Here is a 110,912-nt window from a genome sequence, read left to right as displayed (position 1 = left end):
TTCACGCTCTCCGGGCACCAGCCCGCGACCCGGCAGACGGTGAGCCTCGGTGCGACGCGCGACGGCAGGCTCACGGCGCTGCGCCACGACAGCGTCAACGCGAGCGGGCGTGCCGTCGACTACCTGGAGAACACCACGCACTCCTCCACGTGGCTCTACGCCAGCCCCGCCATCGAGACACGCATGCGCGTACAGCGTGTCGACCGACCCGGCCCTACGCCCATGCGGGCGCCCCACGAGGGCCCGGGCATGTTCGCGCTGGAGTCGGCGATGGACGAACTCGCGTACGAGCTGGGGATCGACCCGGTGGAGCTGCGGCTGCGCAACGAGCCGGACGTGGACCCGATGACGGGCCTGCCGTTCTCCTCGCGCAGGCTTGTGGAGTGCCTGCGTGAGGGCGCGGAGCGGTTCGGCTGGGCGGAGCGTTCGCCCGAGCCGAGGTCGATGCGTGAGGGCAACGACCTCGTCGGCTGGGGCGTCGCCGCGGCGACGATGGACACCTTCCGCGCCCCCTCGTCGGCGAAGGTCCGCATCGGTGCGGACGGCCGGATCGTCGTGGAGACCGGCATGCAGGAGATCGGCACCGGACTGCCCGCGATGGTCCAGGCGGTGGTCGCCGAGACGCTGGGCTGCGACCCCGGTGACGTCGAGGTGCGCCACGGCGACTCCGGCTTCCCTCCGCACGCCGGGACGATGGGCTCGATGTCGGCGATGGGGCTCGGTTCGGCCGTGCAGGCGGCGGCGCGGGAGGTGCTCGCCAAGCTCGACGGGCGGCAGGGGCAACCACTGGCCGGGTTGCTCGCCGAGTCGGGGCTCACCGAGCTGGAGGCCGAGGGCCGCTGGTCGCCCGAGGAGGACGCGCTCGCGGCGGGCCGGTCGGCGCGGTACTCGATGCACACCTACGGCGCGATCTTCGCCGAGGTGCGGGTTGACGCCGACTTCGGCGTGGTGCGGCTGTCGCGGGCCGTCACCCGGTACGCGGCGGGCCGGATCCTCAACCCGCTCGCCGCGCACAGCCAGCTCACCGGCGGGTTCGCGTGGGGCTATGGGCAGGCGCTGCTCGAACACTCCGATGTGGACCCGGTGCTCGGACGGTTCGTGTCGAAGAACCTCGCCGGGTACCTGCTGCCCGCGAACGCCGACCTGCCCGACCTCGACGCCGCGTTCGTGGAGGACGACGACCGGTTCGCGAACCCCTTGGGCGCCAAGGGAATCGGGGAGCTCGGCGCGGTGGGCGTCGCGGCGGCGATCGCCAACGCGGTGTTCCACGCGACCGGAAGGCGCGTGCGGAACCTGCCGATCCGCCTGGCCACCGTGCTCAGCGAGCCGTGACCTCGTGCAGTAACTCGACCGCGGCCGCGACGGCGGGGGCGTCCCTGCCGCCGCGGCGCGTGCACGTGAGGAACCGGCGCGACGGCGCGGTGCCGCTCACCTCGATACGGCGGACGTCCACGTCGGGCTGGAACTGGGCCAGCCGGGGAAACAGCGCGACGCCGAGGCCCAGGTCCACCAGGCTCGCCACGAGGCTCGCGTCGCACGCCTCGTGGGCGATGTTCGGGCTGAACCCGGCCGCCGAGCACGCCGCGAGCACGTGCGCGCGCCACGCGTCGCCTTCCGCACCGATGATCCACGGCTCGCCCGCGACCTCGGACAGCTCGACGCAGCGCCGCCCGGCGAGCGGGTGGTCGCCGGGCAGCAGCAGGTCGAACGGGTCGTCGAGCAGCGGCTGCTGGTCGAAACGCTGGTCGCCCGCGGCCGGGTTGCCGGGGATCGCCTCGACCACGGCGAGGTCCACGTCGCCGTTGAACAGCAGGTCGAAACAGCGCGGCGTCTCGGTCTCCCGCAACCGCACGGCGAGCCCGGGATACCGCTCGCGCAGCCGGACCGTGAGCGGCCCCAGGAAACGGCACATCACGGTGGGGAAACCCGCCATCCGCAGCACGCCGGAGGGCTCGGTGCCGGTCGCGTGCAGCTCCGCCTCGGCCTGCCGCCAGCGCGCCTCGATCGCGTCGGCGTGGGAGAGCAGGCCGAGCGCGGCACCGGTGAGCCGCACCTTGCGGCCGTTCGGTTCGAGCAGTGCGACGCCGAGTTCGCGGCCGAGCTGGCGGATCTGCTGGGACGCCGCCGAGGGGGTGAGGTGCAGCGCCTGTGCCGCGGCGGTGACCGTGCCGTAGTGGGCGACCGCCCGCAGGACGCTGAGCCTGCGCAGGTCAATCATGAAGTCGATTCTTCACAGTCACGTCCACAAATCCAACCTGGACCTGCATGCTCGAACGGTCCCATGCTGGATTCATGAGCACTTGCCCCTTCTGCGGCTGGCCCGACTCGGACGTCTACGAGATCGTCTCGCGGCACCGCACGCCCGAGGGCGAAACCGTCTGGACGCGGTGTGCGTGCGGCTCGTTGCAGGTACGCGTGACCGGTGCGGGCGTGGTGACCAGGGGACGTCCCGGCGCCGGAGTGTGTCAGCGGTCTTGACCTGGAGCGCACTCCAGGTGTCACTCTGGAATGCGTGAGCTTCTACTCTCCGGCGCAGGTCACCGAGAAGACCGGGTTCAGCATCGACACGCTGCGCTACTACGAGAAGATCGGGTTGCTGGAGCCCATCGAGCGCACGCCGGGCGGCCGTCGCCGCTACTCCGACGCCGACCTCGGCCTGCTCCACCTGCTGCGCTGCCTTCGCGACACCGACATGCCGATCGCCGACATGCTCCGCTTCGTGCGGTTGCTGCGCGGTGGCGAGTCATGCCGGGAGGAGCGGCTCGCGGTGCTGCGCGCCCACGACCGCCGCGTGGAGGACCAGCTGGCCCAGCTGCGTGAGCACCAGCGGCTCATCCGGCACAAGATCGAGGTGTACTCGACGCCCGCGTGCGCCGCGGACGAGGTGTCCGCGGCGCACGCGAGCTGAGCGGTTACCTCCGGACGGACTTGGCCGCCTCCACGGCGATGTCCGGGTGGTCGGCGAACAGGCCGTCGATGCCGGTGGCCAGGAACGCCTCGTACTCGGCGAAGATGTCGCCCCACTCGGCCGGGTCGTCCGACGAGCGGAAGTCGGCGGGCAGGAAGCTGTTCTCCGCGCGGAACGTGAACGGGTGCACGGTGAGCCCGGCGCGGTGCGCGTCGGCGACCAGCGTGGTCGGCTCGAGCAGGTAGCCGTCCTCGTCCCTCGGAATCACGCGGTCCTTGGCGGGCCCGAGGCCGTCGGCGTAGGCCGCCACCTCGCGCAAGCCCTTCGGCGTCAGCAGGTCGTCGTAGGTGCGCGGGTCGCCGGAGGCGACGAAGTCGTACGGCGCGCCCGAGGAGTCGACCAGCTGCACCAGCGGCACGCGCAGCTGACTCGACAACTGCTTGAGGTTGGCGACCTCGAACGACTGCACGATCACCTTGGCGCCCCTGTGGTTGAGGCCGTTGCGCTCCAGCGTCCGCACCAGCGGCGGCTCGAGCGGAAGCCCCGCCTGCTGGAAGTACGTCGGGTGCTTGGTCTCCGGGTACACGCCGATCTCGCGGCCCAGCTCCCGCGACAGCCGCCTGGCGAGGTCGATCACCTCCTGGAGCGTGGGCACCTCGAAGCGGCCGTCATAGATCGTGTTGTTCGGCCGCAGGTCGGGGATGCGCTCCTTCGCCCGCAGCGTCTTGAGCTCGGCGAGCGTGAAGTCCTCGGCGAACCAGCCGGTCACCGGTGTGCCGTCGAGCTCCTTGGTGGTCTTGCGGTCGGCGAACTCGGGGCGCTCGGCCACGTCGGTGGTGCCGCCGATCTCCGGCTCGTGCCTGGCGACGAGCACACCGTCCTTGGTGATCACCAGGTCCGGCTCGATGAAGTCGGCTCCCATGCGCGCGCCCAGCTCGTACGCGGCGAGCGTGTGCTCCGGCCGGTAGCCGGACGCGCCGCGGTGGGCCACGATCACGGGCCCGTCCTGCCCCTTGCCCGCCTTCACGGCGCCGTCCGAGGCGGCCTGCGCGGTGCTCGCCACACTGGTGGTGCCGAACACGGCGAGCGCGCTCAGTGCGACCAGCGCCAGTCGCTGTCGAAGCATCTGAAGCCCTTTCTGGGGGAAATCGGGGTTTTCCGTCGCAACAGTCGCCGCCCGGCGCGACGCGCGGCCTACACCCCAGCGGCCCCGAGGAGACATGCCGGTGAACGGCAGGAGACCCCCGCGATTACCCTCAACACCCGTGCGAGTCCTGGTTATCGGTTCCGGAGCCCGAGAGCATGCCATCGTCCTTGCCGCGTCGCACGACCCGGCGGTCACGGCGCTGGCCTGCGCGCCCGGCAACGCCGGAATCGCGGCGCTCGCCGAACCGCTCGGCGTCGACCTGACCGACCCCTCCGCCGTCGCGGTGCTCGCGGGCGAGTGGAAGGCCGACCTCGTGGTGATCGGCCCCGAGGTGCCGCTCGTCGCCGGTGCCGCCGACGCGGTGCGGGGGGCCGGCATCGCGTGCTTCGGCCCCTCGGCCGAGGCCGCCCGCATCGAGGGCTCGAAGGCGTTCGCCAAGGAGGTCATGGCCGCCGCGAAGGTGCCGACCGCGCGCGCCGAGGTGGTGGACAACCCCGCGCACCTCGATGCCGCGCTGGCGCGCTTCGGACCCACGTGGGTGGTCAAGGACGACGGGCTCGCCGCCGGCAAGGGCGTGGTGGTCACGCCGGACATCGAGCAGGCCCGCAAGCACGCGCTGATGCTGCTCGACGGCGGTCACCCGGTGGTGCTGGAGTCGTTCCTCGACGGTCCGGAGGCCTCGCTGTTCTGCCTGGTCGACGGCCGCACCGTGGTGCCGCTGCTGCCCGCGCAGGACTTCAAGCGCGTCGGCGACGGCGACGCGGGACCGAACACCGGCGGCATGGGCGCCTACGCGCCGCTGCCCTGGGCACCCGCGGGCCTGGTGGACGACGTCGTGGCCACGATCGTGCAGCCAGTCGTGGACGAGCTCGCCGCGCGCGGGGCCCCGTTCTCCGGGCTGCTCTACGCCGGGCTCGCGCTCACCAGCGACGGACCGCAGGTGATCGAGTTCAACTGCCGCTTCGGTGACCCGGAGACACAGGCCGTGCTCGCGCTTCTGCGCACCCCGATCGCCGGGCTGCTGCACGCCACGGCCACCGGCAGGCTCGCCGAGCACCCGCCGCTGGAATGGGCGGAGGGCGCCGCCGTCACCGTCGTGCTCGCCGCCGACGGCTACCCCGGCAAGCCCCGCACCGGCGACGTCATCACCGGCGGTGAGGCCGAGGGCGTGCTGCACGCGGGAACCCGCCGCCGCGACGACGGCGCCGTGGTGTCCAACGGCGGCCGCGTGCTCGCCGTGGTCGGCACCGGCGGCGACCTGGAGGCCGCGCGGGCGCAGGCGTACGAGCGGGTCGGCAGGGTCCACCTGCCCGGCGCCCACCACCGCACCGACATCGCGCTGCGCGCCGTGCGCGGCGAGATCGCGCTGCCCACGCGCTGAGCCGAACTCGCGGGAACCCCCGCGCGGTGCCGTGCGTCAAAGTTCAGGTCGCCGTCACATCCGGATTGGTAGCCTGCGGTGGGAAACTGTCCGGCTACGGACCGTAGCAGGGGGTGCGCGCATGTCAGAGAACCGCGAGGCGCTGCCGGGGTCGTTGATGCCCTTCACCACCGAGTTCGGTGGTGGCGAGCAGCTCAACGCCTCGGTGCCGGGCGTGCCCAGCGCCAGAGACATCCAGATCGCGCCCGACAAGATCCTCGACGTCGCGCGGATCATCGAGGAGCAGGCCGGGGCGCTGCAGGGCAAGCTCGCCCAGCACCTCTCCGCGCTGCGGATCAACGCGCCCTCCGAGGACGTCGTGTCCACCAACGTGGTCGAGGTGTGGAACGAGGTCATCGCCGGCGACGAGGGTTCCTACGAGCGCAAGGTGCGGGCCTACGTCCAGGAACTACGTTCGCTCGCCGAGCAGCTGCGCAAGGCCGGCGGTACCTACCAGCTCGACGACGAGGAGAAGGCGGCGAGCTTCGGGGACAGGCGTGTCTACCCGGCCTAGCCTCCTGGCGCTGGGCGGCGTGCTCGCCGCGCTCGTGCTCGCGGGCTGCACGAGCCCGCGCGACGGCGAGGCCAGCGCGATCGGCACGGTCACGCCGTCCGGGTCCTCCTCGCAGCGCCCCGCCGAACTGTCACTCGCCGGAGTCGACCCGTGCGCCCTGTTCACCGAAGCCCAGCTCGACCAGCTGAAGGTCAACAGCGAACCCCGTACGGACCCGGAGGGCCGCGACGGGCCGACGTGCTCGCTCGACGTTGACCTCACGGCGCCGTACTACAGCTTCTACGTCGAGGCGATCACGGACGCCGACCTGCAGCAGTGGGTGGACGGCGAGCGCGAGAACAACAGCATGATCACCGAGCGGACCGACGTCGAGGGCTTCCCCGCGCTCACGCACTACGCGGACGGTTCGAGCCCGAGCGACTGCGAGACGCTCGTCGGCGTGGCGAAGGGCCAGATTCTGCGCACGCAGCTCTACCCCACCGATCCGAGCGAGTTCACCCAGGCGCGGATGTGTGACCTGGCCGCACAGGCCGCCACGCTCGCCGTCCAGACGTTGCAGGCCACGAGGTAAGGACCCGGCAATGGACAACCTCGACATCTCGGTGCTCGTCAAGAAGATCGGCGACCACCGTTTCGACGGCTACACCGACAACATGCTGGCCGACGAGATCGACCGGTTCCGCTCCGGCCCCGGCATCAGCGGCATCAGCGACGCCGTCGAGGCGCTCAAGGCCGTCGGCGAGGCGCTCGCGGAGACCGACCAGACGCTGCGCACCGAACTCGGCAAGCTCGGCGTCGAATGGCAGAGCGCCGCCGCGACACAGGCCGGTGCCGCCGTGGCGCGCAACGCCGACTTCTCCGCACAGGCGGGAGATCGGGTCAACCACTCGGCGAAGCAGATCTTCGCGCAGGGCGAGGCGTTCAACCGCACCCTGCACAAGCTCCCCGACTCCGAGACGCTGCGGCAGGCCGGCGGCTACGGCCTGTTCGACTCGATCGGCAGCCTGCTCGGCTTCGAGACCGACAACGCCCGCAAGGTCGCGCAGGCGAGGGAAGCCCGCCAGCAGGCGCTGGAGGCGCTCAACGCCTACGCCAAGGACAGCGGCGAGTACCTCTCGTACACGCCGTCGCTCGACTCGCCGCAGGCTGTGCACGCCGACACCGGGCCGAGGCTGCCTGGCGAGATCGACGCGGGCGGCGGCCCCGGCGACGTCACGGTCGCGGCCGGCGCGGTCGGGGTCAACGCCCCGGCGCCGCCTCCGCTCGCGGGAGCACCGGTGTCGAGCGGTGGGATCGCCGCCAACGCGCCCACGCCCGCCTACGGCATCGCCGCGCAGGCCCCGCCCGCGCGCAGCACCGGCAGCGGCGGCTCCGCCCCGCGTCCCGTTCCGCAGTCGACGACGGCGAGCAGCGCACCGGTGAGCCCGGCGCCGACGCCTTCGGCCACCGGGTACCTCGGCGGCACGCGGCAGCCCCAGCAGCACCAGAGCGGCACCGGTCCACTGCCGCCGAGCACGAGCACACCGCCCACGCCGGGCGGGCAACCAACGGGCGTGCCCGGATCGACCGGCACCGTTCCACCCGCGACCGGCGTGGTCGGCACCAAGTCCCCCGGCGCCGTGCCGCCCGGCACGGGCACTGCCGTTCCGCCCAGGGTCGGCGGAGCGCCCGGCGTGCCCGGCGCTCCCGTCCCGGGCGGCTCGCCGGTTTCGGGCGGCACCCCCGCCACCGGCGGGCCCGGCGCGAACGTCCCGCCGCCCGCGGCGGCCGCGGGCGGCGTCGTCGGCAAGCCGGCCACGCCCGGCGCCGGTGGTTCCGACGACCAGCCGCTCGCGAAGGGCAAGTCCTTCGGCGCGGCGCCCCAGCCCGGTACCCCGGCCGGAACGGTCAGCAGCGGCGGCTTCACCGGCACCCCGCGCGGCGGCGCGTCGCTCAACGACCTCGGCGCCGGTGCGGCGGCCCTCGGTGCGGGTGGCGTCGCGGGCGCGTTGAGCGGCGACAACGACCGCAAGGGCAGAGGAGTCGGCCGCAGCGCACCCGGCGCCACGCGCTCGCCGCACCAGCTCGCGATCGGCGACCTGCCCGAGGAAGAGGAGCGGGCGCAGCGCAACTCCGAGCGCCTCAGCCCGCGCTCGGAGAAGCAGCGCGGCGGCTACCTGGAGAAGGCGGCGCCGCAGGACGGCGAGGAGGACGCCTCGCACGTGCGGCGCTACGGCGTCGACGACCAGGACCTGTTCACCGACCAGCGCATGGTCTCACCCGACGTCATCGGCGACGACGCGGACGGGCGCCGGTGAGCACACCCGACGGCGGTGGCAATGGCAGCGTGGTGCTGTCCGCGCTGGAGTTCGACATGCTCTGGGAGGCCGAGCGCCTGCCGCGGCGGCATGTCGCGCTGGACGTCCCGAGCCCCGGCGTCACCCACACCGAGCGGGCCGCGCTGGTCGAGCAGGCGTGGGAGTCGCTCGCGCGGCGACGCCTCGCCAGGGGGCACAAGGCGTCCCCCGACGTTGTGGACATGCTGAACCTCTTAGTGCAGCCGAAGGTGAGCATCGACCTGTGGGTGTGGGCCGACCGGCAGATCTCGGGGCTCGCCGTGAGCACCGGCGGCCAGGCGCTGCTGGGGGTGGTCGACGGCGACGAGGTGTGGCTGATCCCGGCGTCCGACGCGACCCTGCCCGAGGCCGCCGTGTCGGTGGCCGGTGAGCTGGGCCCCGGAGTGGGCCGCTCGGTGAGCCTGCCGCACGAGGTGCTGGTGGCCGCCGACGCCGACGCCCGCGGCGACGCGAAGGCGATGGTGACCGCGCTGGAGGACCGGGGCGTCGAGCTGTGGCAGGCGCAGGAGCTCGCCGGGATGATGATGGGCATGGCCGCGCGCGGTCAGTTCGGCGCGCAACGCCACGGCCGGGACGGGCGGATCAGCAGGGCCGAGCGCGTGATCGCCTTCTACGACACCGACGCGGGGCGCTACCTCTTCCAGGTGCGGCCCGAGCGCGACGGGCGGAACTGGGCAACCGTGACACCGGCGGACAATTCGCTGCTCGCAGGCCGGATCTGGGAGCTGCTCGGCGAGGTCTGACCCGGCCGAAGCTCGCGCGAAAACCGGTGCGGCATCGTAGGGTTGAGCGGAACCGCCGTGGGGATCGACGCGTCGAACCGGCGGACACAGATCGGGTGTGTGAAGGGGAGATGACGCAGCCGTGCCTGTTTACGACGCCGAGTCGATGAACATCACCGCGGGCAGCCTCGACCGGCTGGCCGAGGAGTTCCGCTCGTCCAAGGCCAAGATGAAGGGTGTCGAGGGCGAGAGCCCGTTCGGGGACGTCGAGGACCCCGAGAACCCCGACAAGGTCTCGGGCACGCTCGGCTCGTTCACCTCCGGCATGCAGAGCGAGTTCGAAACCGCCGCCGGGCTCATGACGGCGGCGAGCACCGCGCTGCGTGACGCCGTCGCCGCGATGGGCGAGGCCGACGCGACCGCGGCGGACAACCTCACCGTCAGGGAGGTCTGATGGCCGGCGCGGGCATTCCTGCCAACTGGTCCGATGTGGAGACTCGGGCCGCGAGGGTCGACAAGGTCAACCCCGGGGAGATCCAGGAGGTCGCCCGGCAGTTCGACGAGGCGTCGCGCAACGCGGGCGACCACACCGCCGGGCTCACGAGCGCCGCGGCGCCGCTGCAGGACGGTGGCGTCTGGGACGGCCCCGCCGCCGACGCGTTCTTCGACTACGTCGCCAAGGTCGCCGCGGCGGGCAACAAGGTCAAGGACAAGCTCGACGAGGTGGCGCGGGAGCTGACGTCGCTGCAGGAGACGCTGTCCAACCTCAAGCGGCAGATCCAGAGCACCAAGGAAGACGCGCGCACGGCCATCGACAACCGCAACAACGAGGCGGAGGGCCGGATCCAGGCCGCGCGCAGCGCGATGCAGGAGTTCCAGAACGGTGAGCGCGACGCGGCGCCGTCGCCCACCGCGGAGGAGATCCTCCAGACCACCGACGAGCAGAACAAGCGCACGGCCTCCGACGCCGCGACGCGCATCGACGAGCTGCTCGCCCAGTCCAATCAGGCCATCAGCAGGGCACAGGAGCTCATGAAGACCGACGTGGACGGAGGGTTCGCCTCCGTGCCGCCGCCGGGTTCGTCCGGTTCACAGGTACAGGCCACCGGCGGTATCAGCGACGGCTCCGGTGGAGGCGGCTCCGGTGGCGGTGGCAGCTCCGGAGGGGGCGCCTCCGGCGGCGGCGGGCTCGGCCCGAGCGGAGGCCCGCCCACCAGCGGACCCCCGCCAGGCAACGTCGACCAGTGGATCCGCGAGGCCATCAAGATCCTCCAGGCCAACGGCATTCCGGTGACCGAAGAGAACATCGACGAGATCTGGACGATCATCGAGAAGGAGTCCGGTGGCGACCCGCACGCCATCAACAACTGGGACTCCAACGCCGCCAAGGGCACCCCGTCCAAGGGCCTCATGCAGTGCATCGACCCGACGTTCGAGGCGTACAAGCTGCCGGGCCACGACGACATCTACAACCCGGTGGACAACATCATCGCCGGGGTTCGCTACACCTTCGACCGCTACGGCGGTTTCGAAGGCCACCCCGGACTGGCCTCGATGGCCAGCGGCGGTGGCTACCAGGGTTACTAGGTAACCGGCGCGCGGTTCCTGATCGGCCTCGTCACCTGCTTGGCCACGCAGGACGGGATCCCCGCCGTCACCTGGGCCTGCCGGCGGTAGGTGCTGGGCGGCATTCCCACCAGCTCGGTGAAGCGCGTACTGAACGTGCCCAGTGACGAGCAGCCGACCGTGAAGCACACGTCGGTGACGCTGAGATCGCCCCGGCGCAGCAGGGCCATCGCGCGTTCGATGCGCCGCGTCATCAGGTAGGAGTACGGCGATTCGCCGTAGGCGCGCCGGAACGCGCGGCTCAGGTGCCCCGCCGACATGTGCACGCCGCGAGCGAGGGCCTCCACGTCCAGCGGCTGGGCGTACTCGCGGTCGATCCGGTCGCGCACGCGGCGCAGGAGCGTGAGGTCGCGCAGGTGCTGCTCCGTGTTCGGACTACTGCTCACCTGCGAAATCGTGCCACGTCCATCGGGAGGGCCCAACTCCTCCTTTCATGAAAAGCCCTTAATGTGCGACTCAGATCGGATTCACGGTGCGTCGGCATCGTGAAGTCCATGAGCGAAACGCGGTGGACACCCGGCAGGGCGGACCTGGACCTCCTGTGGGCCTCGGCCGTCGAGGTCGCGGGCGGCCGGATGCTCGGCTGGCGCACCACGCACCTCGACATGCAGCCCTCGGGCGCCACGACGGTCGCGGCGCATGTGGACGTCGAGTGGGCCGACGGCGGGCAGAGCACCGAGACTCTCGGCGCCACCGACTCCAGGCACGCGTCGGCGGCCCTGCGGATGTCCGACGGCGTGCGCGAGATCGGCGTCTGGCGCTTCCCTCACGACCCCGCGCTGCCGGGCCTGGCCGCCGCGTGCGACGCGAAGCGGATGGGCTCGCTCGTCGAGCGGCTCGGTCTCGGTGACGGCCAGGTGAGCCTGCGCGTGCGGGCCTACCGCCCGTGCCGCCGGGCGGTGGTGGAGGTGCGGACCGGGCGGACGAGCCTGTTCGTGAAGGTGCTGCGGCCGCACAAGGTCGAAGACCTGCACCGGCTCCATCGCGCGGCGGAGGGCACGCGCGTGCCGCAGAGCCTCGGCTGGACCGGCGACGGGCTGCTCGTGCTCGCGGGCCTTCCGGGGCGTTCGCTGCGGCAGCTGCTGCTGAGCGGGGAGACCGTGAAGCTCGACCCCGCGCGGATCGTCGACGTCCTCCACTCGCTGCCCGCCGCGCTCGCCGAGCGCCCCGCCCGCCCAGGCTGGGGCGAGCAGGCCGGGCACTACGCCGACGTGGTGGCCGCGGTGCTGCCCGAGGCGGGTCCCTCGGCGCGCGCGATCGCCGACGCGGTGGTGCCCTCCGGGGAACCGCCCGTCGCCGTGCACGGCGACTTCTACGAGAGCCAGCTGCTCGTGCGCGACGGCGAGATCAGCGGGCTGCTCGACATCGACACGGCTGGGGCGGGCGACCGCTACGACGACCCCGCCTGCCTGCTCGGGCACCTCGCCGTGCTCGCTCAGGTGCGACCGGACCGCGCCGCGGTGATCGAGGCGTTCGCCTCGGACTGCCTGCGTGAGTTCGGCAGGCACCTGGACACCGACCTCCTGCGTACCCGGGTCGCCGCGGTGGTGCTGTCGCTGGCCACCGGCTCCCACCGGGTGCAGGAACCGAACTGGCGCACCGAGGTCGCGCGGCGGCTCGACCTCGCCCGGCGCTGGCTGACCGGCGGGCACCTGCTCGCCGCGTGAGAAACCGAAGGTAACGAGGAAAGGACAACGATCATGGCTGAGAACAGGCGTCCCTGGTTCGTGGTGGCGGCCACCGCGACGGTGCTCGGGGTGGGCGGTCTGGTGGCCGTGGGCACCGCGTCTGCCGACGTGGAGCTCAACGACCAGCAGGTGCCCGCGCAGGTGCAGCTCGTCGACCACGCCCAGCAGCAGGCGGGTGACGACTCGCCAGAGTCGGCCGACTCGCCTGCCGCCTCCGCCGTCGACTCGCCCGCCGACCGCGACACCAACACCGCCAACACGGCCAACACCCCCAACACGGCGGACACGGCAAACACCGCGAACACGCCGAAGACCCCAGCGACGCCCGCCACGCCCGACACGGCCGCCACGCCGACGCCGAACAGCGCGGACACCGCCAACTGAGCCGGGCATCCGGTTAGAATCGCGCATTCTTCTCAAAAGGGATGGCCGCCGTGACAGACGTGACCAGCAGAGATCTCGCCGCGCTCGCTCCCGTGCGGCTGCATCGGGTGTGGTGGGCGCTCCTCGGCGTCTCGGTGGTGCTCAACGTGGCGAGCATGGCGGTACCCGCGTTGATCCACCACCCGCTCACCAGGGACCGCGGCGAGATCCAGCTCTACCTCGACGTCTTCGTGGAGGGGAACCTGCCGACGTGGTGGAGCGTGGGCCTGCTGGTGGTGGCGGCCGTCCTGTACGGGGTGACCGCGGCGCTCGCGCGTGGAACCGCGAGGGCCGAGTCGTGGGGCTGGTGGTGCGGCGCGGCACTGCTGGCCGCCCTCTCCCTCGACGACCACACGCAACTGCACGAACGGCTCGACCGCATCGGGCGGCAGCTGGTGACGTTCGACGGTTTCCCGTTCTACTGGCTGCTGCCCGGTCTGGTGGCCGGCCTGTTCGTGGCGGCGGCGCTGTTGCTGCTGGCGAGCAGGCTGCGGGGCAGGCCGAGGTGGTTCGTCGTGGCGGGCTGCGCGCTGCTGCTCGGTTCGGCGCTCGGCATGGAACTGGTGCAGGGCCTGCTGATCGCGGGCGGCGAGAGCGGGCCGGTCTACGTGCTGACCTACCACGCCGAGGAGCTGGGCGAGAACGTCGGCGTGCTGCTGCTGATGGCCGCTGCCGGGCTGTCGCTGTCGATCGGCCGTCGCGACGGCGGCTTCTCGCTGGCCTACCGGCAGAGCCGGTAGCGCGCCGCCTTACCCTCGGCGGCATGGTCGAGTTCGCACACTTCCCCGGCCCCTCGCGGCGCGCCGACGTGGCGCCGTTCCACGTCATGGAGGTGCTCTCCGCGGCACAGGCGCGGCAGCGCAGCCACGGCGACGTGATCGCACTGTGCGCGGGCCAGCCCACGGCGGGCGCGCCGAAGCCCGTGCTCGCCGCGGCCGAGAAGGCGCTGCGCGACGGCGACCTCGGCTACACCGTGCAGCTCGGCATCCCCGAGCTGCGCGAGGCCATCGCCGGGCACTACGAGCGCACGTACTCGCTGGACGTCAGCCCACAGGACGTCATCGTCACCACCGGCTCCTCCGGCGGGTTCCTGCTGTCGTTCCTCTCGGCGTTCGAGGCGGGCGACCGCGTGGCGATGGCGCGGCCCGGCTATCCCGCCTACCGCAACCTGCTCTCGGCGCTCGGCTGCGAGGTCGTGGAGTTCACCACCGACGAGCACACGCGGTTCCAGCCCACCACCGAGCTGCTCGACGAGCTGGGCCCGATCAAGGGGCTCGTGGTCGCGAGCCCCAGCAACCCCACCGGCACCGTCCTGGCACCCGGTGAGCTGGCCGCGATCGCGGGCTGGTGCTCGTCGCGGGGTGTGCAGCTGATCAGCGACGAGATCTACCACGGCATCTCGTACGAGACCGAGCTCGGCTGCGCGTGGCAGACGTCGGGTGAGGCGCTGGTGCTCGGCTCGTTCTCGAAGTACTTCGCGATGACGGGCTGGCGGCTCGGCTGGATGCTGGTGCCGCAGCGGCTGCACCGCGCGGTCGACGTGCTGACCGGCAACTTCAACATCTGCCCGCCCGCGCTCGCCCAGCAGGCGGCGGTCGCCGCGTTCACGCCGGAGTCGTACGCGGAGCTGGACGGGCACGTCGCGCACTACCGGTCCAACCGCGACCTGCTGCTGGACGGCCTGCGCGAGCTCGGTTTCGAGCGCGTGGCGCCCGTCGACGGCGCCTTCTACGCGTACGTGGACGTGTCGGCGCACACCGCCGACAGCCTCAGCTGGTGCCAGCGGCTGCTCGCCGACACCGGCGTCGCCATCACGCCCGGCATCGACTTCGACCCGGTGGACGGCGGCCGGTACGTCCGTTTCTCCTTCGCCGGAGCCGAGGCCGACGTCGCGGAGGGCGTCCGCCGCCTCGGCACCTGGCTCTGACCCGCCCGCAGTGAAGGCCACCTTCACTGCGTTGAACGCAGGCATGGTGGCCTTCACTGCAGTGGGCCGCGTAAGGGGAACCCGGAGTTTTCCCTGAACGTTGGCCTTGCGGAGGGTCATCCGGGCCGATGGCATGCCAACCTGGGATGGACCGGATGGCTACTCGACAGTGCAGCGGAGGAAGGTCATGTTCTGGAAGATCGTCGGGGGTCTGCTCCTCGTCTGGGTCGCGTTCATGGTGATCGGCTCCGTGGTGGGCTTCCTCGTAGAGGCGGCGTTCTGGATCGTCCTCATCGGAGGTGCCGCGTTCCTCGGCACCGCTGCGTACAGCGCGATCAAGGGCGGCGGCAAGAAGAAGCAGATCCGGCCCTGAGCCAAGCCCGCCCATGTCGATCGTCATCGGGGTGCTCTCGCTCCTGCTGACGGCGGCGTTCCTCAGCGCGGGCGGAGCCCGGCTCGCCGGGGTCGAGCCGCTGCGGTCCTACGCCGGGCACCTCGGGTTGTCCACGCAGGTCAACCGCACGATCGGCGCGCTGGAGCTGGCCGCGGCGGCGGGACTCATCGTGGGCTTCTGGTTCCGCCCCGCCGCGCTCGTGGCGTCCATCGGTCTCGTCGTGCTGATGGTCGGCACGGTACTGCGGCACCTCCGCGCGAAGGACCCTCCCGCCGTCGCGGCCCCCGCCGCCAGCCTCGGCGTGCTCGCGGTCGCCAACGCCGTCCTCCTCGGCCTCGCCTGACCTGCCCCCAAGGCCACCTTTGTTGCGTTCAACGCAACAAAGGTGGCCTTGGGGGGCGGTCAAGTTACGCGGGCAGCTCGGCGGGGATGCCCTGCCAGAGCTGGGCCTGGAGGCCCGCGGCGCGGGCTCCGTCCACGTTCACCTGCCGGTCTCGAAGAACAGGCAGTCGCCCGGCTTCGCGTCCAGCCGCGACACCAGCAGCTCGAAGATCTCCGCGTCCGGTTTCGCCAGCCCCACGTCGCCGGAGAACATCAGCTCCCGGAAGTGCCGCGTCCACGGCTGGCGCTCGGCGAACCGCGCGAACGACACCGGCGCGTTCGACAGCAGGGCCAGCGCCGCGCCCGCCTCCGCGAGCGACTCCACCAGCTCCAGCGTCGCGGGCGAGACCTGCGCCCAGCCCTCGATGTCCAGCTCCGTCAGCTCGGCCGACAGCGGCTCGCTGACGCCGACGCCCACCGCGTCGCCGACCGTGCACCAGAACTCCAGGTCGCTTGCGCCCCGGTCGTAGGCGTCGCGCCCGGCCCAGTACGCGGGCTCGAACTCGGCGAGCGGCACACCCAGGCGTTCGGCCAGCGTGGGCAACGCCGTCGTCCTGGTGCAGATCACCTCGCCATAGTCGAACACCAGCCAGCGGCGCGTCACTTGCCGCTCGCCTTGATCCGGTCCAGCGCCTCGGCCACGTCGTCGGCGGAGACGTCACGGTGCAGCACGAACCGCACCTTGCCCGCCATCGGCAGCGTGAGGATCCCCAGCGAGCGCAGCGACTCGAGCGTGAGCCGCACGTCGGGCACGGCCGCCAGCACGATGTTGGTCTGCGGCTCGGACACGTCCCAGCCGAGGTCCCGCAAGCCGTCCGCGAGCGCCCTGGCGTTGGCGTGGTCCCGTGTCAGGTCGCCGACCCGGTCCAATGCGACCAGGCACGCCGCCGCCAGCACGCCGCCCTGGCGGACGCCGCCGCCGAGCATCTGCCGCATCCGCCGCGCCCGCTCGACGAACTCCTCGCTGCCCGCGACCACGGAGCCGACCGGGGCGCCGAGGCCCTTGCTGAAGCACGCCGACACCGTGTCGACGCCCACCGTCAGCGCCGCGGGCGGCAGACCGAGCGCGGCCGCGGCGTTCCACAGCCTCGCCCCGTCGAGGTGCACGAGCAGGCCCTCGTCCCGCGCGGTGGAGACCAGCAGCGCGTGCTCGTCGGGCGGCGTGATCGCCCCGCCCGCGGCGTTGTGCGTGTTCTCCAGGCACAGCAACGTCGTGCGCAGCGCGTAGTACGGCCCGCCGCGGGTGCCGGCCGCGACGCGCACCGCCCTCGGCGTCGGCCTGCCGGGGCCCGCGTCGTGCTCGAGCACGTCGGGCATCCCGCCCGCCAGCCACGCCGCGGAGCCGAGCTCGTTGGTCAGGACGTGCGCGTTGCGGGTCGCCAGAAACCGGTCGCCCCTGCCGAGGTGCACCGACAGGGCGATGAGGTTGGCCATCGTGCCGCTCGGGGTCCACAGCGCGGCGTCCATGCCGAGCGTCTCGGCCGCCCGCCGCTCCAGCTCGCGGACCGTGGGATCGACGTCAATGACGTTGTCGCCGACCTCCGCTCTCGCCATCGCCACTCGCATCTGCTCATCGGGCCGGGTGATCGTGTCCGATCGGAAGTCGAGGAGAGTGGGTGTCGCTTCGGAGGTCACAGTCCGATCACATCACATCGTTAGTTGATCTCACAACAAGGTCTCTTCCGAGGGAAAAATCCGGCCGGACGTGCAACCGTGGACGCCTGCACTTCCGTCTCTGCCATCGACAACACAACGGACCGGAGAGCCATCCGCGTGGACCACCGCGACGAGCAGGAGTTCGCGGAGTACTTCGCCGCCAAGCGGGACTCCGTGCGCCGCACCGCGTACATGCTCTGTGGCGACTGGCATCGCGCGGACGACCTCGCGCAGACGGCCTTTGTCGCGCTGCACCGGCGGTGGCGCAAGATCCGCGACCGGGCGGCGACCGACGCGTACGTGCGCAAGACGCTGGTCAGGGCCGCCATCGACGAGTCGCGCAGGCCGTGGCGCAGGGAGCGGCAGTCCGACGAGCTGCCCGAGCCGCCACCGGCGGGCGAGCCGCTCGCCGAGCGCGTCGCGACGAGGGAGGACCTGCTCGCCGGTCTGCGGAGGGTGCCGCCACGGCAACGTGCGGTGCTGGTGCTGCGCTACCTGGAGGGCCTCGACGTCAGCGGCGTCGCGCAGGCGCTCGGGTGCAGCGAGGGCAACGTCAAGAGCCAGACCGCGCGCGGGCTCGCGAACCTGCGGGACGTACTCGGCGAGGAGGTGGAGACGCATGGATGAGCGGGAGCTGAAGGAACTGTTCCGGGAGGCGGCGGGCGAGGCCCCTCCGCCCACGTTCAGCGCGTCCGACGTCGCCGCCGAGTCCCGCCGCGTCACCCGGCGCCGCCGCAACACGATCGCCGGGGTCGCCTGCGCGGTCGTACTGCTGGGAGGCGGCGCGGGCGCGGTGGGTGTATTGCTGGGTGGCGGGAACGCATCGGACACGACCGCGGCGTCGGCTCCCGCCCAGGAGGGTGCCGGCGAGCAACCGGGAGCGGACTCCGGACGTCCTCCCAGCGCACAGGTCTTCCCGAACACCGTGCCGAAGCAGGGCGGAGCGGTGGAAGGGGAGAGCACCCTCGGGTGCGACACAGTCGACCGGGAGCTCGCCACCGCCCTCGCTGGCGAGCTCCCGGCCGGCGCCGACGCCGTCGCTGGGGGCGGCGATTGCCCCGACGGCCCCCACTCGGCGACTTACTCGGTCGAGGGCGGGACGATCACCGCTGTGTTCGCGCCGCGGGGTCTCGCGTTCCAGTTGCCCGAGCAGCCGGAAGGCGCCGAGCTCGAACAGCGCCCGACCGCGAGCGGGGGCACCGTGTACGTGCTCGCCACCCCCGATTCCGCCTCGCGCGCCGCCCCGCTCGACGGCGAGCTCGGCCGCATCGCCGACGCGCTGGCGCGTCGCTTCTGACCAGGGCCGGGATGGCACACTTGCTCGCCATGACGTCCGAGAGCAGCAGCACCGCGAGCACGCCGAAGGGCGAGCGGCGGCGCGCCGCGCTCGTCAGTGCCGCCGCCGAGCTGCTGACCGAGGGCGGGTTCGAGGCCATCCGGCACCGGGCCGTCGCCGACAGGGCCCGGCTGCCGCTCGCGTCGACCACCTACTACTTCGACTCGCTCGACGACCTGATCGCCGCCGCGATGGAGCACTACGGCCGCTCCGAGCTGGCCAGGGGCCGGGAGCAGCTCGCTCGGCTGAGCACCGAGCACCGTGGCGTGGACACCCTCGTCGAGCTGGTGCTCGACCAGCTGCTCGGCGAGGACCCCGACTACGAGGCCGTGCTGCTGCGCTACGAGCGGCTCGTCGCGACCGGCCGCAGGCCCTACCTTCGCCCGCTCATGCGCACACTCGCCGGCGAGCTGCGGGAGCTGCTCACCGAGATCTTCGTGAAGTCGGGGGTGCCGATCGACCCGGAGCGGCTGGAACAGCTGGTCGCGCTGGTCGACGGCGCCGTCGTGAACGCGCTGATCGAGGTGAACCCGGACCCGAGGGCCGCGGCCGCGAGGATGCTCCGCAACGCGTTGAGCTGAGGATGCAACCCCTTCCCGCCCGGGTGATGAGTAACGGGCGAGAGGGGGACATGAACGACATCCTGGAGGCTCGGTTCCGCGAGTTCGCCGTTGCGCATGCGCCGGGGCTGCGCAGTCGGCGTACCTGCTGTGCGGGACTGGCATCTCGCGGCGACTACGCCCGCAAGGTGTTGCGCAGGGTGTGGCTCGACGAGCGACGCAAGCCGTGGCGGCGGTGGCGGCGCTCGCCGTGGCCGAGGGAACGCGCACCGCGGTGACCGCCCACCACTACCGCGCCGACGGCACCAACGACGACCCGACGGCCGCCACCGGGCGCGTGCCAGAAGTTCCTGCCAGGGCCATCGGCCTCGGCGGCCCAGCTCACGGCGCTCGCCACCGACCCGGCGCTGCACCTGTGACCTGGGCCGCCGGTTAGCCTGGCTGCGTGACGGACAAGCCCAGCATCCCCAACGTTCTCGCCGGTCGCTACGCCTCTCCCGAGCTGGTGGCGCTGTGGTCGCCGGACAACAAGGTGCGGTTGGAGCGCGAGCTGTGGCTGGCCGTGCTCAAGGCGCAGGCCGAGCTCGGCGTCGAGGTGCCCGACGGCGTCGTCGCCGACTACGAGCGGGTGCTGGAGCGGGTGGACCTGCCTTCCATCGCCGCGCGCGAGCGGGTCACCAGGCACGACGTGAAGGCGAGGATCGAGGAGTTCAACGCCCTCGCTGGGCACGAGCACGTGCACAAGGGCATGACCTCGCGTGACCTCACCGAGAACGTCGAGCAGCTGCAGCTGCGGCGCTCGCTGGAGCTCGTCAGGGCACGGACCGTGGCCGTGCTGACGAGGCTCGCCGGGCTCGCCGCCGACCACTCGGCGCTGGTCATGGCCGGGCGTTCGCACAACGTCGCCGCGCAGGCCACCACGCTGGGCAAGCGGTTCGCCACCGCCGCCGACGAGCTGCTCGTGGCCTTCGAGCGGCTCGACGAGCTGATCGCCCGCTACCCGCTGCGCGGCATCAAGGGCCCGGTCGGCACCGCGCAGGACATGCTGGACCTGCTCGGCGACGAGGCGAAGCTCGCCGAGCTGGAGTCGCGCGTCGCGGCGCACCTCGGCTTCTCGCGGGCGTTCACGAGCGTCGGGCAGGTCTATCCGCGCTCGCTCGACTTCGACGTGCTCTCCGCGCTGGTGCAGGTGGCGGCGGCGCCGTCGAGCCTGGCGAAGACCATCCGGCTCATGGCGGGGCACGAGCTGGTCACCGAGGGCTTCCAGCCCGGCCAGGTCGGCTCGTCGGCCATGCCGCACAAGATGAACACGCGTTCGTGCGAGCGGGTCAACGGGCTGGCCGTGGTGCTGCGCGGATACCTCTCGATGATCGGCGAGCTGGCCGGTGACCAGTGGAACGAGGGCGACGTCTCCGACTCGGTGGTGCGCAGGGTCGCGCTGCCGGACGCGTTCTTCGCGCTCGACGGGCTGCTGGAGACGTTCCTCACGGTGCTCGGCGAGTTCGGCGCCTTCCCCGCGGTGGTCGACCGCGAGCTCGCCCGCTACCTGCCGTTCCTGGCGACCACGAAGGTGCTCATGGCGGCGGTGCGGGCCGGGGTCGGCAGGGAGACCGCGCACGAGGCGATCAAGGAGAACGCCGTGGCCGTCGCGCTCGCGATGCGCGAGGGCCAGGCCGGGAACGACCTGCTCGACCGGCTCGCCGCCGACGAGCGCATCCCGCTCGACCGTTCCGCGCTCGACGCGCTGCTGGCCGACCGGCTCTCGTTCACCGGGACGGCGGGCGCCCAGGTGGAGGCGATCGTCGGCCGGGTGGAGGAGATCGCGAAGCGGTTCCCGGAGGCCGCCGACTACCGGCCACAGCCCATCCTGTGATCTGGGAAACGATGGACCACATCGTGGGCGTCTGTCAGGATCGAGGTCATGGGCAGGCGATCGATCGCGCTGATTCAGCGCAGGCACGTCGATCTGGTGCGCGTCGATTCCGCGCTCTGCCGGCTCCGCTGACACCCGTCCCTGCCCCTGCCGTGGCAGCGTCCAGCGCGCCCGGCCGCACGCGAAGCTGAGGTCAGCATGCTCGCCCTTGTGGTGTTCGGAGTCGCCGGATTCCTGGCTCAACTGGTGTCCGGCATGCTCGGCATGGGATACGGCATGACGTCCACGACGGCGCTCGTCGCGTTCGGCACCGCACCCGCGGTCGCGTCGGCCTCTGCCCACTTCGCCCAGGTCGGCACGTCGCTCGCCTCTGGCGTCTCGCACTGGAAGTTCCGCAACATCGACTGGCGGACGGTCGGCATCCTCGCCGTGCCGGGTGCGATCGGTGCAGCGGTCGGCGCGTTCGTGCTGGTGTCGCTGTCCACGGACTTCGCGAGCGCGTGGATCAGCACGATCCTCTTCGTGCTGGGCCTCTACGTGCTGGTCCGGTTCGCGTTCCTCAAGCTCGGCAAGCTCATCACCGACAAGCGACCCGGCGCGAAGTTCCTCGCTCCCCTTGGGCTGGTCGCCGGCTTCATCGACTCCACCGGCGGGGGCGGCTGGGGCCCGGTCGCCACCACGACGCTGCTCTCCAGCGGCAGGCTCGAACCGCGCAAGGTCGTCGGGTCGGTCGGCGCCGCCGAGTTCGCCGTGACCGTGTCGGCGTGCGTGGCCTTCCTCATCGCCCTCTCCCACGAGGAGATGAACTGGGTGGTGGTCGGCGGGCTGCTGGTCGGCGGTGTGATCGCCGCGCCGCTGGGCGCGTGGCTCGCCCACCACCTGCCGCCGAGGGTGCTCGGCACCGCGGCGGGCGGGCTGATCATCCTCACCAACGGCTGGCTGCTGCTCTCCACGCTCGGCGCCTCGCGCACCGCGATCGTCGTCGTCTACGTCGGCCTGGTCGCGCTGATCGTCGCCGCGCTGGTCAACGCCGTGCGGTCGATGCGCGAGGAGAAGCGCATCAACGCGCTGGCAGGCGAGGACGACATCCGCGAGACCGCCAACCGCTGAGCCGCTCTTGGTGGCGGCTTCACCCGCAGCTCACCTCGCCGCCAACGGGCCGTCATGCCCGTCCTGCCTAATGAGGTGCGTGGACGCAACCCTTCTGGTGTCGCTGTCCGGTGCCGGACCCCGGACTCTGCACCGCTGTGCCGAGCTGGCCGAGCAACTGGACGCGCGCGGGGTCGCCCTTTCCATGCTGTTCACCCCGAGCGCCGAGGACGGGTCTCCCCGGGTCGCCGAGTGGATGCGGCAGCGCGTCCGCCAGGGCGACGCCGTGCTGCTGCACGGCTACGACCACAGGATCAGGGCCGAGTTCGCGTCGCTGCCCGCGCACGAGGCACGGCTGCGGCTGATCGCGGCCGGGGCGGCGCTGGACAGGGCCGGGCTGCGGGCCAGTGCCTTCGCCCCGCCGCGCTGGCGGGTGTCGCGCGGCACGCTGGAGGCGCTGCGCAACCACGGCTTCCGCGTGTGCGCCGACCTCTCGACCGTGCGCGACCTGACGACCGGCGAGGTGGCCCGCGCGCGGGTGCAGGGCTTCGGCAGCCAGCACCAGCGCACCGAGACCGTGCGCTGCTTCGCGCTGGTGCTGAGCGCGGCCAGGGCGGCCAGGCGCGGCGGGCTGGTGCGGCTCGGCGTCGACGCGAGGGACCTGCGCAGGCCGGGCAGGCGGCAGGCGTTCCTCGACGCCGTGGATGTGGCGCTGGAGAACGGTGCGGCGAGCCGCACCTACGTCACAGCGTTGCCTGCTCGGCTCGCGGCAGCACCCTGACCTCGGTCCCGTCCGGCGCGAGGTTGGTGAACAGGCCGTAGTGCATGGCCGGGTTGGCGAGCACGGCCTCGTGGATCGGCACGGCCAGCCGCGGTGCGACGGCCCGCAGGTAGTCCACGGCCTCGCCCGCCTTCAGCCACGGCGCGCCGGTCGGCAGGCCGAGCACGTCGATCTTCTGCTCGGGCACGAAGAACGAGTCGCCGGGGTGGTAGAAGGCGCCGTGGTCGACGATGAAGCCGACGTTCGGGATCACCGGGATGTCGGCGTGGATCGTCGCGTGCTGGCCGCCGACCACGTTCACCGCCGCGCCGCCGAGCTCGAAGGCGTCGCCGGGCTGCGCCGTGGTGGACGGCAGGCCGAGCTTCTCGACCGTCTCCCGCGAGCCGGGGTCGGTGATCAGCTTCGCGTCCGGGTTGGCCTCCAGCACCGCGGGCAGCTTCTCGGTGTCGATGTGGTCGAAGTGCTGGTGCGTGATCAGCACGGCGTCCAGCTCCCGCTCGTTCTCGAAGCCGGAGGAGAAGGCGCCGGGGTCGATGAGGATTCGGGCGCTGTCGGTCTCCAGCAGCACGCAGGCGTGTCCGAAGTGGACGATTCGCATGGTTCTCCCTCCGCTCGGGTCACACCCTACGCCCGAGAGTATTTGGCACATTGCCAGTAAGGGGCGTCCGTCGTACGCTGTGGCCATGACCACAGCGCAGGCAGTCGAAACGTTCGACTCGCTCAACCCGGCAACGGACGAGGTACTGGGGACGTACCCGGTGCACACCGCCGAGCAGGTCGAGGCGGCGGTCGCGAAGGCGCGGAACGCCGCCCTTTGGTGGAACATGCTCGGCTTCTCCGGTCGCGCCGAGCGACTCGCCAGGTGGCGCGGCAGCATGGCGCGCAGGATGGGCGAGCTGTGCGACGTGGTCAGCAAGGAGACCGGCAAGCCCGAGGGCGACGCGCAGCTGGAGACCGTGCTCGCGATCGAGCATCTCGCGTGGGCGGCCAGGAACGCGCGCAAGGTGCTCGGCTCGCAGCGCCGCGCACCCGGCCTGCTGCTGTCCAACCAGGCGGCGACCGTCGAGTACCACCCGCTCGGCGTGGTCGGCGTGATCGGCCCGTGGAACTACCCGGTCTACACGCCCCTCGGCTCCATCAGCTACGCGCTTGCGGCGGGCAACGCGGTGGTGTTCAAGCCCAGCGAGTACACGCCCGGCGTGGGCAAGTGGCTCGTCGACACGTTCGCCGAGGCCGTGCCGGAATACCCGGTACTGCAACTCGTCACCGGCTTCGGCGCGACCGGAGCCGCACTCGCGCGCTCCGGCGTCGACAAGATCGCCTTCACCGGCTCCGCGGCCACCGGCAAGAAGGTGATGGCCGCCGCCGCCGAGACGCTCACCCCGGTCGTGATCGAGGCCGGCGGCAAGGACCCGCTGATCGTCGACGCCGACGCCGACCTCGAGGCCGCCGCCGACGCGACCGTATGGGGCGCGTTCTCCAACGCGGGCCAGACGTGCGCCGGGGTCGAGCGCGTCTACGTCCACGAGCAGGTCTACGACGACTTCGTGGCCAAGGTGGTCGACAAGGCGAAGAAGGTCGACGCGGGCAAGCACTACGGCCCGATGACCATGCCCTCCCAGCTCGACGTTGTGCGCAGGCACATCGCCGACGCGCTCGCGCGCGGAGGGCGGGCGCTCGTCGGCGGCAAGAACGCCGTCGGCGACCGCTTCGTGAAGCCGACCGTGCTCGTGGACGTGCCCGAGGACTCCGCCGCCGTGCGCGAGGAGACCTTCGGCCCCACGGTGACCATCGCCAAGGTCCGCGACATGGACGAGGCCGTCGACAAGGCCAACGACTCGGTCTACGGCCTCGGCTCCACGGTGTTCTCCAAGCGCCGCGGCCTGGAGCTGGCCCGGCGGCTGCGCACGGGACAGACGGCGATCAACGCGCCGCTGTCGTTCGCGGGCATCGCGTCGCTGCCCTTCGGCGGGCTCGGCGACTCCGGCTTCGGGCGCATCCACGGCCCCGAGGGCCTTCGCGAGTTCGCTCGGCCCAAGGCGATCGCGCGCCAGCGCTTCACCGCGCCGATCGCGCTCACGACGTTCGCCCGCTCCGCCAAGACCGAGGCGTTGGTGGGCAAGCTGATCGGCAGGCTGCACGGCAGGCGCTGACGGGTCACGCGGCGGTGTCCACCAGCGTGCCGTCGCGCCGCACGAGGCCGGCGTAGCGCCCGTCCTCGGCCAGCAACTCGTCGTGCGTCCCCTGCTCGACGACGCGGCCGCCGTCGAGCACCACGATCTGGTCGGCGTCGCGGATGGTCGAGAGCCGGTGGGCGATCGTGATCGTCGTGCGGCCGGCCGACAACGCGGTGATGGCCTCCTGCACGGCCAGCTCGGTCTGGGTGTCGAGCGCGCTGGTGGCCTCGTCGAGCACGAGGATCGGCGGGTCACGCAGGATCGTGCGCGCGATCGCGAGCCGCTGTTTCTCGCCGCCGGAGAACCGGTAGCCGCGCTCGCCGACGAGGGTGTCGTAGCCGTCCGGCAGCGCCGCGATGTGGTCGTGGATCTGCGCCGCCCTCGCCGCCTCGTACAGCTCCTCGTCGGTCGCGTCCGGTTTGGCGAAGCGGAGGTTGTCCGCGACGGACGCGTGCAGCAGGTAGGTCTCCTGCGACACCACGCCCACCGCGCCGGCGAGCGTCTCGAAGCTCAGCTCCCGCACGTCGACGCCGTCGATCGTCACGCTGCCCTCGGTGACGTCGTAGAGCCGGGGAACCAGGTAGCTCAGCGTCGTCTTGCCCGAGCCCGTCTCACCGACCACCGCGAGGCTGCCGCCGGGCGGTACGGCGAGGTCGATACCGGAGAGCGTCGGGTGCGTCCCGTCGTAGGAGAACCCGGCGTCGTGGAACGCGACCTCGCCGCGCACCTCGCCGAGCGCGACCGGGCTCTTCGGCTCGGCGATGTCGACGGGCAGGTCGAGGTACTCGAAGATCCGCTGGAACAGCGCGAGCGAGCTCTGCAGCTCCACGCCCGTCTGCAGCAGCGACATGGTGGGCCGGAAGAGCGTCTGCTGGAGGGTCACGAAGGCGACGAGCGTGCCCAGCGACGCCATCGGCGCACCGAACGCGGTGCTCAGCCCAGCCGCCCAGTAGAGCAGTGCGGGCAGCGCCGCCATCACGATCTGGATGGTCGACATCCGCCAGCGGCCCGCCATGCTCGACTCGACCTCGAGCCGGGCGAGCCGCCGCGACTCGTCGGCGAATTCGTCGGTCAGTGACGCCGAACGGCCCATCGTGCGGCCGAGCAGGATGCCGCTCACCGACAGCGACTCCTGCACGCTCGACGACATCGCGGCGAGCTGCTGCTGTCTGCGCGTGGTGATCTTCTTGCGCTCGGAGCCGACGCGGCGGCTGATCCCGATGAACGCGGGCATGAGCGCGAGCGAGAACACCGTGAGCCGCCAGTCGAGTGCGAGCATCGCGACCACGGTGGCCACGACGGTCGTGACGTTGGAGACCAGCGAGGTGGCGGTGGAGGTGACCGTCGACTGCATGCCGCCGATGTCGTTGGCGATGCGGGACTGGACCTCGCCGGTGCGGGTTCGCGTGAAGAACGCCAGCGACATGCGCTGCAGCCGGGCGTAGACCTCCGAGCGCAGGCCGTGCATGACCTGCTGGCCGACCGTCGTGGAGAGGTAGGTCTGCAGCACGTTGAACACGCTCGTGGCCACGGCGACGCCGAGCATGCCCGCCACGAGCAGGGTCAGCAGGCCGGTGCGCTGCTGCGGGATGGCGACGTCGAGCACCTCGCGCAGCAGGAACGGCGACGCCACGGACACGAGCGACGAGAGCCCCACGAGCAGGCCGACGACGGCGAGCCTGCCCCGGTACGGCCGGAACAGGCGCAGGATCCGGCGCACTGGCACGCGTGCTTCCTCGGTAGACGGCATATAGCGAGCATAGCTCTTAATTACCTAGGTTCACAGTTACCGCGACTCTGTTACCCTGGGCACGTGCATGTGGACGACGGCGAGAACCGCCTCGGTGAGCTGCTGCTGCGCCTGGCCAAGCGGGCGAGGGTGCGGCAGGTGGGACGTCTCGCGCCGCTGGGGCTGACCCCGGCGCAGGCCAGGGCGCTCGGCGCGATCGGGCGGTTCGAGCGGCCGCCTCGCATGGCCGAGCTGGCCGAGCTGCTGGGCGTCGTGCCCCGCGCGGTCACCCCGATCGTCGACGCGCTTGAGGAGGCCGGGCTGGTCACCCGCCAGGTCGATCCCGGCAACCGCCGCGCGACCCTGCTCGTGCTCACCGGCTCGGGCAAACGCATGCGCACGCGGCTCCACCAGGCCAGGGCCGGCGCCGCCGAGGACCTCTTCGCGTGCCTCACCGAGGCCCAGCAGGCCACGCTCCAGGCGCTGCTGGAGAAGGTCGAGGAGCAGACGCGGGACGAACACGGACCACGACACCACGGCCGTTCGCGCGAATCGCTGCCCACCGGCGAAGCTCCCGTGCTATGAACGACGCGGCGCGCGTCCGTGTCGCCCAGCAGGCGGGGGGAGCCCGATGAACCAGCCGAATCCCGGGTGGTACCAGCAGCAGCCATACCAGCAGCAACAGCCGTATCCGCAGCAGCCGTACGGCTACCCCCAGCAGCCTCCGCCCGGCTACGGCTACCCGCCCGGTTACGGCCCCCAGCGGCCGAGCACCGCGATGGCATATGTGGCGGCAGCGTTCTGCGTCCCCGCGATCGCGTTCACCTACATCGTCGCCGCGCTCTCGTGGAGCGGGCCGAGCGCGGACAACGTCGACGCGCTCGTCGCGACCCTCGGCGTGGCCTTCTCCGACGACATCACCGGCAACGTCGACTTCGCGATCTCGTTCAGCATCAGCTTCGCTTCGACGATGGCCTTGTTCGCCGTGCTGCTGTGCTTCCGGCTCGGCTTCGTGCGCTGGATAATCGCTGTGCTCACCGGCATCGCCGTGGTGTACTACATCTACGCGATCATCGACCTGCTCAGCAACGACGGCGGCGACTACGTCGGCATGCCGATCGTGGCGCTGCTGCTGTGGGTGATCCCGCTCGTCGGCGCCGTGCTGCCTGTGACGGGCCGGGCCATGCGCGGCGCGCGGCAGGGGCCGCCGGTCGCGCACGGTCACTGGCACTGACGGGCACTGGGCCAAACCGGCGAATCGGGCTTAGATACGCAACGTCGGGGAATAGTTGTACGTCCTACGTATGTACAACCCAGGTGAAATGGCGGTATGTCGGCACGGGGCCGAGGGGTGTCGGGGGCCTCTCGGCCCCTGAGCTACGCTGAATGGGCATCGACCTGCGAAAATCTAGGAGCAGCCTGTCGTGGCCCGAGTAGTCGTCGACGTCATGCCCAAACCCGAGATCCTCGACCCGCAAGGCCAGGCGGTGGCCGGAGCGCTGCCGCGCCTCGGCTTCCAGGGCGTCACCGAGGTTCGCCAGGGTAAGCACTTCGAGCTGGAGGTCGACGACTCCGTCGACGACGAGACCCTCGCGAAGATCGCGGAGGGCTTTCTCGCCAACCCGGTGATCGAGGACTGGACCGTGCGGAGGGTGGAGGCGTGAGCCCCCGCATCGGCGTCATCACCTTCCCCGGCACCCTCGACGACGTCGACGCCGCCCGCGCGGTGCGCTACGCCGACGCGGAGGCCGTGTCGCTGTGGCACGCAGACGCCGACCTCAAGGGTGTCGACGCGGTGATCGTGCCGGGCGGGTTCTCCTACGGCGACTACCTGCGCTGTGGCGCCATCGCCCGGTTCGCGCCGGTGATGACGTCGGTCGTGGAGGCCGCCGCGAAGGGCATGCCGGTGCTGGGCATCTGCAACGGCTTCCAGATCCTGTGCGAGGCCGGCCTGCTGCCGGGGGCGCTCGTGCGCAACGAGAAGCTCCACTTCGTGTGCCGCGACCAGTGGCTGCGCGTGGAGAACAACGCGACGGCGTGGAGCACCAGGTACGACCAGGGCGCCGAGGTGCTCATCCCGCTCAAGTCCGGCGAGGGTGGGTACATGGCGAGCCAGGAGACCCTCGACCGGCTGGAGGGTGAGGGCCGCGTGGTGTTCCGCTACGTCGGCGGCAACCCCAACGGCTCCCGCAACGACATCGCGGGCATCGCGAGCGAGAACGGCCGCGTCGTCGGTCTCATGCCGCACCCGGAGCATGCGATCGACGCGCTCACCGGCCCGTCCGACGACGGCCTCGGCGTCTTCTTCTCCGCCCTCGACGCACTGAAGCCCCTGGCGACCACGGCCTGACCAACTGCCCCAAGCTGCAGTGAAGGCCACCATCACTGCGTTCAACGCAGTGATGGTGGCCTTCACTGCAGTCGGTCACACTCCCAGGAGTGCGGGGATGTTCGCCACGCTGGGCAGCAGGTGGGTGTGGCGGACGCGGCCAAGGTCGGCGGCGGTGTAGCCGCCCGTCAACACGCCCACCACGTACGCCGCGCCCGCGTTGGTGCCCGCTTCGAGGTCGCGGGCGGTGTCGCCCGCGACGAGCACCTTGCGCACGTCCCGCACCCCGGTGCGCTCCATCGCCCGGAAGATCATGTACGGCGCCGGGCGGCCCGCGGGCACGTCGTCAACGCACACCACCGCGTCGATCACCGTCTCGTCCCAGCCCACCGTCTTGAGCAGTGCGTCCACCACCTCGCGGTCGAACCCCGTCGTCAACGCCACCTTCGCCCCGGCCGCGCGCAGCGAGGCGATCGCCTCGGGCACGCCGGGCAGCGGCACGGGCGGCGTCGCCGCGTAGGCGGCGGTGAGCCGCGCGCGGAAGTCGGCGAGACCCGCATCCACCACGTCCGCCGAGGGCACGCGGCCGGTGGACTCGGTGAGCATCGCGGTGATGGCCTCCCGCTTGTCGGCGCCCATCCAGCGCTGGATGTCGTCCTTCGACGGCGCTCCGCCCGCCGCCACCACGGCCTCTTCGAGCGCGACGTACACGGTGTTGCGCTCCTCGACGGTGGTGCCGGCGATGTCGAAGACGGCGAGTTCGATCACGAGGCTGACCTCCAGTTCCTGGCGAACGCGGGCTGCGCGCGCTGTGAGTTCTCGATGGCGAAGCTGACCAGGTCGGGCCGGTAGCGGTCGTCGGAGTACTCGACGGGCCTGCCGTCGAGTCCGGTGGCCCTGCGCCGCTCCCGCAGCAGGGGCGAGCCGACGTCGATGCCGAGCAACTCGCTGTCGGTGGCGTCCGCGGCGACCGCGTCCATCAGGTGCCGGGCGTTGCTCATGTCGACGCCCTGTTCGCCGAGGTAGGCGTAGATGGAGCCGGAGTCGCAGTCGTAGTCGTACAGCAGCCGCCCGACGGGTTCGACGAACGTGGTGCGCTCGATCATCGTCGGCGTCTCGTCGATGAACCGCAGGCGCAGCACCTGCACCACCGGGTCGCCCTCGTCGAGGTCCAGCTCGTCGGCGAGTTCGGCCGTGGCGGGCCTGCGCGCGACCTCCAGCGTCCGCTGCCCCGGCGTGCGCCCCAGCCCGTGAACCCAGCGCGAGAACGACAGGAACGTCTCGAACGGCTGGCTCAGCGCCTGCCTGCGCACCACGGGCGGTTTGCCCCTGCCGCCGCCGATCATGCCCTCGGCGCGTAGCGCCGTCAGCGCCTGCCGCACCGGGCCGCGCGAGGCGTTCCACTGCGTGCACAGCTGCGACTCGGAGGGCACCGCGGCTCCCACCGGGAGCTCGCCGGAGGAGATGCGGCGACGCAGGTCGGCGGCGATCTGCTCGTGCAGGGGGACATCCACGAGACTTGACTATACAGCTGAAGTCAACCGTTAAGCGCAGATGAACAGGCATGAACGTTCTTCCTGGTCGTGTTGACTAAGGCTGGATCGATGGCCGAGCTTTCTTGTCATGACAAGTTTGGCTCGCTCGCTCGACTCCGCCGACGTCGTCGTGATCGGGGCTGGGATCGTCGGCCTCGCGCACGCCTACGCGGCCGCGGAACGCGGGCTCTCGGTGGTGGTGCTCGAACGCGACGAGTGGGCGACCGGCGCGTCGGTGCGCAACTTCGGGCACGGCTGCGTGACCGCGCAGGACGGCCCAGCGCTCGGTTACGCGCTCTCCGCCCGCGAGCACTGGCTGCGCCTGGCCAAGGACGCCGGGTTCTGGCTCGGCGAGAGCGGCACGGTGGTGGTCGCCCGCGCCGACGACGAGTGCGCGGTGCTGAGCGAGTTCGCCGAGCTCCGGGGCGGGCAGGTGCGGCTGCTCGACGCGGCGGGCGTGGCGAGCCGGGTTCCGGTCGGCGAGGACGTGGTCGGGGGCGCCGTGCTGCCGTTGGACCTCCGCGTCGACCCGCGCGAGGCCGTGCACGCGATCGCGCGGCTGCTCGCCGAGCGGGGTGTGCGCTTCCACTGGGGCACCACCGCCCACGTCGTCGAGCCCGGAGAGGTTGCCACGAGCAGGGGCCGCGTGCGGGCGGGACACGTCGTGGTCGCCGTCGGGCACGACATCGACCGGCACTTCCCCGAACTGGCGCAGCGCAAGGCGGTCCAGCGCTGCTCGCTGCGGATGCTGCGGGTGGCCGACCCGCACGGCCGCGAGATCGAGCACGCGGTGCTCACCGGGCTCTCGATGCTGCGCTACGCCGGGTTCGAGGCGTGCCCGAGCCTCGCCGACGTCCGCGCGCGCTTCGAGGCCGAGCAGCCCGACCTGCTCGCCATCGGCATGAACCTCATGCTCACGCAGCTGCCCGGTGGTGACCTGACCATCGGTGACACCCACAGCTACCAGCGGACCGTCAACCCGTACCGGCGTGAGGAGCTCGACGAGCGGGTGCTCGCCGAGACGGCGCGCCTGCTCGGCGTCGGCGCCCTGACCGTGCGCGAGCGCTGGCGCGGCGTGTACGCCTCGGCGCCAGAGCCCTTCCTCGTCGAGACCCCGGCCGAGGGTGTGCGCGTCGTCGCGGTCACCTCCGGCATCGGCATGACCACGGCACTCGGGCTCGCGCCCACGGTGCTGGACGACCTCGTTTCCTGATCCCCCAAGGAGAATCCCCATGTCCTCCCGTCCCCGCTTCGTCGCGCTCGGCGCGGCGGCACTGCTCACGCTCTCGCTCACGGCCTGCGGTTCGGACTCCGAGTCCGCCGACGCGGCGACGTGCCCCGGCGGCACGATCCGGTTCGGCGTCGAGCCCTACGAGGACCCGGCCAAGCTCACGCCCGCCTACCAGGTGCTGGCGAAGGCATTGCAGACCACTTTGGACTGTCCGGTGGAGCTGAAGGTGGTCGACGACTACTCGGCCGAGGTGCTGGCGATGCGCAACGACCAGCTGGAGATCGCGCAGTTCGGCCCGCTCGGCTACGTCTTCGCCAGCCAGCAGGCCGGCGCGGAGCCGCTGGTGTCCTTCGCCGACGCGAACGGGAAGCTCACCACCTACACCGCGGGCATCTGGGTGCCGAAGGACTCGCCGATCAAGACCGTCGCCGACCTGCGCGGCCGTTCGCTCGCGCTCGGCGGCGTCGGCTCCACGTCGGGCGACGCGCTGCCGCGCTACGCGCTGCGCGAGGCGGGGTTGAAGGACTCCGACGTGAAGATCGACTACGCGGGCGGGCATCCCGAGGCGCTGCTCGCGCTCACCAACGGCAAGGTGGACGCCGCCCAGATCAACAGCCAGCAGCTGGCGACCGCGAAGGCGGAAGGCAGCTTCGACGAGTCGAGGTTCGGGCAGCTGTGGAAGTCCGAGCCGATCCCGAACGACCCGATCACCGTGCGCGGCAACCTCGACCCGGCGTTCAAGGAGCGCGTGCGCACGGCACTGCTGGAGCTCAGCCCGGCCGATGTCGCGAAGGTCGGCGCTTTCCTCGACGTCGACCCGCCCGGCCCGCTCGCGCAGGTCGACGAGCAGACCTACCAGCCGCTGTTCGAGCTGGCCTCCACGCTCGGACTGTCCGAAGGGGACGTCTGAGGCATGGCGGCGCTGGAGATCAGGAAGCTCACCAAGTCGTTCGCGGGGCGGCCGGTGCTCACCGGGGTCGACCTCCAGGTGCGAGCGGGCGAGTTCGTGGCGGTACTCGGCGCGAACGGGTCGGGAAAGTCCACGGCACTGCGCTGCGTGGTGGGCTTGGAGACGCCGGACGCGGGCGAGATCCACACCGAGGGCAGGTCCGCGATGGTGTTCCAGAAGATCCACCTGGTCGGCAGGCGTACCGCGCTCGACAACGTGTGCGCAGGCGCGCTGGGCGGGCTGCCGCTGCACCGCTCCGTCTCTCCCCTGCTGTTCCCGCGCGAGCTGCGAGAGGAGGCGATGCGCTGCCTCGACCGCGTCGGACTCGCCGACCGCGCGGGGGAACGCGCCGGGCGGCTCTCCGGCGGGCAGCAGCAGCGCGTCGCGATCGCCCGCGCGCTGTGCCGGCGGCCCAGGGTGCTGCTCGCCGACGAGCCCGTGTCCGCATTGGACCCGAGCGCGGCCGAGCAGGTGATCACGCTGCTCGCCGACCTGGCGAGCGAGGGCCTGGCCGTGGCGGCGGTGCTGCACCAGCCGCAGCTCGCCCGCTCGGCCGACCGGATCGTCGGCCTGCTCGGCGGGCGCGTGGCGTTCGACGGACCGCCGGGGATCGTGTCCGGCTCCGACGTCGACGCGCTGTACCTGCCGGAGAGGACCGCCGCATGACCGTGACGACTCCTGCCCCGCCGCGGCGGCGATGGCCGTCGCCGCTCGCGCTCGGGATCACGGCCGCGGTCGTCGCACTGCACGTGTTCGCGTGGAACGCCACGGGGTTCTCGCCCGCCGCGCTCGTGCAGGGCGCCGATGGAATCGCCGACTTCTTCGCCGAGGCGCTGCCACCGGATCTCACGTGGGACACGGTGCTGCGGCCGAGCCTCGAGGCCGCGCTGGTCACCCTCGGCATCGGGCTGCTGGGCACCACGTTCTCGGTGCCGTTCGCGCTGGTGCTCGCGCTGCTCGCCGCCCGCGCCACCACGAGCGGATCGGCGGCGTACCAGGCGGCGCGCTCGGTGCTGTCGTTCCTGCGGTCGGTGCCGGACGTGGTGTTCGCACTGATCTTCGTGACGGCCGTGGGCCTCGGGCCGTTCGCCGGGGTGCTCGCGCTCGTGTTCCACAACACCGGCGTGCTGGGCAAGCTGTGGGCGGAGGCGATGGAGGAGACGGACCTCGGCCCGCGCGACGCGCTGTGGGTGCATGGCGCGAGCCGGGTGCAGGTCGCCGCGCACGCCGTGCTGCCGACGGCGTTGCCGCAGCTGGTCGGCCTGCTGCTCTACCGCCTGGACGTGAACGTGCGCTCGTCGCTCGTGCTCGGCCTCGTCGGCGCCGGCGGCATCGGCTTCCTGATCAACCAGTCGATCAAGCTGTTCCGCTTCGACGAGATGGTGACCCACATCCTGGTGGTGCTGGTCCTCGTGATCGTGGTGGACCAGCTCTCGGCCCTGATCCGCCGCCGCATCGGAGCCTGACCAACGCTCCCCAAGGCCACCTTTGTTGCGTTGAGCGCACCAAAGGTGGCCTTGGGTGCGGTTGTCACTCCGCGTGGGCGGCGTGGACCAGGCGGGCGTAGGGGCCGTCGGCGGCGAGCAGGTCGGCATGGCTGCCGAGTTCGGTGACCCGGCCGTCCTCCACCACGGCCACGCGGTCGGCCGAGGCGGCGGTGTGCAGCCGGTGGGCGATCGCGATCACGGTCCGCCCCGCGAGCACGTTCGCCAGCGTCCGCTCCAGCTCCCTTGCCGACGACGTGTCCAGCAGCGACGTCGCCTCGTCGAGCACCAGCGTGTGCGGGTCGGCCAGCACCACGCGCGCCAGCGCGAGCTGCTGCGCCAGCGCAGGGGGCACCGCGTGCGCTCCCGTGCCGAGCTTCGTGTCCAGCCCGTCCGGCAACGCCATCGCCCACTCCCGCGCACCCACCGAGCCGAGCGCGTCGAGCAGCTCCTCGTCGGCCCACCCGTCGCCCGGCCGCCACCCCCCATCGAGGCGCTCCGCGCCGCTGTGCCTTCCGCCGTCGCCCGGTAGCACCAGGTTCTCCCGCAGTGTCCCGCTGAACACGTGCTGCTCCTGCGTCAGCAACAGCACCTCGCCGCGCAGCACGTCGTCCGGCAACGTCGACACCTCGACGCCGCCGATCGTCACCGAGCCGGCCGTCGGCGCCGCGATACCGGCGAGAAGCCTGCCGAGCGTCGACTTGCCCGCCCCGGAAGGGCCCACCACCGCGAGCCGCTGCCCGCGCGGGATGCGCAGGTCGATGCCGTGCAGCACCTCCCGACCCGTTCCGTACGCGAACCGCACGTCGCGCAGCTCGATGTCCCTGCCACGTGGCGGGGTCCCCCGCTTCGGCTCAGGCCGCGTCCGCACGCCGAGCACCCTCCGCAGCGCCGTGCCCGCGACGGCGAAGTCCTCGACCCACCACAGCAGCTCGTCCACAGGGGACGCCAGCGCCTGCACGTAGAGCACCATCGTGGTGATCGTGCCCAGCGCGACCAGGTCCTGCGAGTACGCCCAGCCGCCGAGCAGCAGCATGGCCGCGACGGGCAGCGCGTGCGACAGCTCGAGGAACGGCACCCACCGCAGCTGGAGCCTCCGCAGCCTGCGCTCCCCGCTCAGCGCACCCTGCAACGCGCGTTCGCCGAGGCGGACCCGGCGTTCGACCAGCCCGAGGGCCTCGGCCGTGCGCGCGCCCTCGACGGACTCGTGCGTGCCCGACTGCACGCCTGACCACGCGTCGAGCATCCGCTCGATCGTCTTCGGCGAGCGACGCCAGTACCACCGGGTCGGGAAGAACAACACGGGCACCGACACCAGCAGGCCCAGTGCCAGCAGCGGCGAGGTGACGATCATCGCCGTCACCGTGAGCGCCACGGTGATCGCCGCGATCGTGATCTCCGGTACCGCGTTGCGGGTGGCGTTGTCGATGCGCTCGACATCCGAGGTCGCCCTGCTGAGCAGGTCACCCGTGCCCGCGGCCTCGACCGTGCCGAGCGGCAGGCGCAGCGACGCGGCGACGAACTCCTCCCGTGTCGAGGCCAGCACCCGCTCGCCCAGCACGCCGGTGCGCACGCGGGCCGCCCGCTTGAGCCCGGCCTGCACCAGCAGCACCGCCAGGAAGCCGAGCGCCAGCAGGTCGATGCCGATCGTGTCCGAGCCGCGGGCGACCTCGTCCACCAGGTAGCCGAGCAGCTGCGGGCCCGCGAGGCCGGCGATCGTCGCCAGGCCGAACAGGCCGATCGCCCACAGGAAGTCGGCCCTGTTCTCCCGGAACGTCGTCCGCGCCCACGTCCTCGCGTCCGCCCTCGTCGCGAGGGGAAGCTTCAGCTGCACCTCGTCACCACCTCGTCCGCGACCGCGGCCCAGAGCGGGCTCTGACTGAAGACCACGGTCGTCCTGCCGCGCCGCAGCGTCGCGACTCGCTCGCTGATCCGCGCCTCCGTGTGCGCGTCGACGGCCGAGGTCGGCTCGTCGAGGATCAGCACGTCCGCGTCGGTCGCGAGTGCCCGCGCGAGACTGAGCCGCTGCCGCTGCCCGCCGGAGACCTCCCTGCCGCGCTCGCCGATGCGCTCGGCGAGTCCGTCGGGCAGCGCGGCCACGACGTCGTCCGCGTCCGCCGCCCACAGCGCCGTCTCGACGGAGACGTCCCCCGGCACGTCCGGGGCGACCTCGTCGGCGAGCACGCCGGAGAACCACAGGTCCTGGTTGTGCGCGTACACCACGCGCTCACGCAGCTCGGCCAGCGCGACGCGCTCGACGGGAACGCCCGACAGCAGCACCGGCCGCCGCGCGTCGGTGAAGCGCGCGAGCCGCGACGCGAGCTCCTCGGCCCCAGCGCCGACGTCCACCACGGTGAGCTTGCCCGCGACCGCCGTGAACCCGCTCTCGGCGTCGTGCGGTTCGAGCGGGCCCTCCGGCAGCCGCACCGGCTCCGACGGCTCCGCGAGCAGCGGGCGCAGGCTCAGGAGCCGGCACGCCTTGCGCGCGGAGACGTAGGCCGAGGCCCAGACGCCGGTGCTTTCCGTGGTGGTGCTCACCGGGATCACCAGGAACGCCGAGGCCCCGTAGAACGCCACCAGCTCGCCGACGCTGATCGTGCCCGCGACGGCCAGCCGCGCGCCGAGCCACGTGATCACCACGGTGACCAGCCCTGGCAGCAGCACCTCGGCCCCGGTGAGCCACGACTCGCTGCGCGCCACGTCGACGCCCGCTCTGCGCACGCGCTGGCTCGCCGTGCGGAAGCGGCCGAGGAACTGCCGCTCGCCGCCGATGCCGCGCAGGATCCGCAGGCCGGAGACGATGTCGGAGCCCAGCGCGTTGACCGCCGACAGCTCCTCGCGCTGCGTGTCGAGCTTCCGCTGCAACGGCGCGATGAGCGGCCCGATCCCGGCCACCGCCAGCGGCACGCCGACGAGCGCGACGCCGCCGAGCAGCGGCGAGTACGTCAGCAGCACGATGCCGACCGTGAGGAACGCCACGATCGAGCCGACGACGCGGCCGATCACCTCGAAGCCGTAACCGATCTTGTCGATGTCGGCGGACGTGATGGCCAGCACCTCGCCCGAGCTCGCCTGCTCGCGCAGCGAGGCACCGAGGCGCGTCGTGTGCGTGGACACCAACCGCTGCGTGGTCGAGGCTCCGTGCATCCACATGCCCGCGGAGAGGAAATCCATCGCCCCGCCGAAGACGGCCTGCGTCACGCCGATTCCGAGCACGAGCACCGCGAGCCACACCAGCCTGGCGGTGTCGCCGCCCGCGATGCCCCCGTCGATCGCGGCGCCGACCACGAGCGGCAGCAGCGCGCCGGGCACCAGCCACAGCGCGCCGAACACCATCGCGGCGGCAGCCAGCCACGGGCGGCCGCGCAGCATCGCGCGCAGCAGCCTGCCCGGCGTCAACCGCGAGGGGAGCCGGATGCCGGGAGCCGGATAGGGCGTTTCGGACACGTCGCTCAACGTTACGAACGACCTGCGGCGATGGCGACCGAATTTCGCCTTGTAGCCTGGTGACGTGGCCCCATCTCACGTCGACACGCCCGCCATCGACACCACCGCACGCGCAGCAGAGACCCCGGACCTCCCTCAGCCGTACGTCGAGCTCGGCCTCGCCGACGACGAGTACGCGCGCATCAAGGAGATCCTCGGCCGCAGGCCCACCGAGGCCGAGCTGGCCATGTACTCGGTGATGTGGAGCGAGCACTGCTCGTACAAGTCGTCGAAGAAGCACCTCTCCTACTTCGGCAAGACCACCACGCCCGAGATGCGCGAGAAGATGCTCGCGGGCATCGGCGAGAACGCCGGTGTGGTCGACGTCGGCGACGGCTGGGCGGTCACGTTCAAGGTCGAGAGCCACAACCACCCGTCCTATGTGGAGCCTTACCAGGGCGCCGCGACCGGCGTCGGCGGCATCGTGCGCGACATCCTCGCGATGGGCGCGCGCCCGCTCGCCGTCGCCGACCCGCTTCGCTTCGGCCCTGCCGACGCGCCCGACACGCGGCGCGTGCTGCCCGGCGTGGTGGCAGGCATCGCCGGGTACGGCAACTGCCTCGGCCTGCCGAACATCGGCGGCGAGGTGGTGTTCGACGAGAGCTATGCGGGCAACCCGCTGGTGAACGCGCTGTGCGTCGGCGCGATGCGGGTGGAGGACCTGCATCTCGCACACGCCTCGGGCACCGGCAACAAGATCATCCTCTTCGGTGCGCGCACCGGGCTCGACGGCATCGGCGGCGTGTCCGTGCTGGCGAGCGACACGTTCTCCGGCGACGAGACGGCCGGCGGCCGCAAGAAGCTGCCGAGCGTGCAGGTGGGCGACCCGTTCACCGAGAAGGTGCTCATCGAGTGCTGCCTCGAGCTGTTCGCGAAGAAGCTCGTGGTCGGCATCCAGGACCTCGGCGGCGCCGGGCTGTCCTGCGCCACGTCCGAGCTCGCCGCCGCCGGTGACGGCGGCATGTACATCGACCTCGACCAGGTTCCGTTGCGGGCCAAGAACATGACGCCGGCCGAGATCCTCTCCAGCGAGTCGCAGGAGCGGATGTGCGCGGTGGTCGCTCCGTCCGATGTGGACGCCTTCATGGCCGTGTGCGCGAAGTGGGACGTGATCGCCACGGAGATCGGTGAGGTCACCGACGGCGACCACCTCGTCATCACGTGGCGCGGCGAGACCGTGGTCGACGTGCCACCGCGCACCGTCGCCCACCAGGGCCCGGTCTACGACCGGCCGTACGCCCGCCCCGCCGGGCAGGACACGGTGCAGGCGAACACCACCGACTCGCTCGCGCGTCCGTCCACTCCGGACGAGCTGCGCGACACGCTGCTGAAGCTCGTGTCCTCGCCGAACCTGGCGTCGAAGGAATGGGTCACCCAGCAGTACGACCGGTACGTGCGTGGCAACACGGTGCTCGCGCAGCCCGCCGACTCCGGCGTGATCCGGATCGACGAGTCGACCGGTCGTGGCGTGGCCGTCGCGACCGACTGCAACAGCCGCTTCGTCTACCTCGACCCGTACGCGGGCACGCAGCTCGCGCTCGCCGAGGCGTACCGCAACGTCGCCACGAGCGGCGCCATGCCGGTGGCGGTCACCAACTGCCTCAACTTCGGCTCCCCGCGCGACCCGGGCGTGATGTGGCAGTTCGAGCGCGCGGTGCACGGTCTTGCCGACGGCTGCGCGCAGCTCGGCGTGCCGGTGACCGGCGGCAACGTGAGTTTCTACAACCAGACCGGCGACACGGCGATCCTGCCGACGCCGGTGGTCGGCGTGCTGGGCGTGATCGACGACGTGACGCGGCGCATCCCCACCGGCATCGGCAACGAGGCCGGCGAGACGCTGCTGCTGCTCGGCGAGACCCGCGACGAGTTCGGCGGTTCCGCGTGGGCACACGTGATCCACGGGCACCTCGGCGGGCTGCCGCCGAAGGTCGACCTCGAGCGCGAGCGGCTGCTGGCCGAGATCCTGGTCGCCGGTTCGCGCGACGGCATGATCTCCGCGGCACACGACCTCTCCGACGGCGGGCTCGCGCAGGCGCTCGTCGAGATGGTCCTCATCGGACAGTGCGGTGCCAGGGCGATCCTCGCCGACGACCAGGACCCGTTCGTGCAGCTGTTCTCCGAGTCGGCGGGCCGCGTGCTGGTGGCCGTGCCGCGCAGCGAGGAGCTTCGGTTCACGGAGATGTGCGACGCGCGCGGCCTGCCGTGGCGTCGGGCCGGTGTCGTGGACCCCGAGGCGGGCGCACTGGAGATCCAGGACGTCGCGACCTTCGGTCTCGACGAGCTCAGCACTGCGTGGGAGGGCACGCTCCCCGCGCTCTTCGACTGAGGATCAGGCGCGGCGAAGCTTCGTGGTCTCGTCGCGCTGCTCCTCGGCGAGCCAGCCCTCCGGCGGTTCGACGTCGTCGTGGAACGTGGTGCCGCGCAACGTGAACGCGTCGCCGAACGTGGCTTCCGCGAACCTCGCCTCGCCGTGGAACGTGGCGTCCTTGAAGTTCGCCTCGGCCTCGAACGCGGTGCCGGTGAAGTCGGCCAGCGAGTTGAACGTGGTGCCGCTGAACCACGCCCGCTCGCGGAAGGTCGTGCCGGAGCAGCGGAAGCGGCCCGACAACCTGCCGGTGCCCGTCGTCGCGGCGGTGAACCACACGGGCCCGGTGAACACGCAGCCGCTGAGGTTCGTGCTGCTGTGCAGGTAGGTGTAGCGCAGGATCACGCTGCCCATCCGGCGGCCGGACAGGTCGAGGTACTCCAGCGCGGCGCCGGTGAGGTCGAGGTCGTAGGAGGGCCGCCCGGTGTCGTCGTGCGGCGGCAGGAGGTCGTGGATGAGCCGCTGCGCGGTGAGCCGCACCTGGAGTTCGCGCTCGGCCTCGGGGTCCTCGGGGTTGGGAGTCTTGCCGAAGCGCGGGTGCGTGAACGGCCTGCGCAGGTAGGCGCACAGCACGTCGAGCACCGTCTGCGTGTAGCCGGCCCTGCTGCGCGCGAGCCCCGCGAGCGCGTGCATCGCACCCACCCTGACCTGGTCGGCGTCGTTGCCGAGCAGCTCGACGGAGCGGGCGAAGCGCTCGTCGGAGATCCGGTTGGTCTCCAGGTCGTGGCGGCGCCGCTCGATCTCCTGGCGGGCCTCCTCGACCCGGCGACGTCGGTCGTTGAGCCACAGCGCGTAGAGCGCCACCACCGAGGCGCCGGCCAGGCCACCGGTGCGGAGCGCGTCGCTGCGGGAGGTCCGGCTGTCGGTGAGCAGCCAGATGCTGATGCCGAGCAACAGCACGACCGCGATCGCGATCGTGCCGAACAAGGGAGACCGGAATCCCGACCGCAGCCGCTTCATGGCAGCGAATCTAGGCGATCAAGCTCCTCGCCGTGGGCACGTTGGGCCAACAGCAACGCGCCGGCGCTCACCAACGCCAGCAGCGCCGAGCCCACGAACACCGGGGTGTAGCCGAAACCGGCGACGGCGACCCCGGCCAGCGCGGGTCCCGCCGCCCGCGCCCCCACGACGAACGCGGCCAGCGCACCGTTGATCCGGGCGTACTGTCCCGGCCCGTAGTAATCGGCCACGAGCGTGCCACGCAGCAGCTCGGCCAGCCCGTAGCCGAGCCCGAAGAGCACCACGAACGCGACGATCGACAAGGTCGCCGCCGGGCCGTGTCCCGAGGTCGTCAGCGGCAGCGCGATCGCCACGCCCTGCGCGGCGAAGAGCGCCGCGCCCGCCCTGTGCTCGGGAACCCAGCGGCGCAGCGCGGTCACCAGCACCCGGCCGGTCACCTGGAACAACCCGACGCCGCCCGCCGCGAGCGTCGCGAGCCCCAGCGGGTAGCCGCGTTCGGTGAGGTAGGCGACCAGCACCACCGTCACGGCCAGCTTCGCCGCGGTGCCGCATACGAAGCACAGGGTGAGCCTGCGGAATGACGCGCTGCGCAGCACCGCCCGCCGGGGCGGCTCCGGCGCGGTCTCGTTCGGCGGCGGCGGTCCGTCGGCACCGTCGGGGTGCAGGCCGAGGTCGGCGGGGTGCCTGCGCAGCAGCAGGCCGTGGACCGGCAGCGTCACCACGGCGGTGATCACCGCGAGCGCCAGCAGCGCGTCGCGCCAGCCGAGCCACGACACGAGCACGCCCGTCAGCGGAACGAACACCGCACTGGCGAGCCCGCCGAAGATCGTGAGCACCAGCACCGCGCGGGCCCGGTCGCGGGCGAACCACACCGCCGTCACCGCGAACGCCGGTTCGTACAGGGTCGTGGCCATCGCGAACCCGCCGAGCACGAAGACGACGAAGAACATCGGCAGCGAGTCCACTTGCGACCAGCCGAGGAGCATGAGCACCGCACCCGCGCTGCCCACGGTCATCACGCCCCTCGGCCCCCGCGTCTGCAGCACCCGCCCCACGGGAACGGCGAGCAGGCCCGACACCACGACGCCCGTCGCGTAGACCGCGTTGAGCCAGCCCACTGACCAGCCGAGCTCCTCGCGCATCGGCACGACGAACACCGAGAACGCGTACACGAGCACGCCCCACGACACCAGTTCGGTGGCACTCAGCCCACCGACCTGGACCCACCCGTAGAACGGAGTGCGCCCGCTACGACGCCCGCGCTCCGCCTTGTCAGCCACCGCGATCCCCGCTCGCGACGCAAGGATCCATCAGAGGGGGCCAAGGCTCCGCTGGAGCAGCACGGTGTCCAGCCACTTCCCGTGCTTGTGGCCGACCCGCCGCAGCCTGCCCGCCTCGGTGAAGCCGCGCCTGCCGTGCAGTGCGAGCGATGCCTGCTCGCCCGAGTCGGAGACCACGGCGATGACCTCGCGGATGTCCGCCGCCGCGCAGCGGGCCAGCAGCTCGTCCAGCAGCGCGCCGCCGAGGCCGCGGCCGTGCGCCCACGGCGCGAGGTAGATCGAGTCCTCCACGGTCCGCCGGTAGGCGGGCCGGGTCTTCCACGGCGTGCAGTACGCGTACCCGGCGAGCCTGCTCTCGTGTTCGGCGACGAGGAACGGCAGGCCCGCGGCGGTGACCGAGGCGAAGCGGCGCTGCCACTCCTCGGCGTCCGGCGCCTCCAGCTCGAAGGTCGCGACGCTACCGGTCACGTAGTGGGCGTAGATCTCGGCGATCGCGGCCAGGTCGGTCGTGACCGCGTCCCGGATGACCCTGGATTGCACTATAGGAGAATTGGCCACTACTATAGTGTAGATGGATCTGGGCGCGCTTGGCCAGCGCATTCAACGGCTTCGCCGCGAGCGGAGCCTGACGCTGCAGGAGCTCGCCGAGCAGTCAGGCGTCAGCGTCAGCATGCTGTCGGCGGTCGAGCGGGGCGGCAAGGCGCCGACCGTGGTGGTGCTCGACCGCATCGCGGGCGGGCTCGGCGTCCGGCTCGCGGTGCTCGTCTCCGAGCCCGAGGCCGAACGCGTGATCGTGCGCAGAGCCGCTGAGCAGGACGTGGTCGACGAACCGGGCGGCTGGCAGCGCACCATCCTCACCCCGGTGGTGCCCGGCGTGAACTTCGAGTGGATCCGCTCCACGCTCCCGCCGGGCTGCACGCCGGGGAGCTACCCGGCCTACGCGCCGGGCTCGCACGAGTTCATCTTCGTGGAGTCCGGCTCCGTCGAGCTGACGATCGACGGCGAGCGCACGGTCGCCCTGGGCGAAGGCGACTCGATCTACCTCGCCGCGGACGTCACGCTGGAGTACGCCAACCGCTCCGCCGAGCCGTGCACCTACTACGTCGCCGCGCTGATCATGCGCCCGCGCGACGCGGGTACCCGCTTCACGACGTGAAAGAGGCCGGCCCCGCACAGGGGACCGGCCTCTTCCTGAGCCGTTCGTCAGAGGAAGATCAGGCTGACGCACCAGCCGGTGCCGTCGAAGTTGTCGGCGTTGATCGAGCCGTCGATCGTCTCGCCGTCGATCGTTCCGGTGAGCTTGGACTCGACGTAGTACTGCGAGCCCTCGGCCGGGCCCGCGCTCAGGTTGGTGTCGCCCTGGGTGGCCCTGTCGATGTCGGACTCGTTGAGGCTCATCGAGTCGGCGCACATCACGGCCTCGGCGCCGGCCTTGTCACCGTTGTTGAGCGCGTCGACGAACTCGCCGATCACCGGGTCGGCGTCGGCGACCGCGCTGTCCCCGCTCGCGATGCCGGTCGAGTCCGTGGAGTCGGTCGAGTCGGTGGAGTCCGTGGAGTCGGACGAGCCGCCTTCCTCCATCGAGACGCTCGCCCAGCACCACTTGTCACCGTCCTTCGTGAGCTCGGCGCTCGCCGGGTAGGTCGAGCCCGCGGCGGTGATCGTCGCCGTCGCCGTGGCCGAGTTGCCGTTCTCGGTCACCTCACCCAGCTCGGCGCTCTCGACAGAACTGACGTAGCCGATGATCTCGTCGATGTCGGCCTCGGCGTCCGCGCACTTCATGCCGGAGAGCGCGGCGCTGTCCTGGTTGTTCAGACCGTCGATGATCTGCTGTGCGAACGCCTTGGCGCCGCTATCCTGCTGCTGGCTGTTGCCGGCGGCGTTGGTGTTGCCGCCCTTGTCCTCGTCGTCGCTGAGCAGGAAGCCCGGCGCGACGAACGCCGTGATCACGAACGCGATCACCACGACGGCCGCGGCCGAGAGCCCGACGATCAGGCCCGTCTTCTTCTTCGGCGGCTGCGGGCCGTAGCCGCCGCCACCGGGGTAGCCGTATCCCTGCTGGTAGGCACCCTGCTGCTGGTAACCGCCCTGCTGCGGGTAGCCCTGCTGCGGGAACGAGCCCGACTGCGGATAGCCGCCTTGCTGGGGGTAGCCGCCGGTCTGTGGGTAGCCGCCCTGCTGCTGGTAGCCGCCCTGCCCGTACGGATCGGGCTGCTGGCCATAGGGCTGCCCGGGCTGAGGTGGATACGTCATGGGCCAAACCTTCCGTCGCTGCGGCGCCCCCAGTGGTGCGCTCCGGTCCTCGGACGCGCTGCCGGAAGGTGTGGTTCCCCCAGGTCATGCGTTCGATCAGAGCGCATTGTGCCTGGTGATCGTTCTTCGCGCACCAGGAGGCTCCCGATCCGTTGCGGGATCGGGAGCCTCACCGGTGTCGCCGGGTGCCGCTCAGCCGGTCGCGAGTACCCGCAGGCGGTCGTACGCGCCGTTGAACGAGTTCTGGTCGATCGGGCTCGACGTGTACTGCCAGAACGTGTGGAATCCCCAGCCATTGGGCAGTGTGCCGACCGACGACGCGTAACGCGCCACCCAGAGCGGAACCGTGTCGCCGAAGCTCTGCGCGGTCCCGACGCACTGGTTCCACCAGCTCGTGGACGTGTAGATCACGGGCCAGCGGCCGGTACGCGCGTGGTAGGTGTCGTGGAAGTCACGGATCCACGCCGCCATCGCCGACTGGCTCTTGCCGTAGCAGGTGGAGCCGTACGGGTTGTACTCCATGTCCAGTGCGCCGGGCAGCGTCTTGCCGTCGGCCGACCAGCCGCCGCCGTTGTCCACGAAGTAGTTGGCCTGTGCCGCGCCGGAGGAGCGGTCCGGCAGTGCGAAGTGGTACGCGCCGCGGATCATGCCGACGTTGTAGGAGCCGTTGTACTGCTGGGCGAAGTACGGGTTCTCGTACCCCGTTCCCTCGGTCGCCTTGACGAAGGCGAACCGCTTGCCCTGCCCCCACCAGTAGTTCCAGTCGACGTTCTGCTGGTGCCCGCTGACGTCGATGCCGGGCACCGTCGCCTGCGCCCGCACGCCGTCGGAGTTGACGCCCTGCGGTCGCAGGGCCGCCCGCTTGCTCGCCTCCGTCGAGTGATCTCCTTCCGCCTTCGCGATCTGGGAGCCCATCGGGTGGTCGTACTTCTCGACGTACTCCGCGACCGGCATTCCGTCGATCCGGCTCGGCGCGGCGTCGCTCTTGGACGGAGCGGCACCGGCAGGGGTCAGCGCGCCGAGCAGGAGCGCGCCGGCCGAACCGACGGCGGCGGCGGTGACGGCCCGCCGCCAGATTCTTCGTGCAGTGGACATGAGAAGCATCCCTTCACGATTAACAATTGCCCTCGCTGCCGGGCGGCTCACTGCAGGTAGCCGCCCGGGCGTTGATTGTTATCGCAGGATGCCTGCTTTGTCACTAGTTGGCATGAAATAACCGCTACAAGTGGGTGATTTGCGGGTGAAATCGCGGGCCCTGGGTGATGGCGAAAGCCCCGTTCGCCGCCTTGCGGTGGGTCATCCGGTGGCCAATGCGGTGAGCTGTCCCGGCCCGCCGTTGAAGAAGTTCTGGTCGCCAGGCAACTTGCCCGAGTCGGAGAACTGCCAGATGCTCTGGAAGTCCCAGCCCGCGGGCAGCTCGCCGATCTGGGGCGCGTAGCGGGCGAGCCAGAGCGGGTTGGTCCTGCCGAACACGGGGCTGTTGCCGGTGCACTTCTTCCACCAGCTCGTCGACGTGTAGATCATGGGCGTGCGGCCGGTGCGTGCCTTGTAGGCGTTGGAGAAGTCCCTGATCCACGCGACGATCACCTTGGGCGAGCGGTTGTAGCACGCCTCGCCGTACGGGTTGTACTCCATGTCGAGCGCGCCGGGCAGCGTTCGGCCGTCCCTGGTCCAGCCGCCGCCGTGGTCGACGAAGTAGTGCGCCTGCTTCGCTCCGGTGGAGATGTCCGGCCTGGCGAAATGGTATGCACCACGGATCATGCCCGCCGCGTAGGAGCCGTTGTACTGCTGGTTGAAGTGGTCGCTCGTGAACCCGGTGCCCTCGGTGGCCTTGACGTAGACGAACTTGGCCCCGGCCTTGGTCGCCGCGGGCCAGTCGACGTCGCCCTGCCAGCCGCTCACGTCGTGACCGAGCACGTTGGCCCCCGCCGTGTAGGAGTCGGGCGACGGGGCTCCGTGCACGCCCTCGTGCTTCGCGATCTGCGAGCCGGCGTGGCGCTGCTCGGCGCCGCGGTAGTCGGGCTTTTCCTGAGCGGGGGCGGCCACGCTCCCGTAGGTCAACGTGCTCGCCACGATCATCGCGACAACCGAACCCGCCAGCGTATTGCGGCACCTGTGAGAACTGCGACGCTTCACGCCGACACCCGCCCCTTCGTGCGACTCCCCGTTCAGGCGTCACCTTGCCTGGACTAGGCGCTCCGCGCGAACCGGGTGTCACCCGCCAGAGTGGACTCAGCGCTCCTGCGAGAGTGCGTGCTCGAGGTGCTCAGCAGGCACGACGGCGGTGACGACGTCGTGCGGATTGATCACCAGTGCGTGGCCGCCGAGCAACTCGACGATGTCCCTGCCGAGCACGGCGCGGGCGTGCGGCCATTCGGCGGGCACGAGCGACTTCGTGGTGTAGGCGGGCACCATCACGCGGCCGTCGGTGTTGTGGAAGCCGATCACGGTGCGCTGCACCGGAGAGATGGCGTAGACGAACAACGTCGAGTCGAGCACCACCGGCGGCAGGTCCTCGGCTGGGCGGTGCTTGGTCCGCACGAGCTGCAGCAGCCGTTCGAGCTCGTTCGCCGGCTCCGGGTAGCCGAGCGCCTTCGGCGAGGGCCGGTACCGGTCGTTGGGGTGGAAGTCCTCGACGATCTCGCCGCCCGCGTTCACCGGGTAGGCCCCCACGACCGCCCAGGACGGCACGCTTCCGTTGGGGTCGAAGGCTTCGTCGATCACGTAGAGCCAGCTGTTCGGGTTGGCCCTGGCGTTGGCGCGCATCTCCCTGGTGATCTTGGGCTTCTTCTTCAGCGCGGATTCGTTGGGTACCAGCCGGTCTGCCTCATCCCGCTGCGTCATGTGCGATCCCCACGTTCCTGCCGTGCCGTTTTTCGTTCTTGGCGTTCACTCTACTGTTGAAGCATGTCCAGTTCGCGTACGGTCGACCCCGCTGAGTTACGAGCCGCGCTCGCGGAGATCGCGGATTGGCTGACCCGCTCCGGCGCGGAACCGGCGAGGCCGAAGCTGGCCGCCGCGGTGCGGCTGAGCCTGCGCACGCTCGCCGCCGTGGCCCCCGGCCGCAGTGTCGAGGTGCGGGTGCCGCCGTTCGCGGCGGTGCAGTGCGTCGAAGGTCCCCGGCACACGCGCGGCACACCGCCGAACGTGGTCGAGATGGACCCGCGAACCTGGCTGGAGCTCGCCACCGGGCGTCTACAGTGGAGCGACGCGCTCGCCGGCGGCAGGGTCACCGCCTCCGGCACGCGCGCCGATATCTCCCACTGGCTCCCGATCGCGCGGCTCTAGCCCGACCCCCTCTGCAGTGAAGGCCACCATGCCTGCGTTCAACGCAGTGAAGGTGGCCTTCACTGCGTTGAACGCAGGCAGGCGCGGGCGCTAGGGCTTGCGGCCGACGCCGCCCGCGATGCAGTACTGCACCTGGTTCAGCGGCTTGAGCCGCGGACCGTCGGGGTACCAGTCGGCGCAGCGGATCACGCCAGGCGTGATCAGCTCCAGCCCGTCGAACAGCTGCTCGATCTCGGCGAGGGTGCGGAAGGTGCCGGAGCCCATCGGGCTGTGCCGGAAGACGTCCTCCATCTTCCTGGCGACGGGGCTGTGCTCGTCCTCCGGATCGAGGAAGTGGCTGATCACCACGTAGGAGCCGGACGGCAGCGCGTCGATGTACTCCTTCATGATCTCGGCTGGCTTCTCGGCGGGCCCCTCGTAGTGGTGCAGGGTGCCGAGCTGCAGGAACGCCACCGGCTCCGAGAAGTCGATGTGCCTGCGCACCGTCTCGTTGGAGAGGATCTCCTTCGGCTGGAAGATGTCGGCCGCGGCGAAGTGGGTGTTCTCGTTCTCCTCGAGCAGCGCCCTGCCGTGCGCGAGCACCACGGGGTCGTTGTCGATGTAGACGACCCTGGCGTCGGGCTTGATGCGCTGGACGACCTGGTGGATGTTCTCCGCGGTGGGCAGCCCCGACCCGCAGTCGAGGAACTGCTGGATGTCGGTCTGCAGTGCCAGGAACCGGCAGCTGCGGATCAAGAAGTTGCGGTTCTCGACGGCGAGGTCCTGCGCTTCGGGTGCGGCCTTCTGCACCCCGCGGAAGACCTCCCGGTCGATCTCGTAGTTGTCCTTGCCGCCGAGAAACGCGTCGTAGACGCGCGCGATGCTCGCCCTCGTGGGGTCGACGCCGACGGGGACACGCTCGGACTGTGGCACTGGGCCTGGCATGGGGAACCTCACAGCGCAGGGTTGGTTGGTCGCGGGAGCTGAACGTAGAGTAGGGGCTCGTGCCCTCCCGGTAAACGGCGGTGTCTTGACTGCCCGGCCGTGGTCGGTACTTTGAGTGGTCGGGCGAATTCCTCGGGTACGATGGCGGGTCTTGAGCAGGGGCGGCGATGAGAGGGTTGGGTCCGGGCGATGGCTGCGATTGAGGGTGCCGCCGGCGAGCAGTCCGCCGGTCCTACCGCTCGTCGCATGATCCTGGGCGCTCAGCTGCGCAGGCTGCGAGAGCAGGCCGGCATCAGCAGGGCCGACGCCGGCTACCACATCCGCGCCTCCGAATCGAAGATCTCCAGGCTCGAGCTCGGCCGGGTCGGCTTCAAGGAACGCGACGTCACCGACCTGCTGACCATGTACGGCATCGGCGACGCGGAAGAGCGCGCCAGCTTCCTCACGATGGTCAAGCAGTCCAACAACCCGGGCTGGTGGCAGAAGTTCAACGAGTACATGCCCAAGTGGTTCGACGACTACGTGGGACTCGAGGAGGCCGCCGCCCGGATCCAGACCTACGAGCTGCAGTTCGTGCCCGGTCTGCTCCAGACCGAGGACTACGCGAGGGCGATCGTCACCCACGGCCTGCCGGAGACGGCGAACGAGGCCGCCGAGGGCAGGCTCGCGCTGCGCATGCGCCGCCAGCGGCTGTTGTTCCGGCCGAACGCGCCGCGCCTGTGGGCCGTCATCGACGAGTCGGTGCTGCACCGGCCCATCGGCGGCCGTGACGTGCTGCGCAAGCAGCTCGACCAGCTCCTCGAGCTCACCAAGATGCCGCACATCACGCTCCAGGTGGTGCCGTACGAGCGCAGCGGCTACGCGGCCGAGGGCGCGTTCACACTCCTGCGGTTCTCCGAGCCGGAGCTGCCGAACATCGCCTACATCGAGCACATCGCGGGCGGCCTCTATTTGGACCGCCCTGACGAGATCGAGCTCATCGGCCGATCACTGGACCGGCTCGCCGTCGACGCCGAAACACCCGATCGGTCACGGCAGATGCTGCTCAAGGCGCACGCAGCCGCGTAGTTCCCGACCTTCGCGTTCACCCGAAAGCGGCTCGTCCTTCCTTCGGCGAACTTGAAGATGCACGTGCATTCACACCTGCATCCGCCCGTGCTACCGTGAGTGCACAAGTGAATGCACGTGCAGATGCATCCTCCAGGTGTAAGTCGGGAAGGTGAGGATCATGGCGGAGGCGATCCGGAACGGGATCTCTTCGGAGCTGCTGACCGAGGCGGCTTGGCGAAAGAGCAAGTACAGCGGTGCGATGGGCAACTGTGTCGAGGTGGCGCCGCTGGCCAACGGGCAGATCGCGATGCGTAACTCCCGGGACCCCCACGGCCCTGCGCTGGTCTACACGCGCGCCGAGATCGAGGCATTCCTCGCGGGAGCCAAGGACGGCGAGTTCGATGACATGGTCGCGTGAGACGACGGTCGAGGACGTCCTCGGCGAGCTGATCGAACGGGGCTACCGGTTCGTGCACCCGCGGAACGAGCAGGGCGAGATCATCACCGTCGTCGGCGTCCGCGCGCACGGCACCGTGATCGACATCGTCAGGCTCGACGCCGAGGACGACGTCCTCGCCATGCGCATGCCCGGTGACGAGCAGAACATCCTCGCCCCCGAGACCATCCTCTGGAAGCGGTCGGGCGCCATGCACACCGTGGTCGCCGACCTGCTTCGCCTCGCGGACGACGACTTCGCGCCGCGGGCCGAGAGCGAGACCCGTGGCTGCTGGGTACCCAGCGGTCGCGCGGGCCGCGCGAAGTGGCTCGTAGCCACCGCGTGACGCTCGGTTGTTGAGCGCTACATCACCGAGTCGGGCCGCCTCCGGCCACCTACACTGGAGGCGGCCCGTTCTCGTACGCAGGGAGCCTTTCGGTGCACACCGACCAGTCGTCCACTGGGGAAGCCACCGGCGATCAGCTCGAATCCGAACCTCGCGAGGAATGCGGCGTGTTCGGTGTCTGGGCGCCAGGTGAGGACGTCGCGAAGCTGACCTACTACGGCCTGTACGCGCTGCAGCACCGCGGGCAGGAGGCCGCCGGGATCTCGGTCTCGGACGGCAACCAGATAGTCGTGTTCAAGGACCTCGGCCTGGTGAGCCAGGTCTTCGACGAGCAGGTGCTCTCCTCTCTGCAGGGGCACATCGCCGTCGGGCACTGCCGTTACTCCACCACCGGCGGCGGCAGCTGGGAGAACGCCCAGCCGACCTTCCGCACCACGCCGACGGGCTCCGGGCTCGCACTCGGCCACAACGGCAACCTCGTCAACACCCACGAGCTGCACGAACGCGCCCGGGAGCTCGGCGTCGTCGGCAAGAACGGCGCCACCACCGACTCGGACCTGATCAGCGGGCTGCTCGCGGAGGCGGCCGCCGACAAGGGCATCGAGGCCGCCGCGATGGAGCTGCTGCCCACGCTGCGCGGCGCCTTCTGCCTCACCTTCGCCGACGAGAACACGCTCTACGCGGCGCGCGACCCGCACGGGGTGCGCCCGCTCGTGCTCGGCAGGCTCGAGCGCGGCTGGGTCGTCGCGAGTGAGACCGCGGCGCTCGACATCGTCGGCGCCTCGTTCGTCCGCGAGGTCGAGCCCGGCGAGCTCATCGCGATCGACGCGGGCGGGCTGCGGTCGTCGCGCTTCGCCAACCCGGAACCCAAGGGCTGCGTCTTCGAGTACGTCTACCTGGCCAGGCCCGACACCACGATCGCGGGCCGCAGCGTGCACGCCACGCGCGTGGAGATCGGCAGGCGGCTCGCCGAGGAGCATCCCGCCGACGCCGACCTGGTGATCCCGGTTCCCGAGTCCGGAACCCCCGCGGCGATCGGCTACGCGCAGGCCTCCGGCATCCCCTACGGCTCGGGCCTGGTGAAGAACGGCTACGTGGGCCGCACGTTCATCCAGCCGTCGCAGACGATCCGCCAGCTCGGCATCCGGCTCAAGCTGAACCCGCTGCGCGAGGTGATCCGCGGCAAGCGGCTCGTGGTCGTGGACGACTCCATCGTCCGCGGCAACACCCAGCGCGCGCTCGTGCGGATGCTGCGGGAGTCGGGCGCGCTGGAGGTGCACGTGCGCATCGCCTCGCCGCCGGTGCGCTGGCCGTGCTTCTACGGCATCGACTTCGCATCAAGGGCCGAGCTCGTCGCCAACGGGGCCGACCTCGACGGCATCCGGCGCTCCATCGGCGCCGACTCGCTCGGCTACGTCTCGCTCGACGGGCTCGTCGCCGCGTCGGAACAGCCCAGGTCACGGCTGTGCGCCGCGTGCTTCGACGGCGAGTACCCCATCGAGCTGCCCGACGACGCGCTCATCGGCAAGCACCTCCTGGAGAGCCTCTCCGGCAGTAACGGAACGACCGCGTCCTCCCTGACCGTCAGCCCGGCGGGGTACGGTGCCGAGGATGCCGTTCGGCGTCCCTAGGGCGCTGCCCTAGCCGTTTCGAGCTTTCAGGATCAGGGATGGAGTCCGCTTCCGTGAGCGAGTCCACGAGCGCTACGTACGCTGCTGCCGGGGTCGACATCGACGCCGGTGACCACGCCGTCGAGCTGCTCAAGCCGCACGCTGCCCGCGCCACCAGGCCCGAGGTGGTGGGCGGTGTCGGCGGGTTCGCCGGCCTGTTCTCGTTGAAGCCGGGCCGCTGGAAGGAGCCGCTGATCGCGTCGTCCACGGACGGCGTTGGCACCAAGATCGCGGTCGCGCAGGCACTGGACAAGCACGACACCGTCGGCATCGACCTCGTGGCGATGGTCGTCGACGACCTCGTGGTGACCGGTGCGGAGCCGTTGTTCCTCCAGGACTACATCGCGGTCGGCAAGGTCGTGCCCGAGAAGGTGGCCTCGATCGTCTCCGGCATCGCCGAGGGTTGCGTGCAGGCGGGCTGCGCGCTGCTCGGCGGGGAGACCGCCGAGCACCCGGGCATGATGGGCGAGCACGACTACGACATCTCCGCCACCGGCATCGGCGTGGTCGAGGCCGCCGACGTGCTGGGCCCCGAGCTGGTCCGGCCCGGCGACGTCGTGATCGCGATGGGCTCGACCGGCCTGCACTCCAACGGCTACTCGCTCGCGCGGCACGTGCTGCTCGACATCGCCCGGATGCCGCTCGACGGACACGTCGAGGAGTTCGGCCGCACGCTCGGCGAGGAGCTGCTGGAGCCCACGCGGATCTACGCGAAGGACTGCCTCGCGCTGGCCGCCGAGGCTGACGTGCGGACGTTCGCGCACGTCACCGGCGGTGGGCTCGCGGCCAACCTCGAGCGCGTGATGCCGCGTGGGCTCACCGCGCAGCTGGACCGCGGCACATGGACGCCGGCCCCGGTGTTCGCGCTGATCGGTCAGCGCGGCCGCATCGAGCGCGCCGAGCTGGAGCGCACCTTCAACATGGGCGTCGGCATGGTCGCCGTCGTGTCACCCGAGGACGTCGACCGCGCGCTGGCGGTGCTCACCGCGCGGCACGTGCCCGCGTGGGTGCTCGGCGACGTGCAGCCCTCCGACGACGCCGACGGGCCTCGCGCCGTGCTGACCGGTGACCACCCCCGGTTCTGACCTTCCCGTCACCCGGCGCCTGGTGGTTCCGGACGCCGAGCTGACAGAACGGTTCTCGCGCTCCTCCGGCCCTGGCGGGCAGGGCGTGAACACCACGTCGTCGCGGGTCGAGCTGTCCTTCGACGTCGCCCGTTCCCCCGCCGTGCCGGAGGACCTGCGCTCCCGGCTGCTGGCGCGGCTCGACCGCAGGCTCGTCGACGGCGTGCTGACGATCGTGGCGAGCGAGCACCGCGAGCAGCTGCGCAACCGCGAGGCCGCGCGAGCGCGGCTCGTGGCCGTGTTGCGGGAGGCGTCGGCCCCACCTCCCCGCAAGCGCCGCCCGACCAAGCCGACGCGGGGCTCGCAGGAACGCAGGCTCGCCGCGAAGAAACGTCGTGGTGACGTCAAGCGCGGCCGGGGCGGCCGGTACGACGAGTAGGGTGCGCGCGTGACCGAACCCCGCCACCCCGACGACAGTTACCTGCGTGCCCTGATCGAGCAGACCGCCGACGCCGTGCGCAGGGCCGAACCGCTCACCTCAGCCCACGACGGCGCGCCGGCGACCGTCCGCGAGGTCGTGACCGCGGCGGTCTCGGCGCGGACGCCCGAGCTCGTCGCGCTCAGCCGGGACCTGCACGCCAACCCGGAGACCGCGTTCACCGAGCACCGTTCCGCCCGCGCGGTCGCCACGCTGCTGGGGCGGCACGGTCACGACGTGCGGGTGGGCGTCGGCGGGCTCGACACGGCACTCGTCGCCACCGCCGGGGAGTCCGGCCCGCACGTCGCGGTGCTCGCCGAGTACGACGCGCTGCCCGGTATCGGTCACGCGTGCGGGCACAACATCATCTGCGCCACGGGCGTCGGCGGGTTCCTCGGCGCCGCGGCCGTGCTGTCCGACACCGGTGGCCGGGTCTCGCTCGTCGGCACTCCCGCGGAGGAGGGCGGCGGAGGCAAGGAGACGCTCGCGAGGGCGGGCGTCTTCGACGACGTGGACGCCGTCGTGATGCTGCATCCGTTCAGCCACGACATCGCGATGCACCCGTTCCTCGGCCGCCGCCAGCTGGAGATGGTCTTCCACGGCGTGAGCGCACACGCGTCGGCGCAGCCCTTCATGGGCCGCAACGCGCTCGACGCCGCGGTGAGCGCCTACCAGGGTGTCGCCGCGCTGCGCCAGCACCTGCCGCCCGGCGACCGCGTGCACGGGGTGTTCACCGACGGCGGCAGCAGGCCCAACGTCGTTCCCGACCGGGCCGCGGTGCTGTTCTACCTGCGTTCGATGCGCCCGGAGACGCTACGTGACCTGGCCGACCGGCTCGCCGCCATCGCACACGGCGCCGCGGAACTGACGGGCTGCGGGGTCGAGCTGCGCTGGGACCCCCAGCCGCCGTATCTGCCGATCCGGTTCAACCAGGCGCTGTCGCGGCGCTGGGCGGTGAACCAGCAGCAGTGCGGGCGCAGGCCGTTGCCGCCGGGCGTGGTTCCCGACTTCCTCACCGGCTCGACCGACCTTGGCAACCTGTCGTACCGGATGCCCGCGATCCACCCGATGATCGCGATCTCGGAGCCGACCGCCGCGCTGCACACGGTGGAGTTCGCCGAGGCGGCCGGCTCCGAGGCGGGCGAGCGCGCGGTGGCCGACGGCGCGCTGGGGCTCGCCCTCACGGCCGTCGACTACCTCGGCGACGAACGCCTGCGCACCGCCGTGCACGAGGAGTTCACCGAAGCGGGCGGCCCCTGGGACGTACCGAACTTCTTCGCCGATGCCAATCCCCAACCGCAGTGAAGGCCACCTTCACTGCGGTCACCGCGGTGCCGGCAGATCAGCAGACGCGATCTCGGTGAAACATTGACGAACTAGCCTGCCTTTCACTCGAGGAGCGACGGAAGGTGGGCGATGTCCGAAACCGAGGCACCCGCGCGGCAGCACCGGCTCGACCGTGTCCTGAACTGGATCGAACGCGTCGGCAACCGGCTGCCGGAGCCGTTCATCCTGTTCGTACTGCTGACCCTGCTCGTCGGCGTGGTCTCCACGATCATGGCCGCGGCCGGGGTCACCGTCAGCATCCCCGGCGAGGACGAGACCACGCCCATCCAGGGCGCGTTCACCGGCGCGGGCCTGCAGTTCCTCTTCACGGGGCTGGCGACCAACTTCATCGAGTTCCCGCCGCTGCAGACGGTGGTCACGATCATGCTCGGCGTCGGTCTCGCCGAGCGGACCGGGCTGCTGTCGGCGCTGATCCGGCTGGCCTTCCGGCGCGCGCCACGCTGGCTGTTGCCCTACGCGCTCGGGTTCGTCGGCGTCTCGGGCAGCATCATGGCCGACTCGGCGTTCATCATCATCCCGCCGCTGGCGGCGATGGTGTTCAAGGCGGCGGGCAGGCATCCGGTGGCCGGGCTCATCGGCGGGTTCGCGGCCGCGGGTGCCGGCTACTCGACGTCGGTGTTCGTGACCAGCCTCGACGCGCTGTTCGCCGGCATCAGCAACTCGGTGGCCGCCACCCTCCCGAACCCCGGCACGACGGTCACCCCGATCTCGAACTACTTCTTCAACGTCGTCGCCGCCGTCGCGCTGAGCCTGCTCGCCGGGCTGATCATCGCCAAGGTGGTGGAGCCCGCGCTGGAGCGCGGCAGGTTCCCGCGCGACGAGGTGGAGCCCGCCGCCGGCACCACGCTCACCGCCGACCTCGAACCGCGCGAGCGCAGGGCGCTGGTGATGGCGGGGCTCGCGCTGCTCGTCACCACCGTGGCCGTGCTGGTGCTCGTGCTGCTGCCGTCCTCGCCCCTGCGCAACGAGAACGGCGGGTTCCTGCCGGAGTCGCCGCTGCTCGACTCGGTGACCACGCTCGTGTTCGTCGCGTTCTTCGTGCCAGGCCTCGCCTACGGCATCTCGGCGGGAGCCATCAGCCGCTCCGCCGACGTGCCGCTGCTCATGGGCAAGGCACTCAAGGATCTCTCCGGGTTCATCGTGCTCGCGTTCGTGCTCGGCCAGTTCATCGCGCTGTTCTCGTGGACCAACATCGGCGCGTGGCTCGCGGTCACCGGCGCCAACTTCCTGGAGAGCATCGGGCTCACCGGATACGCGGCGTTCCTCGGCTTCATCGTGCTCGCCTCGCTGCTGAACCTGTTCATCATCTCGGGATCGAGCCTGTGGACACTGATGGCCGCGGTGTTCGTGCCGATGTTCCTGTTGCTGGGCTTCGAACCGGGATTCAGCCAGGCCGCGTTCCGGGTCGGCGACTCGGCGACGCAGGTGATCACGCCGCTCAACCCGTACATGATCGTGCTGCTGACGTTCGTTCGGAGATATGACCCGAACGCTGGACTGGGAACGGTGATCGCGAAGATGCTGCCCTTCGTGGTTCCATTTTGGACGGCGTGGGCGGCCATTCTGTCGGTGTTCTACTTCGCCGATCTGCCGCTGGGGCCGGGGATGGGTATCCACGTGGAACGGTGAACACGGGCGCTGGTGCGCGGCTGACGAAGGTCGCGCCCACCGTGGCGCCGACGGTGTTGAGCAGCACGTCGTCGGTGGACGTGACCCGGCCCGCGTCGATCACGTACTGGAGCGCCTCGATGCCGATCGAGGCGAGCAGTGCCGCCAGCGTCACCCTGCGCACGGAGCGCCACCACCGCCAGCGCAGCGGCAGCAGGATTCCGAGCGGCAACAGCATCGCGACGTTGGCGGTGACCTGCCAGAAGGAGTCGTTGTCCGTGAGCGCGATCTCCAGGTCGGTCCCCGGCACGAGGTTCACCCCGCCCGGCCCGGGAAAGGGCAGGAAAACAAGCGCGAGCACGAGCGCACCGAACAGGGTGATCGCCACGTCGAGCCCCGCGGTGAACACCGCGTGTCGCACGGGTTTCCTGCGGCTGCGCCACATCGCCAGTTGCCGCCACGCGAGTAGCGTGCACGGCAAGGTCAGCACCGTTATGGGGACCAGTACTCCGAAACTGCGCAGCAAAAACTCCACGCGATCTGCCTCCCCCGACTTCTCGCGACTCCCAAGATCACCTTTACATCACGGGCGCGAAATCGCACGGGGAAAGCGGACCCACAATTTGGTGATTGCCTGTTCAACTACGCCAGTGGTACTGGCGCTCCGGCCTGCCTGTTCCGCCGTAGCGGAGCCGCACCTCCGCGCGGCCGGTCTCCACGAAATGTTCGAGATAACGGCGGGCGCTGGGCCGCGACAGTTCCGTCGCCTTCGCGCATTCGCTGGCCGAAAGCCCGTCGGGATGGTCGACGAGCGCCTGCCGCACCAGCTCCGCGGTCTGCGTGGTGAGGCCCTTCGGCAGCGCGCTCGTGGTACGCGCCCGAGTGCCGAACACGTCGTCCACGTCCTGCTGCCCCGCGGTCGGCCGCGAGGAGAGCCGCGCGAGCTTGGCGTGCAGCGAGCCCACGTGTTCGAGCTGGTCGCGCAACGCCGCGTAGGAGAACGGTTTGATGAGGTAATGCAGTGCGCCGCCACGCATCGCGCCCCTGATCGTGTCCACGTCGCGGGCCGCGGTGATCACGATGACGTCGGTGTCCACAGTGGATGGATCGGCGCGCAGCTCGCGCAGCACCGTGAGCCCGTCGAGGTCGGGCAGGTAGATGTCGAGCAGCACGAGGTCGGGGGCGAGGTCGCGCACCGCGCGTAGCGCGTCGGCCCCCGTGTGGACGGCACCGACGACGGAGAATCCCGGCGTGCGCTCGACGTAGCCACTGTGGACCTTCGCGACCATGAAGTCGTCGTCGACCACGAGCACTCGGATCATCGGGACACCTTCGCGCGCGAGCCCTCGAACGGCAAGACCGCGGTGAACACGGCGCCGCCCGCGTTGTGCACCTCCACCGAACCGCCGCGCCGCCTGCACGTCTGCCGGGTGAGCGCGAGCCCGAGCCCGCGAGGGCCGCCGTGCTCGGCCGCCTTGGTGGTGAAGCCGTGCGTGAACACCTCGGTGGCGATCTCGGGCGCGACACCGGGTCCTGAGTCGCGGACCACCACCGACACCGCGGTGGCGTCGGATGTGATGCCCACCTCGACCCAGTCGCCTCCGTCCGCGCCGTGCAGCGCGTCGAGCGCGTTGTCCACGAGGTTGCCGACCACGGTCACCAGGTCGGCCGACAGCTGCTCGTCGACCTCGCCGAGCCTGCTGTCGTCGGTGACCCGCATGCCCACGCCCTGCTCCGCGGCGAGGCTCGCCTTCGCGATCAGCAGCGCGGCCACCGCGGCGTCGCCGATCCGTGCGCTGACCTGGTCGTGCCACTCGTCGTGGGCGCGGCTGACCAGGTTCACGTAGTTGCGCGCTTCGTCGTACTCGCCCAACTCGATCAGCCCGGCGATGGTGTGCAGCCGGTTGGTGAACTCGTGCGCCTGCGCACGCAGCGTGTCGGTGGTCCGCGAGCTCGCGGCCAGCTCCTCCCGCAGCTCGATCAGCTCGGTCCGGTCGCGCAGGGTCGCCACGGCGCCCAGCTCACGGCCGTCGCGCGACACCGGCATCCGGTTCATCACCAGGGCCCTGCCCGCCCGCAGCACGATGGCCTCCGCGCCGCTGGCCCTGCCGGTGAGCACGTCCCGCAGCCGGTCGCCCGCGTCGAGGTCGTCGATCCGCATCCCCACGCAGTCGGTGGGCAGGGCCAGCAGTTCCCGCGCGTGGTCGTTGACCAGAGTGATCCGGTTCTGCTGGTCGAGGCCGATGACGCCCTCCTTGATGCCGTGCAGCAGGGCCTCCCGGTGCTCGACGAGCCCGGTGATCTCGCGCGGCTCCAGCCCCAGTGTCTGCCGTTTGACCCGCCAGGCGAGGAACAGTGAGCCCGCGATCCCGAGCACGGTCGCGATGCCGAGCAGTACGAGCGCGTCGCTCGGCCGGTGGGCGATGCCCTCGAAGAAGCCAGGCGTGGCCTTGCCCGCGGCGACGATGCCCACCATCGAGCCGTCGTCGCCGATCACGGGCACGTGCGCGACGAGCGAGTCGCCGACCACGCCGACCCACGCGCGCCCCCGCGTCACCGTGCTGTCACCCAGTGGGAGCGTGGCGCGCAGCTGATCGGGATCCTGCGACGCCAGCACGCGGCGCCCCGGGTCGGCGATGCTCACGTAGTCGGCGCCGGAGAGGCTGCGGGCGCTCTCGGCGAAGATCGGCAGCGGGTCGCGGTTCACCGGATCGGCAAGGCTCACCCGCACACCGGGTGTCGCGGCCACATTCTCGGCGACGGAGAGCAACCTGCGGCCCTCGATGTCGGCGAAGTTGCCGTTGGACTGAATCACCGAGAACACGAACACGCAGCCGAGCAGGGCGAACACGATCGCCAGCAGCCAGCCGAGCAGCTGCCGCGCCAGTGATCCCTTCGCGCCCATCGGTCTCACTATGACACCTCGCGGGACGTGCGCTTCGTGAGCAGAACGAACACAAGTACCGATAAGCCCGTAACCGAGACTTCACCTCGCCGCCGTTGCACCATGTCCCCGATCACAGTGAGGTGGGAATGAGGAATCCGAAGACATGGCTGGCGGTGCTCGGTGCGGCACTGCTGGTCCTGCTCGTGCCTCCGCTCGTGAGCTCAGGCGGCGACGAGGCGGGGTCGCAGATCCGCGGCCTGCGCGTCATGGTGCCCAACACGCCGGGCGGCGGCTACGACATCACCGCGCGAACCGCGGTCAAGGCGATCGAGGACAACGGCCTCAACGGCACCACCGAGGTGTTCAACCTCCCCGGCGCCGGTGGCACGGTGGGGCTCGGCAGGCTCGTCGGCGAACGCGGCAACGGCAAGCTCGCGATGTCGATGGGGCTCGGCGTGGTCGGCTCGGTCTACACCAACTCGTCGCCGTCGTCGCTCAAGGACACGACGCCGATCGCGAAACTCACCGAGGAAGCCGACATCATCGTGGTCGGCAAGGACTCGCCGTACCGGAACATCCGGCAGCTGCTCGACGCGTGGAAGGCCGATCCGGCCTCGCTGCCGGTCGGCGGCGGCTCGTCGCCGGGCGGGCCCGACCACCTGGCGCCGATGCTCACCGCGAAGGCCATCGGGCTGCCGCCGAAGGACGTCCGGTACGTGTCGTTCGACGGCGGTGGCGAGCTGATGGCATCGGTGCTCGGCGGCAAGGTCGCGTTCGGCGTCACCGGCATCGGCGAGGCGAGGGACCAGATCGAGGCGGGAGAGCTGCGCGCGCTCGCGGTCACCGGCCCCGAGCGGGTGGCCGGCATCGACGCGCCGACGCTCATGGAGTCCGGTGTGGACGTGAACTTCACCAACTGGCGCGGCATCGTCGCGCCGCCGGGGCTGTCGCAGTCCGATCGCGACAAGCTGATCACGATGTTCACGAAGCTGCACGGCACGCAGCAGTGGAAGCAGGCACTGCGGCTCAACGCGTGGGACGACGCCTTCCAGACGGGCGAGAAGTTCGGCGACTTCCTGGCCGCGGAGACCGAACGTGTCGAATCGGTGCTGAAGGAGCTGGGGCTGGCATGAGCGTCGAGACGTCCACGGTGGAGGAGTCCACCGGTACCGCGGAGCGCAAGAGCTGGTGGCGAGAGCACTCCGAGCTGGGCATGTGCGCATTCCTGCTGCTGCTCGGCGTGCTGGTGCTCACCGAAGGGCTGACCCTGCCCACCGACTTCACCACACGCGGCCCGCTGGGCCCGCAGGCGGTGCCGGTGGCCGTCGGCTCACTGCTGGTGCTGATCTCGCTGCTGCTGGCGCGCGACGTGCTGCGCGGTGGCAGGGGCGAGGCCGAGGGCGGCGAGGACATCGACCTGTCCACCGCCGCCGACTGGCGGACGGTGCTGCTGCTGGCCGGCGCGTTTCTCGCCAACGCGGCACTGATCGACGTGGCCGGGTTCCCGGTGTCGTCGGCGGTCATGTTCTGGGGCGCGGCCTACGCGCTGGGCAGCCGCAACTTCGTCCGTGACCCGCTCATCGCCGCGGTGCTGTCGGTGGTGACGTGGGTGGCCTTCAACGAGCTGCTCGGGGTTCCGCTTCCCGGCGGCCCGCTGATGGGGGTGTTCTGATGGACGCCGTTTCGTCCCTACTCGACGGCTTCGGCACCGCGCTGACGCCGTCCAACCTGCTGGTCGCCGCGATCGGCGTGGTGCTCGGCACCGCGATCGGCGTACTGCCCGGCATCGGGCCCGCGATGGCGGTGGCCCTGCTGCTGCCGGTGACCTACGGGCTCGACCCGACGGCCGCGCTGATCATGTTCGCCGGCATCTACTACGGCGGCATGTTCGGCGGCTCGACGACGTCGATCCTGCTGAACACGCCCGGTGAGACGGCGGCGGTGGTCACCGCGATGGAAGGTCACCCGATGGCCAAACGCGGCCGGGGCCCGCAGGCGCTGGCCGCCGCGGCGATCGGGCACTTCATCGGCGGCATCGTCGGCACGGTGCTGCTGGTGCTGCTCGCCCCGGCGGTCGCGTCGCTGGCCGTCGACATCGGTGCCCCCGACTACTTCGCGATCATGGTGCTCGCGTTCGTGGCGGTGACGTCGGTGCTGGGCAAGTCGCGGCTGCGCGGGTTCGCGTCGCTGCTGATCGGGCTCACCATCGGGCTCGTCGGCCTCGACCAGCTCACCGGCCAGGCGCGGCTGACGTTCGGCTCGCTGCACCTCGCCGACGGCGTGGACGTGGTGATCGTGGCGGTCGGCCTGTTCGCGGTCGGCGAGTCGCTCTGGGTCGCGGCGCACCTGCGGCACAAGCTGGCGGAGCCCATTCCGGTGGGCAGGCCGTGGCTCGGCCGAGGAGACGTGCGCCGCACGTGGAAGCCGTGGCTGCGCGGTCCGTTCATCGGCTTCCCGTTCGGGGCGATCCCGGCGGGCGGCGCCGAGATCCCGACGTTCCTCTCCTACGTGACCGAGAAGCGGTTCTCGCGGCACAAGGACGAGTGGGGCAAGGGCGCCATCGAGGGCGTCGCCGGGCCGGAGTCCACGGCCAGCGCGTCCGCGGCGGGCACGCTCGTGACGATGCTGACCCTTGGCCTGCCCACCACGGCGGTGGCGGCGGTGATGCTCGCTGCGTTCCAGCAGTACGGCATCCAGCCGGGCCCGCTGCTGTTCGAACGGGAGTCGGCGCTGGTGTGGGGGCTCATCGCGAGCCTGTTCGTGGGCCTGGTGCTGCTGCTGGTGATCAACCTGCCGATGGCGCCGGTGTGGGCGAAGCTGCTGCGGATCCCCCGTCCGTACCTGTACGCGGGCATCCTGTTCTTCGCGAGCGTGGGTGCGTACGCGGTGGGCGGCGAGGTGCTGGACCTGCTGCTGCTCTTCGCGATCGGTGTGCTGGGCTTCGCGATGCGGCGGTTCGGGCTGCCGGTGCTCCCTGCGATCATCGGCGTGATCCTCGGCCCGGCGGCGGAGCTGCAGATGCGGCGAGCCCTCCAGATCAGCGACGGCAACCTGTCCGGGCTGGTCAACTCCCCGATGGCGGTGACGGTCTACGTGGTGATCGCCCTGATCCTCGCGTGGCCCCTCATCCGGAAGCTGACCAAGCGCCGGGAGCAAACCCCTCAGGAGAAGGTCGACGCTTAGCCCCAACCGCCCCCAAGGCCACCTTTGTTGCGTTCAACGCAACAAAGGTGGCCTTGGGGGCAGTCATGCTCAGGAGGCGACTCGGAGGCATTCGGCCAGCACGCGCTGCAGGTGCAGGCCGCGGTGGACGTCGCAGTCGTGCTCCCGCACCCCGCTGGCGATCAGGGCCGCGAAGTCGTCGAGCAGGGCCGTGAACGACTCGCCCTCCTGACCCGGCTTGCGGCCCATCGAGCGGAACCCCGCGTCGCCGTACACCGCGAACTCGGTGACGGTCGGCCGCATCGGCAGCCGCGTCGACAGGGCGACCGTGCTCGTGGCTCGCCCCTCGTGTTCCAGCAGCACGTGCCAGAGGTCCGCGTCGCTTCGGTGCGCCGCGAGGACCCCGGTGATCTCGCCCAGTGCGGCGTCCATGAGGTCGAACGCGTGCGGTCCGATGTCGCCGAGCGCGCCCTCGGCCTGCCGCCACGGCGACCCGCCGTACTTCTCGCCGAGCAGCGCGCCCGAGAGCCACCGGGCGTGGCCGCCCTTCCAGCCGCCCGCCTCGGCGAGCCCGGCCAGCCATTCGCGGGTCTGCAGCGTGTAGCGCAGGGTCAGCATCAGCAGCGCCACCACGTCGGCCTGCGACACGGCGTCCGCGATCCGCTGCGCCGCGGCGACGTCGTGGGCGAGCGGCTTCTCCAGGATCAGGTGCTTGCCGGCCTTGGCGGCGGGCAGGGCGTACTCGGCCTGCACGGCGGGCGGCACGGCGAACGCGACGGCGTCCACCTCGCCGAGCAGCTCCTCGAAGCTCGCGCACGCGTAGGTGCCGTGCTCCTCGGCGAGGGCCTCGGCCACCTCGGGCCGCCGGGTCCACACCGCGCTCAGCGACGTCCCGGGGTGATCGGAGATGCCGGGCGCGTGCACGGTGCGCGCCCACGGTCCTGCGCCGACGAGGCCGACCCGAAGCTGAGTTTCCACGCCCGCACTCTAGGCGCAGGGCAGGGAACGCGTTGACCGCCCGTCCGCCTCGCTAGGATCACCGTCATGGGGGTCTTGGGCAGGTTGTTCGGTGGCAAGGGCAAGACTCAACCGCCGGCTCTCGCGGTGGTCAGGCGAGCCGGTGCGGAGGTCATGCGGGTCGGAGACACCTTCGTGATCTCCGGGAGGGGCCTGACCGTGACCGGTGAACTGCTGCTTCCGGTGCGCGTCGACGAAAGGCTCGACGTCCTTCACGACGGCAAGGAGCGGCCCCTGCGCGTCACCGGAATGCTGATCGACAAGGAGCAGGTGGAGTCGGCCGTTCCGGGCACGAAGGTCGCGCTGATGCTGTCCAAGTGGCAACTGCCGACGATCTGATCGCCGGCGGTCGCCTCACTCGTAGCTGTAGAAGCCCCGGCCGGTCTTCTTGCCCAGCAGGCCCGCGTCCACCATGCGCAGCAGCAACGGCGGCGACGAGTACAGCGGCTCCTTGAACTCCGCGTACATCGAGTCCGCGATGGCCTTGATGGTGTCCAGCCCGATGAGGTCGGCCAGCCGCAGCGGGCCCATCGGGTGGGCGGTGCCCTTCTCCATGCCGTGGTCGATGTCCTCGGCGGAGGCGAAGCCCGACTCGAACATCCTGATCGCCGAGAGCAGGTACGGCACGAGCAGCGCGTTGACGATGAAGCCCGCGCGGTCCTGCGAGCGGATCACCGTCTTTCCGAGTGCGCCCGCGACGTGCGCGTCGGCCCGCTCCGCGGTCTTGTCACCCGTGAGCAGCGACGGCACCAGCTCCACGAGCGGCAACACCGGAACCGGGTTGAAGAAATGGATGCCGATCACCTGCTGCGGCCGGTCCGTGGCCATGCCCAGCTTCATGATCGGGATGGAGGAGGTATTGGAGGCGAGGATCGCGTCCTCGCGCTCGACGACCTTGTCCAGCGAGCGGAACACCTCGACCTTGGCCTGCTCCTGTTCGAGCACGGCCTCCACGACGAGGTCGCGGTCGGCGAACGCGTCGAGGTCGGTGGTGAACGTGATCCGCGCGAGGGCGGCGTCCGCGTCCTCCGCCGCGAGCTTGCCGCTGCGGACACCACGCTGCAGCGACTTCTCGATGCGGGCCCTGCCCGCGTCGAGCGCGGGCTTGCTCACCTCGGTCACCGCCACGTCGATGCCTGCTCGCGCGTGCACCTCCGCGATGCCCGAGCCCATCAGGCCCGCTCCGACCACTCCGACGCGCTGAATGTCAGGCACCGTTGCTCCTCACGTCTGCTCGCCCGCGAAAGGTGAGCACGCGGAACGCGAGGGTGGGCGCCGGCGTAACCGGCTCCCACCCTCGCGTCACGCAGTGCTTCAACGACGGTAGTCGTCGTACCCGTCGTACGGGTCCTCGTACCGCTCCTCGTCCTCACCGCGGTGGTTGTCCTCGTCAGAGGAACTGCCCGACAGCTCGCGCTGCAAGGCATCGAAATCCGTGGTGGGAACGCTGTACTTGAGCTCCCGGGCCACCTTCGTCTGCTTGGCCTTAGCTCGGCCGCGCCCCATGGCTCGACCCCCTTGCACAGGGGCGGGGCGGCCGGGGGAATCGGCGGCCCCGCGTCGTCTCGACAACTATTTCCTGAAGACACCGTACCGTGTCGAAGGGGTCTCATGCGACGTGGCACGGTGTGCGAACGGTGACAGTATTGCTCCCCGCCGCCGGAACGGGCCAGCCGGTGCTCACGCGCGTGCGGGGCCGTGCCAGGATTTCGGGGTGCTCCGTCCGTTCGTGGCCTATCTCCGGGTGTACGAACCGCTGTCGGCCTTCGGTGAACCCCCTGACGACCAGCTGGTGCGTGCTGCCGAGGCGGCCAAGCTGTCCCGTGCCACCGCCGGCGAGCGGGAGCACCTGCTGTGGTTGAAGTCACAGATTTCAATACCGCCTCGGCTGCTCCCCGCGGAGCTTCCCGGGGGCGCCCCCGCGCCGAGCGGGAAGACCGACGTGCTCGTGCTCGACCCCGCCGACGTGCCCACCTCAGGCAGCGCCGTGGTGGGCCCCGGACCGCTCGTGTGCCCGCTGGAGGTGAGGGTGCGTTCGGCGGCCGCGTTGGTCGGCTTCCTTGGCGAGGCCCACCCGGCGCTGCGGGCCGCCGTGCTCGACGCGGTCGGCTCGTCGGCCGAGTCCGTCCGGTCCAGGGCCAACGCCGCATTGCGCGACGTGCGCACCGGCACCATGCACGTGCTGTCGACGACATGGACGGTGCCGCTGCCGTGGTTCTCGCTCATCGAGCCGGACGAGCGCAGGCTCGTGCTCGGCGACGGTCAGCACGACCCGCGGCGGGAGCTGTCCTGGCGCACGGCCATGACCGACGCTCTGCGCCGGGTGGCCGAGGCGGAAGAGCTGGTGCAGGAAACGCTCGGCGACTCGGGCCCCACGCGGATTCTCGCCGAGACCGGGCGCTGGCTGTCGAACTTCCACCCAGCCTCCGCGGTCGAGCTCGACTACGGCGGCCTCGTGCAGCTGATCGAGGACCCGATCCTCGAGTCGGACACCTCCGCCGAGGAGGTGCACTCGATACTGGAGGCGCTGCGGGGCGGCGCCGTCGAGGAGATCGCCGACCTGTTCCAGACGCTGCGGGACTACTGGGGCGACCTGGCCGCACGGGAGCGGTTCAACTAGCGAGGGCCTTCAGCACCTCGTCGGTCACGCGCAGCTCGCCGACCTCGCGGCCGCCGCCGAGCACCACGCCCGCGCCCCTGCCGAGGCCGTCGAGCACCGAGGCGGCGGCCGGGTTCTCCGGCACCGCCCCGAGCGCCCGCAGCGCCGCCACCAGCAGCGGAGCGCGGCCCCGGGTGGCACCGTCGGCGAGCTTGAGCGCCACCCCGGTGCCGTCGGGCAGCGCGATCGCGTGCACGCCCTCGGCGCCGACCTTCGCCAGCAGCCCCGGCACGGCGTGCATCAGCAGCGTGTCGTCCCGGCCGGTGCCCGCCACGAGCCACGGCTTCGCCCGCATCGCGTCGGCCACCCGCCGACGTGGTCCTTCCTGCGCGGTCACGAGCCCGGAGAAAGCCCGCGCGAGCCCGGTCAGCGAGAACGCGAAGAGCGGCGCGCCACAGCCGTCGACACCGGTCGCCGCGATCGGCTCGCCCGTCAGCTTCACCACCGTGCCGGCGATCGCCTGCTGCAGCTCGTGCCCCGGCTCGTGGTAGCCGCCGGTCGGCCAGCACCTGCGCACGCACGTGGCCAGCATGCCGGCGTGCTTGCCGGAGCAGTTCATCGCCGCGCGCCGCCTGCCGGGCCACGCCCGGACCGCCTCGATGCGGGCAGGCTCGTACAGCGGGTAGTCGGCGGGGCAGCGCAGGTCGTCCTCGGTGAGTCCGGCGGCGGCGAGCATCGTCAGCGCCAGCTCGACGTGTCCAGGTTCGCCGTTGTGCGAGGCGCAGGTCAGGGCGAGTTGCTCGGTGTCGAGGTCGAGCCCGCACTCCAGCATGGCAACGGCCTGCAGTGGCTTGTTGGCCGAGCGGGGGTAGCACGGCCGTTCCACGTCGCCGAGCGCGGTGCGCACCGAGCCGTCGGGCCGGACGATCACCAGCGCGCCGTGGTGCACGCTCTCGACGAACCCCGAGCGGACCAGCTCGACGAGGACCGGGTCCAGGGCGTCAGTCACCCTCGGAATCGTCCCTCCGCCGCTCGCTCGCGAGCAGCTCGTCGACCGAGGCCGTGCCCGAGGCGTAGCGGCGGGCGATCTCGGCGTTGAAGGCGTCGACCACGGCCTGCACCTCGCGCCGCCGCTGCGACACCGACTGCTCCTGCTCGCGGAAGCTGTGCAGGGTCTGGGTGAGCTGGTCCTCCGAGAGCGAAGAGACGTCCGAGAGGTCCGCGTTGCCGACGAGCGCCTCGGCCCGGCGCCGGTACTCGCCCGCCCGCGACGGTTCGAGCGACTGGTGCCTGCCGGAGCCGGTGGCGGGGCCGAGCGCGTTGTCGGCGAGGATCGTCGCCAGCTGCTCGACGATGCTGGTGTCCCCGCCGGACGAGCGGCGCTGCTGCTCGGCCTTGACGATGTCGATCCTGGCGTGCAGCAGCCTGCGCAGGTAGGAGAGGTCCGTCTCCTCCTGGGCGGCCTCGTCCCGCCGTTCGCGCAGCGTGGACATCGCAAGCGCGTCCAGGTCACGGACGTAGTCGGTGGCGAGGACACGGTCGATGCGACGTCGCCCGCCGGGCCGGACTTCGATCACGGGGGCCATCCTGCTCTAGATCGGTCGGGCACACCAGGGAAAGACATGATCATCTCATCCCCGGAACTGTTGTACCGCCTCCCGCCCCGGCGCCGCACCCTCCGAGGGGATCGAGTCGGGGTCGATGGCGGCCTGGACCGCGCGGTCCTCCGCGCCCGCGATCAGCTCCGCGTCGGCCGGGGTCGACCGTTTGACGAGAGCGAGCGCGATCGGGCCCAGTTCGTGATGTTGCGCCACGGTGCCGAGCCTGCCGATCTGGCGCTCGCCGAGCAGCACCGGGTCACCCGTCTCGGGATAGATCTCCGGGGAGCCGTCCAGGTGCAGCAGCACCATGTTGCGCGGCGGCCTGCCGACGTTGTGCACCTTCGCCACCGTCTCCTGGCCCCGGTAGCAGCCCTTCGCGACGTGGGCGGCCGAGCCGATCCAGTTCACCTCGTGGGGGATGGTGCGCTCGTCGGTGTCGACGCCGAGGCGCGGACGCAGCGACTCCACGCGCAGCGCGTCGAACGCCCAGCTGCCGACGGGCCTCGCGCCGGCATCGGTCAGCCGCTCCCACCACGTCGTCAGCTCGGCACGGGGCACCAGCAGGTCGACGGCGTGCCTGCCAGGCCACGGCATGCGGCGCGCGAGCCCGCCGCCAGGCAGCGGCGCCACGGCGTAGGGCTGCGGGGCGAGCTCAACGTCGAGGACTCCGGCGACGTCGGGCCCCAGCAGGGTGAGCACGGCGAAGTCCTCGGTCGCGTCGTGGATGTCCACCTTGGACCAGAACTTCATCGCTTCGAGGTAGCCCAGCAGGGTCTGCTTGCCGCCCTTGGGCAGCGCGCTCGTGGCTTGCGCGCCGGGATCGGTGTCGAGGTACACCGTGTCGCCGGTGTGGGCGAGCACCATGTGCGCGTCGATGCGGCCCTGGCTGTCCAGCACGAGCGCCTCGGTGCCGGTGTCGTCGGGCAACGCCGAGACGTGCTGCGAGATCACGAGGTGCAGCCACGACAGTCGCTCCTCGCCCGTCACCGTGATGACGTCCCGATGTGACCGGTCGACCACGGCCACGCCACGCACGGCGGTGCGTTGCTCGGCGAACGGATCCCCCCAGTGCCAGGGCACCCCGGACTCGGGGTGACCTTCGGGTGCCCCGACCGCGCCGGGCCGGGAGAGCAGCGGTGACTGGTAGGCCATACGAACGATCGTAGGTGAGTACGGTGAGGACATGCGCGTGCTCGCTTTCCTCGACGGCACTCTCGCCGACCCCGACCAGGCCCACCTCCGCGTCGATGACCTCGGCGTGTTGAGGGGCGACGGCATCTTCGAGACGATCCTCGTCACCGGCGGCAGGCCCCGCGAACTGGGCCCGCACCTCGACCGGCTCGCGCGGTCGGCGGCGATGATGGACCTGCCCGAACCGGACCGGGCCGCGTGGGAGCGCGTCGTCCAGCTCGTGATCGACAACTGGTCGGGTTCCACGGAGATCGCGCTCAAGCTGGTGCTCACGCGCGGCATCGAGGGCGACCCTTCGTCGACGCCGACGGCGTTCGCGCTGGGCATGGAGATCGACGAGAAGGTCAAGCGGGCGCGGGCCGAGGGCATCGCCGCGATCACGCTCGACCGCGGCATCGGCACCGACGTCGCCGAGCGCGCCCCGTGGCTGCTGCTCGGCGCGAAGTCCCTGTCGTACGCGATCAACATGGCCGCCGTGCGCGAGGCCGCGCGCCGCGGCGCCGCCGACGTGATCTTCACGGCGACCGACGGCTCGGTGCTGGAGGGTCCGACATCCACGGTGATCGTCGCGCGCGGCCGCACCCTCTACACGCCGCCGCCGACGATCGGCATCCTGCCGGGCACCACGCAGGGCGACGTCTTCCGCGCGGCGGAGCGGGCGGGCTGGACCACGAAGGTGGAGCCGCTGCGGGCCGACGAGCTGGCGGCGGCGGACGGGGTCTTCCTCGCCTCGTCGGTCCGGAAGCTGACGCGCGTGCACACCCTGGACGGCGAGGCGCTGCCCGACTCCGCCGAGGTGCACGCCGAGCTGGCGAACGTCTACGAGGCCCAGTACGCGTGACCGACCGCAGTGAAGGCCACCATCACTGCGTTGAACGCAGGCATGGTGGCCTTCACTGCGGGCGGGCGGGGGGCAGAGGGGTCAGCCGACGACGCGGTGCAGCAGCGCCGAGACGTGGGGCGTCATCGGCTGGCCGACCATCGCGCGCTCCTCGACGTAGCCGAGGTCGCCGCCCGCCACGATGCCGTAGAGGCGCTGCGCGGCGGTGACCTCCTTGGCCGTCGACGTGCGCACGACCGCGTCGGTGGCCAGCTGCCAGGCCGACTGGCTCTTGGGCTTGCCGTAGTAGAGCTCCGTGATGCCGCTGGAGTGGGCGAGCAGCAGCTCGATCGTGTCGTCCTCCTGGGGACGCCACCAGCCGGTCTCGCGGGCCGCCGGGCGGATCACGTTGCCGTCCTCGTCCAGCAGCCACGAGCGGGCCTCGTGGTACAGGAACGGGCGCCCGTCGTGGGCGATGGTGAGCTGCTGCGCGAAGCGGAACGGGCCGTCGATCGTCGGGTAGTTGACCTCGCCCTCGCCCCGCCACACACCGACGAGCGGCAACAACGCGAGGCAGGCGTCGTTGAGGTTCGGCCCCTCGCGCAGGTTGGCCGTGTCGCCAGGGATCGGCAGGTCGTCGAGCTGGGGGATGTTGCGCTTGGCCGTCGACTCAGCGCGCTCGGCCGCGATCCGGATGGCTTCGTCGCCGCTGCTGCCGCCGCTGGACATCAGGCTTCGCGGTGGTCCGAGTACAGCCGGTAGACGACGTAACCGCCGAACCAGGTCGTCGCGACGATGGCCAGCACGAGCAGCGTCGTAAACAGAATCTCCACGGGCCGAAGGATAACCCGCGCGGGTCCCGGTGGAGCAGCGCAGGGCACCCTCGGTGAGCACTGTCACCGGCTACCCCTGGAAGCACCCAAGGCCACCTTTGTTGCGTTCAACGCAACAAAGGTGGCCTTGGGGAACAGTGGGATCAGGCGACGGCGATGGCGACCTGGTGGACGCCGGGGCCCTCCGCGCTCACGGAGGCCTCGCCGTTGCCGGTGCGGTGCAGGGCACGCACGGTCCAGCTGCCCGGCGCGGCGTAGAACCGGAAGTCACCCTCCGGCGACGCCTGCACCTCGCCGGCGAACTCGCCGTCGGCGTTGAGCAGCCGCACGTAGGCGCCGCCCAGCGGGCCGTCGCCGCCCGTCACCTTGCCCGCCACGACCACCTGGCCGTTCGTGTCCTCGTCAGCCGCGACAGCGGTCTGCTGAGGCGCGCCGCATCCGTCCGTCATCACTTCGCTCCCGTCTCGATCGGCACGCCGACCAGCGAGCCGTACTCCGTCCACGAACCGTCGTAGTTCTTCACGTCCTCGAGCCCGATGAGCTCGTGCAGCGCGAACCACGTGTGGCTCGACCGCTCACCGATGCGGCAGTACGCGATGGTCGACTTCGAGGTGTCGAGGCCGGCCTCCTTGTACAGCTCGGCGAGCTCCTCAGCCGACTTGAAGGTGCCGTCCTCGTTGGCCGCCTTGGACCACGGGACGTTCACCGCGCTCGGGATGTGCCCCGCACGCTGCGCGGACTCCTGCGGCAGGTGGGCGGGCGCGAGCAGCTTGCCGGAGAACTCGTCGGGCGAGCGCACGTCGACCAGGTTCTTGGTGTTGATGGCCTCGACGACCTCGTCGCGGAAGGCCCGCAGCTTGAGGTCCTGCTCCTTGGCGGTGTAGCTGGTGCGCTCGCGCTGGGGCTCGTCGGTGGTCAGCTCGCGGCCGTCGAGTTCCCACTTCTTGCGGCCGCCGTCGAGGAGCTTGACCTTGTCGTGGCCGTACAGCTTGAAGTACCAGTACGCGTACGCGGCGAACCAGTTGTTGTTGCCGCCGTAGAGGACCACCAGGTCGTCGTTGCCGATGCCCTTCTGCGAGAGCAGGGCCTCGAAGCCGGCCTTGTCGACGAAGTCGCGGCGGACCTGGTCCTGCAGCTCGTTCTTCCAGTCGATCTTCACGGCGCCGCGGATGTGCCCGCCGTCGTAGGCGGTGGTGTCCTCGTCGACCTCGGCGAAGACCACGCCGGGCGTGTCCAGATTCTCCTCTGCCCACTGGGTAGTGACCAGGACGTCTTCACGGCTCATGGGAGCGGCACTCACTTTCTTGTACTCGTGGTTGGCGAAGGATCACTCAGGACGCTTGTTCGGTACGGGGGGTGAACCGCCGGACGAGCAGGTACATCTCGCAGCCGAGGCAGAAGTCGAACGCCGCGTTGAGGAATGCGGCGAACAGTGCGAAAGCCGTCGCGACGATGCCGAGCGCGGTCACCCCACTGACATACCCGATGGTGCCCACCAGCGCGAACACGAAACCGACGGCCTGAGCGAACCGCAGCGGGGCCGCGTCCTCCCGCTCGCTCGTCGGCTTCAGTCGCGGCGCCACCAGCACGCGGTAGAGCACCGAGTACGGCGCGAGCCGCAGCCCGGCGAACGCGCCGATCGCGAACACCACGGTCTGGGCCGCGAGCAGCGGCCACCAGCCCGTGACCAGGACGACGGCAAGTACGACCGTCGTGACGACGGCGGCGAACCGGGGGCCTCGGGGGTCTACTGCGGGGCCTGCGGACATGTCACCTCCTGTGCACAGCTGGATCGTCGAACCGGACCGAACCGCTCGACGAACACAGGCTGCTGCGCACGCGGCACAGATCGACCGTGCGGCGTTGCGTCAGGAGGTGAGTAGGCAGCCTGTCCACGGCGCTCACAGTACCTACCCTCCCTGTGAGTGGGAACCGCGTTCAACCCGTGGGACGAGGTGCGGTTCGAGCGCTGACAGCAGCTCCTGTGCCTTCGGCACGCCGCTGACCCGCAGCAACTCCCGGCCCGACGACGTCAGCGCCAGCGTGGTGGGGGTCCGCAGCACGCCGAGGTCCTGCGCGACGTGCGGCCGGTCGGTGACGTCCAGGTCGACGTGCGCGAGCCCCTCGGTGCGTTCCGCGAGGTGGGACAGGATGGCCCTGGTGTGCCTGCACGGGGCGCAGAACGTGGTGGAGATCTGGACCAGCGTCACGGCGGGTGCTGGGGCGAGCGCCGCGGCGACCGGCTCCGGAAGGCCTGCGGGCGCGCTGTCGTCGGTGGTGCGGATGCGGCCGTTGCGCAGGTGGAGCAGCACACCGACGACCAGGCCGGCCACGAGTGTGCCTGCCAGTACCCACAGCCCCGTCGAGCCCGTCACGTCGCAGTCCTCACTGTCCCGAGGACACCCCCGCGAAGGTCACGTTCTTCGCCTCGCCGCTGATGGTGAGCGAGCCCGGATCGACCCTGATCGCGGTCGGCGTCACCGTGAACGGCAGGTCACCCGCGTTGATGTCCGCCTCGAAGTTCGGCAGCAGAGCCTGCTGCACCTCCTGCGGAACGACGGTGGTCTCCTGGTCATTCCCGAACTGGAGCCGGTGCGGCGTGATCCGGATCGTGGTGCCGTCGAGCTCGATCATGGCGAACGCGAAGATCTCCACCTCCTCGCCGGCGATCTGGACCTTGCCGGAGAGCCGCACGCCCGCGGTGGAGTCGTCCTCGTCCTCCTGCTGCGACTCGGCGGCGCCGTCGTCGCCGGAGTCGCCCGAGCCGCTCTGCGAGTCGTCGTTGCCCTCGCCGTTGCGGACATAGGACTCGGTGGAGGGGTCGATCCGCAGGTCCTGAATGTTGTTCAGCGGCGTGACCTGCGCGATGTCGCTGGCCTTGAGCGTGATCTGCCCCTCGAGGTCGCCGATGTTGATGTTGTCGGTGTTGCCGGAGGTGAGATCGGACAGCGGTGCCGTCACGTTGCGCAACTCGGCCCGGATCGCCAGATCGCGGAGCACGTCGCCCGCGGGCACGCCCTGCGCGGAGACCGTGATGTGGTCGTACTCGCCGGAGATCGCCTGCGTCGTGAACGGGAACCCGTGGATCGTCACGGAGGGGTCCTCGGTGAGGCCCAGCTGCTCGCGGGCCTTCTGCGACACGGTGTGCTCGGCGAACGCGGCGACGCCGAAATCGGCGGCCACGAGCAGTCCCGCCAGTACGACGAGTACCACGACGAGCCTGCGGGCCCTGCGTCCTCCGCGTTTCCCGGACGGCTGGGCTCGCTCGGTCACAGCACTGCTCACAATCTGTTCCGATCTGTTGTTACACCTATGTTTCGCACCGTGTTACACGGGCGTTTCGGGCCTGCGACCTCGTGTGATGCCGATTTCACGAGTAGCGACACCTGAGTTTTCACCCGCTATTCTCATCGAAGACCTGCCCGAGTGATTCTCGAGGCGATCAAACATTGTGAGGCGGTGGCGATGAGCCTGGATCTTCTTGTACTCACTGCGGAATCCGATGCCACCTCGGTGCTGCCCGCTCTCGATCTTCTCCCGCACACCGTACGCGTCCGTGCTCCGGAGGTCACCGCGCTCCTCGACGCCGGGCATCGCGACGTCATCCTGCTCGACGCGCGCAGCGACCTCGCGTCGGCCAAGAGCCTGTGCCGCCTGCTCAAGGGCGCCGGTGACGAGGACGCCGTGACCCCGGTGATCGCGGTGGTCGGCGAGGGTGGCCTCGTGGCGGTGAGCGCCGAGTGGCGCACCGACGACATCCTCCTGCCGACAGCGGGACCGGCCGAGGTCGACGCCCGGCTGCGGCTGGCCACCACCAAGGACGGCGCCACCACGCAGGTCGACGCCGAGCTGCGGGTCGGCGACCTCGTGATCGACGAGGCGACTTACACCGCGCGCCTGCGCAAGCGCACGCTGGAGCTCACCTACAAGGAGTTCGAGCTGCTCAAGTACCTCGCCCAGCACGCGGGCCGGGTCTTCACCCGCGCCCAGCTGCTGCAGGAGGTGTGGGGTTACGACTTCTTCGGCGGCACCCGCACGGTCGACGTGCACGTCCGGCGGCTGCGCGCCAAGCTCGGCCCCGAGCACGAGCAGATGATCGGCACCGTCCGCAACGTCGGCTACAAGTTCGAGCGGCCCGCCAAGGGCACCGGCCCGGTGAAGGGCGGCACCCCGGTGGTGCCGGAGTCCTTCGAGGTCACGGAGTTCTCCAACCGCTGAAGTAGCGTGGACCCATGCTGAACGTGGCCTGGGTGAACGAACTGGACAGCGCGCGTACCGCCGCGGTGCGCGCGCTGCTGCTTGCGGCGCGGGAGTCGGACGGACGCCCGGAGATCGAGCCGGACGGGCCGCTGCCCGGCGACTTCACCGGAGGCCGGTACCTGCTGGCCCACGACGGCGACACGCTCGCGGGCGTGGTGCACCTGAACACCGCGGGTGACGCGTTCGGCAGGCTCGTCGCCGAGCTGGTGGTCCACCCCGCACACCGCGGCAGGGGGCACGGCGCCGCGCTCGTGCGGGAGCTCGCCGCCGAGGTGCCGGAGAAGCTGCGGGTGTGGGCGCACGGCGACCATCCCGCCGCCGCCAGGCTCGCCGAACGCTTCGGCTTCGAACGCGCCCGTGAGCTGCTGGTGATGCACGTGGACGTCGAGGGAGCCGACTGGCCGGAGCCCAAGCCCGCCGAGGGCGTCTCGCTGCGCACGTTCGTGCCGGGGCGGGACGAGGAGGCGATGGTCGCGGTCAACGCGCGTGCCTTCGACTGGCATCCCGAACAGGGCACGTTCAGCGTCGAGGACCTGCGGGCCGCCGAGAACGAGAGCTGGTTCGACCCCGAGGGCTTCTTCCTCGCGGAGAACGCCGACGGCGAGGTCGTCGGCTTCCACTGGACCAAGGTGCACCCCGCCAACCCGGAACGGTTCCGGGGCGAACCGGTCGGGGAGGTCTACGTCGTCGGTGTCGACCCCGGCGCGCAGGGCGGTGGGCTCGGCAAGGCACTCACCCTCGCCGGGCTGCGTCATCTGCGGGGCCGGGGCCTCGGCCAGGTGATCCTCTACGTCGAGGGCGACAACGCGCCCGCCATCGCGGTGTACGAGCGGCTCGGTTTCGTGCGTCACGAGGTGGACGTCCAGTACGCGCGTACGTGATACGTTTTCGCGGCCAGTCGTACTCACGCACGACGTGAGTCAGGAAATCCGGTGCGAATCCGGAACTGACGCGCAGCGGTGAGGGCGACGGGCGGGACACGTTGCCACTGGACCAGGTTCTGGGAAGGCGTCCCGTCCGGATGACCCCGAGTCCGAAGACCTGCTGGCACCCGGCTTCCGGCCGGGAGTCGCTGTCCGCTCGGGCTCCGCGCATGGGCCCTCGACGCAAAGGGAACGTCGGTGCCGCGTACCTCCCGCTTCCTCGCCCTGTCCCTCTGCCTGGTGCTGGCCGGATGTGGCGGCACCGCCGCCACGCAGGACCGGGACCCGGCGCCCGGCTACCCGCGCACGGTCGACAACTGCGGCGTGCGCACGGTCGTGGACGCGCCGCCGGAGCGGGTGGTCTCGCTGAACCAGGGCACCACCGAGATCCTGCTGTCGCTGGGGCTCGCGGACCGCCTCGTCGGCACGGCGACGTGGACCGATCCGCTGCCCGCCGACCTCGTCGAGGCCAACGAGGGCGTGCCGAGGCTGGCCGACAACATGCCGTCCTTCGAGGCCGTGCTGGCGGCCGAACCGGACTTCGTCGCCGCGTCCTTCGTCTCCACGCTCGGCACTGGCGGCGTCGCCACGCGGGAGCAGTTCGCAGAGCTGGGTGTGCCGAGCTACCTGTCGCCCTCCGACTGCGTCAAGGACAACAGCGGCGCGGGCGACGGCCGTCGTGACCGGCCGCTGACGATGGAGACGATCTACACGGAGGTCCGTGACCTGGCGAAGCTCTTCGCCGTCGAGGAACGTGGCGAGCGCCTGGTCGCGGACCTGCGGGACCGCATCGAGCGCGCGACGAACGGGGTCGACGCCTCCGGCGTGACGCTGCTCTACTGGTTCGCCAACTCCGAGGCGCCGTACCTGGCGGGCTGCTGCGGGGCGCCCGGCGTCATGACCGAGGCCGTGGGCGCGCAGAACGTCTTCGCCGACACCCACGACGAGTGGCCCCAGATCAACTGGGAGACGGTGGCCGAGCGCGACCCCGACGTGCTGGTGATCGGCGACCTGACGCGCAGGTCGCAGACCGCGGAGACCGCCGCGAAGAAGATCGAGTTCCTGGAGTCGCACCCGGTGACCCGCAACCTCACCGCGGTGCGCGAGAAGCGCTACGTGCTGCTCAGCGGGCAGGCGATGAACCCGACGATCCGCACGGTGGCCGGGATCGAGGAGCTCGCGGCCAAGCTGCGTGAGTTCGGGCTCGCCGGGTGAGCGTCGAGGCGCTCACACGGCGTTCGCGGCTGCCGTTGGTGCTGCTCGGCGGGTTCGCCGCGCTGGCGGTGTCGATCGCAGTCGCGATCACCATCGGGCCCGCCAACATCCGGGTCGGCGACGTCTGGGCGTCGGTCGCCGCGCGGCTCGGCTTCGGCGAGTCGGGGCTGTCGACGATCCGTGACGGCATCGTGTGGAACCTGCGGCTGCCCCGCACGCTGCTGGCCGCCGTGTGCGGGGCGGGCCTCGCCGTGTGCGGCGCGATCATGCAGTCGCTGCTGCGCAACCCGCTGGCCGACCCGTTCGTGCTCGGGGTTTCCTCCGGGGCGTCCACGGGCGCGGTGCTGGTGGTGGTGCTCGGCGTGGGCGGCGGGGTGTTGTCGCTGTCGGCGGGGGCATTCCTCGGCGCGCTGGTCTCGTTCGCGTTCGTGCTGCTGCTGAGCCACACGCTCGGCGGCACCACCGACCGCGTCGTGCTCTCGGGCGTCGCGGTGATGCAGCTGTTCTCGGCGCTGACGTCGTTCATCGTGCTGACCTCGGCCGACGCGGAGACCACGCGCGGGGTGCTGTTCTGGCTGCTCGGGTCGCTGAGCAACGCGGGCTGGGCCGAGGTGGGGACCTGCCTCGCGGTGCTCGTCGCGACGCTGCTGGTGTGCGGCGGCTACGCCCGCTCACTGGACGCCTTCGCGTTCGGGGAGGACGCGGCGGCCACGCTCGGCGTCGCGGTGGCGCGCACGCGGCTGATCCTGCTGTGCGCGACGGCCCTGCTCACGGCGGTGCTGGTCAGCTCGGCCGGTGCGATCGGCTTCGTCGGGCTCGTGCTGCCGCACGCGGCCCGCGCGCTGGCGGGGCCGAATCACGCGCGGCTGCTGCCGGTGACCGCGCTGGCCGGAGCCGTGTTCCTGGTGTGGGTCGACACGCTTGCCCGCACCGTGCTCGACCCGCAGGAGGTCCCCGTCGGTGTGGTGACCGCGCTGATCGGCGTGCCCGCGTTCGTGCTGATCCTCTACCGCGCGCGAGGTGCCCGATGACGGTTCGCGACGGCCTGTGCGCCGACCGGGTTTCCCGCACGCTCGGCGGCAGACTCGTGCTCGACGGCGTGAGCCTGGCGCCCTCCGCCGGGGCCACGGTGGGCCTGCTCGGCCCCAACGGCTCCGGGAAGTCGACGCTGCTGCGCCTGCTCGCGGGCGTGCTCGCGCCGACGGCGGGCGTGGTGACGCTCGACGGTGACCTGCTCGACGACGTCGGCCGCCGTGCGGTGGCCCGCCGCATCGCCGTGGTCGAGCAGCACACCGACACGCAGGTGCCGCTGACCGTGCTGGACGTGGTGCGCCTCGGCCGGATCCCGCACCGGAAGACGTGGCTGCCTGCCTCGGCCGAGGATGACGAGGCCGTGCGTGACGCGCTCGAGCACGCGGGGCTGACCGACAAGGTGGACCGGCGGTGGCAGACGCTGTCGGGCGGGGAGCGTCAGCGCGTGCAGATCGCCCGCGCGCTCGCCCAGCGGCCCAGGGAGCTGCTGCTCGACGAGCCGACCAACCACCTGGACATCCAGCACCAGTTCGACCTGCTGAACCTGCTGGTCGGCCTGCCCGTCACCACCGTGGTGGCCCTGCACGACCTGAACCTGGCCGCGATGTACTGCGACCAGCTCGTGGTGCTCGACCAGGGCAGGGTGGTGGCGGGGGGAAGCCCGGAGGACGTGCTCACCGAGGAGCTCATCGAACGGGTCTACGGCGTGCGGGCCGTGGTCACCAGGGAACCCGAGGGGCATCCGCACGTGAGGTTCGTGCGCGCCGCGGCGCCTTCTCGCCCTGGCGCCACCGTGCAGTGAAGGCCACCTTCCCTGCGCCCACCCGTCTCCCGCCACCACCCAAACGGAGACGCTGCGCGCCGCTGCGTTTGATTCCACGCAGGGAAGGTGGCCTTCACTGCAGTCGGCTGCTAACCGAAGCGGCCGGAGATGTAGTCCTCGGTGGCCTTCTTGCTCGGCGTGGAGAAGATCTTCGTCGTCTCGTCGATCTCCACCAGCTCACCGGGCTTGCCCACGCCCTGCAGGTTGAAGAACCCGGTCATGTCGCTGACGCGGGCGGCCTGCTGCATGTTGTGGGTGACGATGACGATCGTGTACTTCTCCTTGAGCTCCAGCATCAGGTCCTCGATGGCCTGCGTGGAGATCGGGTCGAGCGCGGAGCACGGCTCGTCCATCAGCAGCACGTCCGGCTGCACGGCGATGGCCCTGGCGATGCAGAGCCGCTGCTGCTGCCCACCGGAAAGGCCCGAACCAGGCTTGCCGAGGCGGTCCTTGACCTCTTCCCACAGGTTGGCCGACCGCAGCGCACGCTCCACCACGTCGTCCATCTCGGACCTGCGCATGCGCTTGTTGTTGAGCTTCAGGCCGGCCGCGACGTTGTCGTAGATCGACATCGTGGGGAACGGGTTGGGTCGCTGGAACACCATCCCGATCTGCCTGCGGACGTTGACCGGGTCCACGCCGGGACCGTAGAGGTCGTCGTCGTCCATGAAGATCTTGCCGTCCACCCTGGCGTTCGGCACGAGCTCGTGCATCCGGTTCAGGGTGCGCAGGAACGTCGACTTGCCGCAGCCGGAAGGCCCGATCAACGCGGTGACCGACCGTGGCTGGATCGTCATCGACACGCCCTGCACGGCGAGGAACTTGTCGTAGTAGATGTCGAGATCCTTGACCTCGATGCGCTTTGCCACAGTGCTTTCCTATCCAGGTGTCCCGCTCACCCGCGGGTCTTCGGAGCGAACAGTCGGGAGATGAGCCGGGCGATGAGGTTGAGCACCATCACGATGATGATCAGCGTCAACGCCGCCGCCCACGCACGGTCCAGGGAGAACTGAGGCGGAACACCCGGGTTCACGTACTCGTAGTACGAGAATACCGAGAGCGTCGCCATCCGGCCGTCGAACGGATTGAAGTTGTCGCTCGACGTGATGCCGACCGTGATCAGCAACGGTGCCGTCTCCCCGATGACGCGGGCGATCGCCAGCGTCACACCCGTGGCGATACCGGCGAGTGCCGTGGGTAGCACGACCTTCGTGATCGTGCGCCACTTCGGCACGGCCAGCGCGTAGGACGCCTCCCGCAGCTCGTTGGGCACGAGCTTGAGCATTTCCTCGGTGGAACGGACCACCACGGGAATCATCAGCACGCTCAGTGCGACCGCACCCATGATGCCCATGCGGACGCCCGGCCCGAAGATGAGCGCGAACAGCGCGTAGGCGAAGAGACCGGCGACGATCGAGGGGATGCCCGTCATGACGTCCACGAAGAACGTGATCGCCTTCGCCAGCTTGCCCCGGCCGTACTCGACCAGGTAGATCGCCGTGAGCAGGCCGACGGGCACCGAGATCAGGGTCGCGAGCGCCGTGATGATCAGCGTGCCCATGATGGCGTGGTAGGCACCACCGCCCTCGCCGACGATCCCGCGCATCGAGTACGAGAAGAACTCGGTGTCGAAGCGGGCGAGGCCGTTGGAGAGCACCGTGACCACGACCGAGACGAGCGGCAGCAGCGCGAGCAGGAACGCGCAGGTCACCACGGCGGTGACGAACCGGTCGGTCGCCTTGCGCGAGCCCTCGACGATGCGGGACCACGTGTAGATCAGCAGGGTGTAGACCAGCGCGCCCAGCACCGCGCACGCGGCGACGCTCCAGTCGGCGAACTGCCAGAAGCCCACGGCGGCGAGTGCCACCACGAGGAGCGTCAGCGGGGCGGCTCCCCTGGGCAGCTGGCCCGCGGTGAGGGGAACCCCGGACAGCGGGGTGTAGAGGTCGGATTCGGGGCTCTTCGAGGTCGTCGGAGTCGGCATCAGTTGGCTCCCGAGAATTCCTTGCGGCGGTTGATCACCGCGCGAGCCGCCATGTTGACCGCCAGCGTGATCGCGAAGAGCACCAGCCCGGACGCGATCAGCGTGTTCACCGCGATCCCCGACGACTCGGGGAACTGGAGCGCGATGTTCGCGGCGATCGTGGACGGGTTGGCGCTGCTGATCAGGTTGAACGTGACCCCGCCCGACACCGACAGCACGATGGCGACGGCCATCGTCTCGCCGAGCGCGCGGCCGAGGCCCAGCATCGAGGCACCGACGATGCTCGAGCGGCCGAACGGCAGCGCCGCCATCCGGATCATCTCCCAGCGGGTGGCGCCGAGTGCGAGTGACGCCTCCTCGTGCAGGCGCGGCGTCTGCCGGAACGCCTCACGGACGACCGCCGTGATGATGGGCAGGATCATCACCGCGAGCACGATGATCGCCACGAGCATGGTGCGCCCGGTCGCCGACGGCGGACCCGCGAACAGCGGGATGAACCCGAGGTTCTCGGAGAGCCAGTTGGCGGGCTCGACCGTCAGCGGCGCCAGCACGGTGAAACCCCAGAGGCCGTAGATGATGCTGGGCACCGCGGCGAGCAGGTCGATGAGGTAGCCGAGCACCTGTGCGATCCGGCGCGGCGAGTAGTAGGTGACGAACAGCGCGATGGCCACCGCGAGCGGGCTGGCGATGAGCAGCGCGAAGATGGCCGAGATGAGCGTGCCGAACAGCAGGGGCCAGACGTAGACCGCGACGCCTTCGCCGCCTGGGATGTCCTCGGCCGGTGCCGTGAGCGAGGGCCAGGCCTCGACGATCAGGAACGCGGCGACCCCGGCGAGGACCACGAGGATCAGTACGCCCGCCCCCGTGGAGGCGCCGGAGAAGATGCGGTCCCCAGGCCGAAGCGGCACCTTCTGTGCTCGCGGCCTGTCTGTGCTGGGGGGCACTTGAATTCCCTTCTTACCCTTCTTACGCGTGTGTCCGGGTGGTCACCCGATCAGGTGACCACCCGGACGCTGGAGCCGTCTAGCCTGCTCAGCCGGCCGCGGAGATCGCGTCGACCGCGGGCTTGATCTGCTGACGCAGCTGGTCAGAGATCGGGGCCGAGCCGGCCGCGTCGGCCGAAGCCTTCTGGCCCTCGGCACTGATGATGTAGTTGAAGTACGACTTCACCAGTTCGGCCTTCTCGGCGTTGTCGTAGTTGGCGCAGGCGATGCCGTACGACACGAGGACGATCGGGTAGGTGCCCGCCTCGGTGGTGTCGCGGGCCAGATCGTAGGCGTAGCTGTACTGGCCGCGCCCCTCGTGCCGCTTCGAGACGTCCAGCACCGCGGCGGCCGCCTCGGGCGAGTACTCGACGAACTGGTCGCCGACACCCACCTTGGCGGTGCTCAGCTCGCCGGCCTGGCTGGCGTCGGCGTAGCCGATGGTGCCGTTGCCGTTGGACACCGCCTGCACGACACCCGAGGTGCCCTGCGCGGCCTCGCCACCCTGGACCGGCCAGTCACCGCTGACCTCGTGCGGCCAGTCGGCGGCGGCCGTGGCCTTGAGGTACTCGACGAAGTTCTCGGTGGTGCCGGACTCGTCGGAACGGTTCACCGGGGTGATCGCGGTGTCGGGCAGCTGGACGCCCGGGTTGTCGGCGGCGATCGCCGGGTCGTTCCACTTCGTGATCTGCTGGTTGAAGATCTTGGCGATCGTGGCCGGCTTCAGGTTCAGCTGGTCGACGCCGTCGAGCTTGAAGATCACGGCGATCGGCGAGACGTAGGTCGGGATCTCGACGAGCTCGCCGCAGCGCTCCTTGGCCTTGGCCAGCTCCTCGTCGTCCAGGTAGGCGTCGGTGCCGCCGAAGTCGGAACCGCCGCTCACGAACTGCTCACGCCCGCCGCCGGAGCCGATCGGGTCGTAGTTGACCGTCACGTCGGGGTTCTGGCCGATGAAGCCGGCCTGCCACGCCTGCTGCGCGGCCTCCTGCGAGCTGGCGCCCGCACCCGAGATCGTGCCCGAAAGGCCCGAGCCCTCGCCGGAGCCGCCGGTGTTGTCGCCCTGCTCGTTCGCGGAACCACAGGCCACCAAGCCGAAGGTGAGCGCGGCTGCCGCTGGGAGGGCGAGAACGCGGCCCAGGGTGGTACGCTTCACAGTTAACCTCTTCCGATTCTCCGCGGCAGGCAGAAGCCGCCGCTGGGGGATGCTCACGTGTCCGGACGCTATGGGCGGCACATGACACCGCAGGGCAGCGCGGGTGAACGAAACATGAATGAAACCCGACGAGGGAACGACATCACAGCGACATAACGGAGACGTGACTGTGTGTTGTCCGGTTGAGTGAGCGCCGCCATACAGAACATGTCCTACTGGTGATCGCCGCCACCTTTCCGCCGGTTCCGCTCAGAGTTCGCTGCCGGTGTAGCCGGGCATCCGGCCGGTGACGACGAACACGATCCGCCGGGCCACCGACACCGCGTGGTCGGCGTAGCGCTCGTAGAACCGGCCGAGCAGGGTCACGTCGACCGCCGCGGCGACGCCGTGCGGCCAGTCCTTGTCCATGATCACGGTGAACAGGTTGCGGTGAATGTCGTCCACCTCGTCGTCGTCGGCCTCGATGCTGAGGGCCGCGTCGATGTCCTTGGTGCGGATGACCTCCTCGGCCTTGCGGGCCAGCCGGACGTCGACCTCGCCCATCCTGGCGAAGGCGGACCGGACCTGCTCGGGGAGCACGGGATCCGGGTGCCGCCGCCGCGCGGCCTTCGCGACGTGCAACGCCAGGTCACCCATCCGCTCCAGGCTCTCGGCGGCGTGGAGTGCGGCGACAACGATCCGCAGGTCGGTCGCCACGGGCGCCTGCAGTGCCAGGAGGGCGTAGGCCTTCTCCTCGCAGTCGGCGCGCGCGTCGTCGACCTTGACGTCGTCGCTGATCACCTGTTCCGCCAGTTCGAGGTCGGAATCGAGAAGTGCTCGGGTCGCCCGCTCCATGGCGTCAGCGACCTGGCTCGACATGCCGGCCAGCCGGTCGGCCAGGTTGTCGAGCTCTACGTGGTAAGCCTCGCGCATGCCGCCGACTCTACGACCCGGGCGGCACGCTCGCCGAATTCGGAAATGAACCGAAGGTGAACCCCGCCTAACACTTTCGGGGCGATCTTCTACGCCGGTTCGGGTGGTTCCGTGCCGTCGGCGGCTTGCTGGTCGCCCGCGCCAGGGCCAGGCTTCTCGGGCTCTTCGCCCGGCAGCGGGGTGTTGTCGATCAGCGCGCGGAACAACGCCTCGGTGTCGGCTTCGCGCAGCACCTCATTGCCCGCGTCGTTGGCCTCGCCGACGGTCGGCACGGTCATGAACTCCACCGCGCCCGCGCTGAGGCCCTGCATCGACTGGGCCAGTGTGAGCAGCTGGTCGACGCCGATGTTCTCGCCGAAGGTCGAGGCCGCGAAGGCGTTGACGAACCCGGTGAGCTTGCCGACGTCGAGCAGCACGTCGCGGGAGAGGGTGGCCCGCAGCAGCGACGCCATGAACTCCTGCTGGCGCTGCATGCGGCCGTAGTCGGAGAACGTCGGGTCGCCGTAGACCTTGCGGGCGCGGACGAAGTTGAGCGCCTGGTCGCCCTTGAGCACCACGTCGCCGGTCTCGGCGATGATCAAGCCGAGCTCCTGGTCCTCCATCGGCTCGTCCACGTGCACGGTCACGCCACCCACCGCGTCGACCATGCCCTTGAAGCCGTGGAAGTCGATGCCGACGAAGTGGTTGATCGCCATCCCGCTGATCTGCTGGATCACCTTGGTGACGCAGCGGGGCCCGCCGACCGTGAACGCCGAGTTCAGCTTCACGCCGTCGGCGGCCTCGACGACCTCGCCGTACTCGCCCGACGCGGAGTCCCAGCGCTCGCAGTCGGGCCGGGAGATCTCCAGGTCGCGCGGGAACGAGATGACGACGGCGCGCTTCCGGTCCTTCGGGATGTGGGCGAGCATCACCGTGTCGGAGCGGGCGCCCGGGATGCCGCTCGCGTCGCCCACGTTCTCCTCGGCCTCGGCGCCCTCGCGGGTGTCGGAACCGACGATCAGGAAGTTCTCGTCACCGAGCTGGCCCTGTGCGTTCTGAATGTCGGCCGAGTTCTCGTCGAGCGCGGCGATCTCGTTGAACTGGGAGTTGAACCACGTCTTCGCGCCCCATGCGATGCCGGTCGCGATGAACACGAGGACGGCGAGCGTGATCGCGGTGATCCGGGCGGCGAGCAGCGTGCGGTGGTTGCGCCGCTCCTTCTTCTCCTGCAGGCGGGTCTGCGGGGCGGCCTTGCTCGCGTCCTCGTCGGCTTCCGCCTCGGGTTCCTGCACGGGCGCCGATCCGCGCTGTCCCACGACGGAGGTGGCCACCGTGACCACGCGGTGCAGCTTCGTGCGGGTCTGCTCGAAGCGGGCGACGAGCTTGTCGCGGCGTTCTCGCCGTTCGCGCTCCTCGGCCTCCAGCTCGTCGTGCGCGGCGGAGAACCTGGCGAGCGAGTCGTCGATCTTGCGCTTGTACTTGGTGGTCTCGTCGACGGGCTCGAGCTGGTCCGTCATCGTCAGCCGGTCCTCGAGCGAGCGCTCGGGCGGCGGCCGCAAGGGGCGGCGGGGACGCGGAGGCGCGACGGGACGCTTCGGCGGGGGCGGCGGGGTGTTGCCCGACGGCAGGCCGCCCTCGAGCACGGCGGCCACGTTCTTCGTCGGGAGGTCCGCCGGCGGCTCCGCTCCCGGCGCTTGGGGGCGCGGGAGTTCCGTTCGGGTGGGTTCCGCTCGCGACGCCTCGGTGTGCGGCGGCTCCGTTCGTGGCGCTTCGGGCCGCGGCGGTTCCGCTCGCACCGGTTCCGGGTGCGACAGCTCCGCCGCTGTCGCGTCCGGCCGCGGAGGCTTCGGGCGCATCGGTCCCGGGCGCGGGGGTTCCGCTCGCACCGGTTCCGGGCGTGACAGCTCCGTTCGCGGTACGTCGGGGCGCGGGAGTTCCGTTCGGGTGGGCTCCGTTCGCAGCGCCTCGGGTCGCGGGGGCTCCGTTCGCAGCCCCTCGGGGCGCGAAGGGTCCGTTCGCGGCGTCTCCGGGCGGGACACCCCCGTTCGCGGCGCGCCGGGATGCGCTTGCGGGGGCTCCGTTCGGGTGGGCTCCGTTCGCAGCGCCTCGCGTCGCGGGGGCTCCGTTCGCAACGTTTCGGGGCGTGGGAGATCCGTTCGTGTCGGCTCCGCTCGCAGCGAGTCGGGTCGCGAAGGCTCCACTCGCGGCGCTTCCTGGCGCGCAAGCTCCACCGGCAGCGCGTCGGAGCGGTTCGGCTCGGGGCGCTGGCCACGCCTCGGCTCGGGACGTACGGGTTCTGCCCGCCTCGGGGCCTCGGCGCGGAGTTCCTGCCGGGCTTCGTCGGGGCGAGTGGGTTCGGGCCGGGGCTCCTGGCGGGGCGGAGGTGGTGGTTGCCTGCGGGGAGTCGCCGCCGGTGGACGTTGCTGGGCCGGTCGGGGGTACGGGCCCGAGCCCATCGGTTCCCGTCGTGGCGCTGCCGGTGGCGGCATGTGCTTCGGGGCCGGGGGCGGCGCCGGGGTAGGGGGTTCCTCTCGGCGCGGCGAGACGTGTCGCCGGGGCCGTGCCGCGGTGGCCGGAGCTTCGGCGGCGGACGGCGGTTCCGGCGACCTCGTCTGTCTCGGGGGAATCGGCCGTTCGCCGGTTTCGAACTGGGGCCGTCTGCCGGTGTGGCGGGCGACGACGTCGGAGACGCTGATGCCGCCGTGCGTGTCCAGTGAGCGACGGCGCTTGCGCTCCGCGGCCTTGCGGTTCAGCTGGGCGCGCGCTCGCCATTCGTCGGCCTGGGAGGTGCCGTCGGGAGCGTTGCGGTCTTCGGACACGCACTCTCCCTTCACGCTCTGGCCTTGGTCACCCGCGGATCTCTTGCTTGATCGTCCGGCGGACAGCGTTCGTTATCGTACGGATATCCGCCGTTCGTGACGACACCATGCCGTGACTTTTTTACACAGAGTTGCCCTGGCTGAATTCACAACCACGGGTGAGGGATCAAGCCTCCGCACCCTTCACGGGCATGGCCGAGTGACGCGAGCACGGAGAGTGGGAACGAAGCGGACCCGACCGTGTTCACGATGGGCGACCAGATTGCGTCCAGCACGCTTGGCCGCATACAGCATCGCGTCCGCCTCCACCAGCAGTTCTTGTGGATCATGACGCCGGCCAGGGCGGCCGGAGAACGGCGCGACCCCGATGCTCACGGTTACCGAGAGTCCCGGCCGGATGTGCGACCACGGGAAATCCGCCACGCGTGCCCGTGCCCGTGCCGCGATCGCGACGGCGTCCTCCGGCCGTGCGGCGGGCGTGACGAGAACGAATTCCTCGCCGCCGTAGCGTGCGCAGAAGCCTTCCGGTGGAAGGGTTTGCTGCAAAAGGCCGACGACCCGTTGAAGCACCTGGTCGCCTATCCGGTGACCGAAACGGTCGTTGATGTGCTTGAAGAGATCGAGATCGACCAGCGCCACTGAAGGGGCCGTCAGCTCGGCGAGCCTGCGGTCGAGGTAGCGGCGGTTGTAGGTGGCGGTGAGCGAGTCTGTCAGGCTCTCGCGCCGGGCCTGTGCCCGTTCCCGGCGCAGCCGCTCGACCTCCAGCCGGTACTGCTCGGGAATGTGTGGGTGCGCGCACTGGAGCTGACCCGAGCGGGCCAGCTCCAGTGCGGACCGGAGGTGTTCGTAGGCGCGTTGCCAGTCCCCCTGCGCCGCGAGTTCGCGCGCGATCGACTCGTGGGCTGCCAGCAGTCCCTGGGGGTCCACTGCCCCCATGGCTGGGGCTGTCCGGTTCGAACCCACCGCGTCCTGTCTCCTCGTCTCAGCCCCCGTGTGAGGGGTTGTCGTCTCGAGGGAGGGTTTGCTTGAGCGGTGGGATACGGCTGGAAAGCGAATATCGCTCAACCGGACTACGAGAGTGATCGGACGGTTACTGAGGCATCGCGGAGAGGTCCATGTACGTGACCTCCCACAGGTGACCGTCGGGGTCGGTGAAGCTGCGGCCGTACATGAAGCCGTGGTCCTGCGGCTCGTTCGCGGCCGAGCCACCGGACGAGAGCGCCTTGTCGCACAGCTCGTCGACTTCCTGTCTGCTCTCCGCTCCCAGGGCGATGATCGCCTCGGTGGTCGTCGAGGCGTCGGCGATCTCCTTCGTCGTGAACGTCTTGAAGAACGGCTCGGCCAGCAACATCACGACGATGTCGTCGGTGATCACCATCGACGACGCGTTCTCGTCGCTGAAGTCCTTGTTCTGCGTGAACCCGAGCCCCGCGTAGAACTCCGTCGACTTGGCGAGGTCCTTGACGGGGAGGTTCACGAAGATCTGCTTGACCATGTTCGGTCCTTCCTTGGTTGGTGTCCCCTTGCCGGTGAAGCAAGCTTTCTAAAAACAACCAAGGTTGTCAATAGACTTAAGTCTAAATCCGGAAGATCTTCGCGAACGTCGGGAACAGGGCCTCGTCTCCCTCCAGCTGGACGCTCCCGTTGGCGACGGCCTCCTCGGGCGTCAGCTCGCCCGCCATCACCGCTTTGATCGCGGGGCCGGTGCTGATCGTGACGTCCGCGCCGCCCGCGGGTTCGCCCTCGGCCACGTCGAGCTTGCCTTTGTCGACGCGCACGCCGACCACGACGTCGCCGAGGCGCAGTTCGAAGCCGGCCACGACGTCGCGTGCGTCCTCGGCGTGGAAGGTCGAGCGCATCGCCATCACCATCGAATCGGGCGTGACGATGTCGTCGGGACCCGGCTCGCCGAGCGTCCGCGCGCCCCAGCGGCCGAGCGCGAGCACGATGTCCTCGAGGTCCCTGCCGTAAGCGGTCAGCTCGTACACCACGGAGCCGTCGGGCCGTGGCAGCACCCTGCGCTCGACCACACCTTCGCCCTCGAGCTGCTTGAGCCGGGCCGACAGGACGTTGGTGGGGATCTTGGGCAGCCCGCGCCGGAGGTCGGTGAAGCGCTTGGGGGCCACCATCAGGTCCCGGATGATCAGTAGTGCCCACCGCTCACCGACGAGGTCGGCGGCATGTGCCAGTCCGCAGAACTGCCCGTAGTGTCGCTTACCCATGATATGAATTCTAATGCAACATGCTCTTGCTGGATCATGCTTGTTTTCGGCAACTGAGGTGGGGTGGCGCTGGATGATCGAACTCGATGAACACCGGGTCGAACTGACGGCGTACTGCTACCGCATGCTCGGCTCGGGCTTCGAGGCCGAGGACGCCGTGCAGGAGACGCTGGTGCGCGCCTGGCGCCACCGCGAACGGTTCGACGAGGGCCGCTCCGCACTGCGGTCGTGGCTGTACTCGATCGCCACCAACGTCTGTCTCGACATGCTCCGCAGCCCGCAGCGCAGGGCGCGGGCGATGGACCTCGCGCCCGCCGCCCGGCCCGGCACCTCGCTGGGGCGGCCGCTGCCTGAGCACACGTGGGTGCAGCCGGTGCCTGACAGCAGGATCCTGCCGGCGAACGGCGACCCCGCGGAGCTGGCGGTGCTGCGGGAGAGTGTGCGGCTCGCGTTCGTCGCCGCACTGCAAAACCTGCCGCCGAGGCAACGGGCCGTGCTGATCCTGCGCGACGTGCTGCGCTGGCGGGCCGACGAGGTCGCCGCGCTGCTCGACAGCACCACGGCGTCGGTCAACAGCGCACTCCACCGGGCCCGCGCGACGCTCGCCGGCGCCGATCTCGGTCCGCCGGGAGGATTCGATCCGCTCGACGAACGCCAGCGGAGCCTGCTCGACCGTTATGTCGCCGCGTTCGAGCGACACGACGTCGAGACGCTGGTCGCCGTGCTGCACGAGGACGCGACGATGTCGATGCCGCCGTTCACGTGGTGGCTCCGCGGCAGGGAGGACCTCGCCGCCGTGCTCCGTGCGCCCGGACAGCCGTGCGAGAACGACCGGCTGCTCCCGGCCGCGGCCAACGGTTGTCCCGCGTTCGGCCAGTACCGCGACGGCCACGGCTTCGCCCTCGTGGTGCTGGAGCTGCGAGGCGAGCGCATCGCGAACACCACGACGTTTCTCGACGCACCGAGGCTGTTCCCGCTCTTCGGGCTGCCGATGAGTTTCCCGGAGCCGGCTCGTACTACCTGAGCAACGAGGGCACAGGCAGGAACAGGAGCTGGTGACGATGGCCGAGTACGTGGACCTCGACGGGGTGCGCACCTGGTACGACGAGCGCGGCGGCGGGGAGCCGCTGGTGCTGCTGCACGGCGGATTCGGTGACGCGCGGACGTTCGGCGGCAACCTCGACACGCTGGCCGACCGCTTCCACGTCTACCTGCCCGAGCGCAGGGGGCACGGGCACACCCCGGACGTCGAAGGCCCGCTCACGGTGTCGGTGATGGCCGAGGACACCATCGCGTTCCTGGAGAAGGTGGTGGGCGGGCAGGCGCGGCTCGCCGGGTACAGCGCGGGGGCGTCGGTGGCGCTCGCCGTCGCGCTGCGGCGGCCGGACCTGGTGGAACGGCTCGTGCTGATCAGCGGAGCGTTCGACCTCGACGGCATGATCTACAGCCCGCGTGACGGCGCCGGTGAGCTGCCTCCCGAACTGGTGCGGATGTACGCGGAGGTGTCGCCCGACGGCGTCGACCACCTGCCCGTGGTGGTGGAGAAGATCGCCGCGGCCGCGAGGGAGGAACCCGGCTTCACCGAGGCCGACCTGGCCACGATCGCCTGCCGGACGCTCGTGCTCGCCGGTGACGACGACCTCGTGACGCTCGAGCACACGATCGCTCTCTACCGGGGCATCACGAACTCGGAGCTGGCGGTGGTGCCGGGCACTTCGCACGTGCTGCTGCTGGAGAAGCCCGTGCAGTGCACGGCGATCGTCGCCGAGTTCCTCACCGGCGACCCGGTGCCGACGATGATGCCGATCCGGCGGGGCGGCTCAGCCGCCTGAGTGCATCACGTCGGCGCCCTCGGGCACGCACGGGTCGTCGGGGTCGTCGAGCCAGCCGTGGGGCAGGGTGACCTTGCCCGGCGAGCCCTGGCGGCCCCTCGGCCCGAGCGCGTCGGCGGGGAACGGCGCGTCGTGGTCGAGGCGCGTGATGAGGTCGTCGAGCTCGTCGAGGCTGCTGACCATCGCGAAAGAGCGCCGCAGCTCCGAGCCGACCGGGAAGCCCATGAAGTACCAGGCCATGTGCTTGCGCAGGTCGCGCATGGCCTTGCTCGCGCCGTCGTGCTCCACGAGCAGTTCCGCATGCCTGCGCAGCACGCGGGCGACCTCGCCCAGGTTCGGCCCCTGCGGCACCGGCCTGCCCGCGAAGGCGGCCTCCAGCTCGCCGAACAACCACGGCCTGCCGAGGCAGCCCCGGCCCACCACCACGCCGTCGCAGCCGGTCTCGGCGACCATGCGCAGTGCGTCGTCGGCGGTGAAGATGTCGCCGTTGCCCAGCACGGGGATGGTGGTGACGGCCTCCTTGAGGCGCGCGATGTGGGACCAGTCGGCCTGCCCCGAGTAGCGCTGGGAGGCGGTGCGGGCGTGCAACGCGACGGCCGAGGCGCCCTCGGCCTCGGCGATGCGCCCGGCGTCGAGGTAGGTGTGGTGCTCGTCGTCGATACCGACACGGAACTTGACGGTCACCGGCACGCCTGCCGACTCGGCGGCCTCGACGGAGGCGCGGACGATGTTGCCGAACAGCGTGCGCTTGTAGGGCAGTGCCGCGCCGCCGCCCTTGCGGGTCACCTTGGCGACCGGGCAGCCGTAGTTCTGGTCGATGTGGTCAGCGAGCCCCTCGCCGACGATGATCTTGACGGCCTCGCGCATGGTCTTCGGGTCGACGCCGTAGAGCTGCATGGACCTCGGGTACTCGCCCTTGTCGAAGGCCATCATGTGCATCGTGCCGGGGTGGCGCTCGACGACCGCGCGGGCGGTGATCATCTCGCAGACGTACAGGCCTGCGCCGTACTCGCGGCAGAGCCTGCGAAAGGCGACGTTGGTGATGCCCGCCATGGGGGCGAGCACGACCGGCGGATCGACCTCGTAGGGGCCGATCTTCAGTGCGGGCTTGCTCAGGGTGGCGGTCACGCCCTCCATTGTCGCTGGTGACCCACGGCACTCGGGTCCGGGCTCAGGCACGACGTGACCAGCGAAGCCTCGGGTAGTCCACCCGCAGTGAAGGCCACCTTCACCGCGTTGAATCAACACAGCGGCGCGCAGCGTCTCCGTTTGGGTGGTGGGGGGAGACGGGTGGGCGCGGGCATGGTGGCCTTCACTGCAGTCGTCGCGGCGGCCGGCGGACCCGTGCGCTCACCGGATGGGCGGAGCGGCACCGCGTGGGCACACGGCTGCCCGCGGCCTACGACGCCGTCTAGAAGTTCACGTTCACGCACGCCAGCCGTGCGCCGGCGCCGCCGGCCTCGCCCGGCTCGCTCGACGTGTGGTGCTCGTGGATCACGACCGACGCGGGGCGCCGCTCGCCGTAGGACCAGTCCACGTGCGACAGCGCGAACCCGGTGCCGCGGGCGTCGGTGGTGAAGTCGAGCCAGACCTCGTTGTCCGGGTTGGCGTACGCGGGGTCGGTCGACGGGCTCACCGGGTCCTGCACGTGCTGGAAGTGCGGGCCCGCGTCGGTGCCCGTGACGCCGCACGGCTTGGTGTGGACGTGCGCGCCGTAGTGCCTGCCGGGCACGAGCCCGCTGACGGCGAGCTTCGTGGTGGTGCCCACGGCGGGGGCGGACAGCGAGAACACACCCGCCCTCGCGCCCACCGGAACGAGCGCGGGGTCGTAGGTCGACGCGGTGCGGCCCTCGGTGTACTGGCCGAACGTGCCGTGCGCGGTGGCCACGGGGTGGGCCTGCGCCGCCGCGGCCTGGCCGCCCCCGGCGAGCAGGGCGGCCGCGAGTGCGCCGGTGGTGGCGAACAGGGCGAATGGGATTCGGGGTTTCATGTCTCGTCCTTATCCAGCGCGCGGGTCGGGTCGCAACCCGATCACACTGTCGAGTGATCCCACGGTGTGGACCACCTGATCGGCGGCGCTCGTAGCCTGGACCGGTGACAACGACAGAGGGGGCCGGGACCGACCGGACGTGGCTGGTCGCGCTCGCGGCCGCGCTGTGGGGAACGGACGGGTTGCTGCGGCTGGGGCTCGCCGAGCAACTGCCCGCGAGCACCGTGGTCTTCTGGGAGCACCTGCTCGTCGTGGTGGTGCTCGTGCCGCTCCTGCCCTCGGCTCTGCGTGCACTGGCCAGGTGCGGCCCGCGCGAGTGGGTCGCCGTGCTCGTGATCGGCGGCGGGGCGTCCGCCCTCGCCACCGCGCTGTTCACCGCCGCCTTCCAGGTCGGCGACCCGGTGACGCCCCTGGTGCTGCAGAAGCTGCAGCCGGTGTTCGCGGTGCTCGCCGCATGGGTCGTACTCGGCGAACGGACTCGCGCCGGGTACCTGCTCTTCGCCGTTCCCGCGCTGGCCGGTGCGTGGCTGCTGGCGTTCCGCGACCCGCTGGACGTCGAGATCGCCGCGGCGAAGGCCGCGCTGTTCTCCGTCGGGGCCGCGGCGCTGTGGGCGGCCGGGACCGTGCTCGGCAGGCTCGTCTCGGCCAGGCTCAGCTCACGCGACGTGACCACGCTGCGCTTCTCGGTTGGACTTCCGTTCGCTGGATTGATCGTCGCCGTTCAGGGGGATACTTACGCGGTGAGTTGGGACAACGCATGGGGACTCGCGCTGCTGGCGTTCGTGCCAGGGCTGCTCGCGTTGAGCCTGTACTACGTGGGCCTTCGCTCCACTCCGGCCGCCCGCGCGACGCTCGCCGAGCTCGCGTTCCCCGTCACCGCAGCCGTACTCGGGGTGTCCTTCTTGGACGCCACGCTCTCTCCGACGCAGTGGCTCGGCCTCGGCGTGGTGATCGTCGCCGTCACCGGCCTCGGCTGGCACGAACGCGTGCGCCGCAAGCCCGTGGTGGTACAACCGCAACCGGCCGGTGCCGCGCCATGAGTGCCACCGAGAACGAGCCCCGGCACCAGCAGCTCGCGCGCAACGTCAACGAGCTGCTTGGCGAGCTGCGCGTGGCGCAGGCGGGCGTGCAGATCCTCTTCGGCTTCCTGCTCGCGGTGGCGTTCACCGGGCCGTTCCGCGACGCGAGCGGGTTCGAGAAGGCCGTCCACCTCGTCACCGTGCTGTTCACCGTGGCCGCCACGGCGCTGCTCACGGCCCCCGCGGCCTGGCACCGGATGCTGTTCCGCGAGGGCAGGCGCAGCGAGATCCTGCGCGTCGGCAACCGGATGGTGATCGCGGGCCTGATCTGCCTGTCGATCGCGGTGACCCTCACGGTCGCGCTGATCGCGAAGGTGATCTACGGTCCGGTGCTCATGGCGGTGTTCGGGGTGCTCGTCGGCGTGCTGTTCACCGTGGTGTGGTTCGTCATCCCGCGTCGCCTGTGACACTCGGTGGCGCCGTGCTCGCACACGCCGCCGTCGACCCGCGCACGATCAGCTCCGGCTGGAACAGGTACTCACCGGTGGGCACCTCGGCGCCCGCGATCTCGTCGAGCAGCGTGCGCACGGCCGCCGTCGCCATCGCGGGCACCTGCTGCTGGATCGTGGTGAGCGGCGGGTCGGTGAACGCGATCAGCGGCGAGTCGTCGTAGCCGACCACCGAGAAGTCCCTCGGCACCACCAGCCCGCGCTTCCTCGCGACCCTGATCGCGCCGAGCGCCATCAGGTCGCTCCCGCACACCACCGCGGTGCAGCCCTGTTCGAGCAGGAACCACGCCGCCGAATGCCCGCCCTCCACGGAGAACAGCGAGTGCACGATGAGCTTGTCGGCGTCGTCGGGGCTGCCGAGCACCGGTGCCATGAGCCGCCGGAACTCCGCGGCCTTGCGCTGCGCCGGCACGAACCGCTGCGGCCCCACCGCGAGCCCGATCCGCTCGTGCCCCAGCTCCCGCAGGTGCGTGATCGCCAGGTGAACCGCCGTGCCGTCGTCGTCGGAGAAGAAGGGCGCCCGCACGCCCGGCGCGTGCCCGTTGAGGAACACCACGGGCAGCCCGCTTTCGATCAGCCGGGTGTAGCGGTCGTGCCGCGCGGTGGTGTCGGCGTGCAGGCCCGAGACGAACACGATCCCGGCGACGCCCCGCTCGGTGAGCGTCTCGATGAACTCGTCCTCGGTGGCCCCGCCGGGGGTCTGCGTGCACAGCACCGACGTGTACCCGCGCATCGCCAGCGTCCGGTCGATGACCTGCGCGAACGCCGGGAAGATCGGGTTGTCCAGCTCGGGGATGATCAGGCCGATGAGCCCGGCGCTGCGCTGCCGCGAGCGCGACGGCCGCTCGTAGCCGAGCTGGTCCATCGCGGTCAGCACGGCCTGCCGGGTCGCCGCGGCGACACCCGGCTTGCCGTTGAGCACGCGGCTCACCGTCGCCTCGCTCACCTTGGCCAGCTCGGCGATGTCCGCGTGCCGCACGGCGTCGAGACCTCTATCGCGCATGGGCGTCTTCTTCTCCGGTCCACCACGCCGCGCTCGACGGCGGCAGCGTGACGGTCTGCTCGTTCGCTTCCAGCTCGGGCTCCTGCGTACTGGACAACAGTAACCGGCCTGGTCGCGGCAGCCGGACCGGCGAGGAGCCGAAGTTCACCGTGCACGTGAACGATGGGCCGCGCCGGAACGCGAGCACGTCCGGGTCCGACTCCAGCCACTCCAGGCCCTCCACGGGAAGATCGCGGCGCAGTAGCAGCGCGTCCCGGTAGAGCGACAGCGTCGAGGTCGGGTCGCCGCGCTGGGCCTCGACGGTCAGCGCCGCCCAGTCCCGCGGCTGCGGCAGCCACGACGACGGCCCGAACCCGAACGGCGGCTCGCTGCCCGACCACGGGATCGGCACCCGGCAGCCATCGCGGCCGCGCTCGGTGTGCCCTGAGCGTTCCCACTTCGGGTCGGCCAGGACCTCCTCCGGCAGGTCCGTCACCTCGGGCAGGCCCAGCTCCTCGCCCTGGTAGACGTAGGCCGAACCGGGCAGCGCGAGGGTGAGCAGGGCGGCGGCGCGCGCCCTGCGCACGCCGGGTTCCCCGCCGCCGAAACGGGTCACGTGCCGTTCGATGTCGTGGTTGGACAGCACCCATGTGCTCGCGGCACCCACGCCCGCGACGGCGGCGAGCGAGTCGTCGATCGTGGTGCGGAACTGCTGGGCCGACCACTCCGCCTGCGCGTAGTGGAAGTTGAATGCCTGGTGCAGCTCGTCGGGCCGCAGATACAGCGCGAGCCGGTCGGCGCCACGCACCCACGCCTCCGCGACCCCGATCCGCTCGCCCGGGTAGCAGTCGAGGATCTTGCGCCACTCCCGGTAGATCTCGTGCACGCCGTCCTGGTCGAAATAGGGCAGCTCCACGGCCGTGAGCAGCCCGCCCTGGTCGGTGCATTTTGCGTCGGGCAGCCCGTCGGCCTTCACGAGCCCGTGCGCGACGTCGATGCGGATGCCGTCGACGCCGCGGTCGAGCCAGAACCGCAGGATGCTCTCGAACTCCGCGTGCACCTCGGCGTGCTGCCAGTTGAGGTCGGGCTGCCCGGGATCGAAAAGGTGCAGGTACCACTGGCCGTCGGCCACCTGCGTCCACGCCGGACCGCCGAACATCGACTCCCAGTCGTTGGGCGGCCCGCCGTCGCGGCCCTCGCGGAAGACGTACCGCTCGCGAGCGGGCGATCCGGGCTCCGCGGAGAGCGCCTCCACGAACCACGGATGCTGTGAGGAGGTGTGGTTGGGCACGATATCCACGATCACGCGCAGCCCGAGCCCGTGTGCGTCGGCGATCAGCGCCTCGGCGTCGGAGAGCTGCCCGAACAACGGGTCCACGGCGCGGTAGTCGGCCACGTCGTACCCGCCGTCGGCCATCGGCGAGGCGTAGAACGGCGTGAGCCACACGGCGTCCATGCCCAGCTCGGCGATGTGGCCGAGCCGGTCGCGCACCCCGGCGAGGTCGCCGACGCCGTCGCCGTTGCCGTCGGCGAAGCTGCGCACGTAGACCTGGTAGATCGCCGCGTTCCGCCACCACTGCTGGGCCATGAGGATCCTTTCTCCGGTTAGCTCTTGACTCCGCCGGCCGTCAGACCGGCGACGAGATGGCGCTGGACGAGGAAGAACACCACCGCGGCGGGCACCATCACCAGCACCGAGCCCGCGGTGAGCAGTCCCCACTCCGCCTTGAAGTCACTGACGAACGTGGCCATGCCGACCGGCAACGGGTAGCGGTCCTCGCTCTGCATGAACACACTCGCGAACGCGACCTCGCCCCACGCCGTGATGAACGCGTAGAACACCGTCACCGAGATGCCTGGCCGCGCGAGCGGCACGATCAGCCGCCAGAACGTGCCGAACGGGGTGAGGCCGTCGATGCGGCCCGCCTCGTCGATCGACACCGGGATCGTGTCGAAGTAGCCCTTGAGCATCCACGCGCAGTACGGCACCGCGATCGTGCACTGCGCGAGGATCAGCCCCGCGTAGGAGTTGAGCAGGCCGAGGTCCGACAGCACGTTGTAGAGCGGCACGATCAGCACGGCGGCCGGGAACATCTGCGTGACGAGGAACAGCCACATCAGCGGGCGCTGGCCGGGGAACCGCATGCGTGACGCCGCATAGCCCGCGGTCGCCGAGATGAGCACGCCGATGAGGGTGGTGCCCGTCGCGATGAGCAGCGAGTTGCCGAACCACGTGAGGAACTGCGTGTCGCCGAGCACCTGTCCGTAGTTGCCGAGGCCGAGCGTGCCGAGCTCTCCCGGCCGCGCCCACGTGTCGCGGTCGGTCTTGAGCGAGGTCAGCAGCACCCACGCGACGGGGAAGACGGCGATCACGCTCGCGCCGACGAGCGCGGTGTGCAGGCCCGTCGAGGCCAGCCTGCTCCGTTCGTCGCGCGCCCTCATCCCAGCACCTCGCTCGCCTGCCGCTGCAGCCAGCGGCGGTAGGAGAACGCGAACACCACGAGCATCGACGCGATGATCGCGCCGTACGTCGCGGCGCCCGCGTAGTCGCGAATACCCTGGAACGCCCGTTCGTAGGCCTCGGTGACGAGGATGTTCGTCGCGCCGCCCGGCCCGCCGCCGGTGAGCAGGGCGATGACGGGGAACTGGTTGAACGTCCAGATCGTGCCGAGCAGGATCACCGTGCCCGACACCGGGCGCAGCCCGGGCAGCGTCACGGCGCGGAACCGCTGCCACGGCGACGCGCCGTCCACCTCGGCCGCCTCGTACAGCTCCTTCGGCACCGTCTGCAGCCCGCCGAGCAGGGCCACCATCATGAACGGCACGCCGAGCCAGACGTTGACCATGATCACCGACACCTTGGCGGCGAGCGGCTGCCCGAGCCAGTCGACGCCGGGGATGCCGACCACGTTCAGCACGGCGTTGAGCAGACCGCCCTCGTCGTTGAGGATGAGCCGCCAGCCGAACGCGGCGACGAACGGCGGCACCGCCCACGGCAGGATCAGCAGCATCCGGTACAGCGTGCGCATCCGCAGCGCCCGGTTGAGCAGCAGCGCGAGCGCGAGGCCGATCGTGAAGTGCAGCGCGACGCAGATGACCGTCCACTGGACTGTCCACAGTAGCCTCGGGTAGAACGCGCCGTCGGCGCCCGAAAGCACGGAGAAGTAGTTCTCCAGACCGATGAACTCGTAGGTCGCCGGAATCTCGTTGACGCCGATCGTGCGGCCGCTGTTCATCTCCGTCGCGTCGGTGAGCGAGAGGTACACGCCGTGGGCCAGCGGGTAGAGCACGAGCACCGCCAGCACCAGCACCACCGGCGCGATCATGGCCCACGCGTACCAGTGCCTGGTGAGGAGACCGCGGACCCGCCGCCGGGGCGGCACCGGCGCGGGAGCCTCGGCGGGGGCGGGCAGGGTCGTGGTGGTCATGACTCGAAGCCCGGCACGGCGCCCTTCGCCTTCTGCTGCGCCTGCCGCAATCCGTCCGCAATGGACACCTGGCCGCCGAGGATCTGTTCGTAGTACGGGGTGACGATGTCGTAGAGGTCACCGGCGCCCGGCGCGGGCGGGCGGGGAGCCGCGCCTTCGAGCGGCTCCTGGAACGCCGAGATCACGGGGTTGTCCGCGATCTCCGGCCGCTCGTACACGGACCTGCGCGTCGGCATCGTGTTGTTCCGCGCCGCTGCGTACGCCTGGCTTTCGGCGGAGTTGAGGAACTCGACGAAGAGGTAGGACGCCGCGAGGTCCGGCGAGCCCGCGTACACCACGAGGTTGTGCCCGCCGACCGGGCCCGCCTGCCCCTTCGGCCCGGCGGGAACCGTTGCCACGCCGAGGTTCTCCGGGTCGGCGAATGCCTTGCCGGTGAGGACGTCCGACACCGCCCACGGGCCGTTGATCATCATGCTGGTGGTGCCCCCCTTGAAGCCGTTCAGCATGTTCGTGTACTTGTTGGCGCTCGTGTCGGTGGCCCCGGTGCCCTCCGCCGTGAGGTCCCGCACGGTCTCGACGGCGGCCGTCACCTCGGGGCTGTCGATGCTGATCTGCTGGCTCTGCATGTCGACGACGTCGCCGCCCTGCCCGTAGATGAACGGCAGCAGGAAGTAGGCGTCGGCGTTGAGGAACACGCCCGTCGTGCCGGGAATGGCCTGCTCCAGCTTGCGCGCCGCGGTGCGCAGGTCGTCCCACGTCTTCGGCGGTTCGGTGATCCCGGCCCTCGCGAAGTGCTCCTTGTTGTAGAGCAGGCCGAGGGTGTCGGTGACCTCGGGGACGCCGTAGGTCTTGCCCTCGTAGGTGTTGCTCCGCATCGGCGTGGACAGGTAGTCGTCGGAGCCCTTGAGCGCGGGCGTGCCGTCGAGGGGCTGGAGGTAGCCGAGGGCGGCGAAGGTGGGGGTCCAGCCGACGTCGGCGCGCATCACGTCGGGTGCGCCGTCGCCCGCCTGCGCGGCGGTCTTGAACTTGTCGTCGGCGCCGTCGAAGGGCACGTTGACGTAGTCGACGTCGATGTTCGGGTACTTCTGCTCGAAGCGTTCGACCAGTTCCCTGAACGCGGGCGCCTCGTTGGTGGCGTCGGAGGTGTCCCACCACGTGACGGTGCCGGTCACGGACTGTGGGTCCTCGGCGGCCTGCCTGGCCGCGTCAGCCTGGTCGGAGCCGCCGTCGCCGCCGCACGCGGCGAGCGTGAGCGAGACGGCGGCGACCGCGGTCAGTGCCGTGAAGCGGCGATGGGCTCGTCTGTTCTGCCGCGTCGACCAGGTGCGACGGAGTGCTCTGTTCATGGCTCTCCTCGTTGAGACCGGGGGATGCCCGGAACGTTAGCGAGGAGTTGCAGGTTCTTGCAAGAACTTGCAGAAACTTTCAGTCGGTCGCTTTCAAGAGGTCGTGCGCGTGCACAGCACCACGGCGAAACCGAGCGGCCCGAGGCGCTCCTCCAGCCAGCCGAAGTCGACCTCGCGAACGGCGCGGGCCTGCAAGACCCGCGCCGACAGGTGGAAGCGGTCGACGATCCACGAGTAGTAGCGGTGCCGCTCGAACAGCCGCACCCAGGTCCGGTACGCAACCCCAACCGCAGTGAAGGCCACCATCACTGCGTTGAACGCAGTGATGGTGGCCTTCACTGCAGAGGGGCTAACCCAAGGGCGGGGTGCTCGGGCTGGCCGGCGTAGGCGTTCTCGTAAGCGTCGATCCGCCTCAGGTACTCGCGCACGAGCTCGACGGAGGTGACCCTGCGCGACTCCAGGAGTGCCCGCGCCTCGGCGACGCCGAGCCCGACGACGTCGACCCTCGGCCTGCCTGTCGCCTGCGCGGGCGAGGTGAGCAGTGTGGCGGACAGCGCCGCCGCGAGCAACAACGCGAACAGCCTGCGACGTACCGGCATCGGTGACCCCTTCCGTAACGGCAAGCGCAGGCTACGTTTTGCCGGTTACGCCCGTATTGCGCGGCTGAAAAACGGCCCCCAAGGCCACCTTTGTTGCGTTCAACGCAACAAAGGTGGCCTTGGGGAGCGTCACTAGGCGGCTGAGGCGGAGTTGTAGACGGATTGGATGGTGGAGTCGAAGTAGGGGCCGTACATGGTCGACGGGTCGAAGGTGTACTTGAAGCTGTTCACCGAGTTGATCCTGCCGCTGGTGAGCCAGCCGCCGCCCGACGAGCCGCCGGTCATGTCACACGTCAGGCCCTGGTCCTGCGACCCGCCGACGGTGTCCTGCCGTGCGGTGCCCGAGCACGAGTACAGCGACTCGCCGTCGAACGGCGGACCGGCCGGGTAGCCGTAGGAGGTGTAGGTCAGCCCGCGCGCGAGGTTGAACGCGATCGGGTAGGAGCCGACGACCTGCGTGAGGCTCTGCCCGCTCGCGTTCTCGTTCATCACGGCGAACCCGACGTCGTAGTCGAAGTCGCCCGAGTTGGCCCACGCCGACGTGGTGTAGAGCCGCTCCGCGGTCCAGGTGCCGTACGGCCGCGAGCCGTGGTCGTAGGCCGGCACGAACGCGAAGTTGGTGGCGAACGCGCCGGGGCCTTCGTTGAGGCAGTGGCCCGCGGTGGTGACGACGTCACCGTTGGAGCTGCTCGTCGCGGTGCCCGAGCAGACGTAGTTGGAGCCGCCGAGCGTGAAGAACACCTTGCCCAGCCTTGGCTGCGGATTTTCGGGTACGGCGGCGGCCCTCACCTTTTTCGCCGGCACCCTGGCCTTGTCGGCGGCGAGGCTGACGTCGGCGGGAATCGCCGACTCCATCCGCTCCGTCGTCCAGTAGGCCTCGATCCGATTCTCGGCGGCTTCCGTGGTCGCCGCGGCTTGCTCGACCACGGTCACGGCGGGGCTCGCCACGGCGGGACCGGCGAGTGCCACGGATCCGCCCGCCAGGGCAAGGCTCGCGATCAGGGAACGAACGAGAGGTCTTCTCATGTTTTCGATCTCTCTCGATAGTGTGAAAATCACCGAGCAGGGTTGACGGTGATAGGCACGAACGCTAAGCCGCTGCGAACGTGCTGGACAGTCTTGAAAACGCGCGCGCGTTCGGTTATGGATTCACGATCAATAGCGGCAAATCACCCTGCGGGCGTACGACAAAAGGCGGGAGTGAGCGGCTTCTCGCGTCAAAAGAACGTATGGATCGGCCCCGCGATCAGGGGGCCGGGCGCACCCGGGAGCGTGATCCACGCCGACCAGGGAGAGGAGCGGACCAGTGCCGACGACAGCGCGAGCGAACCACTTCTGGACCGGACCTGAGACCGAGGGCAGGCTGACCCCGAGCCTGCCGAGTTCGATCATGTTCCTCTGCACGGTGTGGCTGGGCTTCGCGCCGTTCGCGCTGCACTACGGCTCTTCTGGCGCCTCCGTGGTCGACACGAACGACGTCGTGGTGGCGCTCATCGCGGGCACCCTCGCGCTCATCCGCGTCATCGCGCCGAGAGACCTGCCGGGGCTCAGCCTCGCCGGCGCCGCGCTCGGCGCGTGGCTCATCGTCGCCGCCTTCGTGCTCGACCACCCGGCCCAGGATCCCGGCAGGGTGAACGACCTGGTCATGGGCGTCGCGCTGGTCGCACTCGGCCTCACCAGCGCGACCATGACCTACCGGCAACGCGCCGCGGAGGGCGTCAGTTCGCTGACGGGCCCTCGTCCGCGAGGTACGGGTGCAGCGCCTGTGCGTCGGTGAGGTGGGCGTAGGGCCGGAACCATGCCATCACGTCGGCGTCGGGCGCGCCCCCACCGTCGTAAAGGGCCTCGTGGTCGCCGTCCTCGAAGGCCTTGTCGTCGAAGATCGCGAGGATCTCGGCGACCCGGTCCTCGTCCATCACCTCGGCAAGGTCGAGCTCCAGCTCGGCCCGTGACTTGGCGATGTGCAGCGCGAGCGCCTCGGCCATCGACAGCGGCGCCGTCCACTCGGCCTGCGTCAGCCGGTGCCCCAGGATCGCGGTGGCGACGAGGAACTGCTTGGCGAACAGCGCGGTGTAGCGGTCGGCGTACTGCTGCGGCAGCTCGTCGAGCGCCCACAGCGCGTCGACCTCGTCCGCCGTCGTGTCCTCGTCCTCGAGCAGCTGGATGTCACCGAACAGCTCGTCGATCAGCATCTCGACGCCGTGCGCGATCGCACCGGCGACGTAACGCGCCTCCTCCTCGGTGACGTCGCCGCCGTCGGTGTGCCCGAACGCCTCGGGCCCGAAGGCACGCACGTAGGCGGCGGCCTCCAGCAGGCGCTCCCTGCGCTCGGCCAGCTCGTACTCGGTGAGCGGCTCGGGCTCGGGGTCTTCCTCCGGCTCCTCCTCGGCGGCCAGCGCGCTCTCGAGCTGGTCGTCGGTCGCGGTCACCGCGCAGTGCTTGACCTGCCAGCCGTCGAGCAGCTCGGTCTCCTCGAGCAGCTGCTCCAGCACGGCCCTGGTCGCGTCCTCGGCGAACACCAGCGCGGGCGCGTCGAGCAGCCAGCTCACGTTGGCGCCGCCCAGGTGGGCGTGCACGGAATGCTCGACGGGGGTGATCTCCACCCCGTCGGGTCCTTCGATGCTCGCGAGGCGGCTCAGCCTGGTGTCCAGCAGCGCCACGACGCCGACCTGCTGGAGCGGGTCCAGGTCAGGGGCGCCTGCCGGTGAGGTGAGCTCGGCCGTGAGTTGGTACTCCACGTGCGCAGTTTGGCACGCCGGGCGCGGCGTCAGCTCGCCAGGCCGAGTTTGGCCAGCTCGACCCGCGAGGCGACGCCGAGCTTCGGGTACGCCTTGTAAAGGTGGTAGCCGACGGTCCTCGGGCTGAGGTATAGGCGGGCGCCGATGTCGCGGTTGCTGAGTCCCGCGGCCGCCAGCCGGACGATGCGCAGCTCCTGCGGCGTCAGGCGTTGGGCCAGCTCGGGTGCGTGGGCCTTGGCGCCGAGGCTCTCGCCGGTCGCGCGCAGCTCGGTGCGGGCGCGTTCGGCCCACGGCCGCGCGCCGAGCCGTTCGAAGATCGTCAGCGCCGACCGCAGCAGCGCCCGCGCCTGGGCGGGGTGCCGTTCCCGGCGCAGCCATTCGCCGTGGAGCAGTTCCGTGCGGGCGCGCTCGAACGGCCTGCCCGGTTCGGCGTGGTGCAGCTCGACGGCTTTGGCGAACAGGCGCGGCTCGCCGATCAGCGCCCGGCAGCGCAGCGCGACGGCGCGGGCCCACGGCAGGCCGCTCTCCTCGGCCCAGGCGGTGAAGGCCGGGAGAACGTCGCCGAGCTGCCCGGCCCGGCCCGCCCTGACGGCGGCCTCGACCATCGTCGGCACGGCCTCCACGGTCTCCAGCCGTCCGGGGCCGGGCACCAGCGCGGTGAGCCGGTCGAGCGCGGCGTCGGGCCTGCCGTGTCCCAGGTCGAGCAGGCTCAGCGCGACGGCGGCCTGTGCCTGCGGTGCCTCCCTGGCGAACTCGGCGGTCGTCGCCTCGTCGCCCTCGACGGCGGCAAGCGTGGCCAGCACCCCCGCCAGCTCGGCGGCGCTGTGGTGCTGGCCGATGTCGGTCGCGAGCCGCCTGCCCTCGGTGGCGCTTGCGTGCGCGGCACCGAGGTCGCCGAGGTGCAGCTCCGCTCGCGCCGCGACGGCGAGTGCCCGGGGCAGCACCCCGGCCGCGGCCTGCCCCCTGCTGTCCCTGGTGACGCTCAGCGCGAGTTCGTGTGCCGTCGCGTGGTCGCCGAGCAGGAGGTGCCAGCCCGCGACCGCGGTCCGCCCGCGCAAGGCGAGCGGCTGGTCGGTGCAGCCGAGCGGCAGTTCCGCGTTGTCGAGCACCTGACGCAGCGCCCGCATGGCGTCGGGCACGGCTCCGTTCGCGACGGTCGCGAGGGCGCGGGCCCCTCGGGACTCGGGCAGCCGGAGCGCCTCCGCCGTGTCCGCCGCACTGGCGGCCGCGCTCGCGTCACCGGCAGCGAGCGCCGAGGCCGCGGCCCAGAACAGCAGCTTGCTCGCCATCTCCGGTTCCCGCTGCGCCACGGACCCGGCCGTGTCCACGAGAATCTGCTGGGCCTCGGCCGGCCGGGCGAAGTCCTCCGCGAGCGTCGCGTCGATCAACGCGGGCCACGCGCTCTCGACGGGGTCGGTCAGCTCCGCCGCGGCACGCCGGACCAGCGAACAGGCCCGGTCGAGCTGGCCCGCGTCGGCCGCCGCGCGGGCCGCCGCGGTGAGGCGCCTGCCCCGCTCGCGGCGGTCGGGACTGAGGTCGGCCGCCCGCTCGTACGCCGCCGCGACCGCGCTGTACCCGCCCCTGGCGCGCGCGTGCTCGGCACTGCTTTCCAGCGCGCTCGCCACCGACTCGTCGGCCCGGGTGCTGGCCGCGGCCAGGTGCCACGCGCGCCGGTCGGCGTCGCCGTGGTGCTCGAGCACCTTCGCGAGCGCCTCATGTGCCGCGATCCGCCGCCGCATCGGCGCGGTCCGGTACGCCGCCGTGCGCGCGAGCGGGTGCCGGAAGCCGATGCAGTTGTCGGTGAACATGAGCAGCTCGGCGTCCTCGGCGACGTGCAGGTCGTCGGCGGACGCGCCGAGCAGGCCCGCGGCGGCGAGGACGGTGCCCGTGTCGCACGTGCCGTCGGCGGCGGCGACGAGCAGCAGCGTCCGCGTGCTCTCCGGCAACGCCGCGATCCGGTCGGCGAACGTGTGCTGGATCTTGCTGTGAGTGGGCAGTTTCGCCACGTCGTACGGCGACTCCGTGGCGCGGCCCTCGCGCTGGGCCGCCGCGAGCTCCAGCAGCGCGAGCGGGTTGCCGCACGCCTCCCCGGCGATCCGGTCGCGGACGTGCCTCGGCAGGTCGCCCGCCCGCTCGGTGAGCAGCTCGTCCACCGCTTCCGGCGAGAGGCCACCGAGCCGCAGCTCGGCGACGCCCGGTGCCGGAAACGGCGGCGCGTGCAGGTCGCGGGCGGCGAACAGCAGCACCACGCCCTCGGTGCCGAGCCTGCGTGCGGCGAACAGCAACGCGTCGGTGGAGGCCTCGTCGAGCCAGTGCGCGTCGTCGACCACGCACAGCACCGGCCGTGTCCTCGCCAGGCGCGTGAGCAGCCCCAGCACGGCGAGCCCGATGGTGAACCGGCCGGCGGCCTCGCCGGACCCCGTGCCGAGCGCGCATTGGAGGGCCTGCGCGTGTGCCTCGGGCAGCGCGTCGATCTCCGACAGCACGGGACGAAGCAGCAGGTGTAGGCCCGCGAAGGGCAGTTTCGCCTCGGTCTCGATACCCGCGCCGCGCAGCACGAGGAAGTCGCTCGCGGCACTCGCCGCCTGGCCGAGCAGCGCGGACTTGCCGATGCCGGCCTCGCCGCGGACGACGAGCGCCGTGCTGCGCCCGGCGCGGGCATCGTCGAGGTGCCCGCCGAGCAGAGCGGTTTCGCTGGTGCGGCCGAACAGTGCGGAGGTCGCCGTCAACGTCATGCGCCCCAGCGTGCAAGCTCGACTTTGGTCGAGGTCAAGGATGCACGCCGGGGCGCTGGTCAGGCGGCATACGGGCGCGCCGCGCGGGCCTGCTTCAGTGCGGAGCCCCACCACGCGAGCTGGTCGAGCATGCCCCTCGCGGCGGAGCCGGCGGACTCGGCGTCGTGCGGCACGCCGTCCTCGGTGAAGCGCTCCCAGAAGTTGTGGAAGCTGATCGTGTCGCGCACGGTGGTCGCGTGCAGCTCGGCGAACACCGTGCGCAGGTGCTCGACCGCCCGCAGGCCGCCACCCATCCCGCCGTAGGACACGAAGCCGACCGGTTTCGCCTGCCATTCCTTGGCGTAGTGGTCGATCGCGGTCTTCAGTGAGGCCGGGTAGCTGTGGTTGTACTCGGGCGTCACGACGACGAACGCGTCCGCCTCCGCCAGCCGCCGCGCGAGGCCGCCCGTGTCGGCGGAGCTCTCCAGCGAGTTGTGCAGAGTCAGCTCGGCGAGGTCGATCATGTCGACGTCCATCGCCTCGTGCGCGCGGGCCTGTTCCGCGAACCACGACGCGGGGACGGGACCGAACCGCCCGGAGCGGGTGCTGCCGATGATGACTGCGAGCTTTAGCGAGTTGTTGGTCATGGCCACGACGTTAGGAATCGCGACCGGGTGCGGGCATCTGTCAGGTGACTGGGAAAGGGCGGCGTGAAATGAGGACATGAACCTCTTTCGTTACATAGCGAAATCGGCATATGTCACTCGCCCAGTGGTTTTGCCGCCCTCGGTAAGCGCTTAGCGTGGTTGGTGAAACGGATGTTCGGCTTCCGAGCAAAGGGCGGTGTCGTCATGGGTGGATGCAACTGCTGTGGTTCCTGCTCCGGCCCGGGGTGTGGCTGCTGCGGCAAGTGCTGAACCGGACCGGCGGCCGCCGTGAGTCCTGACGGCTCGCGGCGGCCGCAGCATGTGTGCGAGAAAGGGAATCGGCGCGCGGTCATTGAATTGTTTTCCCTTGACACGCCTGACGATTCAATGTCAAGTTCAATGGGCGTAATTGCTGACTCGGGGGAAGTCGGAAGGTTGCGTCATGTGGCGGTTTCGTGGGCTCGCCGGGGAGTGGACGAAGGACACGCGGCTGGCGTGTGAGGAACAGCCGAGAGTGGCGGGAAAACTGGACGGCGTGGTGGTCACCGACGACCCGGTGACGTGCCGCCGCTGCCTCCGGTTTACTTAGTCCATTGTGGACGAGATTTCTCAGTGTGGTCGATCTAGTACTCTCCGCTCACGGCGACCGGGCCCGAACACGCCACCCGCCGACGTGCCGCGCCTGCGCGTCGCGGATGTGCTGGACGACCGCCGCTGACCCGCCCCGAGGCGCCGGATACACTGCGTGGCGCGGGCCGCTAGCTCAATTGGCAGAGCAGGAGACTTTTAATCTTCGGGTTCAGGGTTCGAGTCCCTGGCGGCCCACCATCGTCCCAGCTCAGGGCCGTGACCTGGCGGGCCACCAAGATCATCTCCCCACTTTATCCCCACCTTTGCCGGTGGACGGTTTATCAAGGCGCGCCGCCAGGGGCGGCGCGCTGTGCGGCCTCTCGCCCGGCTGCCCGTGCCGCATCCATCGCGGCACACGCCGGGCTCCCGCTCCGCTACGCCCGGCGGGCCGCGCGGCGCGGCCAGGGCCGTGCGTCGCCTTGCGCGCCACCACTGGCGGCACCCACCCCCTTCTTGCCGGGCATGGTCGTATGCCGAGTCGACCGCATCAAGGGCGCCTGCGGCGTCGCTTCGCGATGAGCTGCGCTCACCCTTGACCCGGCCGACCCGACGCAACGGACTGGCAAGGGCGAAGGGGATGACAGGAGAGCGGTCAATGGTCCAGCGTCCGCCAGGCGTCCCAGTACGCGCGCTGTTCGTCGACCGTCGCGAGCTGGGCTACCTCCGCGTCGTCGAGGGTCGCCACGAGGTCGGCCCGCGTAGCCGCTCGGCCTGGACGCATCACGTAGACCTTCAGGCCGCCACCCATGTCTCGTGCCATACCACTCGGGTAGGTATCTAGCCGTGAGCCTTGCAGGGCGATCAGCCAACCCAGGGGTTCGATCTGACGCCTCAAGCTCACCAGCGCGTCGAACATGTCAGGGCCACTCGTCTCGTAGGTGGATCCATTCGCAGTGAGTTCGATCCGGTACACCTGCGGACGCCCGTCACCGGGAAGGAACCACCAGCCACGCAGATGCCCGCCGTCAAGCTCCCCGGTATCCCGGACGACGAGGCGGATCGCCCGATCGACGACGAGCCGTGTCTCTCCCACCGGGCTATCCAAGCACGTTCCGACGCGCCGGTACTCTGAGCGCAGGCGCCGCATCGTGGCCAGGTTGTCAGGGCAAGATCATCTCCCCACCTTTTCCCCACTTATTGATGGCAGGCGACGGCGAACGGCCGCCGACGACGGTCGTTCGCGATGTTTGTTCACCCAGCTAGCGGGTAGTGTTGGTGATCAACGAGAAACGATGCTCAACCCGGCCAACTACTCTTCGGGTTCAGGGTTCGAGTCCCTGGCGGCCCACCGATTTAGTCATTGTGCGAACCACTCCGTTCGGGGCCGTTTCCGCTGGTAGGGCGGGTGCTGCCCCGTCGTTGTTGCGGGGTTGGGGGATGCGGAAGACCGGGATGAGCCGGTCGGGGCCGGTGATGGTGACCTTGGCGACGAGGGCTTCGACAAGTGCCTTGGTTTGGTTGTGGGTGCCGTTGGTGATGATCTCGGTGATGTGATCGGCCACCGCCGCCAGGGTGGCGGGCTCGGGGGTGGTGGGCTCGTCGTCGAGCGCGAGGGTGAGTTCGTCGCGGCGGATGCGGAGTTGCTTGGTCTTGGCGCGTAGTTCGGTGAGCCGGTCGGCGACGAGTTCTTCGTCCATCGTGCCGCGCTCGAACGCGGACAGGTACCGGTCTATGGCCTGCCCGGTCTTGGTGATCTCGTTCTCGACGGCGGCGAGTTCGGCGTGCCGGTCGGCGTGCGCCGCGCGGTGCTGCTTGCGTTCGTGCGCGATGGCGTCGGCGATGAGGTCGTGCCGTGTGCGATAGAAGGTGGCCAGGGCATCCAGGACGGCCGCGTCCACGGCGTCGGCGTTGAGGCGCTTGAAGTCGCACTTGCTGGCGTCGTAGCGGGCCAGGTTCCAGCACGTGTAGTAGCGGTAGGTGCGGTTTCGTCCGGTGGCGCGGGTGCCGATCATGGCTTTGCCGCACTGGGGGCAGCGCAGGCGACCGGTGAGCACGTAGTCGGAGCCGGACGCGGCCCGGTGGGCGTGGGACTCGCCGCGTGCGTCGAGGATGGCTTGCGCCTGCTCCCACACCGTGAGGTCGATGATGGGTGCGTGGGTGTCGGTCACGGTGGTCTCCCGGAACGTCAGTTCGCCGAGGTAGACGCGGTTGTTCAGGGCACGGATGACTTGGTAGCCGGACCACTTGCCACCCGAGCTGGTGCGGTGGCCCCGGTCGTTGAGCACCTTGGCGATGGCGCGGGACCCGAGCCGGTCTTTGGTGTAGAGGTCGAAGATCAACCTGACGATCACCGCTTCGTGCTCGTCCACGATCAGCGTGTGCGAGGTCTTGTCCACCTGGTAGCCGAATGGGCGTTTGCCGCCCTTCCACTTGCCCTTGGCGTGCTTGCGTTCCATCCCGGCGATGACCCGGTCGATGATGGTGTCGCGCTCGAACTGGGCGAACATGCCGAGCATCTGCACCAGCATCCGACCCATCGGCGTCGAGGTGTCGAACGGTTCCGTGGCGCTGCGGAACACCACCCCGGCTGAGTCCAGTTCGTCAAGCAGCATCACCATGTCCCGCAGGTTCCGGGAGAACCGGTCCACCCGGTACACCAACAGCACGTCGATCAACCCGGCACGGGCGGCGGCGAGCGCGCGTTGCAACCCGTCGCGTTCGGTGGTGGCACCGGAGGCGTCATCAGGGAACCGCGCCACGAGCCGCCAACCGGGCTGGGAGCCGATGTAGGCTTCCAGGCGCGCATCTTGAGCTTCGATCGAGTAGGGCTGGTGCTCGTCGTCAGTGGAGCGCCGCACGTAGATCCCCACTCGCACGTCATCGCCGAGTGTGGTTATCGCTGCTTTCTTGGTGCGTTGCGCGGTTGTTGATCGCGCCATTGTCCGACCCCCCTTGGTTCGGCATTTCCGCGTGCCCTGTGGTAGCCGTTTGTCCGGCTGCCACAGGACGGCTACGCGGCTACTAGATCACTACTAGTTTTGACTTAGAACCGCAGCTCACGAGCGGTGTCCGACTTACCTTCATTATCGCCTATCAGGGGCGAGAAGGGAAGTGGAATGCGCCGGTTTATGCGGCTTTTTCGTGGGGCTCGTCCGCGTTTCCGCAGTTGTTATTCCATCGGGAGATAAGCGCGGCCAGAGTGGTGACGGCTTGATCGTATTGCTGCGCTGTCATGGGCTCGGTGTCGATCCGCTCCACGCGCCAGGTGTCCGGTGTGGATGATCGTGTGGGACGGAACGGGAGCACGGTAGCGTCATCATCGCTTCGACCGTTCTCGGATGTGTGTTGGTCTT

General features: G+C 70.7%; 116 protein-coding genes, 1 tRNA gene, 2 pseudogenes and 1 riboswitch (1 of these 120 cut by a window edge). Of the genes and pseudogenes, 61 read left to right on the top strand and 58 right to left on the bottom strand.

Features of this window, described 5'->3' with window-relative positions; translation table 11 throughout:
- Positions 1-1,332 carry the 3' portion of a xanthine dehydrogenase family protein molybdopterin-binding subunit gene (locus BA062_RS00880; RefSeq protein WP_110334080.1) on the top strand. The gene continues 789 nt to the left of window position 1, outside the view, so 1,332 of the gene's 2,121 nt are visible here — the last part of the coding sequence; its start codon lies off the left edge, out of view; the stop codon is at positions 1,330-1,332.
- On the opposite strand, the gene BA062_RS00875 is transcribed toward BA062_RS00880, so the two are convergent.
- Positions 1,319-2,218 (bottom strand): LysR family transcriptional regulator, encoded by a 900-nt coding sequence (locus BA062_RS00875; protein ID WP_110334079.1) that lies wholly within the window; start codon positions 2,216-2,218, stop codon positions 1,319-1,321. The genes BA062_RS00880 and BA062_RS00875 overlap by 14 nt on opposite strands.
- 74 nt (positions 2,219-2,292) lie before the next feature.
- Between BA062_RS00875 and BA062_RS00870 the strand changes: the two genes are divergently transcribed.
- Entirely contained in the window at positions 2,293-2,478 is a 186-nt protein-coding gene (locus BA062_RS00870; protein WP_110334078.1) for a hypothetical protein, read from the top strand.
- A 34-nt stretch (positions 2,479-2,512) separates the two neighbouring features.
- Positions 2,513-2,908 carry a MerR family transcriptional regulator gene (locus BA062_RS00865; protein ID WP_110334077.1) on the top strand — a complete coding sequence of 132 codons (396 nt, stop codon included), beginning with the start codon at positions 2,513-2,515 and terminating at the stop codon, positions 2,906-2,908.
- A 4-nt stretch (positions 2,909-2,912) separates the two neighbouring features.
- Here the strand turns inward: BA062_RS00865 and BA062_RS00860 are convergent, their stop codons facing one another.
- Positions 2,913-4,034, bottom strand: coding sequence for a glycerophosphodiester phosphodiesterase (locus BA062_RS00860; protein WP_110334076.1), 1,122 nt, complete (start codon positions 4,032-4,034; stop codon positions 2,913-2,915).
- Positions 4,035-4,173: 139 nt separating this feature from the next.
- On the opposite strand from BA062_RS00860, the gene purD reads away from it, so the two are divergent.
- The 7 genes from purD to BA062_RS00825 all read left to right on the top strand — a co-directional run bounded on the left by purD (position 4,174) and on the right by BA062_RS00825 (position 10,634).
- Positions 4,174-5,436, top strand: coding sequence for a phosphoribosylamine--glycine ligase (gene purD, locus BA062_RS00855; RefSeq protein ID WP_110334075.1), 1,263 nt, complete (start codon positions 4,174-4,176; stop codon positions 5,434-5,436).
- 121 nt (positions 5,437-5,557) lie between these two features.
- Positions 5,558-5,989 carry a hypothetical protein gene (locus BA062_RS00850; protein WP_110334074.1) on the top strand — a complete coding sequence of 144 codons (432 nt, stop codon included), beginning with the start codon at positions 5,558-5,560 and terminating at the stop codon, positions 5,987-5,989.
- On the top strand, positions 5,973-6,560 hold the full coding sequence (locus BA062_RS00845; RefSeq protein WP_110334073.1) for a DUF3558 domain-containing protein: 588 nt from the start codon (positions 5,973-5,975) through the stop codon (positions 6,558-6,560). Before BA062_RS00850 ends, BA062_RS00845 begins: the two co-directional genes overlap by 17 nt.
- 10 nt (positions 6,561-6,570) lie before the next feature.
- Positions 6,571-8,286, top strand: a complete 1,716-nt coding sequence (locus BA062_RS00840) for a PPE domain-containing protein (RefSeq protein WP_110334072.1) — start codon at positions 6,571-6,573, stop codon at positions 8,284-8,286.
- Positions 8,283-9,068 (top strand): ESX secretion-associated protein EspG, encoded by a 786-nt coding sequence (locus tag BA062_RS00835; protein WP_110334071.1) that lies wholly within the window; start codon positions 8,283-8,285, stop codon positions 9,066-9,068. The genes BA062_RS00840 and BA062_RS00835 overlap by 4 nt, the downstream gene beginning before the upstream one ends.
- A 121-nt stretch (positions 9,069-9,189) precedes the next feature.
- Positions 9,190-9,501, top strand: a complete 312-nt coding sequence (locus BA062_RS00830) for a hypothetical protein (RefSeq protein ID WP_110334070.1) — start codon at positions 9,190-9,192, stop codon at positions 9,499-9,501.
- Positions 9,501-10,634 (top strand): transglycosylase SLT domain-containing protein, encoded by a 1,134-nt coding sequence (locus BA062_RS00825; protein WP_110334069.1) that lies wholly within the window; start codon positions 9,501-9,503, stop codon positions 10,632-10,634. The genes BA062_RS00830 and BA062_RS00825 overlap by 1 nt, the downstream gene beginning before the upstream one ends.
- Here the strand turns inward: BA062_RS00825 and BA062_RS00820 are convergent.
- Positions 10,631-11,059 carry a helix-turn-helix transcriptional regulator gene (locus tag BA062_RS00820; protein WP_110334068.1) on the bottom strand — a complete coding sequence of 143 codons (429 nt, stop codon included), beginning with the start codon at positions 11,057-11,059 and terminating at the stop codon, positions 10,631-10,633. The genes BA062_RS00825 and BA062_RS00820 overlap by 4 nt on opposite strands.
- A 108-nt stretch (positions 11,060-11,167) precedes the next feature.
- On the opposite strand from BA062_RS00820, the gene BA062_RS00815 reads away from it, so the two are divergent.
- From BA062_RS00815 to BA062_RS00790, 6 genes are all read left to right on the top strand, one after another.
- Positions 11,168-12,340, top strand: a complete 1,173-nt coding sequence (locus BA062_RS00815; RefSeq protein ID WP_110334067.1) for an aminoglycoside phosphotransferase family protein — start codon at positions 11,168-11,170, stop codon at positions 12,338-12,340.
- 33 nt (positions 12,341-12,373) lie between these two features.
- Positions 12,374-12,745 (top strand): hypothetical protein, encoded by a 372-nt coding sequence (locus BA062_RS00810; protein ID WP_110334066.1) that lies wholly within the window; start codon positions 12,374-12,376, stop codon positions 12,743-12,745.
- A 41-nt stretch (positions 12,746-12,786) separates the two neighbouring features.
- Positions 12,787-13,524, top strand: a complete 738-nt coding sequence (locus BA062_RS00805) for a hypothetical protein (protein WP_391360691.1) — start codon at positions 12,787-12,789, stop codon at positions 13,522-13,524.
- A 23-nt stretch (positions 13,525-13,547) separates the two neighbouring features.
- The gene (locus BA062_RS00800) at positions 13,548-14,711 is read left to right on the top strand and encodes a pyridoxal phosphate-dependent aminotransferase (RefSeq protein ID WP_110334065.1); all 1,164 of its coding nucleotides are present in this window, start codon (positions 13,548-13,550) and stop codon (positions 14,709-14,711) included.
- A 187-nt stretch (positions 14,712-14,898) separates the two neighbouring features.
- Positions 14,899-15,084 (top strand): hypothetical protein, encoded by a 186-nt coding sequence (locus BA062_RS00795; protein ID WP_110334064.1) that lies wholly within the window; start codon positions 14,899-14,901, stop codon positions 15,082-15,084.
- A 13-nt stretch (positions 15,085-15,097) separates the two neighbouring features.
- Positions 15,098-15,448: a DoxX family protein gene (locus BA062_RS00790; protein WP_110334063.1), complete on the top strand. Its 351-nt coding sequence runs from the start codon at positions 15,098-15,100 to the stop codon at positions 15,446-15,448.
- A 64-nt stretch (positions 15,449-15,512) separates the two neighbouring features.
- Here BA062_RS00790 and BA062_RS00785 read toward each other — a convergent pair.
- Together BA062_RS00785 and BA062_RS00780 are read right to left on the bottom strand one after the other, a co-directional pair.
- Positions 15,513-16,090: pseudogene (locus BA062_RS00785) on the bottom strand (HAD-IA family hydrolase).
- Entirely contained in the window at positions 16,087-17,121 is a 1,035-nt protein-coding gene (locus BA062_RS00780) for a threonine aldolase family protein (protein ID WP_110334062.1), read from the bottom strand. The pseudogene BA062_RS00785 and the gene BA062_RS00780 overlap by 4 nt, the downstream one beginning before the upstream one ends.
- A gap of 138 nt (positions 17,122-17,259) precedes the next feature.
- Here BA062_RS00780 and BA062_RS00775 point away from each other — a divergent pair, with 138 nt between their 5' ends.
- The 7 genes from BA062_RS00775 to BA062_RS00745 all read left to right on the top strand — a co-directional run bounded on the left by BA062_RS00775 (position 17,260) and on the right by BA062_RS00745 (position 22,781).
- Positions 17,260-17,769: a SigE family RNA polymerase sigma factor gene (locus BA062_RS00775; protein WP_110334061.1), complete on the top strand. Its 510-nt coding sequence runs from the start codon at positions 17,260-17,262 to the stop codon at positions 17,767-17,769.
- A complete protein-coding gene (locus BA062_RS00770) occupies positions 17,762-18,439 on the top strand; it encodes a hypothetical protein (protein WP_110334060.1) in 678 nt (225 codons plus the stop codon). Before BA062_RS00775 ends, BA062_RS00770 begins: the two co-directional genes overlap by 8 nt.
- Before the next feature lie 29 nt (positions 18,440-18,468).
- Positions 18,469-19,059: a TetR/AcrR family transcriptional regulator gene (locus BA062_RS00765; RefSeq protein WP_210406722.1), complete on the top strand. Its 591-nt coding sequence runs from the start codon at positions 18,469-18,471 to the stop codon at positions 19,057-19,059.
- Between the two features lie 50 nt (positions 19,060-19,109).
- The gene (locus BA062_RS39465; RefSeq protein WP_146239982.1) at positions 19,110-19,316 is read left to right on the top strand and encodes a hypothetical protein; all 207 of its coding nucleotides are present in this window, start codon (positions 19,110-19,112) and stop codon (positions 19,314-19,316) included.
- Between the two features lie 167 nt (positions 19,317-19,483).
- Positions 19,484-20,911 carry an adenylosuccinate lyase gene (gene purB, locus BA062_RS00755; RefSeq protein ID WP_110334057.1) on the top strand — a complete coding sequence of 476 codons (1,428 nt, stop codon included), beginning with the start codon at positions 19,484-19,486 and terminating at the stop codon, positions 20,909-20,911.
- A 198-nt stretch (positions 20,912-21,109) separates the two neighbouring features.
- The gene (locus BA062_RS00750; protein ID WP_110334056.1) at positions 21,110-22,021 is read left to right on the top strand and encodes a sulfite exporter TauE/SafE family protein; all 912 of its coding nucleotides are present in this window, start codon (positions 21,110-21,112) and stop codon (positions 22,019-22,021) included.
- A gap of 70 nt (positions 22,022-22,091) precedes the next feature.
- On the top strand, positions 22,092-22,781 hold the full coding sequence (locus tag BA062_RS00745; protein WP_110334055.1) for a DUF2334 domain-containing protein: 690 nt from the start codon (positions 22,092-22,094) through the stop codon (positions 22,779-22,781).
- On the opposite strand, the gene BA062_RS00740 is transcribed toward BA062_RS00745, so the two are convergent.
- Entirely contained in the window at positions 22,744-23,379 is a 636-nt protein-coding gene (locus BA062_RS00740; RefSeq protein ID WP_110334054.1) for an MBL fold metallo-hydrolase, read from the bottom strand. The two genes, BA062_RS00745 and BA062_RS00740, sit on opposite strands and share 38 nt — an antisense overlap.
- A gap of 85 nt (positions 23,380-23,464) precedes the next feature.
- Here BA062_RS00740 and BA062_RS00735 point away from each other — a divergent pair, with 85 nt between their 5' ends.
- Positions 23,465-24,934, top strand: coding sequence for an aldehyde dehydrogenase family protein (locus tag BA062_RS00735; RefSeq protein ID WP_110334053.1), 1,470 nt, complete (start codon positions 23,465-23,467; stop codon positions 24,932-24,934).
- 4 nt (positions 24,935-24,938) lie between these two features.
- Here the strand turns inward: BA062_RS00735 and BA062_RS00730 are convergent, their stop codons facing one another.
- Positions 24,939-26,684 carry an ABC transporter ATP-binding protein gene (locus BA062_RS00730; protein ID WP_281271598.1) on the bottom strand — a complete coding sequence of 582 codons (1,746 nt, stop codon included), beginning with the start codon at positions 26,682-26,684 and terminating at the stop codon, positions 24,939-24,941.
- A gap of 87 nt (positions 26,685-26,771) precedes the next feature.
- Between BA062_RS00730 and BA062_RS00725 the strand changes: the two genes are divergently transcribed.
- The 4 genes from BA062_RS00725 to purQ all read left to right on the top strand — a co-directional run bounded on the left by BA062_RS00725 (position 26,772) and on the right by purQ (position 29,037).
- Positions 26,772-27,272, top strand: a complete 501-nt coding sequence (locus tag BA062_RS00725; RefSeq protein WP_245959616.1) for a MarR family winged helix-turn-helix transcriptional regulator — start codon at positions 26,772-26,774, stop codon at positions 27,270-27,272.
- Positions 27,273-27,318: 46 nt separating this feature from the next.
- A complete protein-coding gene (locus BA062_RS00720) occupies positions 27,319-27,921 on the top strand; it encodes a hypothetical protein (protein WP_110334050.1) in 603 nt (200 codons plus the stop codon).
- A gap of 190 nt (positions 27,922-28,111) precedes the next feature.
- Entirely contained in the window at positions 28,112-28,351 is a 240-nt protein-coding gene (gene purS, locus BA062_RS00715) for a phosphoribosylformylglycinamidine synthase subunit PurS (RefSeq protein WP_110334049.1), read from the top strand.
- Positions 28,348-29,037 carry a phosphoribosylformylglycinamidine synthase subunit PurQ gene (gene purQ, locus BA062_RS00710; protein WP_110334048.1) on the top strand — a complete coding sequence of 230 codons (690 nt, stop codon included), beginning with the start codon at positions 28,348-28,350 and terminating at the stop codon, positions 29,035-29,037. The genes purS and purQ overlap by 4 nt, the downstream gene beginning before the upstream one ends.
- 75 nt (positions 29,038-29,112) lie before the next feature.
- Here purQ and BA062_RS40175 read toward each other — a convergent pair whose 3' ends face one another.
- The gene (locus tag BA062_RS40175) at positions 29,113-29,784 is read right to left on the bottom strand and encodes a phosphonatase-like hydrolase (RefSeq protein ID WP_210406721.1); all 672 of its coding nucleotides are present in this window, start codon (positions 29,782-29,784) and stop codon (positions 29,113-29,115) included.
- Positions 29,781-30,530 carry a GntR family transcriptional regulator gene (locus BA062_RS40170; RefSeq protein ID WP_210406720.1) on the bottom strand — a complete coding sequence of 250 codons (750 nt, stop codon included), beginning with the start codon at positions 30,528-30,530 and terminating at the stop codon, positions 29,781-29,783. The genes BA062_RS40175 and BA062_RS40170 overlap by 4 nt, the downstream gene beginning before the upstream one ends.
- 109 nt (positions 30,531-30,639) lie before the next feature.
- Between BA062_RS40170 and BA062_RS00700 the strand changes: the two genes are divergently transcribed.
- Genes BA062_RS00700 through phnE form a run of 4 tightly spaced genes read left to right on the top strand, consistent with a single transcriptional unit; the run spans position 30,640 to position 34,197 of the window.
- Positions 30,640-31,764 carry a TIGR03364 family FAD-dependent oxidoreductase gene (locus tag BA062_RS00700; RefSeq protein ID WP_110334047.1) on the top strand — a complete coding sequence of 375 codons (1,125 nt, stop codon included), beginning with the start codon at positions 30,640-30,642 and terminating at the stop codon, positions 31,762-31,764.
- 19 nt (positions 31,765-31,783) lie between these two features.
- Positions 31,784-32,692, top strand: a complete 909-nt coding sequence (locus BA062_RS00695; protein WP_110334046.1) for a phosphate/phosphite/phosphonate ABC transporter substrate-binding protein — start codon at positions 31,784-31,786, stop codon at positions 32,690-32,692.
- Positions 32,693-32,695: 3 nt separating this feature from the next.
- On the top strand, positions 32,696-33,397 hold the full coding sequence (locus tag BA062_RS00690) for a phosphonate ABC transporter ATP-binding protein (RefSeq protein WP_110334045.1): 702 nt from the start codon (positions 32,696-32,698) through the stop codon (positions 33,395-33,397).
- Complete coding sequence (gene phnE / locus BA062_RS00685) at positions 33,394-34,197, top strand: phosphonate ABC transporter, permease protein PhnE (protein ID WP_110334044.1); 804 nt, start codon at positions 33,394-33,396, stop codon at positions 34,195-34,197. Before BA062_RS00690 ends, phnE begins: the two co-directional genes overlap by 4 nt.
- A 64-nt stretch (positions 34,198-34,261) precedes the next feature.
- Here phnE and BA062_RS00680 read toward each other — a convergent pair whose 3' ends face one another.
- Entirely contained in the window at positions 34,262-36,049 is a 1,788-nt protein-coding gene (locus BA062_RS00680; protein ID WP_110334043.1) for an ABC transporter ATP-binding protein, read from the bottom strand.
- Entirely contained in the window at positions 36,040-37,587 is a 1,548-nt protein-coding gene (locus tag BA062_RS00675) for an ABC transporter ATP-binding protein (protein ID WP_110334322.1), read from the bottom strand. Before BA062_RS00675 ends, BA062_RS00680 begins: the two co-directional genes overlap by 10 nt.
- A 139-nt stretch (positions 37,588-37,726) precedes the next feature.
- Between BA062_RS00675 and purL the strand changes: the two genes are divergently transcribed.
- Positions 37,727-40,027 carry a phosphoribosylformylglycinamidine synthase subunit PurL gene (gene purL, locus BA062_RS00670; RefSeq protein WP_110334042.1) on the top strand — a complete coding sequence of 767 codons (2,301 nt, stop codon included), beginning with the start codon at positions 37,727-37,729 and terminating at the stop codon, positions 40,025-40,027.
- Between the two features lie 3 nt (positions 40,028-40,030).
- Here purL and BA062_RS00665 read toward each other — a convergent pair whose 3' ends face one another.
- The 3 genes from BA062_RS00665 to BA062_RS00655 are packed head-to-tail and all read right to left on the bottom strand — an operon-like array spanning position 40,031 to position 42,846.
- Complete coding sequence (locus tag BA062_RS00665; protein ID WP_110334041.1) at positions 40,031-41,026, bottom strand: pentapeptide repeat-containing protein; 996 nt, start codon at positions 41,024-41,026, stop codon at positions 40,031-40,033.
- Positions 41,023-42,306: an MFS transporter gene (locus BA062_RS00660; RefSeq protein WP_110334040.1), complete on the bottom strand. Its 1,284-nt coding sequence runs from the start codon at positions 42,304-42,306 to the stop codon at positions 41,023-41,025. Before BA062_RS00660 ends, BA062_RS00665 begins: the two co-directional genes overlap by 4 nt.
- 30 nt (positions 42,307-42,336) lie before the next feature.
- Positions 42,337-42,846, bottom strand: a complete 510-nt coding sequence (locus BA062_RS00655; RefSeq protein ID WP_245959615.1) for a GNAT family N-acetyltransferase — start codon at positions 42,844-42,846, stop codon at positions 42,337-42,339.
- Between the two features lie 31 nt (positions 42,847-42,877).
- Here BA062_RS00655 and BA062_RS00650 point away from each other — a divergent pair, with 31 nt between their 5' ends.
- Positions 42,878-43,462 carry a helix-turn-helix domain-containing protein gene (locus BA062_RS00650; RefSeq protein ID WP_110334038.1) on the top strand — a complete coding sequence of 195 codons (585 nt, stop codon included), beginning with the start codon at positions 42,878-42,880 and terminating at the stop codon, positions 43,460-43,462.
- Positions 43,463-43,509: 47 nt separating this feature from the next.
- On the opposite strand, the gene BA062_RS40165 is transcribed toward BA062_RS00650, so the two are convergent.
- The 4 genes from BA062_RS40165 to BA062_RS00630 all read right to left on the bottom strand — a co-directional run bounded on the left by BA062_RS40165 (position 43,510) and on the right by BA062_RS00630 (position 47,403).
- Positions 43,510-44,559, bottom strand: coding sequence for a hypothetical protein (locus BA062_RS40165; RefSeq protein WP_210406719.1), 1,050 nt, complete (start codon positions 44,557-44,559; stop codon positions 43,510-43,512).
- A 192-nt stretch (positions 44,560-44,751) separates the two neighbouring features.
- Positions 44,752-45,654: a lysozyme gene (locus tag BA062_RS00640; protein ID WP_110334037.1), complete on the bottom strand. Its 903-nt coding sequence runs from the start codon at positions 45,652-45,654 to the stop codon at positions 44,752-44,754.
- Positions 45,655-45,855: 201 nt separating this feature from the next.
- Entirely contained in the window at positions 45,856-46,638 is a 783-nt protein-coding gene (locus tag BA062_RS00635; RefSeq protein ID WP_110334036.1) for a lysozyme, read from the bottom strand.
- A gap of 153 nt (positions 46,639-46,791) precedes the next feature.
- Positions 46,792-47,403 (bottom strand): type VII secretion system-associated protein, encoded by a 612-nt coding sequence (locus tag BA062_RS00630; RefSeq protein ID WP_110334035.1) that lies wholly within the window; start codon positions 47,401-47,403, stop codon positions 46,792-46,794.
- A gap of 63 nt (positions 47,404-47,466) precedes the next feature.
- Here BA062_RS00630 and BA062_RS00625 point away from each other — a divergent pair, with 63 nt between their 5' ends.
- On the top strand, positions 47,467-47,847 hold the full coding sequence (locus tag BA062_RS00625) for a sterol carrier family protein (protein ID WP_110334034.1): 381 nt from the start codon (positions 47,467-47,469) through the stop codon (positions 47,845-47,847).
- Between the two features lie 90 nt (positions 47,848-47,937).
- On the opposite strand, the gene BA062_RS00620 is transcribed toward BA062_RS00625, so the two are convergent.
- Positions 47,938-48,771 (bottom strand): SAM-dependent methyltransferase, encoded by an 834-nt coding sequence (locus BA062_RS00620; RefSeq protein WP_110334033.1) that lies wholly within the window; start codon positions 48,769-48,771, stop codon positions 47,938-47,940.
- Positions 48,772-48,960: 189 nt separating this feature from the next.
- On the opposite strand from BA062_RS00620, the gene BA062_RS00615 reads away from it, so the two are divergent.
- The 8 genes from BA062_RS00615 to BA062_RS00580 all read left to right on the top strand — a co-directional run bounded on the left by BA062_RS00615 (position 48,961) and on the right by BA062_RS00580 (position 56,791).
- Positions 48,961-49,839 (top strand): helix-turn-helix domain-containing protein, encoded by an 879-nt coding sequence (locus BA062_RS00615; protein WP_110334032.1) that lies wholly within the window; start codon positions 48,961-48,963, stop codon positions 49,837-49,839.
- Between the two features lie 160 nt (positions 49,840-49,999).
- Entirely contained in the window at positions 50,000-50,239 is a 240-nt protein-coding gene (locus BA062_RS00610; protein ID WP_110334031.1) for a DUF397 domain-containing protein, read from the top strand.
- Positions 50,223-50,603, top strand: a complete 381-nt coding sequence (locus BA062_RS00605; RefSeq protein WP_110334030.1) for a hypothetical protein — start codon at positions 50,223-50,225, stop codon at positions 50,601-50,603. Before BA062_RS00610 ends, BA062_RS00605 begins: the two co-directional genes overlap by 17 nt.
- Positions 50,604-50,695: 92 nt before the next feature.
- On the top strand, positions 50,696-52,234 hold the full coding sequence (gene purF / locus BA062_RS00600) for an amidophosphoribosyltransferase (RefSeq protein WP_110334029.1): 1,539 nt from the start codon (positions 50,696-50,698) through the stop codon (positions 52,232-52,234).
- Between the two features lie 53 nt (positions 52,235-52,287).
- Complete coding sequence (purM, locus tag BA062_RS00595; protein WP_110334321.1) at positions 52,288-53,358, top strand: phosphoribosylformylglycinamidine cyclo-ligase; 1,071 nt, start codon at positions 52,288-52,290, stop codon at positions 53,356-53,358.
- On the top strand, positions 53,339-53,776 hold the full coding sequence (arfB, locus tag BA062_RS00590; RefSeq protein WP_110334028.1) for an alternative ribosome rescue aminoacyl-tRNA hydrolase ArfB: 438 nt from the start codon (positions 53,339-53,341) through the stop codon (positions 53,774-53,776). Before purM ends, arfB begins: the two co-directional genes overlap by 20 nt.
- A 9-nt stretch (positions 53,777-53,785) precedes the next feature.
- On the top strand, positions 53,786-55,120 hold the full coding sequence (locus BA062_RS00585) for a M20 family metallopeptidase (protein ID WP_110334027.1): 1,335 nt from the start codon (positions 53,786-53,788) through the stop codon (positions 55,118-55,120).
- A 111-nt stretch (positions 55,121-55,231) separates the two neighbouring features.
- Positions 55,232-56,791: an AbgT family transporter gene (locus BA062_RS00580; RefSeq protein WP_110334026.1), complete on the top strand. Its 1,560-nt coding sequence runs from the start codon at positions 55,232-55,234 to the stop codon at positions 56,789-56,791.
- Positions 56,792-56,825: 34 nt separating this feature from the next.
- Here the strand turns inward: BA062_RS00580 and BA062_RS41265 are convergent.
- The 3 genes and pseudogenes from BA062_RS41265 to BA062_RS00565 form a co-directional block, all read right to left on the bottom strand.
- Positions 56,826-57,215 (bottom strand): annotated as a pseudogene (locus tag BA062_RS41265) (VanZ family protein); the annotation flags it as partial.
- A gap of 193 nt (positions 57,216-57,408) precedes the next feature.
- Complete coding sequence (locus tag BA062_RS00570) at positions 57,409-58,092, bottom strand: response regulator (protein ID WP_110334024.1); 684 nt, start codon at positions 58,090-58,092, stop codon at positions 57,409-57,411.
- Positions 58,089-59,675, bottom strand: a complete 1,587-nt coding sequence (locus BA062_RS00565; RefSeq protein ID WP_110334023.1) for a sensor histidine kinase — start codon at positions 59,673-59,675, stop codon at positions 58,089-58,091. Before BA062_RS00565 ends, BA062_RS00570 begins: the two co-directional genes overlap by 4 nt.
- Before the next feature lie 128 nt (positions 59,676-59,803).
- Here BA062_RS00565 and BA062_RS00560 point away from each other — a divergent pair, with 128 nt between their 5' ends.
- Genes BA062_RS00560 through BA062_RS00550 form a run of 3 tightly spaced genes read left to right on the top strand, consistent with a single transcriptional unit; the run spans position 59,804 to position 62,840 of the window.
- Positions 59,804-60,790, top strand: coding sequence for a Bug family tripartite tricarboxylate transporter substrate binding protein (locus BA062_RS00560; RefSeq protein WP_110334022.1), 987 nt, complete (start codon positions 59,804-59,806; stop codon positions 60,788-60,790).
- Complete coding sequence (locus tag BA062_RS00555; RefSeq protein WP_110334021.1) at positions 60,787-61,329, top strand: tripartite tricarboxylate transporter TctB family protein; 543 nt, start codon at positions 60,787-60,789, stop codon at positions 61,327-61,329. The genes BA062_RS00560 and BA062_RS00555 overlap by 4 nt, the downstream gene beginning before the upstream one ends.
- The gene (locus tag BA062_RS00550) at positions 61,329-62,840 is read left to right on the top strand and encodes a tripartite tricarboxylate transporter permease (protein WP_110334020.1); all 1,512 of its coding nucleotides are present in this window, start codon (positions 61,329-61,331) and stop codon (positions 62,838-62,840) included. The genes BA062_RS00555 and BA062_RS00550 overlap by 1 nt, the downstream gene beginning before the upstream one ends.
- A 69-nt stretch (positions 62,841-62,909) precedes the next feature.
- Here BA062_RS00550 and BA062_RS00545 read toward each other — a convergent pair whose 3' ends face one another.
- Complete coding sequence (locus BA062_RS00545; RefSeq protein WP_110334019.1) at positions 62,910-63,797, bottom strand: Gfo/Idh/MocA family protein; 888 nt, start codon at positions 63,795-63,797, stop codon at positions 62,910-62,912.
- 66 nt (positions 63,798-63,863) lie between these two features.
- Here BA062_RS00545 and BA062_RS00540 point away from each other — a divergent pair, with 66 nt between their 5' ends.
- On the top strand, positions 63,864-64,175 hold the full coding sequence (locus BA062_RS00540; protein WP_110334018.1) for a hypothetical protein: 312 nt from the start codon (positions 63,864-63,866) through the stop codon (positions 64,173-64,175).
- Between the two features lie 15 nt (positions 64,176-64,190).
- Here the strand turns inward: BA062_RS00540 and BA062_RS00535 are convergent, their stop codons facing one another.
- Complete coding sequence (locus BA062_RS00535; RefSeq protein ID WP_110334017.1) at positions 64,191-65,051, bottom strand: 3-hydroxybutyryl-CoA dehydrogenase; 861 nt, start codon at positions 65,049-65,051, stop codon at positions 64,191-64,193.
- A 99-nt stretch (positions 65,052-65,150) separates the two neighbouring features.
- Entirely contained in the window at positions 65,151-65,342 is a 192-nt protein-coding gene (locus BA062_RS00530; protein WP_110334016.1) for a DUF3073 domain-containing protein, read from the bottom strand.
- Between the two features lie 208 nt (positions 65,343-65,550).
- Between BA062_RS00530 and BA062_RS00525 the strand changes: the two genes are divergently transcribed.
- Positions 65,551-66,456: a DUF8083 family protein gene (locus tag BA062_RS00525; RefSeq protein ID WP_110334015.1), complete on the top strand. Its 906-nt coding sequence runs from the start codon at positions 65,551-65,553 to the stop codon at positions 66,454-66,456.
- Here the strand turns inward: BA062_RS00525 and BA062_RS00520 are convergent.
- The 3 genes from BA062_RS00520 to ygfZ are packed head-to-tail and all read right to left on the bottom strand — an operon-like array spanning position 66,449 to position 69,188.
- Positions 66,449-67,444: an asparaginase gene (locus tag BA062_RS00520; RefSeq protein ID WP_110334014.1), complete on the bottom strand. Its 996-nt coding sequence runs from the start codon at positions 67,442-67,444 to the stop codon at positions 66,449-66,451. The genes BA062_RS00525 and BA062_RS00520 overlap by 8 nt on opposite strands.
- Positions 67,437-68,012, bottom strand: a complete 576-nt coding sequence (locus tag BA062_RS00515) for an RsiG family protein (protein ID WP_110334013.1) — start codon at positions 68,010-68,012, stop codon at positions 67,437-67,439. Before BA062_RS00515 ends, BA062_RS00520 begins: the two co-directional genes overlap by 8 nt.
- A gap of 54 nt (positions 68,013-68,066) precedes the next feature.
- The gene (gene ygfZ / locus BA062_RS00510; protein ID WP_110334012.1) at positions 68,067-69,188 is read right to left on the bottom strand and encodes a CAF17-like 4Fe-4S cluster assembly/insertion protein YgfZ; all 1,122 of its coding nucleotides are present in this window, start codon (positions 69,186-69,188) and stop codon (positions 68,067-68,069) included.
- Positions 69,189-69,219: 31 nt separating this feature from the next.
- Between ygfZ and BA062_RS00505 the strand changes: the two genes are divergently transcribed.
- Complete coding sequence (locus BA062_RS00505) at positions 69,220-70,068, top strand: aminodeoxychorismate lyase (protein WP_110334011.1); 849 nt, start codon at positions 69,220-69,222, stop codon at positions 70,066-70,068.
- Between the two features lie 81 nt (positions 70,069-70,149).
- On the opposite strand, the gene BA062_RS00500 is transcribed toward BA062_RS00505, so the two are convergent.
- The 6 genes from BA062_RS00500 to BA062_RS00475 form a co-directional block, all read right to left on the bottom strand.
- Entirely contained in the window at positions 70,150-70,776 is a 627-nt protein-coding gene (locus tag BA062_RS00500; protein WP_110334010.1) for a heme-binding beta-barrel domain-containing protein, read from the bottom strand.
- Positions 70,777-71,023: 247 nt separating this feature from the next.
- Complete coding sequence (locus BA062_RS00495) at positions 71,024-71,329, bottom strand: DUF1416 domain-containing protein (RefSeq protein ID WP_110334009.1); 306 nt, start codon at positions 71,327-71,329, stop codon at positions 71,024-71,026.
- Positions 71,329-72,165 carry a sulfurtransferase gene (locus BA062_RS00490; protein ID WP_110334008.1) on the bottom strand — a complete coding sequence of 279 codons (837 nt, stop codon included), beginning with the start codon at positions 72,163-72,165 and terminating at the stop codon, positions 71,329-71,331. The genes BA062_RS00495 and BA062_RS00490 overlap by 1 nt, the downstream gene beginning before the upstream one ends.
- A 46-nt stretch (positions 72,166-72,211) precedes the next feature.
- Positions 72,212-72,649 carry a DUF4395 domain-containing protein gene (locus BA062_RS00485; protein ID WP_110334007.1) on the bottom strand — a complete coding sequence of 146 codons (438 nt, stop codon included), beginning with the start codon at positions 72,647-72,649 and terminating at the stop codon, positions 72,212-72,214.
- Positions 72,650-72,790: 141 nt separating this feature from the next.
- A complete protein-coding gene (locus BA062_RS00480) occupies positions 72,791-73,255 on the bottom strand; it encodes a TlpA family protein disulfide reductase (protein WP_245959614.1) in 465 nt (154 codons plus the stop codon).
- A 10-nt stretch (positions 73,256-73,265) separates the two neighbouring features.
- The gene (locus BA062_RS00475) at positions 73,266-74,153 is read right to left on the bottom strand and encodes an LmeA family phospholipid-binding protein (RefSeq protein ID WP_110334006.1); all 888 of its coding nucleotides are present in this window, start codon (positions 74,151-74,153) and stop codon (positions 73,266-73,268) included.
- A gap of 192 nt (positions 74,154-74,345) precedes the next feature.
- Between BA062_RS00475 and BA062_RS00470 the strand changes: the two genes are divergently transcribed.
- The 5 genes from BA062_RS00470 (at position 74,346) to BA062_RS00450 (ending at position 79,112) form a co-directional block, all read left to right on the top strand.
- A complete protein-coding gene (locus tag BA062_RS00470) occupies positions 74,346-75,098 on the top strand; it encodes a winged helix-turn-helix transcriptional regulator (protein WP_110334319.1) in 753 nt (250 codons plus the stop codon).
- Between the two features lie 14 nt (positions 75,099-75,112).
- Positions 75,113-76,021, top strand: coding sequence for a mycothiol synthase (mshD, locus tag BA062_RS00465; protein WP_110334005.1), 909 nt, complete (start codon positions 75,113-75,115; stop codon positions 76,019-76,021).
- Positions 76,019-76,203: riboswitch (cobalamin riboswitch) on the top strand. Its footprint overlaps the gene before it by 3 nt.
- Positions 76,204-76,261: 58 nt before the next feature.
- On the top strand, positions 76,262-77,278 hold the full coding sequence (locus tag BA062_RS00460; protein ID WP_110334004.1) for an ABC transporter substrate-binding protein: 1,017 nt from the start codon (positions 76,262-76,264) through the stop codon (positions 77,276-77,278).
- The gene (locus tag BA062_RS00455; RefSeq protein WP_168213849.1) at positions 77,275-78,309 is read left to right on the top strand and encodes a FecCD family ABC transporter permease; all 1,035 of its coding nucleotides are present in this window, start codon (positions 77,275-77,277) and stop codon (positions 78,307-78,309) included. Before BA062_RS00460 ends, BA062_RS00455 begins: the two co-directional genes overlap by 4 nt.
- Entirely contained in the window at positions 78,306-79,112 is an 807-nt protein-coding gene (locus tag BA062_RS00450) for an ABC transporter ATP-binding protein (protein ID WP_110334003.1), read from the top strand. Before BA062_RS00455 ends, BA062_RS00450 begins: the two co-directional genes overlap by 4 nt.
- A 110-nt stretch (positions 79,113-79,222) precedes the next feature.
- Here BA062_RS00450 and pstB read toward each other — a convergent pair whose 3' ends face one another.
- The 9 genes from pstB to BA062_RS00405 form a co-directional block, all read right to left on the bottom strand.
- A complete protein-coding gene (gene pstB / locus BA062_RS00445) occupies positions 79,223-80,002 on the bottom strand; it encodes a phosphate ABC transporter ATP-binding protein PstB (RefSeq protein WP_110334002.1) in 780 nt (259 codons plus the stop codon).
- Positions 80,003-80,028: 26 nt separating this feature from the next.
- Positions 80,029-81,117, bottom strand: coding sequence for a phosphate ABC transporter permease PstA (gene pstA, locus BA062_RS00440; RefSeq protein WP_110334001.1), 1,089 nt, complete (start codon positions 81,115-81,117; stop codon positions 80,029-80,031).
- Entirely contained in the window at positions 81,117-82,025 is a 909-nt protein-coding gene (pstC, locus tag BA062_RS00435) for a phosphate ABC transporter permease subunit PstC (protein ID WP_245959613.1), read from the bottom strand. Before pstC ends, pstA begins: the two co-directional genes overlap by 1 nt.
- A gap of 124 nt (positions 82,026-82,149) precedes the next feature.
- Positions 82,150-83,253, bottom strand: a complete 1,104-nt coding sequence (pstS, locus tag BA062_RS00430) for a phosphate ABC transporter substrate-binding protein PstS (RefSeq protein WP_110333999.1) — start codon at positions 83,251-83,253, stop codon at positions 82,150-82,152.
- A gap of 249 nt (positions 83,254-83,502) precedes the next feature.
- The gene (gene phoU / locus BA062_RS00425; RefSeq protein ID WP_110333998.1) at positions 83,503-84,165 is read right to left on the bottom strand and encodes a phosphate signaling complex protein PhoU; all 663 of its coding nucleotides are present in this window, start codon (positions 84,163-84,165) and stop codon (positions 83,503-83,505) included.
- Positions 84,166-84,254: 89 nt separating this feature from the next.
- Positions 84,255-85,661, bottom strand: coding sequence for an LCP family protein (locus BA062_RS00420; RefSeq protein ID WP_110334317.1), 1,407 nt, complete (start codon positions 85,659-85,661; stop codon positions 84,255-84,257).
- Positions 85,662-87,146: 1,485 nt separating this feature from the next.
- Positions 87,147-87,899 carry a GGDEF domain-containing protein gene (locus BA062_RS00415; RefSeq protein ID WP_110333997.1) on the bottom strand — a complete coding sequence of 251 codons (753 nt, stop codon included), beginning with the start codon at positions 87,897-87,899 and terminating at the stop codon, positions 87,147-87,149.
- A 154-nt stretch (positions 87,900-88,053) separates the two neighbouring features.
- Positions 88,054-88,458: a VOC family protein gene (locus BA062_RS00410; RefSeq protein ID WP_110333996.1), complete on the bottom strand. Its 405-nt coding sequence runs from the start codon at positions 88,456-88,458 to the stop codon at positions 88,054-88,056.
- A gap of 82 nt (positions 88,459-88,540) precedes the next feature.
- Positions 88,541-89,185: a winged helix-turn-helix transcriptional regulator gene (locus tag BA062_RS00405; RefSeq protein ID WP_110333995.1), complete on the bottom strand. Its 645-nt coding sequence runs from the start codon at positions 89,183-89,185 to the stop codon at positions 88,541-88,543.
- A 73-nt stretch (positions 89,186-89,258) separates the two neighbouring features.
- Between BA062_RS00405 and BA062_RS00400 the strand changes: the two genes are divergently transcribed.
- Positions 89,259-90,209 (top strand): sigma-70 family RNA polymerase sigma factor, encoded by a 951-nt coding sequence (locus tag BA062_RS00400; protein WP_110333994.1) that lies wholly within the window; start codon positions 89,259-89,261, stop codon positions 90,207-90,209.
- 37 nt (positions 90,210-90,246) lie between these two features.
- Positions 90,247-91,017 (top strand): alpha/beta fold hydrolase, encoded by a 771-nt coding sequence (locus BA062_RS00395; protein WP_110333993.1) that lies wholly within the window; start codon positions 90,247-90,249, stop codon positions 91,015-91,017.
- On the opposite strand, the gene dusB is transcribed toward BA062_RS00395, so the two are convergent.
- Positions 91,006-92,154 carry a tRNA dihydrouridine synthase DusB gene (dusB, locus tag BA062_RS00390; RefSeq protein WP_210406718.1) on the bottom strand — a complete coding sequence of 383 codons (1,149 nt, stop codon included), beginning with the start codon at positions 92,152-92,154 and terminating at the stop codon, positions 91,006-91,008. The genes BA062_RS00395 and dusB overlap by 12 nt on opposite strands.
- A 274-nt stretch (positions 92,155-92,428) precedes the next feature.
- Positions 92,429-93,007 carry a superoxide dismutase family protein gene (locus BA062_RS00385; RefSeq protein WP_110333991.1) on the bottom strand — a complete coding sequence of 193 codons (579 nt, stop codon included), beginning with the start codon at positions 93,005-93,007 and terminating at the stop codon, positions 92,429-92,431.
- A gap of 104 nt (positions 93,008-93,111) precedes the next feature.
- Here BA062_RS00385 and BA062_RS00380 point away from each other — a divergent pair, with 104 nt between their 5' ends.
- Together BA062_RS00380 and BA062_RS00375 are read left to right on the top strand one after the other, a co-directional pair.
- Positions 93,112-94,047 (top strand): DMT family transporter, encoded by a 936-nt coding sequence (locus BA062_RS00380; protein ID WP_110333990.1) that lies wholly within the window; start codon positions 93,112-93,114, stop codon positions 94,045-94,047.
- On the top strand, positions 94,044-94,493 hold the full coding sequence (locus tag BA062_RS00375; RefSeq protein ID WP_110333989.1) for a DUF6328 family protein: 450 nt from the start codon (positions 94,044-94,046) through the stop codon (positions 94,491-94,493). Before BA062_RS00380 ends, BA062_RS00375 begins: the two co-directional genes overlap by 4 nt.
- On the opposite strand, the gene BA062_RS00370 is transcribed toward BA062_RS00375, so the two are convergent.
- From BA062_RS00370 to BA062_RS00335, 8 genes are all read right to left on the bottom strand, one after another.
- Positions 94,474-95,538, bottom strand: coding sequence for a LacI family DNA-binding transcriptional regulator (locus BA062_RS00370; protein ID WP_110333988.1), 1,065 nt, complete (start codon positions 95,536-95,538; stop codon positions 94,474-94,476). The two genes, BA062_RS00375 and BA062_RS00370, sit on opposite strands and share 20 nt — an antisense overlap.
- Complete coding sequence (locus tag BA062_RS00365) at positions 95,528-97,105, bottom strand: glycoside hydrolase family 13 protein (protein WP_110333987.1); 1,578 nt, start codon at positions 97,103-97,105, stop codon at positions 95,528-95,530. Before BA062_RS00365 ends, BA062_RS00370 begins: the two co-directional genes overlap by 11 nt.
- A 17-nt stretch (positions 97,106-97,122) precedes the next feature.
- Positions 97,123-97,959, bottom strand: a complete 837-nt coding sequence (locus BA062_RS00360) for a sugar ABC transporter permease (RefSeq protein ID WP_110333986.1) — start codon at positions 97,957-97,959, stop codon at positions 97,123-97,125.
- Positions 97,956-98,945 (bottom strand): carbohydrate ABC transporter permease, encoded by a 990-nt coding sequence (locus tag BA062_RS00355; RefSeq protein ID WP_110333985.1) that lies wholly within the window; start codon positions 98,943-98,945, stop codon positions 97,956-97,958. The genes BA062_RS00360 and BA062_RS00355 overlap by 4 nt, the downstream gene beginning before the upstream one ends.
- On the bottom strand, positions 98,942-100,291 hold the full coding sequence (locus tag BA062_RS00350; protein ID WP_110333984.1) for an extracellular solute-binding protein: 1,350 nt from the start codon (positions 100,289-100,291) through the stop codon (positions 98,942-98,944). The genes BA062_RS00355 and BA062_RS00350 overlap by 4 nt, the downstream gene beginning before the upstream one ends.
- Positions 100,292-100,384: 93 nt before the next feature.
- Positions 100,385-100,630, bottom strand: a complete 246-nt coding sequence (locus BA062_RS00345) for a hypothetical protein (RefSeq protein ID WP_110333983.1) — start codon at positions 100,628-100,630, stop codon at positions 100,385-100,387.
- A complete protein-coding gene (locus tag BA062_RS00340) occupies positions 100,627-100,890 on the bottom strand; it encodes a hypothetical protein (RefSeq protein ID WP_110333982.1) in 264 nt (87 codons plus the stop codon). Before BA062_RS00340 ends, BA062_RS00345 begins: the two co-directional genes overlap by 4 nt.
- 132 nt (positions 100,891-101,022) lie before the next feature.
- Entirely contained in the window at positions 101,023-101,916 is an 894-nt protein-coding gene (locus tag BA062_RS00335) for a trypsin-like serine peptidase (RefSeq protein WP_110333981.1), read from the bottom strand.
- A gap of 280 nt (positions 101,917-102,196) precedes the next feature.
- On the opposite strand from BA062_RS00335, the gene BA062_RS00330 reads away from it, so the two are divergent.
- The gene (locus tag BA062_RS00330; RefSeq protein ID WP_110333980.1) at positions 102,197-102,667 is read left to right on the top strand and encodes an SPW repeat domain-containing protein; all 471 of its coding nucleotides are present in this window, start codon (positions 102,197-102,199) and stop codon (positions 102,665-102,667) included.
- Here BA062_RS00330 and BA062_RS00325 read toward each other — a convergent pair.
- The 3 genes from BA062_RS00325 to BA062_RS00315 are packed head-to-tail and all read right to left on the bottom strand — an operon-like array spanning position 102,609 to position 106,989.
- On the bottom strand, positions 102,609-103,628 hold the full coding sequence (locus tag BA062_RS00325) for a hypothetical protein (protein ID WP_110333979.1): 1,020 nt from the start codon (positions 103,626-103,628) through the stop codon (positions 102,609-102,611). The two genes, BA062_RS00330 and BA062_RS00325, sit on opposite strands and share 59 nt — an antisense overlap.
- A 29-nt stretch (positions 103,629-103,657) precedes the next feature.
- On the bottom strand, positions 103,658-106,363 hold the full coding sequence (locus BA062_RS40950) for a helix-turn-helix transcriptional regulator (protein WP_110333978.1): 2,706 nt from the start codon (positions 106,361-106,363) through the stop codon (positions 103,658-103,660).
- Between the two features lie 59 nt (positions 106,364-106,422).
- Positions 106,423-106,989: an NADPH-dependent FMN reductase gene (locus BA062_RS00315; RefSeq protein ID WP_110333977.1), complete on the bottom strand. Its 567-nt coding sequence runs from the start codon at positions 106,987-106,989 to the stop codon at positions 106,423-106,425.
- 442 nt (positions 106,990-107,431) lie between these two features.
- On the opposite strand from BA062_RS00315, the gene BA062_RS39690 reads away from it, so the two are divergent.
- Both BA062_RS39690 and BA062_RS00310 read left to right on the top strand, forming a co-directional pair.
- Positions 107,432-107,578, top strand: coding sequence for a hypothetical protein (locus BA062_RS39690; RefSeq protein WP_168213848.1), 147 nt, complete (start codon positions 107,432-107,434; stop codon positions 107,576-107,578).
- Positions 107,579-107,741: 163 nt separating this feature from the next.
- Positions 107,742-107,817, top strand: a tRNA-Lys gene (locus BA062_RS00310).
- Between the two features lie 394 nt (positions 107,818-108,211).
- On the opposite strand, the gene BA062_RS00305 is transcribed toward BA062_RS00310, so the two are convergent.
- Together BA062_RS00305 and BA062_RS00300 are read right to left on the bottom strand one after the other, a co-directional pair.
- On the bottom strand, positions 108,212-108,652 hold the full coding sequence (locus BA062_RS00305; RefSeq protein ID WP_245959611.1) for a hypothetical protein: 441 nt from the start codon (positions 108,650-108,652) through the stop codon (positions 108,212-108,214).
- Positions 108,653-108,881: 229 nt separating this feature from the next.
- A complete protein-coding gene (locus BA062_RS00300) occupies positions 108,882-110,435 on the bottom strand; it encodes a recombinase family protein (protein WP_245959610.1) in 1,554 nt (517 codons plus the stop codon).
- Positions 110,436-110,912 lie beyond the last annotated feature (477 nt).

Source organism: Prauserella flavalba (genome assembly GCF_003202235.1).
GTDB classification, from domain to species: domain Bacteria; phylum Actinomycetota; class Actinomycetes; order Mycobacteriales; family Pseudonocardiaceae; genus Prauserella_A; species Prauserella_A flavalba.
The sequence above is the reverse complement of the archived record's forward strand: the minus strand, read 5'-3'. Positions and strand labels throughout refer to the sequence as shown.

Bases quoted from the DNA above. Each gene is read 5' to 3' on its own strand.
- BA062_RS00875 (WP_110334079.1), bottom strand. From the start codon at position 2,218: ATGATTGACCTGCGCAGGCTCAGCGTCCTGCGGGCGGTCGCCCACTAC.
- BA062_RS00870 (WP_110334078.1), top strand. From the start codon at position 2,293: ATGAGCACTTGCCCCTTCTGCGGCTGGCCCGACTCGGACGTCTACGAG.
- BA062_RS00860 (WP_110334076.1), bottom strand. From the start codon at position 4,034: ATGCTTCGACAGCGACTGGCGCTGGTCGCACTGAGCGCGCTCGCCGTG.
- BA062_RS00850 (WP_110334074.1), top strand. From the start codon at position 5,558: ATGTCAGAGAACCGCGAGGCGCTGCCGGGGTCGTTGATGCCCTTCACC.
- BA062_RS00840 (WP_110334072.1), top strand. From the start codon at position 6,571: ATGGACAACCTCGACATCTCGGTGCTCGTCAAGAAGATCGGCGACCAC.
- BA062_RS00825 (WP_110334069.1), top strand. From the start codon at position 9,501: ATGGCCGGCGCGGGCATTCCTGCCAACTGGTCCGATGTGGAGACTCGG.
- BA062_RS00815 (WP_110334067.1), top strand. From the start codon at position 11,168: ATGAGCGAAACGCGGTGGACACCCGGCAGGGCGGACCTGGACCTCCTG.
- BA062_RS00810 (WP_110334066.1), top strand. From the start codon at position 12,374: ATGGCTGAGAACAGGCGTCCCTGGTTCGTGGTGGCGGCCACCGCGACG.
- BA062_RS00805 (WP_391360691.1), top strand. From the start codon at position 12,787: ATGGCCGCCGTGACAGACGTGACCAGCAGAGATCTCGCCGCGCTCGCT.
- BA062_RS00800 (WP_110334065.1), top strand. From the start codon at position 13,548: ATGGTCGAGTTCGCACACTTCCCCGGCCCCTCGCGGCGCGCCGACGTG.
- BA062_RS00795 (WP_110334064.1), top strand. From the start codon at position 14,899: ATGTTCTGGAAGATCGTCGGGGGTCTGCTCCTCGTCTGGGTCGCGTTC.
- BA062_RS00790 (WP_110334063.1), top strand. From the start codon at position 15,098: ATGTCGATCGTCATCGGGGTGCTCTCGCTCCTGCTGACGGCGGCGTTC.
- BA062_RS00770 (WP_110334060.1), top strand. From the start codon at position 17,762: ATGGATGAGCGGGAGCTGAAGGAACTGTTCCGGGAGGCGGCGGGCGAG.
- BA062_RS00765 (WP_210406722.1), top strand. From the start codon at position 18,469: ATGACGTCCGAGAGCAGCAGCACCGCGAGCACGCCGAAGGGCGAGCGG.
- BA062_RS39465 (WP_146239982.1), top strand. From the start codon at position 19,110: ATGAACGACATCCTGGAGGCTCGGTTCCGCGAGTTCGCCGTTGCGCAT.
- BA062_RS00750 (WP_110334056.1), top strand. From the start codon at position 21,110: ATGCTCGCCCTTGTGGTGTTCGGAGTCGCCGGATTCCTGGCTCAACTG.
- BA062_RS00745 (WP_110334055.1), top strand. From the start codon at position 22,092: ATGAGGTGCGTGGACGCAACCCTTCTGGTGTCGCTGTCCGGTGCCGGA.
- BA062_RS00740 (WP_110334054.1), bottom strand. From the start codon at position 23,379: ATGCGAATCGTCCACTTCGGACACGCCTGCGTGCTGCTGGAGACCGAC.
- BA062_RS00735 (WP_110334053.1), top strand. From the start codon at position 23,465: ATGACCACAGCGCAGGCAGTCGAAACGTTCGACTCGCTCAACCCGGCA.
- BA062_RS00720 (WP_110334050.1), top strand. From the start codon at position 27,319: ATGAACCAGCCGAATCCCGGGTGGTACCAGCAGCAGCCATACCAGCAG.
- BA062_RS00700 (WP_110334047.1), top strand. From the start codon at position 30,640: ATGACAAGTTTGGCTCGCTCGCTCGACTCCGCCGACGTCGTCGTGATC.
- BA062_RS00695 (WP_110334046.1), top strand. From the start codon at position 31,784: ATGTCCTCCCGTCCCCGCTTCGTCGCGCTCGGCGCGGCGGCACTGCTC.
- BA062_RS00690 (WP_110334045.1), top strand. From the start codon at position 32,696: ATGGCGGCGCTGGAGATCAGGAAGCTCACCAAGTCGTTCGCGGGGCGG.
- phnE (WP_110334044.1), top strand. From the start codon at position 33,394: ATGACCGTGACGACTCCTGCCCCGCCGCGGCGGCGATGGCCGTCGCCG.
- BA062_RS00675 (WP_110334322.1), bottom strand. From the start codon at position 37,587: ATGCTGCGCGGCCGCCCGTGGCTGGCTGCCGCCGCGATGGTGTTCGGC.
- BA062_RS00665 (WP_110334041.1), bottom strand. From the start codon at position 41,026: ATGAAGCGGCTGCGGTCGGGATTCCGGTCTCCCTTGTTCGGCACGATC.
- BA062_RS00650 (WP_110334038.1), top strand. From the start codon at position 42,878: ATGGATCTGGGCGCGCTTGGCCAGCGCATTCAACGGCTTCGCCGCGAG.
- BA062_RS40165 (WP_210406719.1), bottom strand. From the start codon at position 44,559: ATGACGTATCCACCTCAGCCCGGGCAGCCCTATGGCCAGCAGCCCGAT.
- BA062_RS00640 (WP_110334037.1), bottom strand. From the start codon at position 45,654: ATGTCCACTGCACGAAGAATCTGGCGGCGGGCCGTCACCGCCGCCGCC.
- BA062_RS00635 (WP_110334036.1), bottom strand. From the start codon at position 46,638: ATGATCGTGGCGAGCACGTTGACCTACGGGAGCGTGGCCGCCCCCGCT.
- BA062_RS00630 (WP_110334035.1), bottom strand. From the start codon at position 47,403: ATGACGCAGCGGGATGAGGCAGACCGGCTGGTACCCAACGAATCCGCG.
- BA062_RS00625 (WP_110334034.1), top strand. From the start codon at position 47,467: ATGTCCAGTTCGCGTACGGTCGACCCCGCTGAGTTACGAGCCGCGCTC.
- BA062_RS00620 (WP_110334033.1), bottom strand. From the start codon at position 48,771: ATGCCAGGCCCAGTGCCACAGTCCGAGCGTGTCCCCGTCGGCGTCGAC.
- BA062_RS00615 (WP_110334032.1), top strand. From the start codon at position 48,961: ATGGCTGCGATTGAGGGTGCCGCCGGCGAGCAGTCCGCCGGTCCTACC.
- BA062_RS00610 (WP_110334031.1), top strand. From the start codon at position 50,000: ATGGCGGAGGCGATCCGGAACGGGATCTCTTCGGAGCTGCTGACCGAG.
- BA062_RS00605 (WP_110334030.1), top strand. From the start codon at position 50,223: ATGACATGGTCGCGTGAGACGACGGTCGAGGACGTCCTCGGCGAGCTG.
- BA062_RS00580 (WP_110334026.1), top strand. From the start codon at position 55,232: ATGTCCGAAACCGAGGCACCCGCGCGGCAGCACCGGCTCGACCGTGTC.
- BA062_RS00570 (WP_110334024.1), bottom strand. From the start codon at position 58,092: ATGATCCGAGTGCTCGTGGTCGACGACGACTTCATGGTCGCGAAGGTC.
- BA062_RS00565 (WP_110334023.1), bottom strand. From the start codon at position 59,675: ATGGGCGCGAAGGGATCACTGGCGCGGCAGCTGCTCGGCTGGCTGCTG.
- BA062_RS00560 (WP_110334022.1), top strand. From the start codon at position 59,804: ATGAGGAATCCGAAGACATGGCTGGCGGTGCTCGGTGCGGCACTGCTG.
- BA062_RS00555 (WP_110334021.1), top strand. From the start codon at position 60,787: ATGAGCGTCGAGACGTCCACGGTGGAGGAGTCCACCGGTACCGCGGAG.
- BA062_RS00550 (WP_110334020.1), top strand. From the start codon at position 61,329: ATGGACGCCGTTTCGTCCCTACTCGACGGCTTCGGCACCGCGCTGACG.
- BA062_RS00540 (WP_110334018.1), top strand. From the start codon at position 63,864: ATGGGGGTCTTGGGCAGGTTGTTCGGTGGCAAGGGCAAGACTCAACCG.
- BA062_RS00530 (WP_110334016.1), bottom strand. From the start codon at position 65,342: ATGGGGCGCGGCCGAGCTAAGGCCAAGCAGACGAAGGTGGCCCGGGAG.
- ygfZ (WP_110334012.1), bottom strand. From the start codon at position 69,188: ATGGCCTACCAGTCACCGCTGCTCTCCCGGCCCGGCGCGGTCGGGGCA.
- BA062_RS00505 (WP_110334011.1), top strand. From the start codon at position 69,220: ATGCGCGTGCTCGCTTTCCTCGACGGCACTCTCGCCGACCCCGACCAG.
- BA062_RS00500 (WP_110334010.1), bottom strand. From the start codon at position 70,776: ATGTCCAGCGGCGGCAGCAGCGGCGACGAAGCCATCCGGATCGCGGCC.
- BA062_RS00495 (WP_110334009.1), bottom strand. From the start codon at position 71,329: ATGACGGACGGATGCGGCGCGCCTCAGCAGACCGCTGTCGCGGCTGAC.
- BA062_RS00490 (WP_110334008.1), bottom strand. From the start codon at position 72,165: ATGAGCCGTGAAGACGTCCTGGTCACTACCCAGTGGGCAGAGGAGAAT.
- BA062_RS00485 (WP_110334007.1), bottom strand. From the start codon at position 72,649: ATGTCCGCAGGCCCCGCAGTAGACCCCCGAGGCCCCCGGTTCGCCGCC.
- BA062_RS00470 (WP_110334319.1), top strand. From the start codon at position 74,346: ATGAGCCTGGATCTTCTTGTACTCACTGCGGAATCCGATGCCACCTCG.
- mshD (WP_110334005.1), top strand. From the start codon at position 75,113: ATGCTGAACGTGGCCTGGGTGAACGAACTGGACAGCGCGCGTACCGCC.
- BA062_RS00450 (WP_110334003.1), top strand. From the start codon at position 78,306: ATGACGGTTCGCGACGGCCTGTGCGCCGACCGGGTTTCCCGCACGCTC.
- pstA (WP_110334001.1), bottom strand. From the start codon at position 81,117: ATGCCGACTCCGACGACCTCGAAGAGCCCCGAATCCGACCTCTACACC.
- phoU (WP_110333998.1), bottom strand. From the start codon at position 84,165: ATGCGCGAGGCTTACCACGTAGAGCTCGACAACCTGGCCGACCGGCTG.
- BA062_RS00420 (WP_110334317.1), bottom strand. From the start codon at position 85,661: ATGACGGACCAGCTCGAGCCCGTCGACGAGACCACCAAGTACAAGCGC.
- BA062_RS00415 (WP_110333997.1), bottom strand. From the start codon at position 87,899: ATGGGGGCAGTGGACCCCCAGGGACTGCTGGCAGCCCACGAGTCGATC.
- BA062_RS00410 (WP_110333996.1), bottom strand. From the start codon at position 88,458: ATGGTCAAGCAGATCTTCGTGAACCTCCCCGTCAAGGACCTCGCCAAG.
- BA062_RS00405 (WP_110333995.1), bottom strand. From the start codon at position 89,185: ATGGGTAAGCGACACTACGGGCAGTTCTGCGGACTGGCACATGCCGCC.
- BA062_RS00400 (WP_110333994.1), top strand. From the start codon at position 89,259: ATGATCGAACTCGATGAACACCGGGTCGAACTGACGGCGTACTGCTAC.
- BA062_RS00395 (WP_110333993.1), top strand. From the start codon at position 90,247: ATGGCCGAGTACGTGGACCTCGACGGGGTGCGCACCTGGTACGACGAG.
- dusB (WP_210406718.1), bottom strand. From the start codon at position 92,154: ATGGAGGGCGTGACCGCCACCCTGAGCAAGCCCGCACTGAAGATCGGC.
- BA062_RS00385 (WP_110333991.1), bottom strand. From the start codon at position 93,007: ATGAAACCCCGAATCCCATTCGCCCTGTTCGCCACCACCGGCGCACTC.
- BA062_RS00375 (WP_110333989.1), top strand. From the start codon at position 94,044: ATGAGTGCCACCGAGAACGAGCCCCGGCACCAGCAGCTCGCGCGCAAC.
- BA062_RS00370 (WP_110333988.1), bottom strand. From the start codon at position 95,538: ATGCGCGATAGAGGTCTCGACGCCGTGCGGCACGCGGACATCGCCGAG.
- BA062_RS00365 (WP_110333987.1), bottom strand. From the start codon at position 97,105: ATGGCCCAGCAGTGGTGGCGGAACGCGGCGATCTACCAGGTCTACGTG.
- BA062_RS00360 (WP_110333986.1), bottom strand. From the start codon at position 97,959: ATGAGGGCGCGCGACGAACGGAGCAGGCTGGCCTCGACGGGCCTGCAC.
- BA062_RS00355 (WP_110333985.1), bottom strand. From the start codon at position 98,945: ATGACCACCACGACCCTGCCCGCCCCCGCCGAGGCTCCCGCGCCGGTG.
- BA062_RS00350 (WP_110333984.1), bottom strand. From the start codon at position 100,291: ATGAACAGAGCACTCCGTCGCACCTGGTCGACGCGGCAGAACAGACGA.
- BA062_RS00340 (WP_110333982.1), bottom strand. From the start codon at position 100,890: ATGCCGGTACGTCGCAGGCTGTTCGCGTTGTTGCTCGCGGCGGCGCTG.
- BA062_RS00335 (WP_110333981.1), bottom strand. From the start codon at position 101,916: ATGAGAAGACCTCTCGTTCGTTCCCTGATCGCGAGCCTTGCCCTGGCG.
- BA062_RS40950 (WP_110333978.1), bottom strand. From the start codon at position 106,363: ATGACGTTGACGGCGACCTCCGCACTGTTCGGCCGCACCAGCGAAACC.
- BA062_RS00315 (WP_110333977.1), bottom strand. From the start codon at position 106,989: ATGACCAACAACTCGCTAAAGCTCGCAGTCATCATCGGCAGCACCCGC.
- BA062_RS39690 (WP_168213848.1), top strand. From the start codon at position 107,432: ATGTGGCGGTTTCGTGGGCTCGCCGGGGAGTGGACGAAGGACACGCGG.